This is a genomic window from Leifsonia sp. ALI-44-B, assembly GCF_001984125.1.
GTDB lineage: Bacteria > Actinomycetota > Actinomycetes > Actinomycetales > Microbacteriaceae > Okibacterium.
Window position 1 is genome coordinate 955,750 of record NZ_MTQL01000007.1, and the last position, 111,173, is coordinate 1,066,922.

Below are 111,173 nucleotides of genomic sequence, written 5' to 3' on the forward strand. Positions count from 1 at the left end.
TGCTCATCGCCCCAGCCCCAGGCCTCGCGGTCGATCAGCTCGGGCGTGAGCTTGCCGTCGGGGGAAGGCACGCCCAAGATCTTGATGCCGCCGACGCGCTCGGGCGCGCCACCCTCGTCGACGTTGATGTGAGCCGTGGTGGCGGCGATGACGGCACCCCAGCGCGGCAACATCGACTGGATGCCGACCACGTTGGCGCCCGTGCCGTTGAAGACCGGGAACACCTCGGCCTGCTCGCCGAAGTGGCCGCGGAAGATCTCGGTGAGACGCTCGCTGTACTGGTCGCCGCCGTAGGCCACCTGGTGCCCGCCGTTGGCCCGGGCGATGGCCTCGATCACCTCGGGGTGCACCCCCGCGTAGTTGTCGCTGGCGAAGTTGCGGACGTCGGAATCATGCAGTGGAAGGCTCACACCCCTAATCTCGCACAGAGCGGCCGCCCCGCGCATCCTGGCCGAAAACTGTGGATGAACGGGGCGGCCGCTGCCTGGGGAGAACGAACGCGTCAGCCGCGCAGCGCCTCACCGAGCTTCACGCGCGCCCCCGTGCGCAGAAGCGAGTTGCTGTACATCTTCGAGCCGAGCAGCAGCACGACGACCGTGGTCACGGCGAGGATCGCGAGCGAGAGCAGCGGCTCCCACCACTCGGCCGTTCCGAGGAACAGGCGCACCGGCATACCGACGGGCGCCGAGAAGGGGATGTAGGACATGATCGCCAGCACGGTCGGGTTGTCGTTGAAGAAGATGACCGCGAAGTAGGGCAGCATGACGAGCATCGTGACGGGCATGGTCGTCGATCCGACATCCTCTTGGCGCGAGACCAGGGCGGCCGTCGCGGCGAAGAGCGCGGCCAGCAGCACGAAGCCGATGACGAAGAAGATGACGAACCACACGATGGGTGCGCCGAGGCCGGTCAGCAGATCGCTCTGCCCCGTCACCGTCAGGCCCACGATGGCGATCACCGCTATGAGCGCGATCTGGGCGAAGGCGAGGATGCTGTTGCCGAGCACCTTTCCGGCCAGCAACGCGCGCACCGGGATGGCCGACATGAGGATCTCGACCACGCGGGTCTGCTTCTCTTCCACCACGCTCTGGGCGATGGTCGAACCGAACGTCATGGCCGACGAGAAGAAGACGAGGCCAAACGCGATGGCGACGAGATAGCCGAGGAATCCGGCATCCGCACCCTGGTCGAGCAGCACGACCTTGGGTGCCGTGCTGAGCGCCTGCACGACCGACGTCGGTGCCGAATCGGTGGCCACGACCTCGAACAGCAGCGGCGAGTCGCCGGAACGATCGGGCAGGATGGCGGCCTCGACGTCGCCGTCGCGCACCAGTTTCTCGGCGGCCTGCTCGTCGTCGACCACGGTCACGTCGAACGATTTCGCGGCGGCGGCCGGGATGACCTCGCTCGTGGCATCGACGACCGCCACCTTCGTGGTCTCGCTGCCGGCCGAGTTGGCCGAGAAACCCGCGAACAGGATGGAACCCAGGATGATCACGAGCAGCAGGGCCGACGAGATCAGGAACGCCTTGCTGCGCAGGCGGGCGCGGATCTCGCGCTCGGAGACGAGCCACACGCTCGACGCGAAACCGGGGGCCTGCGGGGCGGCGGGCCGAGCCGATGCGGGGGCCGACGCGGACGATGTGCCGCGCGAGGACGGCGACGACGGGGAGGGCGAGGTGCGGGTGCTCATCGGATGACCTCTCGGAAGATGTGGGCGAGCGACGGGCGCTGCGGGTGGAAGGTGGTGACGGCGCCGGCCTCGACCGCGCGTCGCAGCACGAGCTGCGCGGTTTCGTCGGTGTCGGCGTCGAAGAGCGCGTAGCCGCCGTCGAACTCGACGACGTCGACGCCGGGCAAGCCGCGGATCCAGCCGATGTCGGTGCCGGCCTGCAGTTCGAAGCGGCGCGTGGCGTGCTTCTCGCGCAGCGCCTCGCGCGAACCCGAGGCGCGGATCTCTCCGTTGGCGATGATGACGAGGTCGTCACAGAGGCGTTCGACGATATCGAGTTGGTGCGAGGAGAAGAGCACGGGCACGCCGGCATCCGCTCGCTCTTTCAGCACTCCGACGACGACGTCGACGGCCAGGGGGTCGAGGCCCGAGAACGGCTCGTCGAGCACGAGCAGATCGGGTTGGTGCACGAGGGCCGCCGCGATCTGCGCGCGCTGCTGGTTGCCGAGCGACAGCGATTCGAGCGTGTCGTTGGCGCGCTCCTCGAGGCCGAGCGATTCGAGCAGTTCTCGCGTGTTCTGCGTGGCGCGCGACGACGAGAAGCCGTGCAGGCGGGCCAGGTAAACGAGCTGCTCCTCGACCTTCATCTTGGGGTAGAGGCCGCGTTCTTCGGGCATGTAGCCGAAGCGGTGGCGGTCACCGGCCGTGAGCGGTTTGCCGTCTTTCGTGACGGTGCCGCCGTCGGCCGACAGGACGCCGAGGATGATGCGCATGGTCGTGGTCTTGCCGGCACCGTTGCCGCCGACGAAACCGGTCATGCGGCCGGGCTGCACCGTGAACGACACGTCGTGCAACACCTGCCGGTCGCCGTATGAGCGGGTGATGTTCTCTAGCTGAAGCACGCTGGCTCCTCCGATTCTCTGCGTGATTACACGCTAGAGCGGGGGAGAGGTCGCGGGCATCAGCCGTGGGGCGGGTTCTCGCGCCTCCGCCTGGCGGGGGAGGGCGTCGAATCCACGCCTCAGGCGTCGGAGACGGCGTAGCCGCTGCGGAACGCCCACACGATGGCCTGGATGCGGTCGCGCACGCCCAGCTTGGCGAAAATGCTCGACACGTGCGTTTTGACCGTCGCCTCGCCGACATAGAGCTTCGAGGCGATCTCCTGGTTCGAGAGCCCGTCGGCGAGCAGGGCGAAGACGTCGCGCTCGCGCTCGGTGAGCAGGGCGTAGGCCGCGCGCTCGGCGTCGTTCGGGCCGCCGTGCGTCGCGGTGGCGGGGCCACCGGTGCCGACAGAGCCGTGACCGCCGGCAGTGACGTCTTGGTGGCGAGCCGAGCGGTCGCCCTGAGCCGCACGGCCGTCACGAGAGTGATCAGGCAGCGCACCCAACGCGGCGCTGAGGCCCGACGTTCCGGGCGACGACGGCTGAGACATCCGCCCGGCCGTCGCACCGAAGCGCGCGATGACGCGTTTGGTCACGGTAGGCGACAGCAGCGCCTCGCCGCTCGCGACGACCCGCACGGCCTCGATGAGCTGCTCGGGCGAGGAATTCTTCAGCAGGAACCCGCTCGCGCCGGCCGCCAGGGCCTCGAACAGGTAGTCGTCGCGGTCGAAGGTCGTCAGAATCAGGACGGCCGCGCCGATCGACGGGTCGCCCGTGATGGCGCGCGTGGCGTCGAGCCCGTTCATGCCGGGCATCTGCACGTCCATGCAGATCACGTCGGGTGCGAGGGATGCCGCGGCCGCGATTGCCTCGGCCCCCGAACCCGCCTCGCCGACGACCTCGATACCGGGCTGGGCGCCCAGGATGATGCGGAAACCCGCGCGCAGCAACTCCTGGTCGTCGACCAGCAACACGCGGATCGCCCCGGACGTGTCAGCGCCACCCGTGCCACCCGTGCCGCTCGTGCCACCCGCGCCTCCCGCGCCGGCCCCTGCGTTCGTGCTGGCATGCGTCGAATCGGTCATGTCGAAACCATCCGTTCGTGAGAGTCGTTCGGGCCCGGGAGCCGGTCGTCGAGAGAAACGGGGATGCGCGCCCGCACGAGGTAGCCGCCGCGGGGCCGAGGCCCCAGTTCGAGCGTTCCTCCGGTTGCACGCACGCGTTCCTGCATGCCGACGTGCCCCAGCCCCGTGCCCGTGCGCGCCCCCCGCCGCCGGGTCGGCGAAGCCACGGCGAGCGAGCCACTGTTGGTGATCTCGATCTCCACGGCGTCGTCGAGGTAGCGCAGCCGCACGTCCGCCCGGGTATCTGGCCCGCCGTACTTGCGGGCGTTCGTCAGGCCCTCCTGCACGACCCGGTACACGGTCAGCGACACCAACTTCGGCAGCGGCCGCGGTTCGCCGATCGTCTCGAAGCGCGTCGGCACACCGGACTGGCTCGACGCCTCACACAACTCGGGCAACCGGTCGACGCTCACGGTCGAGGCGGCCTCGGACTCGGTTTCGGCCGCGCTCTCGGCCTCGGCGTCGGGCTCCCGCAGGGTGCCGAGGATGCCGCGCAACTCGTCGATCGCCGACCGGGCGTTGTCCTCCACGACGCCCAGAGCAGCCCGAGCGGCCGCCGGATCGAGGTCCAACACGGTGCGAGCCGCCCCCGCCTGCACTCCCATCACCGACACGTGGTGCGCCACCACATCGTGCAATTCGCGCGCGATGCGCAAACGTTCGAGCGATACGGCCTGGCGAGCCGAGCGGATGCGTTCACGATCGAGGAGCGCCGTGCGCTGTTCGAGCACGGCACGTTCTTTCGCGCCATCCCACGCCCGATTGCCGAAGAACCAGGCCGCGCCGAAGTACAGGATGTTCGTGAGGATCTGGATGAGCAGGTAGGCCACGAGCGGCGAAAAGAGCCCGGCGCGCGAGAAGCCCGGCATGGCGTCGGGATCGGTGGTGGCGAGGAACATCGAGATCAGCAACCACACGAGCATGGCGAACACGATGACGATGCGCACGATGAAGGCGCGGCGGCGGTCCGACATCCAGGCGCCGACCGAATAGAGCGCCAGGAAGAGGGCGATGTTGCAGAAGAGCAGCTCGCTGACGTGCAGCTGTCCGATCACGATGAACGCGGCCGAGAGCACGAGCGCCACGGTGGCCGGCCGCACCCGCCGCCACGCGAGGGGGAGCGTGATGAAGGCCAGCGCCAGGATGCTGACACCGAGGTCGGCGGGATCGTCGTAGAACCCGGCCACCGTGTAGAGCATGAGGCTCAAGATGGAGCCGACGAAGAGTGCGGCCGCGAGGATCAGATCGGCACGGCGCTCGCCGGGCGTGGGGGCCGGGCGCGTCCATCCCGGCTCGTCGGGGTCGAGAAAGGCGGCACCGGTCATGCGTTAAACGTAGCCGCCGACGGGCCGCGGGGCCTCCGTCGTCCGAGGGAGGCCGCACCGAATAGGAAGGGCTCGCCCGCCGGCGCACCCGCCCGCTCGAGACTCAGCGGTTTGGCCCGAACTTCCGCTTCTTCTTGGCGTCGCGGTTCGCCTTGGCGAGCGCGAGCGTCGCCATGGTGCCGACCTTGGTCGCGGCCGCGTCGTCCCGATCCTTCTTCGCGCTCTTCGGGGTGTCGTGCTTCTTCAGCGTGCCCAGCGACTTCGACGACTTCTTGGCCGCCTTCTTCGTCGACGTGGCGGATGCGTTCGACCACTCGACCACGCGCGAGCCCACGGCATAGACGACGCCGGCAATCACGGCGAGGGTCAGAAATTTCTTGAACGTCATGGTTCCTCCTGGCAGATAGGAAAACTGAGTGGAGGGCGAAAAGACCGTGTCCCTTCGCCCTCCGAGGTCGTGTCGCGCGTCGACTAGCGCAGGCTCTTGACCTTCTTGTTCGCGGCTTTCTCGGCCTTGGCGAGCTCCTTCTTGGCGCGGGCGCGGGCCTTCTTCACCTGCGGGTCGTTCCAGAACTTCTTCACCGATTTGGAGATCTGCTTGTAACGGGCGCGGCCCGCCTTGGCTCCCAGAACGTAGGCGAAGAAAGCGATGATGAGGATGAAAATGAACTTGGGGCGCATTGGTCCGGTCTCCTTGAGGTCGTCTCGGCGAGTGTGCTCGGCGAATGTGCTGGGCGCGTCGTTCCTCCGACGGTATCGAATCGGGCTCGGGAACGGCAGAGGGTGGCGCGGCCTTGCGGCCCGGGTGTACGAGGCGTAACGTACCCGGCCGGCACGACCGTGCCACCCTGCGTCGATGAGAGTCAGCTCAGGCCGACACTGCTCGGTCCGCCACAACGCTGGCCGACACCGATCAGTGCAGCCCCTTCGTCGACGCGATCACGGGCGCCATCTTCTTGCCCAGCGCCTCATAGAACATCGACAGCGGGAATTCGTCGTCGAGCACGGCATCCGTGTAACCCTTCGGCGGCCCCTGCAGCACCTCGTCGGGCAGCCCGCGCGCCCATGCTGATGCCGGATGCGGGGCCAGCGTCGCCGAGATCAGCGCGTGCGCGGCCAGCCAGTGTGCGACCTTCGGCCGGTCGATCGAACGCCAATACAACTCGTTGATGGCGTCGCTGAGTGCCACGACGACGGCGGGCACAGCATCCCAGTCGAAGGCCAGGCGTGTGTCGGTCCAGTGCAGCACGCCGTGCTGGTGCAGCCAGGCGAAGAGCAGCTGCCCGCCGAGCCCGTCGTAGTTGCGCACGCGGTCGCCCGTCAGCGGGAAACGGAACAACCGGTCGAACAGGATGGCGTATTGCACGAGCCCGGCCATGCGCAGCGTCGTGCGCTCGATGTCGTTGAGCGACGCCTCGTCACGGGCGCCGAGTGCCGCCTGAACGGCCACCGATTCGCGGAATGCCGTGAGGTCGCAGCGCAACTCCTCGAGCGAGTAGAGGAAGTAGGGCATGCGCTGTTTGATCATGAACGGGTCGAACGGCAGGTCCCCGCGCATATGCGTGCGGTCGTGGATGAGGTCCCACATCACGAACGTGTGCTCGGCCAGCTGCTGATCGGCCAGGAGTGCCGCGGCCTCGTCGGGCAGGTCGAGGCGCGTGATGCTCGCGGCCTCGGTGACCACGCGGCGGAATCGAGCGGCCTCGCGGTCGGCGAAGATGGCGCCCCACGTGAACGTCGGCACCTCGCGCATGGCCACGGTCTCGGGAAAGAGCACGGCCGAGTTGGTGTCGTAGCCCGGCGTGAAGTCGAGGAAGCGGATCGGAACGAACAGCTTGTTCTCGTAGTCGCCGGCCTCGAGGTCGTGCACGAATTCGGGCCAGATGGTCTCGACGAGCACGGCCTCGACGAACCGGTTGGTGCTGCCGTTCTGCGTGTACATGGGGAACACGACGAGGTGGGCGAGCCCGTCGACGCGGTTCTGCTGCGGCTGGAACGCGCGCAGCGAGTCGAGGAAGTCGGGCACCCCGAAGCCGCCGTCGGCCCACCGCGCGAAGTCGAGGTCGACGAGTCGCAGGTAGTCGGCGTCGTGCTCGAACGACGGCGCCAGCTCGCGGATGCTGTCGCGCACCGTCTGCACGAGTCGGGCGGCTTCATCGTGGTGGCTCGTGTCGCCCGCCTCGCCGACCGAGCCGTCGCGCAGCTGCAACTCCTGCAACCGCGTGGCCGCGCGCTTCAGGTTCTGCCACGCGGGCGTCTCGACGAGGGCGCGGTTCGCGCGCGTCACGGGGGAGGCTTCCGACAGGAGCTCGTCTTCGACGACCTCCGGTTCGCCGACGACGGCTGCGGTGTGCGCAGGTGTGCTGTTTTCGGACATGGTGAACCTCCTTCGCGAGATCGAGCGTGTGGCTCAACGCTAACGAAGAAGACGCGCTTTTCGGTTGCGTCTTTCAGCGAAAAGGTGTGCGCGGGCGGCGACTGGCGCGCGAAATCACCCGCGAAACCGGTCTTTCACGCAAGCGGCCCCGAACGGGTCACGCCCAGCGCTTGTTGACCCAGCGCTCGAGCAGGCCGACCAGGGCATCCGTGAGCTTGCCGATGACGGCGAGCAGGATGATGGCGAGGAAGATGCGGTCGATGCGCCCGTTGTTCTGCGAATCGATCAGCAGGAATCCGAGGCCCATCGACGAGGCGATCAACTCGGCGGCCACGAGGAACAGCCAGGACTGCGCGAGCGCCAGGCGCAGACCCGAGATGACGGAGGGCAGCACGGCCGGCAGCTGGATGGTGGTGAAGAGCTTCACGCCACGTAGCCCGAACGCGCGCCCGGCCTCGACGAGGTTGCGGTCGACGTGGCGCAGGGCCGCCGAGATGGTCGTGTAGACGGGGAAGAACGCGCCGATGACGATCAGGGTGATCTTCGACTCCTCGCCGATCTTCAGCCACAGGATGAGCAGCGGGATCCACGCGAGCGAGGGCACCGCGCGGATGGCGCCGAGGGTGGGCGCCACGAGGATGTCGGCGAGGCGCGAGAGCCCCACGACGGCGCCCAGGATGATTCCGAGCACGGCTCCGATCGCGAAACCGATGAGCACGCGCTGCAACGAGATGGCCATGTACTGGCCGAGCAGGCCGCGCTGGATGAGGTCGATGCCCGCGTTCCAGACCATGGCGGGCGAGGGCAGCTGCGACACGGGCACGAGGCCGAGCGATGTCGACAGCTCCCATCCCACCAGGATCAGAATGGGCAGGATGCTGCCGCCCACGATGACGAACCACGTGCGGCGTGTGAGCGGCCGACGCCCGCGGGCGCTGTCGGACCGGCGGTCGCTGGCCTCGCTGCGGGCCGCCACCTCGGGGCGCACACGTGTGGCGGCCGGCGTCGCGTATTCGGCGGCGGGCGGCATCACGCCGACCGCCCCGCGGCGCACCTGTTCGCTGTTCGTCAGCTGGTCGTTGTCAGACATCGAGTCCTCTGCGTTCGAAGGGCGGGGCGGGGCGTGTGCGGGGCGGACGGGTGTGCGCGGGGCGCGCGGCGGCGGGGTCGCGGGTCGTTACTTCGAGCCGACGGCGTCCGGGTCGGCCTTCTCGGCGAACTCGGGGTCGAGCAGCGACGACAGGGCGTCGTCGATCTGCTTCTGGTCGGGCACGTCGCCGGATTCGACGAAGATCGGTCCGATGATCTTGAGCACCTTCTCCTGCGCGCTGCCGGGAACGTTGTCGACGTCGAGGTTCGAGCGTTCGGTGATGACCTTGGTGGCCACGGCCGAGTCGAGGCCCGCGACATCCGCGAGGATCTGGGCGGTCTCATCGGGGTTCTCGGCGGCCCAGGCTCGGGCGTGCTCGTACGTGTCGACCACCGTCTGCGCCACATCGGGCTTGGCGTCGAGGAACGTCTCGGTCGCGTTGAGGAAGCCGTAGCTGTTGAAGTCGACGTTGCGGTAGATGAGCTTCGCTCCCGCTTCTTCGGCGCCGGCCATGATCGGGTCGAGGCCGGCCCAGGCGTCGACCGAGCCGTTCTGCAGGGCGGCCCAGCCGTCGGCGTGCTGCAGGTTCTCGATGGTGACGTCGCTGGCCGAGAGGCCGTTCTCCTCGAGCGCCTGCAGGAGGAAGAAGTAGGGGTCGGTGCCCTTGGTGGCGGCGATCTTCTTGCCCTTGAGCTGCTCGACCGACGTGATGTCGGAGTTCGGGCCGACCGCGAGGGCCGACCATTCGGGCTGCGAGAAGATGTCGATGGTCTTGATGGGCGAGCCGTTCGAGCGGGCCAGCAGCGCGGCCGAACCGGCGGTCGATCCCACGTCGATGGCGTTGGCACGCAGGGCCTCGTTGGCCTTGTTCGAACCCGCCGACTGCACCCAGTTGACCGTGATGTCCTGGTCCTCGAGGGCGTCTTCCAGCCATCCCTGGTCCTTGATCACGAGCGACAGCGGGTTGTAGGTGGCGAAGTCGATGTTGAGCGTGCCGCCCTCGGTCTTCGTGTCGGAGGAGGCCTGGTCGTTGTCGGAGCCAGCGCTCGGGTTCTGGGTTTCGCCGGCGACGCAGCCGGAGAGCAGCAGGGCGGCGGTGGCAGCGCCCGCGACGACGGCGGCGATGCTGAGACGTTTCTTGCGCATGGGGGTCCTTCTGGGCTGATGGTGCAGGAGGGCGGTGGGGGAGGTGAGGGGTGGAACGGGAGAGCGGGTCGGGCCGGATGCGTCAGCGGCGGGTGTGCCGGTCGATGCCGAGTCCGTCGAGCAGGCGTCCGCGCAGCTCGGCCAGGTCGGCCGATCCGCGGTCGCGGGGGCGTTCGCCCGGCACGGTGAGGGTTTCGACGATGGTCGAACCGTCGCGTCCGTCTTCGCGGCCGAGCAGGATGACGCGGTCGGCCAGTTGCAATGCTTCGTCGACGTCGTGGGTGACGAGCAGCACGGTGGTGGGGGCGGCGCGGTGGATGTCGAGCAGCAGGTCCTGCATCTTCAACCGGGTCAGCGCGTCGAGAGCCCCGAAGGGTTCGTCGAGCAGCAGCACGCCGGGATTGCGGGCGAGCGCGCGGGCCAGAGACGTGCGCTGCGCCATGCCGCCGGAGATCTCGCGGGGGCGGTGTCCAGCGAACTCGCCGAGGCCCACCAGGTCGATGAGGGTGGCGACGCGCTCGGCGCCGGCCTTCTTGTCGGTGCCGGGCGGCAGGCCGATGGCCACGTTGTCGGTCACGCTGCGCCAGGGGAGCAGGCGGGGCTCCTGGAAGCCGATGGCCGTGCGCCCGTCGGTGCCCGCGACGGGCTGGTCGTCGATCAGTGCGCCCCCGGTCGACGCGGTGTCGAGGCCGCCCGCGATGCGCAGGAGCGTGGACTTGCCGCATCCGCTCGTGCCCAGGATGGCGACCACTTCGCCGGGCGCGATCGTGAGGTCGATGTCGCGCAACACGGTGCGCTCGCCCGAGGCGGGGGTAGCGGCATCCGCCGACGAGGCCGCGCGGCCACGCTTCTTCTCGACCGGAAAGCTGCGGCTGAGCCCGTCGAAACGCACCGAGAACGCCGTATTGGCAGCGGTGGTGGGTGTGGGGGTGGCCATGTTTCAACGCTACCCAGGGCCTCGCGCGGATGTTTCGCCGCCTGTCACACGGCGTAACAGACCCCGGCCGACCAATATGATTTGCCCTCCCGTGCGACACGCCGGGCGGAGGGCGTCGAAATCTCAGTTTTTGCGGAGCCGTGGCATGCTGGCCGTCTGCGAAAGGACGACACCCATGACGCATTCCCCCGACGCCGACCGTTCTCCGACGGCAAAGACCGACACCGCGGCCGATCTTCCGGATTACCAGCCGAACTCGAGCTTCGATGCCGAGCAGGCGGGCTATCAGAAGAACCTGAAGTCGCGTCAACTGCAGATGATCGCCATCGGTGGCGCCATCGGCACGGGTCTGTTCATGGGCGCGGGCGGCCGGCTCGCCATCGCCGGCCCATCGCTCGTCATCGTCTACGCCGTGTGTGGCGTGTTCGCGTTCTTCATCTTGCGCGCCCTCGGCGAGCTGGTCCTTCACCGCCCGTCGTCCGGCTCGTTCGTGTCCTACGCGCGCGAATTCTTCGGCGAGAAGGCCGCCTTCGTGGCCGGATGGATGTACTTCCTCAACTGGGCCATGACGGCCATCGTCGATGTCACGGCCGTGGCTCTCTATGCCCAGTTCTGGTCGATGTTCACGGTCGTGCCGCAGTGGCTGCTCGCCCTCATCGCGCTCGTCGTGGTGCTCGGCGTGAACCTCGTGTCGGTCAAGGTCTTCGGCGAGCTGGAGTTCTGGTTCGCGCTCATCAAGGTCGTCGCGCTCGTGGCGTTCCTCGGCATCGGAACCGTGTTCCTCGCGGCCGGCTGGCCCACCGAGGAGGGTGTCACGGGCGTCGCGATGCTGGCCGACAACGGCGGCTTCTTCCCCACGGGGCTGTTGCCCGGGGTGATCACTGTGACGGGTGTGCTCTTCGCCTACGCCTCGATCGAGCTCGTGGGAACGGCGGCGGGCGAGACCGCCAACCCCGAGAAGGTCATGCCGCGCGCCATCAACTCGGTCGTGTTCCGCATCGCCGTGTTCTACGTCGGGTCGATCCTGCTGCTCTCGCTGCTGCTGCCCTACGACACCTACAAGGCGGGTCAAAGCCCGTTCGTCACGTTCTTCTCGCACCTCGGCAACCCCGAGACGGGCGAGATCGCCGGGTCGATCATGAACTTCGTGGTGCTCACGGCGGCGCTCTCGAGCCTCAACGCCGGCCTCTACTCGACGGGCCGCATCCTGCACTCGATGGGCATGTCGGGCGCGGCGCCCAAGTTCACCACGCGCATGAACAAGGCGGGTGTGCCCTACGGCGGCATCATGCTCACGGTCGTCATCGCGCTCTTCGGCATCGCCCTCAACGCCTTCGTCCCCGAGGAAGCCTTCGAAATCGTGCTCAACGTGGCCGCGCTCGGCATCATCAGCACGTGGGCCATGATCGTCATCTGCCAGATGCAATTGCAGCGCTGGGCCGCCCAGGGTCGCCTGAAGCGACCGTCATTCCGGATGCCGGGGGCGCCCGTCACGTCGTGGATCACGCTCGTCTTCCTCGCCGTCGTGCTCGTGCTCATGGCCTTCGACTGGCCGACGGGAACCCTCACGGTCTCGTCGCTCGTGCTCATCATCCCGGCCCTCATCGTCGGCTGGCATTTCGCCAAACCGCGCGTGCTCGAGATCGCCAAGGCCCGCGACGGCCACACGGGCGCGTTCCCGGCCGTGGCCAACCGCTCGCCCATCGGCGGCGGCCCCGCGGCCGTCGACGGCGACGGCGACACGTCGGACCGCCGCTCGGGCCGCTGATCAGCGCAGCTGCGCGGCCCACGAGCTGACGAGGGTGGCGAAGGCGCCGCGGTGTTCGAGGATCTGGTCGGATGAGCCGAAGGTGACGACGGCTCGGTTGCGGTCGGCCCAGCGCAACAGGCCAGCCGGGGCATCCACGGTGATCTCGGGATGCTCGGGCTTCGGTTTCGCGCCCGTGTGCAGAATCACCTGAACTGCCGTTGGCCGCCGAAAGTTGAATGTCGCAAAATCGTCGACGGTCGCGAAGTTCGGGGCCTTCCACTTCAGCGTCTCGACGACGCCGGGCGCGGCATCGAGGAGCGCCTCGCGCAAGCCTCGGGCCGACTCGGCCATCGGATGCTCGAGCCCTGCCCAATACTCGTCCGCCGCAGCGTCGCTTCTACCCATGCCTCAGTATGGCGCTGCCATGCCGTCGCTGCCCGAAGAATTTCTGCGTCAGGCAGGGAGCTCCGGCGCGTCGATGGGCGTCGCCGTGCCCGTCACGGTGATGCCACCCGCCGCCGGGATGTCGACCGTCAGCAGGCTGGGCAACCCCACGTGCCGTCCCTGACGAACCAGCACGCGCGTGAGAGTCGCCATGGCTCCGAGCGACCGCAGGTAGCCGCCGAGGGACGCCGCGGCCGAACCGGTCGCCGGGTCTTCGGTGATGGCCCCGACGGGGAACAGGTTGCGCGCCTCGATCTCGAGGTGGGCGGGCGGTGTATCGCCTCTAGCATCCGAGTCGGGCACGTGGATGACCGTGACGGTGCCCGCCCAGCCCCGCGCGTCCATGAGTGCCCGCATGGCAGCCGGGTCGAACGTGAACGCGTCGAAGCGCTCGAGCTTACGGATGGCGACGACCGGATGCCAGTTGCCCGCGAACGATTCGCGCACGGGAAAGCGGGCGTCGAGGTCATCCGGCCCGACGTCGATCAGTGCGAGCAGCTCATCGGTGGTGGGGCCGTCGAGCTCGCGCACCTCGGGTTCGACGCTCGTGAACGAGGCCGTGACCGAGCCGTCGGCGCCCGTCGAGGTCTCGATGCGCACATCGCCCGCGGCCGTGCCGAACACGTAGGTGCCCACACCATCCCGCTCGGCGAGGGCGACGGCCGTGGCGATGGTGGCGTGGCCGCAGAAGGGGACCTCGGCTCCGGGCGAGAAATAGCGGACGCGCACGTGCCGCTGGTCGCCGCCCACCGCGTGCTCCACGACGAAGGCCGTTTCGGCGTATCCCACGCGGCGCGCGATGGCCTGCATGGTCTCGCCGTCGAGGGGGCGCGCGTCGAGCACGACGCCGGCGGGGTTGCCCCCGGGGTTTCCATCGGCGAAGGCGCTCAGGCGCAGCACATCAGCGGTCACCATCCCAGTCTGGCGAGCGCTGGGCGGCCGGGGCAAGAGGCCAATTCGCCACTGCCGGTCCGGGCGATCCTGCCCTATGCTCACCGCATGGCCGAATCGATTCAGGATGCTCAGAACCGGGTTCTCGCGCTCAACAGCGACGACCGCCCCTTCCTCTACGAACCCACCGCCGTCGGCATCCACGCCACGTGGAAGTACGCCGACCAGAAGTGGCTCGGTTTCTTCGGCGCAGGTGTGCGCCAGGGGTCGTACGACCTCTACGTGACGCTCGACCCCGACGACGGCACGTGGGAATTCGACGAAACGTCGGCGGATGCTGAGGCCACCGTCAATTCCGACGGGCTGCACGGCGAGAAGAAGTGGCAGAGCGGCTCGCAGAAGTCGTTCACGCTCAACAAGAGCTTCGCGCCCCTCGCCGAGTCGAAGGACCGCCAGGGCACGCACACGGGCCAGTTCTTCGGCTATCGCTTCGACACCGACGAGATCAAGCAGCCCCTCATCGACGCCCTGACGGCGGCGGGCTACTCCCGCAAGAAGGGCTTCTTCGGCAAGCTCTTCGGCGGCTGAGGCGGCCGGTCTCCTGGCCGCCCGCGGTGGCCCCGAAATGGTCACAATCCGTTTGCACGCGCGGCTGCGAACTCGGGATGAAGAAAAAGTCGCAGGAGTTTCGTGACGAAACCCGGCGGCCACCCGTCTTATCCGTGTACGTAACCCGAATCGTGAAAGGGGCTCATCATGAGCGCAGCAGACAAGATCAAGAACGCCGCTGAAGAACTCGCCGGCAAGGCCAAAGAGGCCGTTGGCAACGCGACCAACAACGACAAGCTCGTCGCCGAGGGCAAGGCCGACCAGACCAAGGCCAACGTCAAGCAGACCGGCGAAGACGTGAAAGACGTCTTCAAGAACTAGTCGCCTCGACGTGGCGGCTCTCGCCGAGAACGAGGCGCCCTTGGGCCGTCCTCGCCATCGCGCGCGAGCCGCTGGCGTGGGCGCCGATGCCCGCAGAGCGCAGCGATAACGCGAAGCGGCCCACCCTCGGGTGAGCCGCTTCGTGGCTTGCGATCCCAAGACCGCCGCGCCGGTCGGGCGCGTGCCGGGCTACTTCTTGATGAACTCGAGAATGTCCTGGTCCAGCTCGGTCTGGTAGGCGCCGTAGATGCCGTGCGGGGCACCCGCGTAGACCTTCAGGGTGCCGTCTTTGACGAGCTTGATCGTCTTCTCGGCCGCCGCGGCGATGGGCACGATCTGGTCGTCGTCACCGTGCGCGATGAAGATCGGCACATCGAGGGCCTTGAGGTCCTCGGTGAAGTCGGTCTCGGAGAAAGCCTTCACGCAGTCGTAGGCCGCGGCGAGGTTCACGAGCATGCCCTGGCGCCAGAAATCATCCTTGGCCCCCTGCGAAACGGAGCTGCCGTCGCGGTTGGCGCCGAAGAAGGCTTCGGACAGGTCCTGGTAGAACTGCGACGCATCTTCGAGCACGCCGGCGCGGATGCCGTCGAACACCTCGATGGGCGTGCCCTCGGGGTTGTCGTCGGTCTTCACCATGAGGGGCGGAACGGCACCGGCCGTGATGACCTTCACCACGCGACCCTCGCCGTGCTGGGCCGCGTAACGCACGACCTCTCCACCGCCGGTCGAGTGGCCGATGACGACGAGATCGTGCAGGTCCAGGGCCTCCACCAGCTCGGCGAGATCCTGAGCGTAGGTGTCCATGTCGTTGCCCGTGTACGTCTTCGACGAGCGTCCGTGGCCGCGGCGGTCGTGCGCGATCGCGCGGTAGCCGGCATCGGCCAGGACTTTCAGCTCCTTCTGCCAGGCGTCCGACGACAGCGGCCAGCCGTGGCTGAGCAGCACGGGCTGACCCGAGCCCTGTTCGGTGTAATAGATCTCGGTTCCATCGGTGGTGGTGATGTAAGGCATGCGTGTTGTCCCTCTCGCGAGCCGGAAAGTTTCGGTCATGCCGAACCTACGGCGAAGGGGGTCCCGAGCGATACAGCGCGCAGTCGATACCTGTTCCGTCACCTGTCCAATGGCGTCAGCGCGCCGCAGCGACCTGCTCGAGGCGTGCGCGCTCGGCGCCCAGGCGGCTGAGCTGGATGATGCCCTGCGCCAGCGCGATGGCATGGCCCGACAGTGCCGTGATGCCCTCAGAACCGAGGGCTCGTCGCGTCTCGGGATCGCGCAGAAAGCGCTCCGCCACGGCACGCTCCATGCCGGCGGTGGTGCGGCGGGCGATGTCGAGAACGTCGGGGCGCGAACCGCCGAGCTCGCCGATGCTGTTGAGCATCAGACATCCGCGTCGATCGGGATGACTGGCGCAATCATCGATGATGGCCGCATAAAGCGCCTCGAGCACACGCTCGGAGGCGCCCGGGGTGGCGTCTACGGTGTCGCGCACGAGCGCCACGCGGCCCGCGCAGTATCGCTCGAAAACGCGCTGGAAGAGGCCCCACTTATTGCCGAAGGCCGCGTAGATGCTGCCGTTGCCGACCCCGCTGAGCTCCGAGATCTCGACCACGGAGGCGCCAGCATAACCGCGTCGCCAGAAGACCTCGGTCGCCGCGTCGAGCAGCGCCGACTCGTCGAACTCCCGACTTCTGGCCATGTGAGCACCGTAGCAACCGGTGCCGCATGTCGCCAGAAAGGAGGACACGATCTCGACACCGGTCGAACCCGTTCGCCCACTGTTTACATCCGGAACTTGATTCTGGAGTCCCTATTCCACAATGATGCAGAGAGAGCATCGCCCGACCAGAGAGGGAGTCGATGAATCTGCAGGAGCTTGTCGACGAGCTGTCCCTCGCGCTCGGGCGCTCCGTCGTGATCGGCGACCGCGAATTCCGGCCCCTCGCGGCCAGCCCACAGGGCGACGACATCGACGACATCCGCACCAACAGCCTGCTGCGGCGAGCCCTCGCGCCCGAGCCGCGCAAATACCTCGAAAGCGAGGGCGTGCTGCAGGCCACGAAGCCCGTCATCGTCTCGTTCGCGCCATTCGGAACCCACGCGCGGCTCGTCGTGCCGATCCGCGATGACGACACCCTGCTAGCCATGATGTCGATCATCGTCGGCGGGCTGCCCGCGCTCACCGAGGCCCAGCACGCCGCCATCGACGCCTCGGTGATGCTCGCCCAGCACCTGCTCGCCGAGAACCCCCGCGCCGCCACCTCGCTGCGCGCCGCCGTCATGGGCCGCCTGATCTCAGCCGATGCCGTCGAGCGCCGCGCCGCGTTCACCGAGGCTCTGCGCAAGAACTGGCTCGAACGCGGCCGCAACACCGTCGTGCGAGCCGTCGCCGTCGATCCGGGCGTCGGCCCCATCCAGCGCGTGGCGTTCGGCCGGCATGTCGGAGCCCTCAGTGGTCCGAACATCGGCTTTCTCGGCGACCGCGACGGCAAACTGCTCTTCGTCGGGCGGGCCACCGACAACGACGTGGCCGACCGCGTCATCCCGGCCGAAGCATCCAAGCTGGCGATCGCTATCCACTCGATCGGCTCGGCACACCACTCGCGCGACCACGACGACCTGGGTGCCGCCGCCGATCAGGCGGCGCTCGCGGCCGACCTCGCGGGCGCCATCAAACCGGGCGTCACCCGGGCCGACATCAGCGAGCTCGGCGCCTGGACGATGCTGGCCGCCATCCAGGCCGATCGGTCGCAACTCGAAACGTTCTCGCCCGCTGCCCACGCACTCACGGTCGGTGGCGGCGACCCACTGCAACGCGAAACCGTCGAGACCTATCTGGATGTCGGGGGTCGCGCGCGCGACGCCTGCGAACGCCTGCACATCCACCGCACCACGCTCTACTACCGCCTCGACAACATGCCCGCGCCCGTCAAGGCCGCGCTCGACGACGGCATCAGCCGCAGCTCGCTGCACCTCGCGCTCAAACTGGTGCGCTACTGGGAGGCGACGGGGCGCTTCTAGCGTTGGCCCGACGCGCGCAGGCTCTTCAGCTCGTCGAGCGTGCCGCGGAACACGTTGAGGTCGATGTAGTCCTCGTCGCCGTCGTAGCCGGGCAGTTTCTCGCGGTTCGAGTACTGCCACAGGTCCCAGGCGCGCCCGTCGGGCAGCGTCGGTGGCGTCACGACCGAGCGGATCCAGATCGGGTTCTCGGCGTAACCGTCGCGCAGATACGAGTCGTAGTAATCAGCCGTGGCATAGAGGATGGGCGGCGCGCCGTAATGCGCCTCGAGGTCGGCCAGCAGAGGGTCGATGATGTCTCGAACCTGTTGTTTCGTCGGCATCGTCGCGCAGTAGTCGGCGTAACACTCGACATCCACCACCACGGGCAGCGCACCGGTCTCGTTGGGCACCGTTGCGATGATGTTGTCGGCCTGCGTCGTGCCCGAGCTGTCGAAACTGAGGAAATGGTAGGCGCCGACGAGCAGATCGGTCTGGCGCGCCTCCTGCCAGTTCTCGGCGAATTGCGAGTCCTGGCTGCCCGAGCCCTCTGTCGCCTTGATGAACGCGAAGTCGATGTCCTGGTCGGCCAGCGTGTCCCAGTCGATGTCGCCCTGATAGACGCTCACGTCAACGCCCCGCACGGCATACCCGGCGGCGAAGAAACGGTTGGGCCACAGCACGCCCGTGGCCACGAGCAGGGCACACAGGCTGGCGGCGACCACGACGGATGCCGCGGCGATCGCCCAGCGCATCCATCCCCGTCGTCGCGTCGTCACCCCACCAACCTAGCCGGACAGGCCGCGCCGCTGGACGCACGGGCCCGCCGTACCCCTGAGTCGCCGTACCGGTGAGCCCACGGCTGCACGAGGCCGCCGGATGCCGAGCCGCGCTCGTGTCAGCCGAAGATCATCGGGCGGTCTTCGTCCTCGCCGTCGAGAGCGAGGTCCACGAGCACGGGCACGTGGTCGCTGGGAGAGTCACCCTTGCGCTCGTTGCGGTGGATCGAGGCATCCGTCACGAGTTCGGCGAACGCGGGCGAACCCATGATGAAGTCGATGCGCATGCCCTCGTTGCGGGGAAAGCGCAGCTGCTTGTAGTCCCAGAACGTGAAGCCCTCTGGCACGAGCGGGCGCACGACATCGACCATGCCGATGGCCTCGAAGGCGTGGAATGCGTCGCGCTCGGGGCCCGAGATGTGCGTGCTGCCCGGGCCGAACGACGGATCGCCCATATCGCTGTCGTAGGGGGCAACGTTCCAGTCGCCCATGAGCGCGAGCGGCAGCGACTCGTCGGCCAGCCAGGCCTGCGTGTCCTCGCGCAGCGCGTTCAGCCAGCGCAGCTTGTACTCGTAGTGCGGGTCGTCGACGCCGCGGCCATTCGGAACGTACAGGCTCCACACGCGCACGCCGTCGACCGTCGCGCCGATCGCGCGGGCCTCGAGCGGGTTGCCGTCGGGGTCGAACACGGGCGTGGTTTTCGTGGCGTTGGCCTTGCCGAAACCGGGCATGCCCGCGAACGAGGTGGCGATGTCATCCATGGGCAGGCGGCTGGCGATGGCCACGCCGTTCCACTGATTGAGGCCGTGCGTGACGACCTCGTAACCGGCCTCGGTGAAGGGGTCGTGCGGGAACTGGTCGTCGCGGCACTTGATCTCCTGCATGGCCAACACATCGACGTCTTCGCGGACCATCCAGTCGACGACGCGGCCCACTCGGGTGCGAATGGAGTTGACGTTCCAGGTGGCGATGCGCATGCCGACAATGCTATCCGGGCCCGTCGTGTGGACGTTCCGGGCCCGTTCACCCGTAAACTGTCGTCTTGTGACGGATGCGCGCCAACAACTCATCGAATTCATCTCGGCCGAGGCAGTCTTCCACGGAGACTTCACCCTGACGAGCGGCAAGAAGGCCACGTACTACGTCGACCTTCGCAAGGTGAGCCTCGACCACCGGGTCGCCCCGCTGATCGGCCAGGTCATGATCGACCTGATCGCCCAGGTTCCGGATGTCTTCGCCGTCGGTGGTCTGACCATGGGCGCCGACCCCGTCGCCGCTGCGATTCTGCACCAGGGTGCCGCCCGTGGCCTCACCTACGACGCGTTCGTCGTGCGCAAAGAACCCAAGGACCACGGCCGCGGCAAGCAGGTCGAAGGCCCCGACCTCGCCGGCAAGCGCGTCATCGTTCTCGAGGACACCTCAACAACGGGCGGTTCGCCGCTGAAGGCCGCCGAGGCGCTCGAGAAGGTCGGTGCCATCGTCGTCGGCGTCGCCGTCGTCGTCGACCGCAACACGGGTGCCCGCGAGATCATCGAAGAAGCCGGCTACCCCTACTTCGCCGCCATCGGGCTGGCAGATCTGGGCCTGGAGTAACCCGTGGCCGACGAGCGACGGCGGGGCGACGAGCCCGAACGGAACGACGGCGACGAGGCCCGTGACCGCGACGCCGTCGAGGGCGCGCCCGACACGCACCCCGACGAGCCGCCCGTCGAGACGGCGGGACTGCCGCTCGGAACCGAATGGTTGCTCGGGCAGCTCGACGATGACGATGACGACGAAGATGCTGACGACGCGGATGAGGTGAGCGACGGTTCGTCCGGCGCACCGCGCTCGGCGGGGTCTGGGTCTGGGTCTGACGTCGATGCCGATGCTCCCGCCCCGTCCGGCGTGCGTGGTTCCGTGCGCAAGGCCGAGGAACAGCTCATGTCGTGGCTGGGCGCGAGCCCCGACCGCGAGGGTGAGAAAACCCCTGAAGCTCCGGATGCCTCGGGCACCGAGGATGTCGACACGGGCCCCATGCCCGTCATGCCCGCTTTCGGCACGCCCGCCGGCGGAATCCCCGCCTCGCCCTCGACCGAGCACCTGTTCCGGGCGCCCGCGAACCCGGCCGATCGTAACGAGACCCCCGAACTGTCGCCGTGGTGGCGTGCCCGACCGGGTGCGCAGCCCGACGCCGACGCGTCGGAGCAGGGTTCGAGCGACGGCGCCACGGATGCCTATCCCAGCGAGGAAGGATCGTCCCGGTCGAGCACCGCGACGTATGCCGGAGCGCTCGGGCTCGACGGGCTGCGCGGATCGCGCGGGGCGGCGGACGACGCGACCGCTGGTGACGAGAGCGCTGGCGACGCCCCGACCACTCGGCGCGAGTTGCGCACGGAACGGATGCCCGTTGTCGCCGATGAGTCGAGCGCCGACGACGAATTGCCGGCCGACGAACTGGATGACACCGATCTGATCGACGTGCCGGCCGCCGACGACGAGTATCACGCGCCGCGGCGTGCGACATTCACGCCGCCGCCCAGTGAAGCGGCAGTGCCCGAATGGGCTCGCGCCGATGGTGACGACAACTCCAACGCTGACGACTCCGCTACCGACGGCTCCGCCGCCGACGACTCCGCCGCCGTCGACACCGACACTGACACCGGCATCGAGGTTGGGGTCGACGACGACGATGAGAATGCCGACGCCGAGGGTGAAGACGCGCCGGTGGTTGCACCGCGATCCTCGCTGCGGCATCCGCAGGCCCTCAGTTTTACGCCCGAGGAGTTGGCCGCTGTGCGCGGTGAACGCCCCTACGAGGCTGCTTCCGCCGATGCCTCGTCCGCTGCGGACGAGCGGGCGGACGTCGACGAAAAGTCGTCGAACGAGAACTCCGCTCCGGAAAGCGACGATGCGGGCGAGCCCGACGCGGACGGTCGCGTCGGCGGTCACGCGCAAGATTTCTTGACCGAAGACCTCGGCGAGGTCCCCTTCTCGTGGGAGCTCAGCCGCAACGACGAGCTCGATCCGCGGGTGCATGCGCGCCGCGAGGCCGCTCGCGTGGCCGAAGAAGAGCGCGTCGCCGAGGCCGAGCGGGTCGACGCGGAAGCCGAACGCGCCGCAGAAGCTGAACGAGCGGCAGAAGCCGAGCGCGCCGCAGAAGCCGAACGCGTCGCAGAGGTCGAACGAGCGGCAGAAGCCGAGCGCGCAGCCGAAGCCGAGCGCACAGCCGAAGCCGAGCGCACAGCCGAAGCCGACCGGGCCGCCGAGGCTGCCCGCGTCGCCGAGGAGAAGCGTGCCGCCGAGGTCGAGCGGCAGGCCGAACTGCGGCGCGCTGCCGACGCCGAGACGGCTCGAGCGGCCGCCGCCGAACACGAGGCAGCCCTGGAGCGACAGCTTGCCGCCATGCGGGAGCGCGAAGCTGCGAGTGGTGCTGCGTCGGCAGCCGGTGCGGCCGGAGTTGCCGCCGCCGCAGCTGCAGCGGCGGCCCGATCGAGCGACGAGTCGCGCTCGGCATCCGTCGACGCCCCCACGGAAGCGATGGACTTCTCGGAGCTGCAATTCGCGTCGCGCAACGACGACCGCGAACCGGCCTCCAACTCGAATGACACTCAGGTTCCGAGCGACGGCGACGCGAACACGGGCACCGACACCGACTCGTGGTCGCTCTTCGGCGATGACGAGTCGGATGCCCGAGAGGGCGACGAGACGGATGCGGACGGGCGCACTCGCGCCGAGGCATCCGACCGACGCGCCGACGGCGACGATGCGACTGTGGTCCTGCCCGTGGCCGACTCGGAAGCCCCCTTCGGCGGCGACGTCAATCAGCCCGGTCAACCGGACAACGCGCCGACTCAGCTTCTCGGCACTGCCGGAGCGGCCACCGCGGCGGACCGTGCCCGTGAATCGACGGGCCCCGCGCGGGACGCTTCGGCCAGTGCCGGCGGCGTGTCCGCTAGTCGCGCCGCATCCCGTGCTGCGGACGATGGCACAGCAGCGGCAAGCTTGACCGGCCCGAAGGCCGCGACGGATGGTGCAAGCGGTTCAGGCGCTGGTGTCGGCGGCCCGCGCCCGCCCGCAGCTGGCGCAGCCGCAACGAAACTTCCGCGCCCCCTGATTTTGGTCGCTGGGGCTCTCGTCCTCGTGCTGATCCTCGTCGGATTATTCTTCCTGGGCACGCGCATCCCCGGGCTGGTGGCCGGGCCCGCCACCGTGCCGACCGCGACGCCGACCGCGAGCCCCGCGGCATCCGAGACGCCGACGGCCACGGCCGAACCCGCGCCCGAGCCGACGCCCGAGACGCCCGCGGCCCCCGCCGCCGGACCGCTCGCGCCGGGCACCTACGACTGGAAGCTGCTGGCCGGCGGCGAATGCCTCGAGCCCTACACGAACCCGTGGGCCGAAGAATTCACCGTGGTCGACTGCGCCACCCCGCACGCCGCCCAAATGGTGAAGAAAGCTGCCGTGTCGGAAGACCCGGCGGCAGCCTTCCCCGGCGAAGCGGCCATCGCGGGCCAGATCTCGTTGCTGTGCAGCGCGCCCGGCGTGCTCAATTTGGCCGCGGCAGGCGCCCTGAATGACGTGCAGGTGCAGGGCAGCTACCCGGTCACGGCCGAGCAGTGGGCCGCGGGCGAGCGCAGCTACTACTGCTTCGTCAGTCGGTCGAGCGCTCAGCCGATCACGGGCTCGCTCGCCGGAAGCTGATCACCACAGGGTCAGTGGCCGAGCGCCATCCGGATGCCGAGCGCGAGCATGACGACCGCGATGAGTGCGTCGAGGACGCGCCAGGACGACGGCTTGGCGAAGAACGGCCGCAACAGTCGCGCGCCGAAACCGAGCAGAGTGAACCACGTGAAGCTCGCGAGCACGGCGCCCGCCGCCCACCACCAGCGCTCGGCCTCGCCCTGCTGATTCGCCACCGATCCGAGCAGCAGCACGGTGTCGAGGTAGACGTGCGGGTTGAGCCACGTGAGCGCGAGCGCCGTGAATACCGCGGCGCGCAACGAGATGCGCGGTGACGCCGCGCCGGGCTCGAGGGCCTTGGGCTTGAACGCACGCCAGGCGGCGAAGAGTCCGTAGGTGATGAGGAACACCGATCCCAGCACCCGGATGATGACGAGGGCCACGGGGGCCGCTTCGATGACCGCGCCGATGCCGAGCACACCCACGACGATGAGCACGGCATCCGAGATCGCGCAGATGGCGACGACCGCGGCGACGAGACCGTTTCGACCCGTGAGGCCGAGCTTCAGGAGGAAGGCGTTCTGCGCGCCGATCGCGACGATGAGCGCGAGGCCCGTGCCGAAGCCGAGCAGCGCGGGCAGGAGAGTGGTGGAAAGGGTCACATCGCTACGGTACGGTCGACGGGCGGTGCAGTACAGCTAAAGATTCTTGATCGCCGTAAGCTGCGCTTATGATCGCATTCACGCCGGAACAGCTCAGCACGCTGAGCACGATCCTCGACGAGGGCACATTCGAGGGAGCCGCGCGGCGCCTGCACGTGACGGCGTCGGCGGTCTCGCAGCGCATCAAGGCCATGGAGCTCGTGGCGGGCCAGATCCTGGTCGAGCGGTCGAACCCCGTTCGGCTGACGGCCGCGGGCGACGTCGTGCTGCGCTACGCCCGGCAGGTCGAGCTCCTGCAGCAGGACACGGCGCGCGAACTCGGGCGGGCGGCATCCGATGGCGGCGCCGTCACCCTGCCCGTCGCGGTCAACGCCGACAGCCTGGCCACGTGGTTTCTCGAGGCGGCGGCCCGATTGCACGACGAGACCGGGGTCGCGGCCGTGTTCGACATCCATCGTGACGATCAAGACCACACGGCCGAGCTGCTGCGCTCGGGGGCCGTCATGGCGGCGGTGACCTCGGCCTCGCAGGCGGTGCAGGGATGCTCGGTCACATCGCTCGGCCGCATGCGATATCGCGCGGTTTGCAGCCCGTCGTTCGCGCGGCGGTATCTCGACGAACACGCCTCGGTCGAATCGCTCGGGTCGGCGCCCGTCGTCAACTTCGACCGCAAAGACCAGATCCAGCGCCAGTTCTACCGCGAGTACACGGGCCGGTCGCTGCGTTCGCCGCGACACTATGTGCCCACGTCGGCCGACTATGCGCGTGCGGTCGTCTTCGGGATGGGCTGGGGGATGCTGCCCGAACAGCAGTCCGCCGCCGAGATCGACCAGGGGGTGCTGCTCGACCTGGCGCCCGAGCATCCGATCGACATCGCCTTGTATTGGCAGCGGTGGAACCTGGCCTCCCCGACGCTCGACGCCGTCTCGAGCGTCGTCGAGAGAGTGGCGCGCGAGCAATTGCGCTGACCCCCGCCGGGTGTTCGCTGACCCCGGCCGGGTGTTCTAGGTGAGAGCCTGGCCCTGGGTGCGAGCGCGAACCTGAGCTAGGACGCCGGAACCGTCGAGCTGCCCTCGAAGTCGTCGGACTCGACCGGATCTTTATCGAGCAGGTCGATGACGCCGCCCAGGATCTCGTCGGGCCGGAACGGGTAGCGGTCGATCTCGGCCTGGTCGCTGATGCCCGTGAGCACGAGGATGGTGTGCAGCCCGGCCTCGATGCCCGCCACCACATCGGTGTCCATGCGGTCGCCGATCATGCCCGTGTTCTCGGAGTGCGCGCCGATGCGGTTGAGCGCCGAGCGGAACATCATGGGGTTGGGCTTGCCGACCACGTAGGGCTCTTTGCCCGTGGCCTTCGTGATGAGGGCCGCGATGGCCCCCGTCGCGGGCAGCACGCCGTCGGCGCTCGGCCCCGTGGCGTCGGGGTTGGTGACGATGAAGCGCGCGCCCTTGATGATGAGGCGGATGGCCTTCGTGATGGCCTCGAACGAGTAGTTGCGGGTCTCGCCGACGACCACGTAGTCGGGGTCGGTCTCGGTCATGATGAACCCGGCCTCGTGCAGCGCGGTCGTGATGCCGGCCTCGCCGATGACGAATGCCGAACCGCCCGGCACCTGGTTCTTGAGGAAGTCGGCGGTGGCGAGAGCGGAGGTCCAAATGAACTCTTCGGGCACCTCGAGGCCCGACTGGCGCAGGCGCGCGCTCAGGTCGCGCGGGGTGAAGATGGAGTTGTTGGTCAGCACGAGGTAGGGCTTGCCCTGGTCGCGCCACTGCTGCAACAGCTCGGCGGCGCCGGGCAGCGCACGGTTTTCATGGACGAGAACGCCGTCCATGTCGGTCAACCAGCATTCGACGTCTTCGCGACGAGTGTTCATTGCGACCTCTTTCTGTCCGTGGCCAGTTTAGAGGTTCGGGGTGACAAGGCGAGGGGATGTCTGTGCTCCCACAATCCTCGCCGCAAACGTTCATGCCACTCCGAGGCGGCTCGTCGGGGGCGGTGATTGAATGAGGGGGATGTCTGACCACAACGAGCCGTCCGCCGCGTCCGCCGCCCCCGCATCCTCCGCCCTGCCGAACTCCTCTGGGCGACGCTTCGAGCCTGGTTCGGAACCCCGTTTCGAGTCGCCGTGCGGACCGGTCGAGGGCTGGAACGACGGCGCCGTCGTGCGGGCAACGGGCATCCCCTATGCCGAAGCCGAGCGCTTCGAGCGGCCGCGGCCCGTGCCCGATCGCGGTGCCGCCGACGTGCTGCGCGCCACCGAGTGGTCGCACGCCTCGCCGCAGCCCTATAACGCGTTCCTCGAGCAGGTGCTCGGGGCGACGCCCGACCGGCATCCGAGTGAGCACTGCCAGCAACTGTCGGTCACGATGCCGGCCGATCTCGCGGCCGGCGAGACCGTGCCCGTCATGGTCTGGATCCACGGCGGCTCCTACGCCAACGGCGCGGGCGACCTGCCCGTGATGGATCCGGCGGCGCTCGTGGCCGAGCAGCGCGTCGTCGTGGTGACCGTGACGTATCGCCTCGGCATCCTGGGCTTTCTCGGCGACGGCACCGACGAGCGGCCCGCCAACCTCGGCCTGCTCGACATGCTCGAGGCGTTCCGCTGGGTGCGGCGCAACATCCAGGCGTTCGGCGGCGACCCCGCTCGCGTCACGGCGTTCGGGCAATCGGCGGGCGCGGATGCCGTGGCTCACCTGCTCGCGGTACCCGAGGCATCCTCCCTCTTCTCGCGGGCGATCATCCAGAGTGCACCCCTCGGACTCGCGCGGGGTCGGGCCCGCATGACCTCCCTCATGGCCGAGGCTGCCGCAGAGGTCACGCCCGAGACGCCCGTCGACAAGGTCGTCGCCCTGTCGGCCAAGCTGCAACGCATCGCGGCACCGTTCGGCCTCAAGGGTGGCATGCCGTTCAGCACGCAATACGGATTCGAACCGCTGCCCGCCGAGCGCACCATCGAGCGGGCCTGGAACGAAGCGGCACCGCGCGTCGACGTTCTCATCGGGCATACGTCAGAGGAGGGGCGGCTGTTCGTGCCCAACCTGCCGAAGCTGAAGCCGTGGGTGGCGCTGCCGGTCCTAGGCCCCGTCATCCAAAAGGCCATCGTCGGTCTCGCCACGTGGCTGGTCTACGGGCGCACCGATGCGCGTTTCGCCCGCCGTCATGCGCGGGCGGGCGGCCGCGTGCACAGCTACGTCGTGTCGTGGAAGGCACCCGGCAACCCCTTCGGTTCGGCGCACATGATCGACCTGCCACTCCTCTTCGGTAACGAGTCTGCCTGGCGCGACGCGGCCCTCGTCGCGGGCGCGACCCGTCAAGAAATCGAGGCCAACGGCAGCATCCTGCGTCAACTGTGGGGCGACTTCGCGCGCGGCGACGCTCTCGCCGAGCGAGGCCGTGTCCCCGGCCTGATCACCTACCGCCGCGTCGGCTGATCGAAGCTCTTGCTCTTCACCTGACCGGGCTCGTGAGTACCTTCGCATGTCTTACGGCCGTGTCAGCTGATGAACCCGCTGCGTCGAAACACCCAAGAGCGTTCCGGCGTCGGTGAGGGTGATGCCGGCTTCGCGCAGTTGGGCCACCGCCTGTCGTCGCAACGCTGCCGCCTCGGATGCCTGCCGCCGGGCTGCTGCCTCAGCCTCCTCGGCTGCGCGCCAGGCATCGTGCGCGGATGCAGGGACGACGACGTCGATGCTCACGTGAACGTCGTCAATGCGGCGATCAAGCCAGCCCGCGACAACCTCGCGCGCCGCTTCGTCGATTTCGCGCAGTGTGCGGGCCTGACCGCCCGTGCCGAGCTCGGGGATGTCGATGAACCACCACTTGCCCTGGCGAGTAGCCGTTCCGCGGTAAACGTGTTCTGTGTCGGCGCTGCTCATCGTTTTCTCCTTCATCGCCACCTCTCCGGCGCGTTCGGTACGACGTTCATGATCTGCCGCACGATGCCCGGTGCCACGGTCTTGTGATGCGGCACGGTCACCCGCAGGGTCTCGTCGGCAGACACCCACGTCTCGTGGCTGCCCGTCGTCCGTTTCTTATGCCACTGACTCCGCCGAAGAAACTTCTCGACCTCGCGATACTTGACTGCCCTGACCATTCGGCAAATCTAGGGCCTCTTGAGGGCGCATCTAGAGCCTATAGAAATCTGTGGAGAGAAAGCAAGAATCGATCCTGGGGAGAGCGGTCCGCGCGGCCTGCAGACTCCCGGTCGAACGGTCGAACGAGCCAGCGGGCAGACCCGCTGAGTCGGCGCCTATCGCGCCGCGAGGCGGGGGATGAGCGCGTCGAGGTGCGCGGCCGTGTCTTCCCAGCCCTCGACGGCGATGCACTCGACGCCGAGCGCCTTCACGGGGTAGTCGTTGCCGCCCTCGTCGAGGCGGTCGCCGACGAAGAGCATGTCGTCGAGCGGCGTGTGCGCCAGTTCGACCAGTTTGTTCATGCCGTAGGCCTTGTCGATGCCGCGGCGCGTGATGTCGACCGACGTCGAACCGCCCGAACGCACCTCGAGGTCGGGCAGCTCGGCCTGCACGGCTTCGCGCAGCGACTCCTTCTTCGAACCCGTCGGGTCCCACGCCTGCTTAGCGGCTACGGGCGCCTGCTGTCCGAGCGCCGAGAACGTGATCTGCGACCCGCGGTCCTCGAGAATCGGGCCCCAGACCTCGGTCTCCCACAGGCCCAAACGGCGGGCGGATGCTTCGACGGCGGCCAGCGCGCGCGCCTTCTCGTCATCGCTCAGGTTGTGGGCATAGATCTGCGCCCAGGTGCCGTCGACGTAACGGTAGTACTGCGTGCCGCACGTGGGCATCAGGTGCAGCTTCGCGAGCCGCTCCGGGTTGGCGCCCTCGAGACGGTCGACGACCTGGTTCTGGAATTGCGTGAAGTTGCCGCCCGAGATGATGCACACCTCGACCTGGTCGAGCAGGCTCAGGAGCAGCTCAGACATCCGCGGGTCGATGGCTGTTTTCGACGGCGCGAGGGTGTCGTCGAGGTCGAAGGCCACGAGGCGGGGGAGAGAGGTCACGAGGCCGCTTTCTGTCGGGAGGGGCGGTAGCTCACCGCCAGCCGATGCTACCAAAACGGCGTGTGCATCCCCGGGAGGTAGATTTGGCGGATGCCTGACGAAACGCCGAATCCGACGAACGAGCTGTCGACCAACGGCGTCGGCCCGTGGGTGGGCGAGTGGCCCGTCGAGGAGTGGTACGACCCCGAGCTGCTCGAGCGCGGCGACACCCGCAACGTGATCGACCGCTACCGCTACTGGACCATGGACGCGATCGTGGCCGACCTCGACCGGCACCGGCATCCGTTTCACGTTGCTATCGAGAATTGGCAGCACGACATGAACATCGGCTCGATCGTGCGCAGCGCCAACGCGTTCGCGGCCGACACCGTGCATATCGTTGGCCGTCGCCGCTGGAACAAGCGTGGCGCCATGGTCACCGACCGTTATCAGCACGTCGAATACCACGCGGATGTCGCGGGCCTCGTCGCCTGGGCCCGCGAGCAGTCGATGCCCATCATCGCCATCGACAACGTCCCCGGCTCGGTCATCATCGAAACGTTCGCCTTTCCCGCGCGTTGCCTCCTCTTGTTCGGACAGGAGGGCCCGGGCCTCTCGGACGAGGCCGTCGCGGCCGCCGACGCCGTCGTAGAGATCAGCCAATTCGGCTCGACCCGCTCGATCAACGCCTCGGCCGCCGCCGCCGTCACGATGCACGCTTGGGTCCTGCAACACGTCACCTTCGGCTCCGCTGAGTAGTCTCGCCCGCCACTGAGTAGTCATCCCGTCAACAAATGAGTACTCAAAGTACGGCAAGTACTTGAAGTACTGGTTTGGATGGGGGAGGCTGATGTCATGTCTCCTGAAACTTCCCGCCACTACGCGTCGTTCACCGACGCCCGCACGCATCTGCGGGACGTGCTCGACGCCGCCGAAAGCGGGCACACCGTCACGCTGACGCGAGAAGGAGCCCGATCGGCGGTCGTCTCCGCCGATCGCCTCCGGTCCTTCCTCGCCGAGAGTCTTCCTTCGCAGGCCCAGGTCGCTCACGAAGACGGCGCCTTCGTCGTGTTCCTCGCCAATCGCCCGTTCGTCTCCGAGGGAGCCACGCTCGACGAGGCGCTCGACGACCTCGTCGTATCCCTCCGTGAGTACGCGCTCGACTGGGAGGACCACCTCGGCAAGGCTCCCAACCACTCCGGCGAATGGGGCCTCGTCCAACTCATCAACCTGTCTACCGATGAGCAGCTCGCCGACTGGGTGAGGGCCGCGCAATGAGCAAACATCCACCCGCATCGCGCACCCACCACAATGCGTTCTGCGAGACCGAGAAGTGGACGCTGGTGCGCGGTGCCACGGGCAAGACCGTTTCCCACCACCGCACCTACGAATTGCCGCTCCGCAGCGGCCGCATTCTGCGCACGCGCATTTCGCGGCCGATCGACAAGAGCGAATATCGCCCGTCGATGTGGTCACACATCTTGCGCTACCAGCTCGAGGTCGACACGGACACGTTTTGGCGATGCGTCTCCGGCGGCGAGCTGCCCGAACGCGAGCCGACTCGGCCGCGCCCAGACAGCGGTCTCTCCTTCTACTTGCTCGACCAGATCACGCGCATGCTGGGCGTCGATCCCCGTGAAGCAGCCTCGATGAGCGACGAGGACGCTCAAGCCATCCTGAATCAGTATTGGACGACGCGCGCCGAAGAGGCTGGCGCGTTCCAGCGCTGACCACCGGCGCGGGCTTCGGCGCCGCTCCGTGCCGCGCTAGCCGATGAGGCTCGGCTGCAGGTCGCGCAGTGTGCGGAAGTGGGTCATGCGCGTGACCCCGATGGCGGCCACGACGAGCGCGCCGACCAGCACGAGAGCGAGCAAGATGGCGTCGTGCCCGGCCGCCGCCGCGTCACCGCCATACATGAGCTGGCGGATGCCGTCGACCGCGAAGCCCATGGGCAGGAAGTGGTGCAGCCACGCGAGGGGCTCCGGCAGCGTCTGCCACGGGAACGTTCCGCCCGCGGTCACCAGCTGCAGCACCATGAGCACGAGCCCGAGGAACTGCCCCACGCTGCCCAACCAGATGTTCAAAGCCAGAATGATGGCCGTAAAGGTCAGCGAGGCGAGCACCATCATGCCGTAGGTGCCGATCGGGTTCTGAATCTCGAAGTGCAGCGCCCCGGCCAGCACGCCGAACAGCGCGACCATCTGGATGGCCCCGAGCGCGCCGGGCGTGATCCATCCGGCCAGCGTGACCTTGATGGGCGAGTGCAGTGCCGTGATGGCGCGCCGTGACACGGGTTTCACGATGAGGAACAGCGCATAGATGCCGATCCACGCGGCGAGCGACACGAAGAAGGGCGCGAGACCGGCGCCGTACGTGCCCGCCGACGTGACGGCCGTGTTCTTGAGCGTCACCGGGTCGGCGATGTTCTTCGCCTGGGCGTCGCGCTGCGCATCCGTGTTGTCGGGGATCTGCGAGACACCGCTCGACAGCCCGTCCTCGAGCATCTGCAAACCGTCGCGCAGGGTCACGAGGCCGCTGGCGAGCGATTGGGCGCCGTCGTTGGCCTGGCTCGCGCCTTCGGCAAGTTGGCTCGAGCCGGATGCGGCCTGCCCGATGCCCTGCACGAGCGCGGGCGAGGCATCCGCCAACGTCTGCGCACCCGTGGCCACCTGCTGTGCGCCCGACGCGAGCGTGTTGAGCTGCCCGGCCGCTGCCTTCACCTGTTGGTTGCCCGACGTGATGCGCTGCCCGAGGGGGTCGAGGCCCGCCAGCACGCGGTCGATCTGCGCCTGGTCGAGGCCGAGGTCGACGAGGTCCTGTTGGATGCGGGCGCGCGCGGCCGGCACCTCGTCGGCGATCTGCTGCGTGACCCCGGCGACCTGCGTGCCGTAGCCCGCGATCTTCTGGTTTCCGGCGGCCACCTGGGCCGCGCCGGCGGCGAGTTGCGCGCTCTGGGCGGGCAGCGACGCGGTCTTCGACTGCAACTCGGCCAGGCCGTCGCGCAGCGTGGCGCTTCCCGTGGCGAGTTGCGCGGTGCCGTCGGCCAGCTGCGCCGACCCGTCGACCGCCGTGTTGGCGCCGTCGAGCAGTTTCTGCGTGCCGTCGACGGCATCGACGAGGTTCACGCGCACCTCGGCCAAACCATCCAGGAACGTGTTGGCGGCCTTCTCGTTGACGGTCTTCACGATGGATGTCTGGATCGTCTTGACGGCCTGCTCGCCGATGGTCGACGCGAGATAGCTATTGGCGTCGTTCGTGGTGAGCAGCACCTCGGCCTGGCGCGGGTTATCGCTGTCGGAGGACGTGAGCGATTGCGAGAAGTTGCTCGGCAGCGTGACCGAGAAGTCGTACGCGCCGTTCTTCACGCCCACGGCCGCGTTCTTGGCGCTCACGCGGTGCCACTGGAAGCTGCCGTCTTCGATCAGCTGATCGGCCACGTCGTCGCCGAAGTTGGTGGTGGTGCCGTTGTCGTCGGCGCCGGTGTCGCTCACGACGAGCGCCACGGGAACCTGGTCGAGCTTGGAGTAGGGGTCTTGGTTGGCCCACAGGTAGAGGCCGCCATAGATGATGGGCACGCACATGAGCGCCACGAGGGCGAGGCGGGCCATCTTGGTGGACCAGAGGCGGGCGAGCTCGGCTCGCACCATGGCAAAGATTTTCACGCCGGGTTCTCCGAAGTTTCGTCGGTGGTGCCGAAGAGGGGCACGGTGTCGGCGGGCACGGTGCTCGACACTTTCTGGGTGGTGTTGGCGTCGATGGCGGTGGCCGCGGCGTCGCCCGCGATGACGAGCACGGCGTAGCCGCGCGCTGCCAGCTGGCGGGCTACGCGCCACCACTCGAGGGGGTTGCCGCCGTGGCGGTCGGGCGAGACGATGACGAGCGCGCCCACGCCCTGGCGCAGAATGGCCAGCTCGGTGAGCAGGCGCACGCGGGTGGTGGGTTCGAGGGTGGCCATCGTGGTGCGCGACAGCTCCTGCCAGCCGTGTTCGGCAAGCCAGCGGCTGACGGCTATGGGGTGGTCGGGGCGGCCGGCGAACATGAGCTCTTCGGCCGTGACACCCGCGACGGTGGCGTTGCTGTTGGGCTCGCAGACATCCGGTGCATCGATGAGCGCGATCTCGGCCCGCATGCGCTTGGTGTCGGGCGTGCCGTCGATCGTCACGCTGCCGGTTTCGGGCTTCATGCGACCGGATGCGATGAGCCCCAACACCGTGGGACGCTGCGCCGTCTCGGCGCGCGAGAACGTGGCGCTGCCCGTCTGGAACGACAGCGAGGTCGCAGGAAGCGAAGATGCATCCCGACCTTTTGTCACGTCTACGAGTTCGACTCTCATGCGTTCACCAATCCGTTGCGCAGGGTTTCTTCGACCACGAGCCCGGCTTCCTGCCATCCGAGTCCGGCACCGCTCAGGCCTGCGAGCATGACCAGTCGGGCGGCTTCGTCGTCGTCGATGCCCGAGTGCGTCGCCTCGCCCAGGACGGTGAGTGCGGCGTCTTCGACGAGCCTCGCGACGACGGCGGGCGGGATGTCGCGCCGCAACTGCCCCCGCGACACGCCGTCTTCGATCACATCGCGCAACGTGCGCCGAATCGGGGCGAGCGCGCTCGCCACGGTGGACCGGTAGGGCCCGCGCACGGCCAGGTCGGCCATCACGCGCACGTGCGACACGGAGGCCCAGAGGCGCGCGCCGATCGTGGCTATTGCAACCCGGCTGTCGTCGGTGTCGACCGTGCCGATGCCCTGGGCGATGCGCGCCGCGCCGGCCTCGACCACCGTGAGCACGAGGTCTTCGCGCGTGGCGAAGTGGCCGTAGACAGAGCGGCGGGACAGGCCGGCGCGTGCGGCGATGGCGTCGAGGCTCGCGTCGGGGTCGTGCCGCAGCTCGGCCATGGCGGCGTCGATGAGGGCCGCGCGGTTGCGGGTGGCGTCGCGCCGCACGGGTCGTTCGGGGGTCGATGTGGTCACGACATCCATCTTACGATCTTGCACAGCAGTGTGCAAGATACGCGCGTCGTGAGATTCGGCATAAAACAGTCAGCCAGCTGCCTACATCATGACGACTTGTTTCGCCAGGGGATTGTCGGCGGTGGATATTGAACGGACTTGTGCCTACGCTAAACATCTACCGGCTAGGTGGAGCGAGAGATTCTCTGATCGCTCACTCTGCACGCCCCGGATTGTGTCGCCCCTTCTGGCCGGTGTCGTACGTATCAAGTAGACACGGAACACGCACCGCTTTCGCACCGCGTGTTCACGGCGCATGAATGCCCTCGCGTTCAGCCAGAAAGGCACGGCAGTCATGATCCGCTTCGATGGCGTCACCAAACGTTTTCCCGATGGCACGCTCGCGGTCGACGACTTCTCGCTCGACATCCCCTCGCGCAAGACCACGGTCTTCGTCGGCTCGTCCGGCTGCGGCAAGACCACCATCTTGCGCATGATCAACCGCATGGTCGACCCGTCGGGTGGCCGCATCGTCATCGACGACGAGGACATCTCAACGCTCAACCCGGTGAAGCTGCGCCGCCGCATCGGCTACGTCATGCAGAACTCGGGACTGCTGCCGCACCGCACGGTCATCGACAACGTGGCCACCGTGCCGTTGCTCGAGGGCGTGAAGAAGAAGCAGGCTCATGACGCGGCGCTCGCCCTCATGGACACGGTCGGCCTCGACCGCTCGCTCGCCACGCGCTACCCCAGCCAGCTTTCGGGCGGCCAGCAGCAGCGCGTCGGAGTGGCCCGAGGCCTCGCCATCGACCCCAACATCATGCTCATGGACGAGCCCTTCGGCGCCGTCGACCCGCTCGTGCGCGCCGAGCTGCAGCAAGAACTGCTGCGCATCCAGCGCGATCTGGCCAAGACCATCGTCTTCGTCACGCACGACATCGACGAGGCCCTGCTGCTCGGCGACCAGATCGTCATCCTCGAAAAGGGCGCGCACATCGCGCAAGCGGGAACGGCCGAGCAGATCCTGGCAAACCCCGCGAGCGAGTTCGTGGCCAGCTTCGTGGGCTCCGACCGCGGGTCGCGCGCACTGCACATCAAGAACGTGGACGGCAAGCAGGTCGTCGTCGACGGCACGGGCCGGCTCACCGGAATCCTCAGCGACGGCGGTGGCCCCTCATGACCTGGATCTTCGCCAATTTCGAGCAGATCGTCATGCTCACGCGGGACCATATCCTGCTGAGCATCCCGCCGATCCTGCTCGGCTTCATACTGGCCGTTCCGATCGGCTACATCGCGCACCGTTACCGTGTCTCGCGCGGCGTGCTGCTCACGGTCTCGGGTCTGCTCTACACGATCCCGTCGCTCGCGCTCGTCGTGGCCATGCCGGCCATCCTGGGCACCAAGATCCTCGATCCGCTCAACCTCGTCGCCACGCTCACGATCTATGCGATCGCGCTCATGGTGCGCACGGCGGCGGATGCCTTCGACTCCATCTCGCCCGATGTGCGCCAATCCGCCACGGCCATGGGTTATGGCCCCTGGAGCCGCTTCTGGAAGGTCGAGCTGCCGCTCGCCGGTCCGGTGCTCCTCGCCGGCCTGCGCGTGGTCTCGGCCAGCACCGTCAGCCTCGTCACGCTCGGAGCCCTCGTCGGCCTGTCGGGCCTCGGCTACCTCTTCACCGACGGTTACCAGCGCAGCTTCGCCACCGAGATCCTCACGGGTGTGGTGCTGACGGTCGTCATCGCCGTCGTGTTCGACCTGCTCCTCATCCTGCTCGGCCGCGTCGTGCTGCCGTGGGCCAAGATCGAGGCCGTGGCCCGCACGGGTGACCGTGCGCCCCGCCGACGCAAGGCGGTGACCGCATGAACGCCATCAGCGACGCCATCGCCTGGATCCTCGACCCCGCGCACTGGACGGGCCCGAGCGGCATCCCCATCCGCCTCGCCGAGCACCTCGCTTACACGGGTCTCACCATTCTCATCGCGGGCGTCATCGCCATCGGGCTCGGCCTCTACATCGGCCACACGGGTCGTTTCCGCGGCACGTCCGTCATCGTCACGGGTGCCCTGCGCGCGCTGCCCACGCTCGGTCTGCTCGTCTACCTCGCGGTCGCCTTCGGGTTCGGCATCGCGCAGGCCATCATCCCGTCGATCATCGTGCTCGTCGTGCTGGCCATCCCGCCGATCCTCGCGGGCACCTACTCGGGCATCGAGGCCGTCGATCCCAAGACCGTGGATGCCGCGCGCGCCATGGGCATGACCGAATGGCAGATCCTGGCCAAGGTCGAGATCCCGCTGGCCCTGCCGCTCATCGTGGGAGGCCTGCGATCGGGTGTGCTGCAGGTCGTCTCGACGGCCACGGTCGCGGCCTACCTCTCGCTGGGCGGTCTCGGCCGCTTCATCTTCGACGGCCTGCCCGTCCGGGACTACACGCAGGTGCTCGTCGGCGCGCTCCTCGTCACCCTTCTCGCTCTCGTCCTCGACGGCCTGCTCGTGCTCGTGCAGCGACTCGTCGTCCCGGCAGGGGTCCGGGCAATCCGGTCCCGTGTTCCGCAACGAACCGCCAAGGGCGCCAGCGCCCAGGCGGCGTTGACGCCCTCCAGCTAGCCCCACTCCACAGCGTTCTATTGCACTCCGATTGCACCACCCTTGTCATCCGACAGTAAGGAAAGCAGCATGTTCTCATCACGACGTGGCCGCCTGGCCGTCGCGGCTCTCGCCGCCGGCGCGGTCCTCTCCCTCGCGGCCTGCTCGAGCGGCGACCCGCTCGACAACTCCACCTCGGGTTCCGGTTCGTCCGGCTCGGCCGACTCGATCACCATCGGTGCCGGGTCCTTCGCCGAGTCCGAAATCATCGCCCAGATCTACACGCAGGCCCTCGAGGCCGAAGGCGTGACGGTCACGTTCGCCGGCCAGATCGGCCAGCGCGACGTCTACCTCAAGGCCCTCGAAGACGGCTCGATCGACCTCATCCCCGACTACAGCGGAAACCTGCTGCAGTTCTACGACGCCGAGACCACCGCCAAGACGTCCGAAGAGGTCTACGCCGCCATCGGTGACGCCCTGCCCGAGGGCATCGAGGTGCTCGACCAGGCCGAGGCCCAGGATGCCGACAGCTACAACGTGACCAAGGACTTCAGCGAGAAGAACGGCATCACGAGCCTCGCCGACCTCAAGGACTACGACGGCACGCTCGCCATCGGAGCCAACCCCGAGTTCGCCGACCGCCCGTACGGCCCCAAGGGTCTGACCGAGGTCTACGGCGTTCCGGCCGACAAGCTCACCTTCACGCCCGTCTCGGACGGCGGCGGACCGCTGACGGCCAAGGCCCTCATCGACGGCACCGTGCAGCTCGCCGACATCTACAGCACCACGCCCTCCATCAAGGAGAACGGCTTCGTCACGCTCGAAGACCCCGAGAACCTGATCCTGCCGCAGAACATCCTGCCGCTGATCAAGTCCGACAAGGCCAGCGACAAGGTGAAGGATGTGCTGAACAAGGTCTCGGCCGAGCTCACCACCGACGACCTGATCGACCTCAACACCCTCAACCAGGGTGACCAGAAGCTGTCGCCCGAGAAGGTGGCCAAGGACTGGCTGACCGAAAAGGGTCTGATCTAGCCCTCGCCGCTCCGCTCTACAACTGAGCGGATGTCTCGACCGGGAACCCGGCGCCGTCACGGCGCCGGGTTCTTCGCGTTCCGGGGCTGAGGGCGGCCGGCGACAGGCTCCGAGAGCGCCCAGATTCCCGGCCGCCGATGCACCCCCGTTGGTAGGATCGAGTGTGACCGGAAACAACTTGATGCCCCAGCCCGAGGTTCTCCTTCCCGCCGAGCCCGAGGTCGTCGGTGCACTCGCCGCGGCCGCTGAGTCCGAGAACCCGATCGTCGCCCTCACGAACGTCGTGGCGCAGCATCCGTCGTCGTCGCTTGCCTGGGCTGTTTTGGCGGTCGAGAAGTTCGATCCGATGAACCCGCTCGAAAGCTACGCCTATGCGCGCGTCGGCTACCACCGCGGGCTCGACTCGCTGCGCAAGGCCGGTTGGCGCGGCCAAGGTCCCATCCCGTGGTCGCACGAGCCCAACCGCGGCGTGCTGCGCTCGCTGTACGCCCTGCGTGCCGCCGCCGAGGCCATCGGCGAGACCGAAGAGGTCGAGCGACTGACCGAGTTCCTGCGTGGGGCCGACGAGACCGCCGCCGCCCAGATCGAGACCGAGGGCGAGCCGCGCACGCCGCCGCCCGCCACCGAGGCCTTCTTCATCCGCGGCCTAGACTGATCAGAGCACCACGCGGTTCCCGGCCCTGCCGGGAATCCGAGCTCGGCTGCATCAGCCGGCTCATATTCGAAGCATCCCGACCGGAAGGGCATCATTCGTTATGCCAGCAATCGTTCTCATCGGCGCCCAGTGGGGCGACGAAGGAAAAGGTAAGGCCACCGATCTTCTGGGGTCGCGCGTCGACTACGTGGTCAAGTTCAACGGCGGCAACAACGCCGGCCACACGGTCGTCGTCGGCAACGAGAAGTACGCCCTGCACCTGCTGCCCTCCGGCATCCTGACCGAGGGTGTCACGCCCGTCATCGCCAACGGTGTCGTCGTCGACCTCGAGGTGCTGTTCCACGAGCTCGAGGCTTTGAGTGCCCGCGGGGTGGATGTCTCGAAGCTGCAGGTCTCGGCCAACGCCCACGTCATCACGCAGTACCACCGCACGCTCGACAAGGTCACCGAGCGCTTCCTCGGCAAGCGCCAGATCGGCACGACGGGCCGCGGCATCGGGCCCGCCTACGCCGACAAGATCAACCGCGTGGGCATCCGCATCCAGGACCTGTTCGACGAGAACATCCTGCGGCAAAAGGTCGAGGGCGCCCTCGACATGAAGAACCACATGCTGGTCAAGATCTACAACCGCCGCGCCATCCACGTCGACGAGATCGTCGACGACCTGCTTTCCTACGCCGAGCGCCTGCGCCCCATGGTGAAAGACACGGTCCTCGAGCTCAACCGCGCGCTCGACGACGACAAGACCGTGCTGTTCGAGGGCGGCCAGGCCACCATGCTCGACATCGACCACGGCACCTACCCGTTCGTCACGTCGTCCAACGCCACGTCGGGCGGCGCCGTGACCGGTTCGGGTGTCGCGCCCAACCGCATCGATCGCGTCATCGCCGTCGTCAAGGCCTACACGACGCGCGTCGGCGCCGGTCCGTTCCCCACCGAGCTCTTCGACGAGTCGGGCGAGTTCCTGCGCTCGGCCGGGTTCGAGTTCGGCACCACGACCGGTCGCCCGCGCCGCACCGGGTGGTACGACGCGCCCATCGCCCGCTACACGGCCCGCATCAACGGCGTCACCGACTTCGTGCTCACCAAGCTCGACGTGCTCACGGGCCTCGACGAGATCCCCGTGTGCGTGGCCTACGAGGTCGACGGCGTGCGCCACGACGAGGTCCCCGTCTCGCAGTCCGACTTCCACCACGCCAAGCCCATCTACGAGATCTTCCCCGGCTGGAAGGAAGACATCACGGGCGCCCGCACGTTCGACGACCTGCCGAAGAACGCTCAGGACTACGTCCTGGCTGTCGAGGGCATGTCGGGTTCGCGCATCTCGGCGATCGGCGTCGGCCCTGGCCGCGACGCGATCGTCGTGCGCCACGACCTCATCGACTAGAACGCGGGCCGCGCGGGCTGCGCGCAACTCCACAACGAGCTCGAAGGACTCGGCCACCCGGCCGAGTCCTTCGGCCGTTAAGAGCGGTGCGAACCGTCCTCACCGGCTGGCAGACTGGGGCCATGAGTGATGTGAACGGCGAAGACGCGAGTGTTCCTTCCTATTGGTTGGGTGCCTATACGCCCGATTCGCAGGGCAATGCGCGGGGCGTGAGCGTTCTGCGGCAGCAGCCCGACGGCACGCTGCGTCACGCGCCGACGGTGTCCCTCGACTCCCCGTCGTTCCTGGCCCGGCATCCCTCGGCCGACGTCGTCTATGCCGCGCTCGAAGGAATCGGCGCCGTCCAGGTGCTCGAACGCCGCGGCGTCGACGGCCTGGCGCCGGTCGGCGACCCCATCGAGGTGGGCGAGGCGGTGTGCCACCTGCACGTCACCCCCGACGGCGGGATGCTGGTGGCCAGCTGTTACGGCGACGGCCGCCTCGTCACCATCCCCCTCGCGCCGACCGGCCGTCCGTCTGGCCGTCCCGTCGAGGCCGCGGCATCCATCGACCCCTACGCCGACCCGTTCGCGGGTTCGGCACTCGAGGCCAGCGGTTTCGGCGAGAGCGCCCTCACCGACTTCTCGCTCGCGCAGCAGGTGCTCGAAGCCATGCCCGTGCGCCAGTCGCGCGCCCACGCGTCCCTGACCCTGCCCGACGGCCGCATCGTGTCAACCGACCTCGGTCACGACGCCGTGCGCGTCTGGCGGCGCACGGCCAACGGCACGGGCCTCACGCTCGACGACACCATCATGCTGCCCTTCGGTGTGGGCCCCCGCCACCTCGCCTGGCACGTCAGCGGCCACCTCTTCGTCGTCACCGAGTACTCGAACGAGATCTTCGTGCTCGCGCCGCGCGACCGCGGACACCTACGCGTCGTGCGTTCGAAGCTCGCCACGGCCGACTCGCTCGAGGACGGCGACAACGCCTCGGAGCTGCAGATCGCCGGGCCCGACGCCGATCGCCTCTACGTCGCGATCCGCGGCACCAATCGGCTGAGCACCCTGCGCATCGGCGGCGACGGCGCCGATCTCTCATCCCTCGCCGACGTCGAGACGCGCGGCAAGCACCCCCGCCACTTCCGCGTCGCCGGCGACCTCGTGCACATCGCCAACCAGCTGTCCGACGAGGTCACGTCGTTCCGCCTCGACGCGCGCGGCATCCCCTCCCAGTTCCTCGGCGCCACCGAGGCCCCCTCGCCCACCTACCTCCTCCCGGTCCCCGCTGCCAGCCGCCCTCGGCCGATGCCGATGCCGATGCCTCTGCGGGTCGCCGGTTAACGTTCGTCGGCCGGACTAGCCGCATCGGCGCGACCAGCCGCCTCGGTCGAGCCGGCGTGTTGTCCCGCAGCAGTGTGGTCGATTTTGACCATGACGGCCGCAGCCCCGATCAATGCAACACCGAGCGGCAGCGCGACGGTCGCCAGGATCTGCGCGATGAGCTGTAGCGCGGCTATCCCGACGCCTGACCCGCCCGTATCGGCAGGAAAGGTGTTCACCGTGAGCACTGCGTCGAGCGCCCACATCCTGACAACGAGGCCGACGGCCGTGAGGCTCACGCCGGCGATCAGGGTCGAGCGGGTATATCTGTCTGCCATGCGAATTCTCCCCCGTGATGTGATGCACCTTTCTTACCGCGTTTTATGCCTCGGCGTGAGCGGCGTGTCCGCCGGTTAGGGTGGATGCATGACCGCGAGAGTGCCCGAGCCGGCCGTGCATGTCGGCCGTTTCGTTCGGATCGAACCGCTGACCGAGGCGGATTTCGGCGAGTTGTATGAGGCGATCGGGCATCCCGAGGTGTTCGCCGGAGGGTATGGCGGCGGGCCCGAAGGTCTGCCCGACGACATCGACGGGTTCCGGCGTTTCGCGGCCAGCTATTTCAGCACGGCGGGCGGCAACCAGCCCTACGTGGTGCGGCTGCACGGTGGGGTGGACGACGGGCGTGTGGTGGGGACATCCACGCTGGGGGATTTCGACCTGCCGAGCGAACACGCGCACCTGGGCTGGACGGCCTACGACCCGCGCGTGTGGGGAACGGCCGTCAACGTCGACACGAAGCTGCTCATGCTGGGGCTCGCGTTCGACAACGGTTTCGGCCGCGTGAAGATTCAGGCGGATGAACGCAACGCCCGTTCGCGCGCTGCCATCGCCAAACTGGGCGCCACGTTCGAGGGCCTCGTGCGCCGGGACAAACGCCGCGCCGACGGCACCTGGCGGACCACGGCGCTGTTCTCGATCATCGTCGAGGAGTGGCCAGAGGTGCGCGCGGCGTTGCAGGCCCGGCTCGACACCTACCCGGCGCCCGTCGTCACAGCGGGGGAGACCGTCGACCGCGCCTGACCCCGTAGTGCCGCCGGGCAGCCAGCTGCGTGGTCCGAACGGATGACCCCGTTTCGCCCCCGTGCCCGATGTGTCGAAACCTCGCCGCCGCGAGGCTGGATACATGACACAACCACTGCTCAGCGCACACAACCTCGTGAAGTCCTATGGCACCACGCAGGCCCTCGACGGGGTGAGCCTGGCCATCGGCGCCGGCGAATCCGTCGCCATCATGGGGGCATCCGGTTCGGGTAAGACGACCCTGCTGCACACCCTCGCCGGCATCATCACGCCGGATGGTGGGCAGGTCGTCTTCCAGGGCCCGGCCTCGCCCGTCGAGGTGTCGGCCCTCTCCGAAACCGAGCGGTCGCGCCTGCGCCGCGAATCCTTCGGCTTCGTGTTCCAGCAGGGACTCCTCATCCCCGAACTCACGGCCGTCGAGAACGTCGCCGTTCCGCTCATGCTGTCGGGATACCCGCGGCGCGAGGCCGAGGCGCGTGCCCAGCACTGGTTGCAGGCGCTCGGCCTGGCCGGCATGGAAACGCGTCGTCCCGGCGAGTTGTCGGGTGGTCAGGCCCAGCGTGTGGCCATCGCCCGCGCCCAGGTCACCGGCGCAACCGTCGTGTTCGCCGATGAGCCGACCGGCGCACTCGACTCCAACACCTCGGTGGATGTCTTGAACGCGCTCCTCGGATCGACCGTCAGCCAGGGCCACACGCTCGTGATGGTGACGCACGACGAGGGTGTTGCCGCGCGGTGTTCGCGCGTCATCCGTGTGCGCGACGGACGCATCGTGAGCGACAGCGCCTCGGCCCCGGCTCACGCAGCCAGTCAGCCCGGCCACCCCGGCGCCCCGCAGAGCCAGCAGTACACGCAGCAGACCTACCAGACCCAGCAGTACACCCAGACCCCCTACAACCCGCAGGGGCAGCAGGCGCCGTCGGGCGCACAGAAAGAGGTTCGACCCATGTTCTATGGAGACGGCTGGGGCGTGGCCTCGGCGGCAACACTTCCGGCGGACGAGATGCCCGCCTCGCAGATCCAGGTTCCGGCGAACGTTCCGCGCGGCTACCCCCTGCAGCCGGGTTCCTCCGGATACCCGCAGCAGACCGCCCCCTACGGTTACCCGCAGCAGCCCCAGGGCCGCCCGCACCACAACGGTGGGCAGCACCGATGAGTGTCGCCGCGCCGTTCACGCCGCCGCGCGCCGCCGCAACGTCGTCGCGCGCACCGGGCCGCCCCTCGATCGTGAAACTGACCTGGCTGCTCGGCCGCCCCAGCGCCCAGAGCGCCGCGACCCTCATCTTGCCGGGCGTCGCCTTCGCCGTGACGACCGCCCTCATCCTCATCGTCTTGGGCGGCGTGCTCATGTTCTGGCGATGGACGATCGCCGACGCGATCACCTACCAGGCGCTCAGCATGCTCGCCCTGGCGCTGCTGATCGTGCCGCTGCTGTCGCTCGGCGGTTCGGCGGCACGCCTGTCGGCCCGTCGGCGCGACGATCGGCTCGCGACACTGCGACTGCTCGGGGCCACGCCCGGTGTGGTCGTGCGCATGACCGTGCTCGAATCATCCCTCGTGGCCGTCGCGGGCGCGCTCGTCGGCGTCGTGCTGTATGTCGCGCTCATGCCCCTCGTGGGCCTCGTGCACTTCGCCGGCCGAGCGATCGGCGCGGGCGAACTGTGGGTGGGCTTCGGCCCACTCGCCCTGGTCGTCGTCGCCATCGCCGCCCTCGCGGCCATCAGCGCCGCGGTGGGCCTGCGCGCCGTCGCCATCTCGCCGCTCGGGGTGCGCACGCGCCAGAACGCGCCGAAGATGGGATGGATCGCCCCCGTCGCCGGTGTCGTCATCGTCGTCGCGGCCTTCGCCGGTCTCAACCTGCTCGGCGCCATCACCGAGGAGGCCGGCGGCATCATCACGATGATCTTCGTGCTCGCCGGCTGCTTCGGCGTGGCCGTCGCGGCACTCAACCTGATCGGCCCGTTCGCCATCCGGGTGATGGCCCGCATTCAGCTGCGCACGGCGCGCACGGCCGAGAAGCTCATCGCGGCGCGAGGCATCCTCGAATCGCCGAAGGCCGCCTGGCGGCTGTGTTCGGGACTGGCGATGACGAGCTTCGTCGCCGTCGTGGCGGGCACGGGCGTGTCCTTCGCGGGGGACGCCGGCGGCGACCCGATCCTCACCGATATGCGCACGGGCATCGTCATGACCCTCGTGATCTCGTTCGTGATGGTCGCGTGTTCGATCGGCGTCAGCCAGGCCGCGGCCGTGCTCGACCGCCGCGACCTCTACGTGAGCCTCGATCGGCTCGGCATGCCGCGGCCCACGGTCGAGACGGCCCGTCGCCGCCAGGTGATGCTGCCCGTGCTGCTCGTCTCGCTCGGCTCGGCGATCCTCGGAGGCATCCTCGTCTTCCCGCTCGTCGGCCTGGCGCTCATTATCGCGCCCGCCTCGCTCGCCCTCATCGCGGCGTCGTTCGTGCTCGGCATCTCGCTCGTGTGGTTGGCGTTGCGGTCGACCCGGCCCGTGCTCACGCGCGTGCTGCGCGAACCCGAGCGGGTCTAGCGCGGATAAGCCCGGCCGGGTGGTGAGCGGATGTCGCGTCAGGGGTGTCGGCGCATGCGCCCGCCCGGCCGAAGAACAGGTGTCGCGGGTGAACGGTCTCTGGGGAGGGGCCGACACCCGCGACATCCTGTGTGCGGGCGCCCGGTGTCGAGGGTAGATTTGGGCAATGGTCGACACCGAGGCGCGCGCGCAACTGAACAGCCTGAGGCAGAGCATCGACAACATCGATGCGGCCCTGATCCACCTGCTTGCCGAGCGGTTCAAGTGCACGCAGACCGTCGGCCGGTTGAAGGCTGAGCACGGCTTGCCGGCCGCCGACCCCGACCGCGAGAGCCGCCAGATCGGCCGCTTGAAGGCGCTCGCCGAAGACGCACAGCTCGACCCCGCCTTTGCCGAGAAGTGGTTCAACTTCGTCGTCGCCGAGGTCATCCACCACCACGAGCAGATCGCGTCGCAGGTCGAGGATTCCTCAGGGTCTGAGCCGCGCGCATGAGCTGGGACCCGCGGCGCATCCCGTCGCAGACCGGCAAGGTCTTCGCCATCACGGGCGGCAACGGCGGGCTCGGGTTCTTCACGGCGTTCCAGCTGGCTGAGGCCGGAGCATCCGTCATCCTGTGCTGCCGCAATCGCGAGCGAGCGGATGCCGCGGCCACAGCCATCCGCCGCCGCCTGCCCTCGGCCGACGTCAGCATCGTCATCCTCGACGTCTCCTCGCTCGAATCCGTGCGCGCGGCGGGAGCCGAACTGGGCGCGCTGCCCCGGCTCGACGGACTCATCGAGAACGCGGGTCTCGTCCACTTTCCGCGCGAACGCAGCGAAACCGAGGACGGTTTTGAACTGGTTCTCGCGACCAATTTCCTGGGCCACTTCGCGCTCGTCGAGCACGTCCTACCGGCCCTCGAACGCACACCCGGTTCGCGCATCGTTACGCTCGGCAGCCTGGCGACCGAGATCACGGGCCTGCACCTCGACGACCTGCAGCTCACGAAGAAGTACTCGGGTTGGCAGGCCTACGGGCAGTCCAAGATCCTGATGAGCATCTTTGGTTACGAGCTCGACCGCCGGCTGGGGATCGCGGGCAGCGGCGTGCGGGCGCTCGTCGCCCACCCGGGCTACGCGATCACGGGACGCAGCCCCATCGTGCCGGGCGTCTCCGAACCGTCGTTCGGCCAGCGCTTCGCCGACAACCTGCAGGGTCTCTGGGCTCAGGGCAAAGACCGCGGCGCCTGGCCCATCGTGCGCGCAGCGGCCGATCCCGAAGCGTTCGACTATTCGAGCCGAGACACGGATGTCGCCCCCGCCCCGGTCTTCTACGGCCCGCGCTTCCGCGTGAAAGGCGCCCCGATCCACGCGAAACCCGCCGACTCGACGACGGGTCCCTACGTGGGTCGCGCCGTCTGGACCGAGGCCCGAGCCCTCACGGGCGCCGACTACCTCGACGTCTAGCCGTCTGAGGCTCCCTCGACGTCTATCGGGCTGAGTCGACGTCGGCGTCTAGCGGGCACTGGCGTCGTCGACGTCTGACGCACGTCCACTCTGTCGAGCGACGTCTAGCGGGCATGGCGATGCCGGGTGCCGTCGGCGGACCGACGACACCCGGGCGATCGCTGCGGGTGTATTGCTCTAGCGGCGTGCGCCCATCCGGCGACGGCTGATCGCGCCGAGGGCGAGGCCCAGCAGCATGAGCAGGGCCGTCAGGCCGAGGATGGGAGCCGTGGTGTCGACGCCCGTGTCGGCCAGGGCCGAGGCGTCGGTGCCGGTGGTGCCGGCCTTCGAGGTTCCGAGAGCCTGCGCCTGACCGGTCACGGCCACCGAGCCGGTGACGACGGTGGCGTCATCGGTGCCGTCGACCGGGGTCGTCGGCGTGGTGGGGGTGGTCGGCGTGGTGGGGTCCGTCGGGTCCGTGGGGTCGACCGGGGTGGTCGGGTCCGTGGGGTCCGTCGGGGTGGTGGGGTCGGTCGGGTCCGTCGGGTCGGTGGGGTCCGTCGGGGTGGTCGGCGTCGTGGGGGTGGTGGGCGTCGTCACCGTGGTGTCGCCGCCTTCCGTCTCGCTGTCGCCGATCACCGAGATGGCGTTGCCGCCGATCGTCACCGGGATGTCGATTCCGGGGATGATCTGGTTGCCGCCGAGGATGCCGTCGTTGCCGCCGGTCGTGCTGCCCGTGCCGTTACCCGTTCCGCCGGTCACCGTGGTGCCCGAGTCGGTCGAGGTGGTGTCTCCGACGACGGAGACGGCGTTGCCGCCGACCGTGACGGGGAGGGTGACGCCGGGGATGACCTGGTTGCCGCCGGCGACGCTGTCGTCGCCGTTCGTGGTCGAACCGGTGCCGGTGCCGGTGCCGGTGCCGGTGGTGCCGGTGCCGGTGGTGACATCGGTGCCCGAGTCGGTGGACTCGGAGTCGCCGACAACGCTGACGGCGTTGCCGCCGACGGTCACGGGGAGGGAGACACCCGGGATGATCTGGTTGCCGCCGGCGATGCCGTCGTTACCGTTGGTCGTGCTGCCGGTGCCGGTCGAGCCGGTGCCGGTTCCCGTGGCTACATCCGTGCTGGTGCCGGAGGTTTCCGAGTCGCCGAGGCCCGAGATGGCGTTGCCGCCGACCGTGACGGGGAGGGTGACGCCGGGGATGATCTGGTTGCCGCCGGCGATGCCGTCGTTACCGTTGGTCGTCGAGCCGGTTCCGGTGCCGGTGGTTCCGGTGCCGGAGGTGACGTCGGTGCCCGAGTCGGTGGACTCGGAATCGCCGAGGCCGGAGATGGCGTTGCCGCCGACCGTGATGGGGAGGGTGACGCCCGGGATGACCTGGTTGCCGCCCGCGATGCCATCCTCACCGGTGGTGCTGCTGCCGGTGCCCGAAACGGTGCCGGTAGTGCCGGTGCCGGAGGTGCTGCCCGTGGTGGTGTCGCTCGAGGCGCTGTCGCCGACGACCGAGATGGCGTTGCCGCCGACGGTCACCGGGACGGAGACGCCCGGAACGATCTGGTTGCCGCCGAGGATGCCGTCGTCACCGGTCGTGGTCGAGCCGGAACCGTTCGGCGTGCCGGCCGAGTCACCCGAGGTAACGTCGGTGCCCGAGTCGGTGGACTCGGAGTCGCCGACCACGGAGATGGCGTTGCCGCCGACCGTGACGGGGAGGTTCAGGTCGATGAGACCCTGGTTGCCGCCGAGCAGCGAGTCGCTGCCATCCGTCGTCGGAGCTGGAGCCGGAGCGGGCGCCGGAGCCGGAGCGGGCGCCGGAGCAGGTGCCGGAGCGGGTGCCGGTGCCGGAGCAGGTGCGGGAGCGGGAGCCGGCGCCGGGGCGACCGCGGTGCCCGAATCGCTCGAGGACGAGTCGCCCACGACCGAGATCGAGTTGCCGCCGACCGTCACGGGCACGTTGACCGAGACGAGGGCCTGGTTGCCGCCCACCGCGCTGTCGGTGCCGGACGTGGTGCCGCTGGGTGCCGCGGGGGCCGGCGACGTGTTGGTCGAGGCATCCGAGGATGAGCTGTCGCCCAGCACCGAGATGCCGTTGCCGCCCAGCGAGATGGGCAGGTTGACCGAGATGCCGGCCTGGTTGCCCGAGATGAGACCGTCCTCGCCGGACGTGCCGTCTGCGGCGTGGGCCGCGGTGGTGCCGAGGAGGGACAGGCCCCCGATGGCGAGGGCGCAGTAGAGCCCTCTCTTGACGTTGATGTTCATGATCCTTGCACTCCAAATGATTGAGAAATGGTGCCCCGGGTGGGGCGGATGGTCGCGTGCCACGCGCTCAGAGGCGTGGCCCGACCGGCTCAATCAGGGGTGACGTCGGATTCGAAAACCGGCGACGACGGCAGGTCGTCGGAGACCGTGGTGTGGGAGACCTGGCCGAGGAGGTGGGCCTGGAAGAAGTAGTCGGCGCTGTCGACCGCGTTGCCCGCGCCGGGGCCGCCGGATGAACCGCTCGAACCCGAACCGGAGCCGTTGCCGTTGGCCGGCGCGGCGGGGCCGAACGGGGAGTCGGGGCCGCCGAAGGGCGAGCCGCCGAGCGGGGATTCGGCCGGGGCGGAGTCGGTGGCGACAGCGCCCGCGGCGGAAGAAGCGGAGGAGCCGAAGCCCGTGCCGGCACCCGCGAACGGGATGGCCGGGAGGGACGAGCCCGCCGGGCCGAATGCCGGGGAGAGAGCGAGGGCCGCGTCGACGTTGGTGGCGCGCAGCTCGGCGAGGGCGACTGCGGCGGGGGAGGCATCCTGCCCACTGAGGCCGGGGAGAACACCGTCGACGATGCCGCCGGGAAGACCGGGAAGACCGGGAACGACGCCGCCAGAACCGGGCGTGGTGCCGGGGATGCTGCCGTCGACGATGGTGTCGGTGCCGCCGACGACGGTGCCGAGCGAGCCGTCGACGGTGCCCGTGATCGGGTCGGTGATGCCCTGCACGGGGTTGCTGCCGACGATGTCGCTGACGACGGGAGAGGTGACGATGTCGCCCACGACGGGAAGCTCGGTGACGACCGTGTCGACGGTTTGCGCGACGGGCGTCACGATCTGGGTCACGGGCTTCTGCGCCACGACATCCGAAACCGTGTCGGTCACGGCGGGAACGACGGCGACGACCTCGCGAACGGGGGCCGGAGCGTGCTGGACGACCGGGGCTACGACCTTCTCGGTGACCTGCGAAACCGTGTTGGTCGCGCCCGAGACGACCTGGTTGACGGGCTGTTCGACGGCTCCGACGACGCCTGAGACGAGGTTGCCGACGAGGCCGGGCTTCGAGTCGGGCGGCGTGGCCGAGTCGGCGGCGTGGGCCGATGAGGTGCCGAAGAAGAAGAGTGCGAGCATCCACCCGAAGGTGACGGCCGAACTCAGGAGGAGGATTCGAGCCAGGCGGGATGCGTGGGCGGGGCGCTCGATGACGCGCGCAACCTGAGGGCCGTTCGGAGTGTTTCCCTCCCGAACGGGTACCTGATCTGCAGTTAGCGTCATCGCATTCACCCCCCAAAGGTGTGAGCAGGACATTACGCCGAAGTTTTGTTCACGTCTAGCCCCCGAGGCCCCCTCGAATCTGGGTATTCGCCGAGAGTAGTGTGTCTGTCGGCCACCCGGGCCAGGAAGTGAAGGCGACGATGACTGAGACGAAACTGGGCACGATCACGACGAGCATCCCGTTCCGGATGGACCGATTGCCGTGGGCCAGGTGGCATTGGATGATCGTGATCGGGCTCGGCACCGTCTGGATTCTCGACGGCCTCGAGGTGACCATCATCGGTGCCATTGGAAGCCGACTGACCGACCCTGAAGCGGGCCTCGGTTTGAGTGCATCCGATATCGGTTTGGCGGCCGCTATCTATGTCGCGGGGGCCTGCATCGGCTCCCTCTTCTTCGGCTATCTGACCGACCGGTATGGGCGCAAGAAATTGTTCCTCATCACGCTCGGTGTCTACCTCCTGGCGACCGTCGCGACGGCGTTCTCGTTCAACCCGATCTTCTTCTTCATCTGCCGTTTCTTCACCGGCGCCGGCATCGGCGGCGAGTACGCGGCGATCAACTCGGCCATCGACGAACTCATCCCGGCCCGCCGCCGCGGACTCGTCGATCTGGCCATCAACGGCTCGTACTGGCTGGGTGCCGCGTTCGGTGCCGTGGTGTCGGTGCTGCTGCTCAACGAGAACTTCTTCGCGGCCGACATCGGATGGCGGCTGGCGTTCGGTTTGGGCGCCGTGCTGGGTGTCGTCATCCTGCTGGTCCGTCGCAACGTGCCCGAGTCGCCGCGCTGGATGTTCATCCACGGTCACGACAAGGATGCCGAGAAACTGGTCGGCGAGATCGAAGCCGAGATCGAAAAAGAGACCGGAGAGAAGCTCGAATCCGTCGACAAGACGCTCGAGATCCGCCAGCGCAAATCCACCGGATTCGGAGAAATCGCCAAGGTTGCGATCACCAAATACCCGAAACGGTTCGTGCTCGGCCTCTCGTTGTTCACCGGTCAGGCGTTCCTCTACAACGCGGTGTTCTTCACCTACTCGCTCGTGCTCACACAGCTGCTCGACGTGCCCGACGACGTGGCTCCGTGGTCGCTCGTGCCCATCGCGCTCGGCAACTTCGCGGGTCCGCTCATCCTGGGCCGGTTCTTCGACAGCATCGGGCGCAAGGTGATGATCTCGGTGTCCTACATCGGCTCGGGTGTGCTGCTCGTCGTCACGGCCATGCTCTTCAGCAATGAGATTCTGGATGCAACCACGCTCACCATTGCGTGGGTCATCGTGTTCTTCTTCGCCTCGTCCGGTGCCAGTGCCGCCTACCTGACCGTGTCCGAGATCTTCCCCATGGAGACGCGGGCGATGGCCATCGCCTTCTTCTACGCGCTCGGCACGGGCCTCGGCGGCATCGTCGGACCGATCCTGTTCGGTCGCCTCGTGGAGGACTCGATCCAGGCCGTGGCGGTGGGCTACTACATCGGAGCCGGCCTCATGATCGCGGCGGGTCTCGTCGAGGTGTTCATCGGGGTGGAGGCCGCGGGCAAATCGCTCGAGGACATCGCCGAGCCGCTGAGCGCGAGCGAGGGTTCTTCGGAGAACGCGAAGAGTTAGGCCCAAAACGGCTCGTTGACGAAACAACGGATGCCCCGAGCTCATGTGGCTCGGGGCATCCGTGTGTCACGCCGTGGGGCGCGCGGTGATCAGCTGTGGAACGGCGCCGCTGATCAGACGGTCGCCGGGGTTCGAGCGCCGGCACGGGCCGACGACGGTTCGGGGGCCGATGCTTCGCCGAGGGCCCGCAGCTGCGCCGCCGACACGCTGCGGCGTCGGGCGATCGCGAGCGTGGTCACGACGAGCGAGAGCAGCAGCCAGAGCACGATGCCCGTGACGCCCGCAACCACGCCGCCGGTCTCGAGGGCCATGGCGCGCAGGGCGTTGAGCGCCGGGTGCACGGGCGTGTACTCGAACACGGTGTCGAGCAGATCGGGCACCGTCGCAATGATGCCCGTCGCCAGGGTGACGAGCGTGACGATCATCGAGATGAAGCGGCCGAACCCGCCGAAGACGGCGATGAGCGCCTGGTTTGCGGCGGCGAAGGCGGCCCCCGCGACCATGGCGATGGCCGCGAAACCGATCCACTCGGGGGCGTCGAGCTTCAGCGCAGGCTGCATGACGGCCGAGACCAGCAGGCCCTGCAGAATGCCGACGAGTCCGGCGGGCAGCCACGTGCGCACGGCCAGGCTAAGCGACGAGCGCGTCGACGACAGCACGGCCGAGGGGATGGCGCGCAACACGATGAACGTGGCCAGCGCGCCCAGCCACAGGGCGAGCACGGCGTAGAACGGCATGCTCGTGGTGCCGAAGAGCGCGTTCGCCTCGGCGCCGTCGGTCGTGACGGGCTGGCTCACGACCTTGGCGAGGTTGTCACGGTCGGACTCGCTGTAGCTCGGGATGGACTGCACGGCCGTGTCGAGGCCGTCGGCCAGCGTGTGCGTGCTGTCGGCGAGGGTTTTCGACCCGTCGGCGAGGCCCGTGGCGCCCGTGCCCAGCTGGGTGACGCCGTCGGCGAGGGTCGTGAGACCCGTCGAGAGTCCGGAGGCACCCGTCGAGAGCTGGGCGGTGCCGTTGGCGAGCTGCGTCGAACCGGCGGCGAGCTGCTGGATGCCGGAGGCGAGCTGCGGTGCCGTGCCGGCGAAACCCTGGATCTGGGTGGCCGCGGTCTGGGCGCCGTCGGCGAGGGGCTGCACGCCGCCGACCAGCTGCTGGTACTGCGGCGAACCGTAGAGCGCGGTCACGCCCTGCGCCACACCCTGGCAGGCCTGCTCGGCCCCGGGTCCGCCTGCGGTGCAGAGGGCAGCAGCCTGCGACAGTTTGCCTAGCTGCTCGTTCAAGCCGCCGGTGCCGGCGATGCCGCTCGCGACGCCCTGCACACCGTCGGCGAGGGTCTGCGAGCCGGTGGCGATCGCCTGGATGCCCGCGGGCAACTGTCCGACCTGGGTCGCCGCGGCGTTCAAGCCGTTCGCCAATTGCTGCGCACCCGTATTGGTCTGGGCGGCGCCCGAGGCCAGCTGCGAGGCGCCGGACGTGAGCTGCGGCATCCCGGCCGCGAGCTGGTTCACGCCGTCGGCGAGCTGCACGGCGCCGTCGCGCAACGAGTCGGTTCCCGTCGCGAGCTGCTGCGCGCCATCCGCCGCCTGGCCGAGCTGCGTGCCGAGCGTGTTGAAGCCCACGTAGACGTTCTGCAGGTAGCTCGTGGTGAGGCCGTTGCCGACGAGGTTCGCGGCCGTCGACGAGATGGTCTGCGTGATCGCGTCGTCGACGAGGCGGCTCTGTTTCGAGGTCGCCACGTCGATGGTGGCCTGCTCGGCGTCGGCGGCGTCGCCACCGAACGAGGTCGCGGCCTTCGAGAAGTTCTTCGGGATGGTGACGACGGCCACGTATTTGCCCGACGTCAGACCCTCGCGCGCCTCGTCGGCGTCGGTGATCTTCCAGGCGTAGTTGGTGTCGCTCGTGTTGTCGTTGGCGGCGGCCTTCGAGGTGCCGTCTTCGCCCGCATCCGATGAAGCGCCACCGTCGACCAGGCCGGCCGAGAGCTGGCGGCCGAGCGGCACGGTCTGACCGTCGACCTGCACGGGTTCGTCTTCGTTCACGATTGCCGCGGTGACCTGATCGAGCCGGTCCTGCGGGTTGAAGAGGGCCCACACGAGGATGCCGGCCACGACGAGCGGCACCAGGACGATACCGATCAGCGACAGCACGGTGATGCGCTTCGAGGAGCGCGCGCGTTCGAGGCGGGTGAGGATGCTCATGCGGGGACCTCCGCGGTGTTCGTGGTGCGGGTGCGAGATGTTTCGAGGGAGACGTCGACGAAGCCGTCGCCGGCGGGGATCGCGTCGGACAGCGGCCATTCTTCGACGGTGCCGACGGCCAGGGTGAGGGTCTCGTCGCGACGGGCGGCGGATGCCTGAGCCTCACTCAGCTCGACGAACACCTGCTTGCGCGCGGCGTGGTCGGTGAGTCGGTCGATGCCGTCGATGACGAGGAGCGCGGGCTGCTCGTCGACGATGTCGCGGATGCGGCCGACCGCGTCGACCGAGTCGTCGACCGTGAGGAAGGCTACCCGCGAGCGGATCGTGGTGGCGCGGATGGGCGACACCAGACCCGCCACCTTGAGCGTGCCCTGGTCGGGTTTGGCGCGACCCGAGATGGTGAGCAGCAGCGCGCGCACCGCGGCGGGGTGCTCGCCGTGCACGACGAGCGTGTGGCCGGCGGGGAGCACGAAGCTGAGGTCGTGGAAGAGGGCGTGTTCGGCATTGGCGCTCGGTTTGAGGCCGATGCGGTCAGCGACCACGACATCCGTGCTGCCGGGGGCGGGCCAGTTGGCCAGGTCGAGCTCGCGCTGCAGACCCTCACCCTCCACGTCGAACGACGGCAGGGCGCGGTCGAGCCACTTGGGCAGCCACCAGGCGCGTTCGCCCAGCAGGGCGAGCACGGCGGGCACGAGCGTCATGCGCACGATGAACGCGTCGACGAACACGCCGACCGCGAGGCCCAGGGCGATGGGTTTGATCGATGTGTCGCCCTCGGGCACGAAGGCCGCGAACACCGCGAACATGATGACCGCGGCGGCCGTGACGACCTTGGCCGAACCCACGAAACCCGTCGTGACGGCCTTGCGCGCATCCTTGCCGTGCACGTAGTCCTCGCGCATGCGGGCCACGAGGAACACCTCGTAGTCCATCGCGAGACCGAAGAGCACGCCCATCAGGATGATCGGCATGAAGCTGATGACGGGGCCGGTCTGTTCGACATGCAACGCCTCGCCGAACCATCCCCATTCGAACACGGCGGCCACGGCGCCGAACGACGCGATGACGCTGAGCAGGTAGCCGAGCGTGGCCTTGATGGGCACCCAGATCGAGCGGAACACCATGGTGAGCAGGATGAGCGAGAGGCCGACGACCAGGATGCCGAAGGGCAGCAGAGCTGCGCCGAGGCGGTCGGAGACGTCGATGCCCGCGGCGGTCGTGCCCGTGACGGCCAGGTCGACGCCGTACTTGTCCTCGAAGTGGTCGTGCTGGGCGCGCAGATCGGCGACGAGGTCCTTGGTGGACTGCGAGTCGGGCCCGCCCGTCGGCACGACCTGGATGATGCCCGTGTCGGCGGTCTCGTTGGGGGTGGCGAGCGGCACCGAGTCGACGCCATCCATGTCGCGGATCTCGTCGGCAATGTCGTTCATGAGACCGACGGGGTCGTTGCTCGTGACGATCGAACCGGTCACGATGAGCGGGCCGTTCTTGCCCTCGCCGAAGTTCTCGCCGATGAGGTCGTAGGCCTGGCGCGCGCTCGACGAGGCGGGCAGCGAACCGGCGTCGGGCAGGCCCAAGCGCAGCTGCAGGGCGGGCACGGCCGCGAGGCCGAGGATGCCGACGACCAGCACGATCGTGAGCAGCGGGAAGCGCGTGACGGCGCGCACCCAGCCGTTGAAGAACTTGTTCTGGTGGTGCACGGCCTGGTCGCTGGGGCCCGGGGCGGGCGGCGGCGCGATGGCGGGGCGGCTCTGCGCGGCCTGCGTGAGCGGCGAGCCGGCCGGGCGAGCGGATGTCGCGGCGGGCGGCGTCGTGATCGCGGCGGCGTGTGCGCCCGAACGCCCGTGCGTGGTCTGCACGGTGTCACCGTCGACATCGGCGAAGAGATTTTCGAGCAGGACCGGTTCGGAGTCGGCGCGCGAGGCGGCGGCGGCCGAGACGGGGCCGGATGATGCGACGGGTGCGGTCGAGTCGGCACCGGCGTGTGCTGCGGGGTTGCCGACAGGAGCGCCGGCGCCGGTGTTGGTGCCGCCGGTCGTGTTGCTCGAGCCCGTGTGCGTCGAGGAAGCGTCGGCGACAACATCCGCTCGATCGGTGCCGCGTGAGCCTGCCCCCGCCTCAGCCTTGGCCTTGGCCTGCTTGCGCAGCGCGCGACGGTTGGGGTTGATGCGACCCTTGGCGAAACCGAGCAGGGCCGGGATGAGTGTGAGGGAGATGCACACGGCCAGGGCGACGGCCACGGCGGCCGCGGTGCCCATGGTGGTGAGGAACGGGATGCCCGCCACGCTGAGCCCCAGCAGGGCGATGACGACCGTGAGGCCGGCGAAGATGACGGCCGAACCGGCGGTGGCGACGGCGCGCGCCGCGGACTCTTCGGGCTGCATGCCCTGCCGCAACTGGTCTTGGTGCCTCGAGATGATGAAGAGCGCGTAGTCGATGCCGACGGCGAGCCCGAGCATGAGCGCGAGCAGCGGGGTGGTCGACGAGATCGGCCCGAAGATGGTGGCCACGAAGATGAGGGCGATCGAGATGCCGACGCCCAGGATGGCGCTGAGGAGCGGCATGCCCGCGGCGAGGAACGAGCCGAAGGTGAGCACGAGCACGACGAGCGCGACGACGAGGCCGACGGCCTCGGTGATGGTGACGGTCGGCAGCTCGGTGGCGAAGAGCGACCCGCCGAGCGTGGCCTTGGCGCCCTGGGGGAGAGCCTCGTTGAGCTCGTCGGTGATCTTCTCGAGATCGGACTTGGCGGTTGCCGTGACCTCGGACTGACCGACATCCATCTGCACCGAAATGAGCGCGGCTCGGTCGTTGTCGGCGATCGCGCCTGCCGCGTTCTCGCCGAAGGGGTCGGTGGCGGCGGCGACCTGCTCGCTGTCACCCAGGTCGTCGACGGCCGTCTTCACGGCGTCTTGCACGTCTTGGTCGCTGATGTCGTCGCCCTCGGGCACTGTGACGATGATCTGTGCCGACGCGCCGCTCACCTGCGGGAACGTGCTCGACAGCGTGTCGAGGGCCTCTTGCGATTCGGTGCCCGGAATGGAGAACGCGTTGTCGGTGCCCTGGTTGAACAGCGCAGCGCTGCCGCCCGCGAGGGCCAGCACGGCGATCCACAGCACGAGGACGAGCTTGCGGCTGCGGTACGACCAGCGGCCGAGGGCATAGAGCAGAGAGGACACGTGGTTCTCCTTTGGGGACGGAAAAGTTACGATACAACGACGTATCCAATACACGAATGTATTCGATACAATCGTGTATCGCAAACGTTCGTTCGCGGTGTCAGGAAGGATTCAGGATGACGACCCAGCCCGTAGACGTGGAACCCGCTGTCGAATCCGCTCGCCGCCAGAAGACGCGCGAACGCCTCATGGATGCCGCCTTCGACGTGTTCGCCGAGCAGGGTGTGCACGCCGCATCCATCGAGGCCGTCACCGAACGCGCCGGCTTCACGCGCGGTGCCTTCTACTCCAACTTCGCGAGCAAGGAGGAGCTCTTCTTCGCTCTGGCTGAGCGCGAGAACAGTGTGCGCCTCGACCGCCTGCAGGAGGGGATCGACATCATCTTCCCCACGCTCGGCACACCGGTCGAGTCCCTTGACATCGAGGCGGTCGCCGAGATCGTCGATCGTTTCATGCTGTTGCAGCCCAACGACCGGCACTGGTGCATCGTCGAGTCCGAGTTCCGCACGCTCGCGCTGCGCAGCCCCGAGGTCGCTGCGCGCTACATCGATTACGAAACCCGCATCGATACGCGTCTCGCCCGCCTGCTCGAAGACGCCGTCGGCACCGTCGGCCTGCGCTTCACGATCGACTCGCTGCAGGCCACGCGCATCATCACGACGCTCGCGCAACAGGCCACCTACGATGCCATCCTCGCCGGCCCGGATGTCGCCACCGACGACCTGGCCCGCGCCAACGCGCGCCGCGTCCTCCCCGCCGTCCTCCTCGGCCTCACCGAGCCCGTCGCCTGACCTCGTCGCCCGTCACGGAGCGCTAGTCGCGCAGGGACCCGAGGTGCCGCGCAGCAGGAACCTCAATGCAACCCGGCCTATTTCTCCTTTAGTGCGGCTAAACGAGAAATAGCCATGCGGTTGCAACGGCTATCGCGAGTTATAGCGCCTGCCTCACGGTCTCGACAGCGTCGGCGGTGAGGAGATAGAGCGCCCTGCTCGCGTCGGGAAAGGGCGTGAAGCCGAAGCGGCGGTAGAAGGACTTCGCGCCGTCATTGAGAGAGTGCACGACGATTGCGCGGAAGCCGATCGCATCGGCGGCTGAGATCGCCCGCACGACGGCGTCCTGCAAGAGGGATGCGCCGAGGCCTTGGCCACCGTATTGTTCGGCGACGGCGAGGCGCCCGATGAGAGCAACGGGAATGGAGTCGGGCATATTGCGCGCCAGGCGGCTGGGTGATTCCGTGCGCACGAGCGAACTCGCGGACAGGCAGTAATACCCGGCAACGATGGTGTTGCTGTCTTCGGATGCCGGCGTCGTGACGAAGGTGCGGGCCCCGCCCGATATTTCGCTGCGCAGGGAACGCCTGCTCAGCCAGTCGTCAAGCGTCGCTTCTCCGCACCGGAACTCGCTCACGTCGTCGTTCTCGCGAATGGCGCGAGGACGGAGGAATTCAGTCAACGAAAACGGACGGGCGTTTGAGGAGCGAAGCCAGCCCGTCGATGCTCTCTGCCGGACGGTCGAGCTCGGCGGCGAACGCATCGAACGCTTCCGCATCCACACGCAACATGCGTTCGCGGCGGATGACCTCGTGCGCTTCGCGCGTCAAGGCGTCGGTGGAGAAATCGGTGACGGTTCGGCCTGTCAGCGCGGCCGCTTCTTCGATGAGCTCTTTCTGCGGCTCGGTGAGGCGCAGATCGATGCGGCGGTTCTTCGTGCTGGTCATCCTTCGAGTGTACGGCATTTCTCCGTACGCTGCCGGGAGGGGTCCCGCCGATCTGTCTCGGGGACTCAGCCGCGCCAGAACACAGAGAAGGCCCCAACCGTCCGGTCGGGGCCTTCTCTGAATCAGCGAGTGGAGCTAGCCGACGGTCGGGCCGAAGAGCGCGGGCAGCGTGGCGCGGTGCGTGCTGCGCAGCTCGTCGACGGTGAGCGTGAACTGGTCCTGGATCTCGAGGGACGCGGGCGTGCCGGCATCCGCCTTGACCGTGACGCCGATGCGCAGCACGGGGTAGCCGCGCCCCTCGCACAGGCCGCGGAACTTGACGTCGTCTTCGCGGGGAACCGACACGATGACGCGACCGGTGGACTCGGAGAAGAGGGCCGTCGAGGCGTCAACGCCGTCGCGGTCCATGATCTCGCCCAGCCAGACGCGCGCGCCCACCCCGAAACGCATGACGCTCTCGGCGAGGGCCTGCGCGAGGCCGCCGTCGGCGAGGTCGTGGGCCGAACCAATGAGGGCCGACTGCGCGCCGGCGTGCAGCAGACCGGCGAGGTCCTTCTCGGCCTGCAGGTCGACGCGCGGAGGCAGGCCGCCGAGGTGGCCGTGGATGGTGCCGGCCCAGGCCGAACCGCTCAGCTCGTTGGCCGTGACACCCAGCAGGTAGATGTTGTCGCCCTCGTCTTGCCAACCGCTCGGAACGCGGCGCGCGACGTCGTCGATCACGCCGAGCACGCCGACGACGGGCGTCGGGAAGATGGGCACGTCGCCCGTCTGGTTGTAGAACGACACGTTGCCGCCCGTGACGGGGATGCCGAGCTCGAGGCAGCCGTCGCTCAAGCCCTCGACGGCCTCGGAGAACTGCCACATGACCTCGGGGTTCTCGGGGCTGCCGAAGTTGAGGCAGTCGGTGACGGCCGCGGGAACGGCGCCCGTGACGGCCACGTTGCGGTATGCCTCGGCCAGGGCCAGGCGCGCACCCTGTCGGGGGTCGAGCTGGCAGTAGCGGCCGTTGGCGTCGGTAGCGATCGAGAAGCCGAGTCCCGATTCTTCGTCGACACGGATCATGCCGGCGTCGTCGGGGAAGGCCAGGGCCGTGTTGCCGAGCACGTAGTAGTCGTACTGGTTGGTGATCCAGCTCTTGTCGGCGAGGTTGGCCGAGCCGAGCAGCTTGAGGAACTGTTCGCGCAGCGTGGCCGGGTCGGTGGGGCGGGGGAGCGCCTCGGCCGTGTCGGCCTGCAGCGCGTCGATCCACGTGGGATAGGCGACGGGGCGGTCGTAGACGGGGCCGTCGACCGCGACCGTGCGGGGGTCGACGTTGACGATCTCTTCGCCGTGCCAGTCGATGACGAGGCGGCCGGTGTCGGTGACCTCGCCGAGGACGCTGGTCTCGACATCCCACTTCTTGACGACCTCGAGGAACGCGTCGAGCTTCGACGGCTCGACGACGGCCATCATGCGCTCCTGCGACTCGGACATGAGGATCTCTTCGGCGGTGAGCGTGGGGTCGCGCAGCAGCACCTTCTCGAGCTGGATGTACATTCCGCCGTCGCCGTTCGAGGCGAGCTCGCTCGTGGCGCAGCTGATGCCGGCCGCGCCGAGGTCTTGGATGCCCTCGACGAGCTTCTCGCGGTAGAGCTCGAGGCAGCACTCGATGAGCACCTTCTCGGCGAACGGGTCGCCCACCTGCACCGCGGGGCGCTTGGTGGGGCCGCCGTCGGCGAACGTGTCGGAGGCCAGGATGGACGCGCCGCCGATGCCGTCGCCACCCGTGCGGGCACCGAACAGCACGACCTTGTTGCCCACGCCGGTCGCATTGGCGAGGTGCAGGTCTTCGTGCCGCAAGACGCCCACCGAAAGCGCGTTGACGAGCGGGTTGCCCTGATATACCGGGTCGAAGTAGGTCTCGCCGCCGATATTGGGCAGGCCGAGGCAGTTGCCGTAGAACGAGATGCCGGATGTCACACCGTGCACGACGCGCGCCGTGTCGGGGTGCTCGGGCGAACCGAAGCGCAGCTGATCCATGACGGCGACCGGGCGTGCACCCATCGAGATGATGTCGCGCACGATGCCGCCGACGCCCGTTGCCGCACCCTGGAAGGGCTCGATGTAGGAGGGGTGGTTGTGGCTCTCGACCTTGAAGGTGACGGCCCAGCCCTCGCCGACGTCGACGACGCCCGCGTTCTCGCCCATGCCGACCATGAGGTTCTTGGTCATCTCGGGCGTGACCTTCTGGCCGAACTGGCGCAGGTACTTCTTCGAGGACTTGTAGGAGCAGTGCTCGCTCCACATGACCGAGTACATGGCGAGTTCGCCCGAGGTGGGGCGGCGGCCGAGGATCTCTTTGATCGAGGCGTATTCGTCGGGCTTCAAGCCGAGGGCAGCGTAAGGCTGTTCCTTCTCGGGCGTCGACGCAGCGTTCTGCACGGTGTCGGCAACGTGCATGCGGGCTGGTGTGGTGGTGTCGGTCACGGGGAAGGGACTCCTAGGCAAGAGAGTGGATGCCGGACGCCTCCCATTCTAGGTGAGCGGCACGCGCCTCCCAGACGCCGTACACGTGCTTGTCATCTTGGTTTGGAAGAATGCGCGGATGGCTTCGAGCAGAGCGGTTTCCTCCCCGCGCGCGCGTGCCGGGCGATCCGGTGCTGCCGCTTCGTCCACTATTCCCCGGGTCAAGACGCCCCCCGGTCAGAAGGCCGGTCAGAAGAAGCGAGCGTCGGATGGCGTGGGCCGTCGGCGTGCGCCCGCGAAACCTGTTCGCCCCGCCGCTTCGGCCCGAGGAACCGGTCGCGGTGCGGCTGGCGCACGTGGGGCAGCGGGTGGCCGCGGTGCATCGGGCGGCGCAGGAGGTGCGCGCCCCGGCTCGAACGGGCGACGCCCACCCCGTCCTCGCGGCGGCAGCCGTCGCCTGTCGCGCACGACGATAGCCGTCCTCGTCGTGGTCGGGCTCATGGTCACAGGCATCGGCGGGCTGACGGCCGCGTACTTCTGGGCGGCATCCGGAATCACGTCGTCGATGCTGGCGCAGCCTCCGGCGCCGCTGTCGACACTCGACCTGTACACGCCCGAACAGCGGGCCAACGCCGAGACGATCATCGACGTGGCATCCGCCCAGGGTTTGGGCGATGACGCCGCGACCATCGGGGTCATGACCGCCATGGGCGAGTCGGGGCTGCGCACGATCGACTATGGCGACCTGGCCGGGCCCGATTCGCGCGGGCTTTTTCAGCAGCGTGACAACGGGCACTGGGGCACGCTCGAGCAGCGCATGGACCCCGTGCACTCCTCGGGCATGTTCTTCCGCGACCTGCAGAAGGTGCCCGGATGGCAGGCGCTGCGCCCCACCGAGGCCGCGCATGCCGTTCAGCTCAACGCCGATAGCGAGCATTACACCAAGTTCTATGGGCCGGCCCGGGCCCTCGTGGTGGCGATCCTGGATGAGCGGGCGGGACGTTCCACGCCGACGCCCACGATCCTGCCGACCGAGGCGCCCGTCTCGTAGCCGAAGCGCGCGGGCCGTCCCAGCCGGGAAAACGCCGACAGCCCCTCGCCAGGAGCGGCCGGCCGGGCCACGATGGGACGATGATCTCACGCGATTTGGCGCTCGAACTCCGGCAGGCGGGCCTGGTGTGGCACCCCGCATCCGGCGACCGCTTTCAGATCGACCTGCCCGATTCGGCCGAGTTCCAGAGCGAGGCCGACGTTTTCACGGTCAGCGATATGACCATCGAGGCGCATCACTATCCGGGCGGAACCGTGCTGGGCTTCAACGGCACGACCGAGTGGGCGCTCGACTCGGTGGCGATCGCCGACGCGCTGTGGCTGCCCCGCGAGGACCAGCTGCGCGAACTGTTGCGGGCCACGTTCCGGGCGCTGCGCCGCACGGTTGACGCGTTCGAGGTGGAAATCGAGTTCCGCGGCGAACGCTCGGTGTTCGAGCATCCCGAACCGGCCGAAGCCTACGGCCGCGCCCTGCTCGCCTTCATCGGCGCCTCGGTCTGACGCCCCCGCGGACACGCTCAGAGAGCGCTCATTCGCCCGACGGCGGGTCGCGGCGGCGGGTGTGGTTCGCGTTCACGCTCTGGCCGGGTGAGGCCCGCGAGCGAGTTTGAGAGAGGAGTTCACGAACACGGCGGCAGCGACAAACAAGATGCCGCAACACAACCAGGCGATGGCCGGCGCTACGGGCTCAGGGCGCTGGGTAATCAACCCGACTCCGACAAATACGAGATATGCCGCGGCCACGTAACCCGCGAGGGGTTTCTCGGTCATGCGCCAAGCGGGCCGACGGCTCCGGACATCCTCGCTGGGCCCGCGGAAGGTTCGTGAGCAGAAGCTGACGAGCAGCACGACCAAGGCGGTCATCACGAGCGAACCCTCGTTGTAGCCGCTGACTGATACTGCGAGAAACCCGATCGCTGGGAAGAGGACTCCGCATGCGACGACGAGTCCGATTTTCGCGGACGGCGATGAAATCCTGATTGACATGGGTTGTTCCTCCTACTGCCTGGGGATCAGTGAACTAGAGGGCGGTGGGCCCACACAATGGCTCGGCGACAGGTTGAGTAGCGCGATCGAAAAGTTGAGTAGATGGGCGCGGATGTGAGTGTCGGATTGCCCTTTCCGGAGTAGCGGAAGCGCCTACACGGGCAAGAAAGAAGCACGGATGAGTACCGCCTCCTGAGTAGCCGAAAAGGGGAGGGAGCGGTCAGCTGCCGCTCGATGATTCGCGGCGGCGGGTGCGGAGTTTGAGGAGGAGGTCGACGGCGAGGCCGAGGGCGATCGCGACGACGATGGAAACGAGGACGGCGACGACGGGGCCGCCCGGCACGAGGAGCCCGACGACGGCGCCCACGACGCTCTGGTAGGCGGCCCAGGCGCTCGCCGCGATGGCCGCGACGCCGAGGTAGCGGGCGGGGGAGAGGCCAGAGGCTCCGGCGGTGAGGTTGACCGCCAGGCGGGCGAAGGGGATGAAGCGGGCTGTGAAGACCACGACGGCCGTGTTGCCGTGCAGGCGGCCCCGGGCCCAGGTGAACGCGGATTGAACGCGGCGCCCGCGCATCCAGGCCCAGCGGTCGAGGCCGACGTGGCGCCCGATGAGGAAACAGGCGGCATCGCCCAGGAAGGCGGCGAGGGCGGCGACCAGGATGACGGCGAGAACGGGTGGTGTGCCCGTCGACGCGCCGAGGGCGGCGGCCGCCGTGACGACGGTTTCGCCCGGCAGGATGACGAGGAACGCGTCGCCCAGCACGAGGACGAACAGCGCGGCGAGAAGCCAGGGGCTGCCGGCGAGTGCGTTGATCACGTCGTCCACGCCCGCCAGGCTGCCACGTCGCGGTGAACGTGGATAGAACGGCGGACGACGGGGAGAACCGCGGGTGACCCGTCGTCGTGCATTCGGTGAACAGCCGACGAAGAATGGCGTGATCCGGCCCCAAAACGGGTGGGGGAGAGCATCCTGAAGACATGAAGGTCGCGCTGATCGCCGAGTCTTTCCTCCCCCACATGAACGGGGTCACCAACTCCGTTCTGCAAGTTCTCGCCCACCTCGCCGCCGACGGACACGAAACCCTGGTGATCGCGCCCGAGACCCCCGCGCGGCTGACGCCCGGAGCGTCTGAGCAGTCGAAACGGTCTGCAACCGGGCGAGCGGCTCGTGGCGTGCTCGAGCCGACCGACCTGAGCGCACTGCAAGACCCAATGCCTCTGCCGCGCCCGGCATCCGGCATGGCCGAGTCGCTCGCCGCGCACACGCGCCTGTTGCGCTCGCTGCCGCTGCCCTCCTATCCGCAGGTGCGCGTGGTGTTCGCCACGACGGCGCGCCTCACGGGCATCCTGCGCGAGTTCGCGCCCGACGTGGTGCACCTGGCGTCGCCATTCGTCCTCGGCTGGCAGGGCGTGTGTGCGGCCGACGCGCTGCGCATCCCGACCGTCGCCATCTATCAGACCGATGTCGTGGCCTACACAGCCAAATACGGGATGCCGCAGGCCACCACGTTCGCGGCCGGCCACGTCACGCGCCTCCACCGACGAGCAACCCTCACATTGGCCCCGTCCTCCTCGTCGATCGCGCAACTCGAGTCGCTGGGCGTCGACCGCCTGCGCCGCTGGGGCCGCGGGGTCGACGCCGAACGGTTCCGGCCCGAGCGCCGCAGCGACGCCTGGCGCGAGCGCGTCGCCCCCGGCGAACTCATTGTCGGCTACGTGGGCCGGCTCGCCCCTGAGAAACAGGTCGAGGATCTGCGCGCGCTCGCCGACCTGCCGGGAGCCCGCCTCGTCGTCGTGGGCGATGGCCCCGCGCGAGCGGCCCTGCAGCGCCTCATGCCGAACGCCGTCTTCCTCGGGCACCTGTCGGGCGACGCGCTCGGCGAGGCCGTGGCCAGTTTCGACGTGTTCGTGCACCCGGGCGAGAGCGAGACGTTCGGGCAGACCATCCAGGAGGCGCTTTCGAGCGGGGTTCCCGTCGTGGCGACGGGTCGCGGCGGTCCCATCGACCTCGTGCGATCGAGCGTGGACGGTTGGCTCTACCGCCCCGGAGATCTCACCGATCTGTGCGCCCGCGTGGCCGACCTGCTGGGCGATGCGGCCAAGCGTCGGGCCTTCGCTGCGGCCGCTCGCGAGAGCGTGCGCGAACGCACGTGGCAGGCCCTGACCCGTCAATTGGTGGCGCACTACGAGGAGGCGCGCCTGCTGCGGCCCATCGACGACGCGTTGCTCGCCCGCGCATCCACCCGCCCCTCGGCGCCCGCCACCCGATCGGATGCCGCAGCCCCACCCCGCTGGTCGCGCTTCGTGGCTCTCGGCGACTCGTTGACCGAGGGCCTGTGCGACACCTCGCGCATGCCGGCCGGAACCTATCGCGGCTGGGCCGACCGGCTCGCGCAACTGCTCGCGAACACCGCCGCGGGTCCCTTCCGTTACGCCAACCTGGCGGTGCGCAGTCGGGGCATCCGCGACCTGCTCGAGGAGCAGCTGCCCGCGGCGCTGACGCTCAAACCCGACCTCGTCTCGGTGTTTATGGGGTCGAACGACCTCGTGTCACCCGCCGCCGACCCGGTGCGGCTCGCGGCCGATATCGCTGCGGCCGTCACGCGCCTGCGCGAGGCGGGCTGCGACGTCTTGCTCGTGACACCCTTCTTGCCGCGCCGCCGTGCCGCGCGCCTGCTCGCCCCGCGGTTCGCGGCCTTTAACTCCGAGCTGCGGCGCATCGCGGCCGAGACAGGCGCCATCCTGCTCGACGTCGAATCGCATCCGGCCATCGGCGCCATCGATCTGTGGGCGGATGATCGCGTGCACCTGCGCTCGAGCGGGCACCGTTTCTTGGCCTACCGCGCCGCCGAGATGTTGGGCGTGCCCGACGCCGAGGCGCTCGGCGGCCTAGATGCGGCCCTGCACGCCGACGACGAGGAGCCGCCGGTCGGCACGTGGTTCTCGCGCGATGTCGCGCCCTGGGCCCTGCGGCGCCTGCGCGGCCGCACGGCGGGCGACGGGTTGTCGGCCAAACACACCGACTACGTCATCCTGCCGACGAAGGATGGCCGGTCGCGCATCGCCTCTGAGCGCAGCGACGTTTAGGCCGCCAGACCCGAAGCCCTCAGCCGCCGACCGACGACCCTCCGCCGACGGCCGAGCCGAAGCCCGACTTGCCCGACGACCCGAAGCCGCCCTTGAGCGGCGCGCGCTGGCCGGTGGTCGCACCGGCGGGCGCGGGGGTGACGACATCCGATTGCAGTTTCGAACCCGGCGCCGCGAAACCACCCGACGGCACGTTGGCCCACCCGGCGACGGCGGGTGAGTTCCACCGCGAACCCGCGAACAGGATGGGGCCGAGCCACAGGTGGCTGTAGTGGCCTTGCGGGTAGGCATCCGAGGATTCGCACAGGTCTTCGGGGCTGTCGGCGATGGTCTCGCCCTGGCTCTCGAGCTGCTGGATCTGCGCCGTCACATCGGCGATGCACGCCTCCTTCGAGTCGTACATGGGCCGCTCGGCGTTCTCGGGCATGACGTACTTCTCGCCGTCGGCGCCCTCCAGCACGATGCCCTCTTCGGTGGGCGCGCAGCCCGACAGCGCGAGCACGGCGCCCGCGATCGACACGACGGCGACCCCGCGTTGGGCCCGCTCGGTGCGCGCGATTCCCGACAACGACGGCCCGGATGACGGAACCGATCTCATGAGGTCTCCTCGATGTAGTGCGGCACGAACTCGGCCAGGTCGCCCGTGATGGGCCCGCTCGTCTCGCGCATGTCGATGCCGGCGGGGGTCTCGCCGACGATCCAGCTGCCAATGACGGCGGTCTTGCCGGGTAGGTCCGCGAAGGCGGCGCGCTCCTGAAAAACGAACCCCTCGTCACCGTACGCGCCCGTCGCGGATGCTTCCACCCCGCCATCCGCATCGAACACCGTCACATTCGCGCCCTCGCGCCCGAGCCGTGGTTTCGAGACGTAGGAACGCCCGGCCAGGGCATCCGGCGTGGTGAAGGCGGGCAACAGGTTGGGATGGTCGGGGAACAGCTCCCACAGCACCACGAGCAGCTGCTTGTTGCTGAGCAAGAGTTTCCAGGCGGGCTCGACCCATTGCGTCGTGCCGCGGCTGACGGTGAGGAATCCTCCGAATTGCTCGGTGATCATCCACTCCCACGGGTAGAGCTTGAAGATCTGCTTGACGGGAACGTCGTCGCCGTCGAGGAAGCGTTGGCTGTCGACATCCCAGCGCAGATCCTCCATGAAGACGAGCTTGGGTTCGAAACCGGCGGCCTTCACGGTCTCGGCCATATAGGCGACCGTGTCGAAGTCTTCGACGATGAGCGCGCCGTCGCCCGAGTCGTGCAGCGAGGCCAGGTGCAGGAGCGCGCCCGGCGCCAGGCCCCAGCGCGCCTGCCGCACGTGCTCCCACTGTTCGATGAGCAGCTCGTGCAGACCGTTGAACTGGTCGGTGCCAGCCGGAAGCTGCCCCGCGGCCTTCAGGTCGTCGAGCCACTGCCATTGCGCAGCGGCGCTCTCGACGAGGGATGTCGGGGTGTCGGCGTTGAATTCGAGCAGCTTCACTCCGCTCGCGCCGTCATAGGCCAGGTCGAAGCGCCCGTAGACGGTGGGGTCGTCATCGTCCCACGAGGCGCGCACGAGCTCGTGATAGCGGCCCGGGATGCCGAACTCGTCGAAGCGGCCCTGCCGGACGATGTGCTCGACGGCATCCATGCAGCGGTCGAAGAGCTCCTTCGTGGCGCTCTCGAGCAGCTCGATCTCGGGCATGGTGAAGGCGTAGGCCGCCGTCTCGTTCCAATACGGCCGGCCGCCCTCCGATTCGAGGTCGTAGAAACTGAAGCCCACCTCGTCGCAGCGTTCACGCCACGCGGGTCGGGGCGTCTGAGGAATTCGCCGCATAGCCGCCGATTCTACGTCGCGCGGGTGACCGGCGGCTGCGTCCTCCGCGGGAACGCACGGCTGCCGTCCGTCAGCGCGGCCCCGCGTCGGCCGAGCCGAGCCCCGACGTCTCGCCGTCGGCCGCCGACGAGGGCTTCCTCGGCGCCGGCGCCTTGCGCTTCTTCAACTTCAACGCCTGCGCCTCGACGAAGTAGTACGTGAGCGCCGACAACCCGATCGTCACGACGAACACGATTGCCAGGTTGCCGAAGAACCCGGGCAACGTGTCGGGCAGTGCCAGTTCGTGCACCTGCATGAACCGGATGACGGGCAGATGCCACAGGTAGATGCTGAACGACACGAGGCCGAACCATCCGAGCCCGCGCGAACTGAACAGACGCCCCGCCCACCCCGGATGCCCCGCCGACCGCGGTGTCGCCGCCAACAGCAGCACCGCGCCCGACGCGATCGCCACGAGGCTCGAGGAGAACGGCCCCGTCATATCGGTCGTCGCGAGCACGAGTGCGCCGACACCCACGAGTGCCGCGGCCCAGCGCCAGCGGTTGAGGCGCTTGAGCGAGATGCGCCCCGATTCGGCATAGATGAAGATGATGGCGGCGATCATGCCGTAGGCGAAGAGATCGCCGTGCACGAGGATGCTGCGGGCCACGACGGTCGTCCGATTGGCACCCCACTCGAAGCTGAGCTTCTCGGAGCCATCCATGCCGACCTCGCTCGATAGCATCCACACTTTGCCGGCGATGCCCAGCACGGCGAAGAATGCGGCCGGCAGGATGCTGCCCACCAACGGGTGCACGAAGCGCCGCGCCAACCAGGCGGCGCCGAACGCGAGCAGCGGCATGAGCACGTAGAAGGCGACCTCGACGCCGAGGGTCCAGGCGACCTCGAGCCCCGAGCGCACCGTGCGGGGGAAGTAGCCCTGAAGCAACACGGCGTTCAGCAGGGTGTCGCCCGCGTCGAGCCGCCCGAACTCGGCGCTCTGGCCGTCGACCGGGCGGGGCAGATAGGCCACCTGCAGCACGATGCTCGAGAACAGCAGCACCACGATGTAGGCCGGGAAGATGCGGATGACGCGGTTGAGCAGGTAGCGGGCGGTGCCGAAGTGTTCGCGCCCGTCGAGCAGCGCCGCCACGAACGGGCGGAACAGGAGGAAGCCCGACAGGGTGAAGAAGAGCGTGAGGCCGTGGCTGAGGAACGACACCTCGCCGAGCGGCCACACGTCGGCGCTCGACCGGTTGAGGTTGCGCTGCACGTGGTAGACGAGCACGGCCAGGGCGGCCAGACCGCGCAGGCCCTCGATGCCGGTCAGCCGGCGCGCCCACTCGGGGCGGCCGCCGGCTGGCCTCGGCACCTGCGTGTCGGTCGTCACGCGGTTGATCCGGTGAGGGCTAAACCGTCTGCAGCGCGCGAATGGCGCTCATGAAGAAGCGCAGGCCGTCGATGCCGGAACGCATGGCCAGCGTGGTGTCGGGCCCGAAACCGGCCTCGATGGCGTGCTCGGGGTGCGGCATGAGGCCCACCACGTTGCCGCGCTCGTTGGTGATGCCCGCGATATCGCGCAGCGAACCGTTGGGGTTGATGCCGCTGTAGCGGAACACGACGCGCCCTTCGCCCTCGAGGCGGTCGAGCTCGGTCTGCGAAGCGATGAAGCCGCCCTCGGCGTTCTTCAGTGGGATGACGATCTCTTCGCCCTGCTCGAAGTCCGTCGTCCAGGCGGTGTCGGCGTTCTCCACGACGATGGTCTGGTCGCGGCGGATGAACGAGCCGTGGTCGTTGCGGATGAGGCCGCCGGGCAACAGGTGCGCCTCGGTGAGCATCTGGAAGCCGTTGCAGATGCCGAGCACGGGCACGCCACGCTCGGCGGCGTCGATGACCTCGGACATGATGGGCGCGTGCGAGGCGATGGCGCCGGCGCGCAAGTAATCGCCGTAGCTGAAACCGCCGGGCAGCACGATGGCGTCGACGTTTTGCAGGTCGTGGTCGCCGTGCCAGAGCGCGACGGGTTCGGCGCCGGCCATGCGCACCGCGCGCTGGGCGTCGCGGTCGTCGAGCGAGCCGGGGAAGGTGATGACACCGATACGCATGGGGTCAGGCTCCCGCGGGTGCTACGACGGCATCTTCGGCCACGTAGATCTTCACCACGTCTTCGATCACCTGGTTGCTGAACATGTCGTCGGCCAGGGCGCGCACCTCGGCGAGCGTGGCCTCGGTCACCTCGCCCTCGACGGTGAGTTCGAAACGCTTGCCGATGCGCACACCGGTGAACTCGTTCTTGCCGAGCCGGTGCAGTGCGCCGGCGACGGCTTTTCCTTGCGGGTCGAGCAGTTCGGCCTTGGGCATGACCTCGACGACGATTGTGGGCACCTGTGACTCCCGGGTGTCAGGGGGATGGATGCGCCCAGTCTACCCGCTGCGCCCGCGCGCGTCCGTCCCCCGTTTCGGCAGCGCGCCTCAGCGTCCGGTGCCGGCCCGCAGGTCCTTGCGCAGGATCTTGCCCGAGGAGGATTTCGGGATGACGTCGATGAATTCGACGCGGCGCACCTTCTCGTGCGGTGCCACGTTGGCGGCCACGAAGTCCATGACCTCGGCGTCGGTGAGCGCCGCATCCGGCTGTCGCACCACAAAGGCCTTCGGAATCTCCTGCCCGTCGTCATCGGGCACGCCGATCACGGCCGCGTCGGCGATCTTCGGATGGCTGAGCAGCACGGCCTCGAGCACGGCCGGCGCCACCTGATACCCCTTGTACTTGATGAGCTCCTTCAGGCGGTCGACGATCGTATAGACACCCTGCTCGTCCACCGACGCGATGTCGCCCGTGTGCAACCAGCCGTCCGCGTCGAGGGCTTCGCTCGTCGCCTCGGGGTTGTTCAGGTAGCCCTTCATCACCTGGGGCCCGCGGACGAGGAGTTCGCCGGGCGTCGACGGGCCGGAGTCGGTGGCCGCGACATCCGCGCCGGTTTCGGGGTCGACGAGGCGCGCCTCGGTGGCGGTCAGGGGGAGCCCGATGGCGCTGCGGTCGATGTCGGTGCGGTCGGTGGGCACGGCGTGGGTCACGGGGCTGGTCTCGGTCATGCCGTAGCCCTGGCAGACGATGCAGTCGAGGCGGTCCTGCACGCTGCGGGCCAGGGCGCCGTCGAGCGGGGCCGCACCCGAGAAGATGACCTGCACGCTCGACAGGTCGAACTGATCGACGAGCGGATGCTTCGCCAACGCCACGGCGATGGGTGGCGCCACGAACACCCACGTGCATTTCGTGTCTTGCACGATGCGCAGGAACTCGGGCAGGTCGAACTTGGGCACGGTCACGAGCGACGCGCGCTGCAGCAGCGCGTAGTTGAGCAGCACCGTCATGCCGTAGATGTGGAAGAACGGCAGCACGGCGAGCACGCGATCGTCGCGGCCCAGGCTGATGTGCGTCTGCGATTGCAGGATGTTCGCGACCAGGTTGCGGTGGGTCAGCATGACGCCCTTGGGCTTGCCGGTCGTGCCCGACGAGTAGGGCAGCACGGCCAGATGTTCGGCCGGGTCGAACTGGACGTCGGGCGCCTCGCGTCCCTCTGCGAGCAGGTCGGCGAGCGAGAGGTGCCCGTCGGCCCCGTCGATGACGATGACTTGCGCCTTGGGGATGCCCACCTCCACGGCTGCCTCGGCGGCGTGCGGCAAGAGCGCCGAGACGGTGAAGAGCCAGTGGGCGTCGGCATCCCGCAGCTGGTTGGCCACCTCGCGCGCGGTGTAGAGCGAGTTGATGGTGGTGGCGGTCGCACCCGCGCGCAGGATGCCGTGGAACACCGTGGCGAAGACGGGCACGTTGGGGCACAGCACGCCCACGACGCTGCCGACCCGGATGCCGCGGGCCGCGAGTGCGCCGGCGGTCAGATCGATCTGCGTGACCAGCTGCCCGTAGCTCGTCTCGGCGCCCGAGGGTCCGTTGATGATGGCGGTGGCCGCGAGCTCGTCGTCGGTGAGGTCGCCGAACAAGACGTCGTAGATGGAGGCGTCGGGAATGACGAAATCGTCGGCGGGGGTGGGGGCGGCGTGGCGGCCACGCGGCCGCTCGGTCGGGATCGGTGCGCTCATGTCGATCTCCTGTGATCGATGAGGTCGACTCGTGTTCGGGTGGGTCGACGGGCTGCCGCGAAGGGATGCGGGAACCGACGTCGTCGTCGGTCTGTGGCTATTTCACCCGGGAGAAGCGAGAACGACAACCCCTTGTGCGAGATTCGCAGCCAGGAAGGGGTGACGGAGGGCAGAGACTAGCGGCCGGCCCCGACGATGAAGCGCACGCCATCGGCGAAGGACTGCGACTCGAACGGCGTGGGAATGCGCACCGAGTGGGCCTCCCAGCTGACGGCGTCGGCATCCCAGGAGCGTTTGATCCAGCCGGCGAGCGAGGAGCCGGGCTCTTCGATGACGGTCCAGCGGCTAGCTGAGACGCGGCTGATGTGGGTCTCGACACCGTCCACGTCGATCGTGCGCGTGTCGCCTACTTCGAGCTGCTCATCGTCAAAATTACTCATCACTTCGAGGTTACTGCTGTCAGAGTCAGCCGGCTGATCATTCGGCCTTTTTGCTCGTTAACCGAGCAAAGCCGAGCCGGGGCTCGACCTGTCGGTTGTGTGGATGAAATGGCCGTCAGGCGGTGTTACGCCGTGACGGTTTCGCGGGCGGCGCGGGTGCGGCGGGCGGCGGGCGCGGTGGTGGGTGCGGCGACGGGAGTCGAGGCTGAGCGCGTCAGGCGCGCGGCCGGAATCGTTGCCTGCGTCGCGTTCGGGCTCTGCTCCGAGCCTTCGACCGCGTTGGTCGGGCGGGGCTCGGGGATGACCTGCAGGCCGCCCGTGCTGTTGGCGCTGTGCAGCAGCTGCTCGACCCAGATGCGGTTGATGACGGGCTTCTTGCTGCCCGAGAACTTGAACTGGATGGGCACGGCGGGGTGCAGCCAGACGGTGGAACGGCCGCTGCCCTCGTAGGACGGGGTCTCCCACGACAGCGTGTGAGGCTCGTTGCGACGCAGCTTCGTGATGATGGCGATCTGCAGGTGGGCGAGCAGGCGGTCTTCGAAGGTGATGTTGGAGCCATCCGCGCCGTAAATGAGTGTTCCCATGGTCGTTCTCCTTCAGAATGTGAGACGCCGAGTTCTCCGTGCGTCTAGTAGCTAGTCTAACTAGCTAAATAGTTGGGAAAGCAACAGGGAGACGAAAATTCATCTGCCGGATACCTCGGTTTCCGCGGGGCGGGCGGATGAAAAACCCGGCGGGACGGCTATTCGACGGAGTCGATCGCCTCGCGCATATCTTCCAGAAAGCGCATAACGGTGACGGCGTCCTCAGGAGGAAGCGAGTCGGCCACCTCGATGAGGCGCGTGTGCATGGTGCCGAGCGTTGCTCGGACCTCGCTGTCGGACTCGACCGTGGGGACGATGATGAGCGCGCGGCGGTCGGTGGGGTGCGGAACCCGCTCGACGTGCCCCGACTTGGCGAGCCGGTCGATCAGGATCGTGGTGCTCGCCGACGAGATGTTCAGATGAGCGGCGAGTTCTTTCGGGCTGACCGTCTTGCCGGCGCGCTGCTGCTGCAGCAGGTATTGCACGGCGACGAGGTCGGTCTCGCCCATGCCCATGGCCGAACGCGTGCGGCGACGCAGAGCGCTCTCGGAGGCGCGGTAGAGACGGAGCGCGTTGAGCACGTCGACCCCGCGAGGGCTCGCGTCATCGCCGGAGTACCAATACCCCGTCGACTCGCGTGTCTGTTCTCCCCGCATACCCCAACCCTAGACGATCTAGTTACCAGACGCCCTATGCAAATGAGGGCTACCTAACTTTTCTGTGCATCTGTGCTCTGCCCAGTGGCGTTCGCCCCTGAGGTTCGCCTGCGGCGTCGGCGTCGTGCAGGGTGCGCAGAACCGCGACGGCGTCGTGGTGCCAACGGCGCGCGAGCGGGACGACGGCGGTGAACATGGCGGCCTCGTGATTGGCGCCCTGATACTGCACGGCGTGAGCCTCCACCCCGGCGCGTCTCAGAGCGGCGGCATAGGCCTGGCCGTCGGCGCGCAGGGCGTCGTACTCCGACGTGAAGACGTAGGCGGGCGGCAGGCCGCTCAGGTCGTCGGCCAAGAGAGGGGACGCGTAGCGTTCGCGGTCGCGCGAGCGGTCGCCCAGATAGGTCTGGGGAACCGAGGTCAGCTCGCGCCGGGCGAGGAACGTGGGGATGCCCATGGCGCGGATGGGGGCCAGGTCGATGTGGCTGCCCGTGAGATCGGTGACGGGCACCTCGAGCAGCTGCAGGGCGAGCGGATGATTCATCCGGTCGCGGTTCATGAGGGCCGTCGCCGCGGCGATGTTGCCCCCGGCGGAGGTGCCGTTGATGGCGATGCGCGCGGCGTCGATGCCCAATTCGTCGGCGTGCTCGACCAGCCAGGCGAGCGTTGCGTACCCCTGCTCGACGGGCGTGGGGTAGCGCCACTCGGGCGCGCGGGAGTAGTCGACGGCCACGTGGGCGACACCGGAATCGCGCGTGCGCAGGCGGTAGGAGGCGTCGACGCTCGTCCAGTCGATGCCGCCCAGCTGGAATGAGCCGCCGAAGAAGGTGATGACGGCGGGGATGCGGGCGGCGGCGGCATCCGGTCGGTAGATGCGCACGCGCACATCGGGGTAGCCCGGCACGACGACGGTGTGGTCGTCCGAGGCGAGCTCGGGGGCCGGCCAGCCGACCTTGTTATAGAGCTTGGTGTCCCACTTCTGCGCGTTGCGGTATTTCCATGCGGCGGTCTTGCGCAGGGCCTTCTTCTCGCGCTCGCGGGCGCGCTGGGCGTCGCGATCGATGGGCGCGTCAGTCGGAGCGCCGGTGGGCGTGGAGGGTGCTGCGGCGCGGGCGGTTTTCGGTGCGGCGCTCGGGTTGCCCACGCTGTCGGCACCGAACAGGAAGGTCGCGGACGCCGACGGTGGAGTGGGCCCCGACGGCGCCGGGAGGACGGCGAAGGGCAGGATGTCGCGCACCACGTCGACGATCTGCGCGCGCACCCCGGCGAACGTGTCGACCCGTTTTGCCCGCAGCATCTCGTCGAAATAGGGATCGAGTGGCATGGTCGTCCTTCCCGTTCGGTGCACCGGTCTGGCGTCTGGACAGCCTAGCGACGGCCGCGCACGGGAGGAACGTCCTTGCGTGGCGGCGCCGACGGTGCTGTGCATGACCTAATGTTCGACGTACCCCCGAATACCTCTTTACCCGCCTGCCTTTCGGAGCATCATGCCCCTTCTCGAACCGCAACCGTCGCTGCGCGGACGCTTCCGCGTGTTCTACCGCACGCAACTCCCCTTCGCTCTGGGCGTCTTCGGCCTCTTCATCGCCGTCGTCGTCATCTTGCCTTACACGCTCAACGTGCCCATTCTGTTGACCGGTTTCGGCATCGCGGGCCTCGCGACGCTCGCTGCGCTCGTGGTGCCGTGGGAGAAGTTCAACGCGCACTGGATGCTCGTCGTGCCGGCCCTCGATTTGGTCGCCGTGGCCTTCATGCGCGACATCCTGCTGCCGTTCGTGCCGTCGACCGGTCTGCTGTGCGTCTTCCCCCTGCTCTGGATCGCCTACGGGTTCCGCAGCTGGGCCGCCGTCGTGGCCGTGGCGGGCACCCTCTTCATCGTCGTTTTCCCGTTCTTCGCCACGGGCGGATTGCCGCGTACGCCCCTCGAGTGGCTCAACATCGTGATGCTTCCCGCTATCGCCATGGGGATCACCGCCACCGTGAACGTCGCAGCCGCGCAGTTGCGGCGGGCTCAGGCGGCCGTCGCGGCCCGGGGTCGCGAGGTCAACCGCACGCTGCGCCGGTCGCAGGATGCCGAGGCGCTGTCGACTGCGATCCTCGAAACCGTGAACGCGGGGGTCGCCTTCTACGACGCCGAGGGCAAGCTCTCCCGGTCGAACCCGCGCGCGGCCGAGATGACCGAGCGGTCGGGTTTCCGGGCGGACGTTCCGCCCTATGCCGGGCCAGAGGCGCGCGAGGCCGACCGGGTCACGCTCATCCCGCTCGACCAGCAGGTCATTCCCCGGGCGTTGCGGGGCGACCTGATCAAGAACCACCTGGAATGGCTGGGGCCCGAGGGCGACCAGATCGCGATCCTCGTGACATCCGATCAGGTGCGCCGGCCCAACGGTGAACTGCTCGGAACGGTCGTGGTCGGGCACGATGTGACGGCGCTCGCCGAGGCCGTGAATCTGCGCGAAGAGTTCTTGGCCACGGTGTCGCACGAACTGCGCACGCCGCTGGCATCGATTCTGGGGTTCCTCGAATTGGTCGAGGAGGAGATCGATACCGAGGCGCTGGGGGTCGACGAATACACGGCCGTGATCCGCCGCAACGCGGAAGAGCTGCTGAGGCGCGTGACCGAGCTTCTCTCGGTGTCGGATGGCCGGATGACGACGTTCCTCACCGATATCTCGCCCGCCGAGGTGGTGCGGCAGTCGGTGCACAAGCTGGGGCCCATGGCGCGGTCGAAGGATATCCGTTTAACGCAGACGGTTGCCGGCGACATCCGTTTGCAGGGCGACGCCCATCGGTTGGAGCAGGCCATCGACAACCTCATTTCGAATGCCGTGAAGTACTCGCCCGCGGGTTCGATCGTGCGCGTGGGCTTCGCCTTTGACGACGCCGAGGCGCGCATCACGGTGTCGGATGACGGGCGCGGCATGAACCGCGAAGAGGTGCGGCAGTCGACCGAGAAGTTCTACCGCGCCCAGGGTGTGCGGGACGACGCGGTGCAGGGCGTGGGCATCGGCCTGTCCATCGTCAAAGCGATCGTGGAGAGCCACGGCGGTCGCATCGACATCGAGAGCACCCCGGGCCGGGGCACAACGGTCGCGCTGGTGTTACCGCGCTGAACGGCTCGTCAGCTGGCGCGGCGACTCTCGAGAACCGCGTTGACCCGCTGCAGCAATTCGGCGGTTGAACAGGGCTTTGAGAGGAAAGCGTCGACGCCGGCGCCGTAAGCGACCTCGGCATCGGCCGGCGAGGTCTTGGCCGTGAGCATGAGCACGGGAGTGCGCTCGAGGGCCGGATCGTTGCGGATGGCCGTGCACACGTCGATGCCCGACAGGCCCGGCATCATCCAGTCGACGATGACGACATCGGGGTGGATGGCGGTGACGGCCGCAAGCCCGGAGGCGCCGTCGGCTTCGCGCGACACGTCGTGGCCGGCCTTCTTCAGGCGGATGCTGAGAAGCGTGGCCAGGTCGCGATCGTCTTCGACGATCAGCACGTTTGCCATCAGAGTTCCCCCGGGAGATTAGTTAGGACTTCTCAGGATACCGGGCCGCCTCAGTAATATGTGACTCCAGAGTTGGAGGAAGGCTACGCCCGTACCCCCAGCCCGGGTGAGGTGCGGCGGCGTGCGCGCAGGATTGCGGCATCCAGCACGCCGACGATGAGGGCGGCGACGGCGTAGAACACGAGGTCGAGTGGCGCGAAGGTGGTGCCGAGGATGAGTCGCGAGAACGGCACGGTTTCGGCGAGAGCGGCCGGGAGTGCCGTCAGTTGCAGCAGTTCGACGGCGGCCGAGAGGGCGAATGCGGCGCTTGCGGCGACCCAGGGGCGCAGGCGCGGGCCGATCAGCAGGATGACGACCGCGATGAGGGCCGTGTAGAGCCCGTCGGCGAGGGCATCCGCGAAGACGCCCGACAGGAGATAGTGCGTCGCGAGGCCGGCCGTGAGGATGGCGGCCGCTGCGAGGGCGAGCGGTGTTCGTCGACGCCGGTGGGCCCGCGGCAGGAGCGTGGCGGAAGCGCGGCGCGGCTCGGTCGAGGGGGTGCTCGGATGCGGGGCGCGGTCGTGGCTCGTCATGCGATCACGGTACGGCGGATGGTGCGGCGGGACATCCGTCTGCGGTGCCATGCGTGTGCGGTGCGAGATGCGAGATGCGAGATGCGTTGTGGGAGGTGGGTGGCGGGAGGTGGGAGGTGGGTGGTGCGTGGCGCGCGTTGACGGTGACCGACTAAGCCGGGGGAAGGGCGTCCGCGGGTTGCTGCGCGTCGACGAAGACGGCCGCGGTCCAGAGGTGCAGCGTGGCGTAGCCGCGCCACGGGCGCCAAGGCTCGGCCAGGCGGATGGCTTCGGCCGGCGTTTTCGCGCCGAGCGCGCGCCTCAGGATCAGGTCGCCCGACGGGAACGCGTCGTCGTCACGCAGGCAGCGGAGGGCCACGTAGTCGGCGGTCCACGGACCGATGCCCTTCACGGCGAGGAGGCGGCGGCGGGCGTCGGCGTGATCGACATGCGGCGCGAGTTCGAGGCCGTCGGCGAGCACACGCGCGAGGGCTTGCAGGGCGGCGACGCGGCTGCGCGTGATGCCGAGGGCCGCGCGCAGGTCTTCGGTGTGGGCGTCGGCGACGGCGGCCGGGTCGGGGGATGACCGGAATCCCAGCGCGTTCACCGGTGAGAGTGTGGCGACGAGTCGTCCCTGAAAAGTGCGGGCGGCAGCGAGCGAGACCTGCTGCCCGAGCACCGTGAAGAGCGCGGTCTCGGCGCCGTTGACCGATCCCGGGATGCGGAGTCCGGGGCGGGCGGCCACGAGCGGTCCGAGTCGCTCGTCGCGACCGAGGTCGGCGGCGATGCGCTCCCAGTCGGCATCGAGGTCGAGCCAGCGGCGCAGCAGCGCGACGACGGCATCGCGGTCGTCCTTCCGCGACAGCCGCAGGTGAACCTTTAGAGAAGCAGAGTCCTCGAAATCGCGCACCTCGTCGGGCCAGAAGATCGTGGCAACGGCCGGGCCGTGCGGGGCGTCGAGCGAGCGGGTCGTCGTGCCCGCCGCGTGATCGACAACATCCAGGCCGGCGACGACGTGCGCGTCGAGGAAGCGTCGCAGCGAGCTCACATCCAGCGGCCCCTCGACGGGAAGGAGGGTGTCGATCTCGACGGGTGGGGTCATGTCTCGATTCTGGCGCAGCAAACGAGGCAGCCTTCGCCAGAAATCCCTCGTCCGATACCCTGGAGCCGCCGGGGGGCAGACGAGTCCTCGGCTGCGAGCGACGAGGGGACGGATGACGAACGCAGGCGCACCCCTTTACGATCCCGGTTCCGTCGCCGCGGGTGTTTCCCTGGCGAAACCGACCGATCCCGCCGCGCGGGTTGCGGCGGCGAAGTCCGACTCCGCCATCAGCGCCCAGCCCGCGGCCCCGTTCACAACGCCCGTGGCCCCGTTCGCAACGCCCGTGGACTCGTTCGATCCGGCTGGCGCGCGCTCCCTCTCGACCGCGCGCTGGACCCTCGCGCTCGCCCTGTTCCTCGTCCTCGCCTTCGGGCTCGCGTGGCTCGTCGCTGCTCCGCTCTGGATCGACGGCGGCCTCGCCAATCCCCTCGCGCCGCAACTGGCCATCGCCATGATGCTCACCCCGACCATCGCCGTCGCGGTCGTCATCGCAACGGTCGACCGGGGCCGCTGGCCGCTGCGCCGCCTGGGCCTCTGGCCGCTCACGCCCGCACCCCGCTTCCTGGGCTACTGCGCCATCGCGCTGTTCGGCACCATCGCCCTCGTCTTCGCGTCACTGCCCGTCGGCGCCCTCTTCGGCGTCTACCCGGCCGACTTCGTCACCTTCTCGGGCTTCCGCGAGCTCATCGAGCAATCCATCGCCCGGGCCGGCCTCACGGGAGACGCCGCAGCCCTTCCCGCCCCGATCGCCCTGCTCGTCGCCGCCCAATTCCTCAACGTGCTGATCGGCGCGCTGCTCAACGTCCTCCCCGCCCTCGGCGAAGAGCTCGGCTGGCGCGGATGGTTGCTTCCCCACCTCCTGCGCCTCGGCCTCGTGCCCGCACTGCTGCTCTCGGGCCTCATCTGGGGCCTCTGGCACGCGCCGCTCATCCTCCTCGGCTACAACTATCCCGGCGCGCCCGGCTGGCTCGCGCTCCTCCTCATGGTCGGCGTCTGCACGGTGACGGGTGCCGTCTTCGGCTGGCTGCGGTTGCGCTCCGAGTCGGTGTGGCCGGCCGCCATCGCCCACGGCGCCTTCAACGCGGCCGCGGGGTTCTCCATCGTGTTCGTCGCGAGCGGCCACGAGGTCGACACCGTGCACGCGGGCATCCTCGGGTGGTCCGGATGGCTTGTGCCGCTCGTGCTCGTCATCGTGCTCGCCGCGACCGGGCAGTTCCGACCGTCGCCCGCCTGGGCCGAACGAGCCGGGCGCTCACGCATGTTCGTGAGCTGAGATCATCCGCCCTCTGTCGCGCGAAAGCTGAACCTTCGCGGCCCGTTCACCTGCCGGTTACCGAGCGGCCAGGGCGCCGACCCCGCCGCTGCCTACTGTCGAAGATCTGGGGGCGCCGCCGTCGCAGTTGGCACCGGCATCCGACACAACCGAGGGAGGGCGAACGGATGTCTCACACCATCGTCGCCGCGAACAGCACCGACGTCTTGATCAAGCCGGCGCCCGTGGCCATGGTGTGGACGGGCGCCGGTTCGTCCCTCGCCGAGATCGCCGTTCCGGGGGTGGCGCTGGCAGAAGGGGATCTGCTGGTCGCCGTGGAACTCGCGACCGTGTCGGGTGCCGATGTGCGAGCTGTCGCCGAGGCGACGGGTGCACCGCTCGTCTTGGGCCACGAACAGGTCGGCCGCATCGTGGCGATGGGGGGCGCCCCCGGCTCAGACGGTGTGTCGATCTCGGGCGGGCGGGCCATCGCGGCCGATGGCCGGGAACTCGTCGTGGGCATGCGGGTGGTGTGGGCCGAGACCGTTGCCTGCCGCACGTGCAGCCGCTGCCTGGCCGACGCGCCGCGGGACTGCACCCGGCCCTCACGCTACGGGCACGATCGCGTGCACCGCGGGTGGGAGCTCTCGGGCGGATTCGCGAGCCACGTTCAGGTCTTGGCGGGCACGGCCGTCGCCATCGTCGACGAGACGACGCCCGCGACCGTTTTGGCGCCGACGCCCGGGGCCGTCGCCCGCGCGGCCGCTGCCCTGCGCACCGCCGCCACCCTCCGTTTACTCTCCGTCGGCCGATCGGGCCCCAGCTGCGGGCTCGACGGCCGAACCGTGCTCGTCGCGGGCGCCGGGATGATGGGCCTCGCGGCCGCCGCGCTCGCCGCCGAGGCCGGGGCCATCGTCATCGTGTCTGAACCGGACGAGACGCGCCGCCAGTTGGCGCTCGACTTCGGGGCGACCGCCGTCGCCGATCCATCGCTCGGTCGCCGGGCCCCCGGCGGCCTCGGCTGGGCTCTCAACGAGCTGGCTATCGCGGGTCGCGAACCCGTCAGCGTGGCCATCGAGACCTCCGGTGCGCTAGCCGCCGTGGACGGGGCCCGCGCGGTGCTCGTCGACGGTGGCGTGCTCGTTCTTGCGGGGGCCGCCGACGCAGTGGGCACCCCACCTTCGACAGAGAGCCTGGCCGCGGGCGGCGACATCGCGCCGGCCGCGCTCGTGCGACACCGCCACACGGTCGCGGGTCTGCACGACTACCTTCCCGAAGATCTGCTGCGGGCCGTCGAATTCGCCCGGATGGCATGGCACCGGCATCCCTTCGCCGCCCTGGTCGGCGACACCCTCCCCCTCGCGCGAGCCAACGACGCTCTCGACCTCGCCGCGGCGGGCACCCACGTCCGCGTGGGCCTCGTCCCGTAACAGCACCGCAACGTTCAGCGCTCAACGTTCGGCCTTTGGCGCTCAGCGCTCAGCGCTCAGCGCTAGCGTGCGGCGCGCGGCGGCGGCACCCCGATCGGGCACACGACAGGGCGGGAGCTCGAAAGCGTCCCGCCCTGTTGTGGTGTGGCCCGGCCGCCACCTGTATCACCGAGCGTGGCCGGGCCCGTAGTGCGACCTACTGGAGGGCGTCCTTGACGGCCGTCTTGGCCTTCGAGAGGAGTCCGCCCGGGTCGGGCATGGTGCCGTAGAGCGTCGGGTCCGGCGTGGTGGGCGGCGGCATAGGAACGCTCGACGTGGGGCCGTCGTGGTAGGTGAACTCGCCGTGGCCGTCGGGCGTGGGGCCCGAAGCCCAGGAGCCTTCCTTGGCGGCCTGGCCGTCCGAGAAGTTGAGGTACTGGTAGGACACGTCGCGCTCCTCCTTGTCGATGGGGAACTTGTTCGGCACGGGCAGCATTTCGAGGCCGTCGGTCTCGAGCTCCTTCGCGGCCGTGATCCACTGGTTCTGGTGCATCGTGTCGCGGGCCAGCAGGAACGACAGCAGGCTCTTCACACCCGAGTCGTCGGTCATGTTGTAGAGGCGGGCGACCTGCAGGCGGCCCTGCATCTCGGCGTTGGCGTTGGCCGTGAAGTCGGCGAGCATATTGCCGGATGCCGTGATGTAGCTGCCCTGCCACGGGTTGCCGTTGCTGTCCACCGGGCGTGCACCCGCGCCGGCGACGATGGCGTGCTGCACGTCTGTTCCGCCGATGACGGCCGCGAGCGTCGGGTCGTTCTTGACGGCACGCTCGGTTTCTTCGGCGGGGGCCTTCTCGAGCAGCTGGGCGATCATGATGGCGAGCATCTCGACGTGGCCCATTTCCTCGGCGCCGATGCCGTAGAGCAGGTCGCGGTACTTGCCGGGGATGTGCGAGTTCCACGCCTGGAAGCCGTACTGCATCGCGACGGTGATCTCACCGTACTGACCTCCCAGCACCTCCTGGAGTTTGCGGGCGAAAAGCGCGTCTGGCTTATCGGGTGTGGCGCTGTGTTGCAGTTCTTGACGGTGAAAAAACATCTACATTCACTCCTTCAATGATCCGTCGCGCGGCCCGAGGGGGACGGGCAGGATGCCCGGTGGCTGCGCGTTGGACCCCACGTTAGGGGGGTGCCTGAATCGTCAAAAGAGGGGAGACAAATCGGGGTGACGTGTCCTAAAATCGCGGGTTGCGGTGCGGGGGAGAGGCGTTGAAACGGCGCAGGATGCGGCGCCACGGCAGCTCGTCGGGCCAGTGCGAGCGCAGAGTGTGCATGCCCCGGTCGAAGCGGGTGGCGAGCGACGACATGCTCCGGAACGGGCGCGCCGAGATGCGCATGTCGACGGTGGGAACGAAGCGCACGGGCCAGAGCGGGTCGAGGTGGAGTGAGACATCCATATCGTCGTGCAGGTGGGAGTCGTGGCGGTGAACGTCGCCGCTGATGCTGGCCCAGGCATCCGCTCGGATGGCGCAGTTCGAGCCGAACAAGGGCGGGCGGCCGAGCGCCAGGCCGACGAGCGCGAAGTAGGCGCCGAGATAGACGAACGCGCCGACGTAGCGCAGGGGTGCCGGCCCGTCGTGGAAGGCTGCGGGACCCGTCACGGCGGCCGGTTGTGGTTCGCGCAGCATGGCCTCTTCGACGCGTTCGAGCCAGCGCTCGCCGGGCACGCAATCGGCGTCGAGGCGCGCGAGGATGCTGCCCGTCGCGGCGTCGAAACCGGCCGAGGATGCCGCGGGGATTCCACGGCGGGACTCCCGCACGACGCGCGCACCGAACTGCCGGGCCACGTCGGCGCTGTCGTCGGTCGACCCGTTATCGACGACCACGATCTCGTCGGGCGGCCGCGTCTGGGCCAGGAGGGCGGTCAGGCACGTGCGCAGGTGTTCGGCGTCATCGAGCACCGGGATGACGACGGACACGGTGGATGGCGGGAGGGGATCTGTCATCGTCCTCGAACTGTAGATGACGCACCCTGCCGTGTCCTCCCCCTGGACAGGTCGCCGCCGGGGCCGTATGGAGGGTGTGGTTCGGTGCCGACGGACCACGTCGCGCAACCGTCGCCGCCGACATCCGGGGCGTCTGTCGGCGGCGGCCGTTAAGCTTCACAGATGAGTCGCACACCCGCACGCCGTCAAGAACCCGCCCCGATCAGCCGCGACGCCCTCCTCGCCCTCGAGCCGGATGACCTCGACGAGGCGTTGTACAAACGCTCGGGTCTGCCCGGTCGCGCCAACGTGGCGTTGCTCGACATGGCCTCGGAGGCGCTCCCGCTCGACGAGCTGCGACGCCTGTCGGGTTCGCGCGAGGAATACCTCGCCATGGTCGGTGCCGCGGGTGTCGCCCGAGCTTTCGGTGGCCCGCACGACCTCGCCGAAGAACTGGCGAAAAATCTCGATGCGCTCGCCGCCGACCCCCGTTGGCGCGTGCGCGACGCCGTGGCCCGAGGTTTGCAGAAGGGTGCCGACGAGCACGCCGAACCCGTTCTCGGCCTGGTCGAGGGGTGGGCCGATTCGGGCGATATCGTGCTCGTGCGCACGGCCGTGGAAACGGTGTGCGAGCCTCGGGTGCTCGAGAACGCCGCCGCCCGCCAGGTGGCCGTGCAAGCGTGTGAGCGCGCCATGGCCCTGCTCGCGCAGGTCGACGGGCCGCTCGGCGCCGAGGAGCGTTCGCTCGCGGCCACCATGTCCTACGCGTGGAGCATCATCGTGCTCGCCGACCCCGACGAGGTGCTGCCGCTCTGGCACGCGCTCGAGCAGGACCCGTCGCCCGTGGTGCAGCGCATCGTCAGCGACAACGTGACGAAGACTCCGCTCGGGCGCCTGCTCGACGAGCGCGGTTAGACTTTTCGCATGGCGGTCACCCAGGCGCACGAAGGTGTCTTCAAGCATCCGACCTACCCCGGTTTGTATGTCGTCGATCCGGCCCAGGCCCACACCCCAGCCCGTGCCGAGCTGTCGCTCGAGGCGCTGAGGGAGGCCGCCGCCGCGCGCAAGAGCAGCCGGCGCGTGCGAACCATCGTCATCTTCGTGATCACGCTCGTGGTCGTTTTCGCGATCTTGAGCGCCATCGGCTACAACACGTTCTCGAGCATCTTCATCGCGATCGGCGCGGGCATCGTGGTCGACTCCATCCTGTTGCCGCTGCTCTACCGCCCCGGCCAGACCGTGCCGGCCGACGACGTCATCGAGTCGGGCGCCGCGCTCAGCCTGCAGAGCCTCGACGGCTACGGTGTGCCCGTCGGCGACTCGACACCGTGGTCGACGCTCTGGCAGCTGGCTTCGGCCTACGCCATCGTCGACGACGAGGAAGCCGCGCTCGACGACCTCGAATACTGGAAGTGGCAGGCCGAAGCGGCTTCGGGCGGCCACGACGCAGCCGCGCCGCGTGGCGCGGCCCGTCGCTCCGAGGATGACGACGAACCCGGAGCGGAAGCCGTCACCGAAGCAGATGTCGACCGCCAACGTCTGCGCCGCGACCTCGCGCTCGCCGAAGCCGACTCTCTCGCGACCCGCCTCGGCTACCCGCCCGCGCCGCGCACGCCGGGCCACCCGCATCCGCTCACCGAAACGCGCCCGGGCGACGACCTCGTCTGATTCGTCGGCGCTAGCATCGGCGCCGTGGCCTGAACCGGCCTAGCGGGCCTGGGCGACGAGTTCGGCGCGCGAGCGGGCGCCGGCCTTGCGGAGCAGGTTCGAGACGTGGAACTTGACCGTGTTGTCGCTGATGCCGAGCGTGCGGGCGATGTCTTTGTTGCGTGAGCCCGAGGCGAGAAGGCGCAGGACCTCGCGTTCGCGCGGGCTTAGGGTGACGGCATCCGTCAGATGATCGGGCTCAGCCGGGGGATCGAGGGGGAGGGCGATCGAGAGCTCGGAACCCCAGCCGGGCGTCGACGCCACGTTGAGCTTGCCGTCGAGGGCCGTGACCCGCTCGGCGATGGGCCTCAGCGAATCGTCGTGCGCCGTGAGCTCGCCGCGGCCGTCGTCGCGGATGCCGATGAGGAGGTTGAGGCCGTCGCAGTCCCACTGGATGCGCACGCGGCGCGTCACCCCGGTGTCGACGAATGCCAGCACGGCGCTGCGCACGATCGCGCGCGCGGCGTGAGCGACCTCGCCCGGCAGGGCCCGGCCCGTGACGGGTGGCTCGACGAATTGTACGTCGAGGTCGCCGAATCGAGCGAGCGGGCGGAGATCGGCCTGCAGGCGCGCAAACGCACCGACGACGGGTTCGAGCATGGCCTCGCGCTGCTCGTCGGTCGCGACGCGGATCTGCACGAGCGCGGCGGCCGCGACATCGATGGCCATGGTGCGCGCGGCCGTGTCGGAGAGGCGGCCCGAGCGCAGGATCGCCAGGATCGACTCGAGCGCGAGGGCCTGCCGGTCGGCCTGCTCGGCGGCCGTGTGCGCGTGCTCGAGGAGCAGCTCGCGCGTGGCGAGTTCGGCGGGGGCGGGCTCGGTCTGCATGCCACCCACCCTACTCTCGCGATCCACCCTGTCCGAATGGGTAGGGTGAACGCTTCCAACGGGTGGCCGCACGCGCGAGCTAGCCCTCGCAGACTAGAGAAATGCCCGCTGACACCGACATCGAATCGACCGCTCTGGCCGCCATCATGGCCGAACTCGACGCCCTCGCCGAGAACATCGACGATCGTCAGCTCGAGGCCGTCGCGAGCTTGCTCTCCGACGCAGACCGCGTATTCGTCCAGGGCGCCGGCCGCTCGGGCTTCGCGCTGCAGATGACGGCCATGCGCCTCATGCACCTCGGCCTGACGGTCTTCGTCGTCGGCGAGACCACGACGCCCGCCATCCGCGAGGGTGACGTGTTGCTCGCCGCCAGCGGGTCGGGCACCACCGGCAGCGTCGTGAACGCGGCCGAGACGGCGCGTTCGGTTTCGGCGCGCATCGCGGCCATCACGACCGCGGCCGATTCGCCGCTCGCCGATCTCGCCGACGTCACGGTCGTCGTCCCGGCCGCCACCAAGCTCGACCGCTCCGGCACCGCCTCGGCGCAATACGCCGGCAGCCTGTTCGAGCAGGCGGTGGTGCTGATCGGTGACGCCGTGTTCCACCAGCTGTGGAAGGCGTCCGGGCTCACGGCCGACGATATCTGGCCGCGCCACGCAAACCTCGAGTAGGGCTCACGCTTCTCGCTCCTCCATCCATCGACACCCGTCAAGGAAGAACACAATGAAACTGCAATTCGCCATGGACACCCTCACGACCGACGCCGCCCTCGAACTGGCCGCCGCCGCCGCACCCCACGTCGACATCATCGAGCTCGGCACCCCGCTCATCAAGAGCGCCGGCCTCAGCGCCATCACGGCCATCAAGGACGCCCACCCCGACAAGATCGTCTTCGCCGACCTCAAGACGATGGATGCCGGTGAGCTCGAAGCCGATATCGCCTTCCAGGCCGGAGCTGACCTCGTGACCGTTCTCGGTGTCGCGGGCGACAGCACCATCGTCGGAGCCGTCAAGGCCGCCACGAAGCACGGCAAGGGCATCGTCGTCGACCTCATCGGCGTCCCCGACAAGTCCGCCCGCGCGAAGGAGGTCGTGGCCCTCGGCGCCCAGTTCGTCGAGATGCACGCGGGCCTCGACGAGCAGGCCGAGGATGGCTTCACGTTCGGCACGCTGCTGACCGATGGCACATCCTCGGGCGTGCCGTTCTCGGTGGCCGGCGGAATCACCGTCGACACCATCGAATCGGTGCAGGAGTCCGGCGCCGACGTTGCCGTTGCCGGCAGCGCCATCTACAGCGCCCCCGACGTCGGAGCGGCCGCCGCGGCACTGCGCGCCAAGATCAAGTAAGTCGTCAGTCGGCGAGACAGATCGTCGTCAAGATCACATCGGGGCCCGGGCGGGCGTAGGAGTAGGTATCCAGCCAGTCCGCCTGGGCAACGAATTGGTTGCTCACCTCCGACGCCGAGTCAGCTTCGGATGCGATGCCTTTCGATTCCCAATAAGCGCGTACGCCGTCGAGATCGTCGGTCGCGGTCGGAAGCCGATCCTCGCCCTCGGCCAGGAGAGGCGTGCCGTTACCGTCGACCAAGAGACTGGCCGAGAACGAGTAGCTCCAGCTGGTTCCGGGTTGCGAATTCTCGAGCGTGCACTCCTCGGCCAGAGCCCGCACCGGTAAGCCATTCGGGGAGAACGAATTGTCGGGATCGCCGCCGAGGATCTCGACCGTGCGATCGCCCAGCTCGGTGAGTTCCGTGCGGGCGCTCCCGTTTGAGAAGTGCGTCTCGGCGGCAGTGGGCGGCTGGGCCTTCGACACCAGCTCTTCGATCGCCTGAGGGATCTGGAAACCGAGCAGGATCAGGTTCGAGGGCACCGCGAAGACGAGCACGATTATCGATGCGACGAGCGCGATGCGCGAGAACCGCGGGTCGCGTCGCAGGCCCCGCACGGTCACGATGAGCACGACGATCGGGATGCCGACACCGATCGCAGCCCCGACTAGAAACCAGATGAGCAGCACGACGTCGTCGGAGTCGCCGCCCGCCCCGCTGAAATCGCGAGCCAGCAACGCCGAGAACTGGATGATCCAGCCGACGAGCAGCCCCACCGGCATGAAGATCGCCGCGATGACGCCGCCGGCCCGACCCGGCGTGAACGCTGGCTCCGTCTCGGAACGCGAATCTGCGTGCTGTCGTACGTCGCTCACGGTGCGCCCCTCGCTGTTGACCTGCTCACATCATTCCCGTGCCGATGCCGCCGCGCGAATCGGCCCCGAGCACGGGGCGCTCGAGCGGCCGCGGCACACGTGCGCGCCGATGCATTCAGATCGGTATGCCCAAAAGCAAGAGGGTTGTCAGGACCCAGACCTCGACGTCTACTAGCTGCATGGAAATGATCTACTACGCGAACGACGTCCTGCGCACCGGCACGGACATCTCGCGGGCGGTCCTCGCCTACGCGGGGGCGCTGGCGCGCCGAAAGTCATCGGCCACGGTCGATATCCCCGTGCGACGCGATGACGGCACGGTGGGTCGGGCCAACCTGCTACTCGGGCCCGCGAGCCAGCTTGTCGCCGAGGCATACACCGGCGCGGAGGACGAAATCGAGGATGACGAGCTCGTCGACACGCTGAATGCGCGGATCAAGAATCTCGACGGCGGGAGCGGGCGCCCCTTCGACGAGGACGAGCTCCAGAGCGTCGACGACTACTCCTGATAAAGGCCCGCCTCGTCAATCCCTGCGCGAACGCATTGCGTTTATAGGACGACGCGAGGATTGTTGAACCCACAACTAACGGAAAGACGCCATGGGAAAACTCACTTATGACGCTTCGCTCGTGATCGATTTCGATGATCGGACTCTGGCTCACCTGCAGATCGTCATCACCGCAAAGCTCCGCCGCCGCGAATCATTCATCTTCAGCTGGCGCGACGACGCCGACGTCGGAGATGGTCGCACCACCGTCTGGCTCGACCCGACGATCTCTCTGGTCTACAAGTTCCTCGGCGGGCGTCCGCCGCAAATCAACAAGGCCTGGATCGAAGCACTGACCGCCACAGCGAACTCTCCCGGCGGCCTCCACCTTGTCAAAGAACCCCTGGTCTAAGGAACTCATTACATGCGACGTGTCGACATCACCTATGGCGGGACCATGTACTCGCTGCCGCGCACCACGGTGGACGAGGTGAAACGCACGATCGAGGAAGCGATCTCCGCCCCCGGTCCTCAGTGGATGACCGTGAACTTCGGTGAAGGCAAACCGCAGCCCGTCGAGATCCTCATCAGCTCAGACGTGCCGATTGCGCTCGCGCAGATCTCGACCGAGGACGACGAGCGTCCGGATGTCAACAGCGACGAGTTCGGATCGCTCGCGCACACGCGGGCGAGCGCAACAGACCCCGACACCGGTCACGGCGACTTCGAGCACGAGCACTAGCCGTCTGACTTCTGGGCGAAACCGCGCTGTTCCCTCTGCGCGGCGCCTGATTCGGCGACGTGCCGGGTGAGGACCTTCTCGCCCGCGGTGCCCTCGTAGTCGAGGATCGTGTAGGTGCCGCACGAGATGTTGGCGCGCGGCGCACCCAGCGTGTCGACGAGTTCTTCGCCCCACGCCGAACGGTCGTCGAGGACGAGATAGGACACTCGGCCGCCGTCGTAGTCGGCCAGGTTCACCATCCAGGGCCGGGCGTTCAGGTATTCGTCGATCTGCAGCAGATGCACGTTCGGTGCGCCATACGTTTTCAACCCGCGGATGGCCCAGAACTGGCCGGCCCCTGTGAGCGTGCGCCCGGCCAGCCATCCCTCGAGGCAGGCCGCGCCGGGCAGGTGCGCGCGCGACACCGACGCGGCGACCGCGGACCCGGTGCCGACGATACCGCCGAGCAGGAGGACCACGAGCAGCAGGCCGAGGGCGGCGGGGCGCTGCTTCGTCGTCGTCGCGACATGGTCGTGTGCCGAGACGGTCTCCGCGGCGCGGGCGCGTCGTGCGGTGGTGTTGGCGGGTCGCGCGAACAGGCCCGGGCGGCGTCGAGCGGTCTGCCGCCGGTGGCGCAGCGAGTCGAGGCCCAGCCCGGTAAGCGCGGGCACGACGAGCAGCGGCGCGAAAGCCAGCGGTTGCAGGTAGCGCGTGGCATTCGTGCCGACGAGAACGGAGCCGATGGCGACCGCCAGGACCGTGACGGCGGCGAGCAGAAAGAGGAGTTGGCGGCGCAACGGGAGCTGCGGCATCCGGAGCGCTGCCATGCCGGCCACGAGCGTCACGCTGCCGAGGGCGGACAGGAGAACGAGCTCGATGACGCCCGTCGGTCGCGAGAACATGTCGGCGATCGCCGCGCCGTAGAACCGCAGGGGCGTGAGGATGTCTCCGATGTGCAGATAGTTGGCCGGGTCCATCGAGAGGTAGGGAGCGAGCGGTTTGCGCAGGAGCACGCCGCCGAAGCATCCGGCGATGAGGATGATCGCGGGCACGAGCGCCGTGCGCCAGGGGATGCGGCCGAGACCCGCCAGGCCGAGCAGCGTGACCACGGCGGGCGCGGCCGTCCAGACGCCGTAGAGCGGGTTCGACGTGACGCTCACGACAGTGAGGATGCCGAGCGCCACCAGCAGCGCCACCCGATGGCCCGACGCGGCCGAGGCCGAGGAGGCATTCGGCGGTGCGGGGCGCGCGGGTCCATCGGACGCATCCGGCGCTACGGACGGGGCGGTCTCGGTCGGCGCGTCACGGGCGACCAGCCGCGCGAGCAACCAGGCGGCCGCCAACAGGGCGAGCACGGTGGGGTAGTAGTACGTCGTCGTCGCGAGGAGCGAGAAGAGCTCGAAGGAGTCGGCGTTGGTGGTCGATTCGAGCAGGGTCGCGGCGAGCGGGACGGCGAACGTGACGAGACTCACCGCCACGACGAACCGCCGGCCGCGCCCGGGAAGGCTCAGCCCGGCGATCAGCCGGATCAACGCGTAGAGCGCGACGAAGTTGAGAATCGCGTTCACGGTGAGCGCGTCGAACGGGTTCGCGGTGAGGAATGCGAGCACCAGATAGACGGGGATCTCGATCAGGAAGACGGTCGTCGACATTGCCCATTCGAAGGGCTGCCCCGCCTGCAGCGAGCGTTCGAAGAGCGGCAGAATGACGGAGTCGCCGTCGAAGAAGAGCAGCCAGGAGCGCTGCGTCGACAGCAGATGCAACACCGCGAGCAGCGTGAGGAGCAGGGCTGCGAGGACGCCGAGCAGATCGATCGCCCACGGGGACCGCGCTGTGCGCTGCGCCCCCCGATCATCCCCGCCGTGTGTCACGGTCACACACTAGGGGGCCGGGGTCTCGCGAAGCTGCGAAGTTGCGGCGCGAACGCCTAGACGGCTGCGGCACCCGTCGTGACGAACAACCGGTTGTTCCACGGGTCGTCGAAGCTCACGGTGCGCCCGTCGTCCTGGCGTTCGACGCGGTAGTGCGCCAGGCGCTCGCCGAGGGCCCCGAGCGCGTCGCCGTCTGGCACGACGATGTCGACGCGACCGAGGCCGAGTGCAGGCATGCGCGGCCCGGCGCCGCGCGAATTCCACACGTTCATGGCCATGTGGTGGTGGTAGCCGCCCGCCGAGACGAAGACGGCCGTGTTGCCGACGGCGGCCGTCTGGTCGAAGCCGAGCGTGTCGACGTAGAAGCTGCGGGCGGTGGCGACATCCCCCACCGAGAGGTGGATGTGGCCGACGCGGGCGCCGCCGAAGATCGTCTCGTCGCCCGGCGCGTCGGCGGCCTCGTCGGTGAGGTGGTCGGCGAGGTACTGGTTGGGGTCGAGGAAGATCGTGTCCATTTCGACCTGGCCGTGCACCCAGCTCCAGTCGCTGCGGTCGCGGTCCCAATAGAGTTCGACGCCGTTGCCCTCGGGGTCGGTGAAGTAGAAGGCCTGGCTGACCAGGTGGTCGGCGCTGCCCGTGAAGGTTCCGGGCGCGTGGCGGGCCACCGAGTAGAGGGATGCCGCGAGGGCGGCCTGCGTGTCGAACAGGATGGCGGTGTGGAACAGTCCGGCCGAGCCGCTCGGCGCGTGCGCCAGGGCGGGGGAGTGCTCGAGGATCACGACGGGCGTGGTGCCGCGGCCGAGCGTGACGGTGTGCCGGTCGGCGCTCAGCACGCGCAACGTGACGGCATCTCGGTAGTAGGCGGTCATGCCATCCAGGTCGGCCACGAGCAGCGTCACGGGGCCCATCGCGGTATCGGCGGCGAGCTTGTCGCCGGGCACGGGCACGGTCGCCTCAAACGTATTCATATTCATGAAAACGGATGCTGCGCCCGCGGCATTCCCGATCAGGCCCGCGGCTCGGACGACCCGTCCCGCAACGCGCCCGACGCGGCCTTCTCGGCCAGGCCGACGCGCGAGTGACGGCGGCTGTAGGCGAAGTAGATGATGAGGCCGAGTGCCAGCCACGCCGCGAACCGCACCCACGTGAGCGTGGTGAGCCCCAGCATGAGCCACAGGCACAGCGCCGCCGACAGGATCGGCAGGTAGGGCGACAGGGGCACCTTGAAGGCGCGCGGCAGGTCGGGCTGTTTCTTGCGCAACACGACGACGCCGATGCTGACGAGCACGAACGCCGACAGGGTGCCGATGTTGATCATCTCTTCGAGCACGCCCACATCGGTGAACCCCGCGATGACGGCCACGAGGGCGCCGACGATGATCTGCGTGCGGATGGGCGTCTTGCTCTTCGACGACGTCTTGCTCAGCCATCCGGGCAGGAGGCCGTCGCGGCTCATGGCGAAGATCACGCGCGCGAGGCCGAGCAGCAGCACCATGATGACGGTCGTGAGGCCCACGAGGATGCCGACCGAGATGATGCCGGCGGCCCAGTCGGCGCCGACGGCCGTGAAAGCCGTGCTGAGCGAGGGATCGTCGGCTTCGGCGAGGGTCGTGTAGGGCACCATACCCGTGAGCACGAGCGTGACGCCGATGTAGAGCACGGTGACGATCGCGAGACCCGCGAAGATTCCGCGCGGCAGGTTCTTCTGCGGGTTGCGCACCTCTTCGGCGCTCGTGGCCACAACGTCGAAGCCGATGAAGGCGAAGAAGACGAGGGATGCTCCGGCGATGAGTCCGAAGAAACCGTATTGTGCGGGCTGCGCACCCGTCGCGAAGGCGAAGAGCGATTGCGTCCAGACATCCGCTGCGCCGCCCTCGGTGGGAACAGCCGGCGGGATGAACGGCGAGTAGTTCTCGGGCCGGATGAAGAACGCGCCCACGACGATGACGAACAGCACGATGGCGATCTTGATGATCGTGAACACCGAGCTGACGCGCGACGACAGCTGCGTGCCGATGGCCAGCAGGGTGGTGAAGATGGCGACGATGATGAAAGCGCCCCAGCTGATCTGCACGCCGAAGACGTCGAGCGTCTTGGGTACGTCCCAACCCAGGATCGCGAAGACGTCGGCCAGGTAGATGCCCCAGTACTTGGCGATCACGGCCGCCGCGGTGAGCATCTCGAGGATCAGGTCCCAGCCGATGATCCACGCGAGCAACTCGCCGAGTGTTGCGTAGGTGAAGGTGTAGGCCGAACCGGCGACGGGCACGGCCGAGGCGAACTCGGCGTAACACATGATCGCGAGCGCACACGTGATGGCCGCGAAGACGAACGCGATGGTGACCGACGGGCCCGCATAGTTGGCCGCGGCCTTGGCGCCGACCGAGAAGATTCCCGCACCCACGGCGACCGCGACGCCCATGAGCGCGAGGTCGACGGGTCCGAGCGAGCGCTTCAGGCTCTGGCCCTCGAGCTTGCTGTCGGCCAAGGATTCTTCGACACTCTTCGTGCGCCAGATGCTCATGGTGGATCTCCCGATGGTGCGTCCGCCCGTGCGGCGGGGACTATCGAGGATGGCAGATGCCTCAGGTTCCTGGCAATCCGGAGCCCTACTCCTCCCGCAGTTCGAGCAGGGGCGGTTCCGTGTCGACCGCCATCCGCTCGGCGAGCACGCGCGCGTTGCGGAAGGCGAACAGCGCGGCCTCGGTGCGATTGGACACGTCGAGCTTGCGGAAGATTCCGAGCACGTGCGTGCTCACGGTGGCCGACGACACGAAGAGCAGACGCGAGATGGCGGCGTTCGACAGGCCGCGAGCCACGAGCTGGAGCACCTCGATCTCGCGCCCCGTGAGCTCGTTGATGCGCGCCAGGTCGGGTTCTCTGACCAACTCGACGATGCCGGAGCGGTATCGCTCGAGCACGGCGGGTGACACGAAGAACTGTCGGCGATGGGCCGACTGCACGGCGGAGGCGAAGATCCACAACGATTCGCCGTCGAGGATGACCGCGTTGATCCCCTGTTCCAGAGCTTGCGCGGCCTCGTCGGTCGAGCCGCAGATGCCGATCACCGATCGTGCGGCCTGCGCATCGGACCGGAACTGGTCGAAGACCTCGGCCGCGAGCGGATAACGGCACACCCAGACATCCGGGTTCGCGCTCCGCTCGACGAAACGCACCTCGTCGATCGAATGCGCCTGCGCGACCACGTTGAAATGGAAGCGCAGCGGGTCGACGACGTCGAGCCATTCGTGTAAAACGTCGATCTCGTCAGCGACGACGCAGAGTCGTACCATTCACGTCCACCCCCAGAAAAAACTGTCCCTAGGACGAATGAAAGCGCAGGTCCGAGCATTATTCGGGGTTTCAGGCGGAATCCGGGGTGGATTCTGCGGGGACCCTAAGGCAACAGGTGTTGATTTAGAGCCCCGTGTGCCTTATATGGGGGGTGGGGCCGGCGACCCGACCCCACCCGGGCGACTCAGCCGCGCGTCAAGCGCTCGGCGCGCAGCGCGAGCAGTTCCGAGCCGCTCTTGCCCACCAACTCGTCGATGCCGCCCTCGGTCGGGGACTCGTCCCCCACGAAGTCGGTCACGACGTTGCCGGCCATGAAGGCCGCGAACGTGAGGGCGCCGTATCCCAGAGCGGGGGTGGCGAGCACGGGAGCGGCGTCGCTCGGCACCTCGAGGGGTCGGAGTGGATCGGACCCTGAGAAGGCTTCGTGAGCGTGTTTCTCGATCGGATTCATTTCTTCGTTGTCCTTTCAGTCGTGCGGGAAGATCATCCGGCCGGTTGACGGGATGACAGCGAGGGGCGTGCATCGCGGGGATGACACTCCGAGAGAAAGACCGTTTCGGGTGGCTCGTCGTCGTATCCGCCCGAGATGACGACCATGAACTGCACACCGGCCGACTCGTCGTCGAGCGGCGCCGACGAGGCCAGGGTGACGAGGGTGAGATAGGGGATCGACAGTTGCACGGCCCGCCGGATCTCGTCGGTGTCGACCCCGAGTCGGCGGCGGGTCTCGATGAATCGCAACAGCTCGGCGCACACATCGAACGTGGCCTTGTCGATGCGTTGCCGCGGGTGCCAGAACGCATGCCGCACGCGGCGCTCGCCCACGTCGGTGATCTCGTGCCACCCGGCGGACGACCCGTCCGCTCGCACCCCGCGCACGAGGACGTGGTGGTCGTAGACACCGGGGTCGGGGGCGAAGAAGCGCCAATCCGGAATGATCAGGTGCAGGCCATCCCACCATGTCTTGGCGCCCTCGCGGCGATACAGTTTCTGACCCGCGACGGTCAGCCCGAACCAGGCGACGAAGACGCCCGCGAGAATCGGATGCCGCGGGGCCGTCATCGTGCCACCCCCGTCGCGGACGCGGCTTCCACCGATTCTCCCGTGCTCGTGGCGGGACCTGTGCTGTCGGCAGTCGAGGCGACAGCCCGGATGACCTCGGCGATCGCGCGGCTCCCGGCATCGCCCGTGAGCACGGCCGTATCGGGCACGCGGTGCAGGCTCGCTCGGGTGGAGAGCCGCAGCAGATCGTTCTGCAGACGAGCGTGGGAGGGGTCGCCGACGAGCAGGTGCTCGGACGCGACGAGCGCGACGGGCACAGCGCCGCCCCTGCCGTCGGCCAACGGGTCGAGGCGTGTGGCGACCGGCGCTGCCCGTTTCCAGGCGCGCAGCTCTCGCAACGCCGTGCGGGTCGTACCGGGTGCGACCGTGGTGATCCCGTCGGGCATCACGCCGGAGCCACCGCGGGGGATGGCCTGGCGCAGAGCGGTCGAGAGCAGGGCCGTCTCGAGACGCGCCATGCCTTGCCGTTGCCGGGACGAGAGCGCGAGCGCGGCGGGATGGAGGCTGTCGATGAGCACGAGACCGGCCAGGCGATGCTCGCGGTGCCGCGCCCAGCGCTGAGCGATGAGGCCACCGAACCCTTCGGCAACGACGACGACGGGCCGCCGGCCGAGGTGATCGAGCACCATATCGTCGAATTCACCGGCGAGGGTGTCGAGGTCTCGTGGTCCGCGCCGGGGAGGTGTGCGGCCGACCCCGGGCCGCTCATACACGAGCGTGTCGAGCTGCCCGTCTATCTGCCCCAGCACCGTCGCCCAGATGTCGACGGGGGCCGCGAGCCCGCTCTCGAACACGACGGCGGGAGCGTCGGCACCTGCAGCGGAAACGGCAGCGGAAATGCCGGGGGACACAGCGGGGACGAGGCGGGCGAACGGCCGGCCGGGGCTGGCGGTCATCGCGAAGCCTGAATCGCGCGAGCCGGGGTGCTGGCGGCTATCGCGGGGTACGTGCTGAGGAATGCCCAGACGAATCGATTGAGCCCCATCGCGCCGGCGTTGGCGACGTGGAAGCCGCCCATGCCGGCCAGGGCCAGGACGCGCAGGCCGCCGGGAAGAAGGAAGACGAGCGGGAACAGCACTTCGGCGGCGGTCACGCCGCGCGAGAGGGCCAGAGTGACGAGCGGGCGGTGTCGCACCCGCTCGAAGAGCGTGCGATGGCCGAAGATGCGGGTGCGCAGGACATCCCGAACCGCCGTTCCGTCGAACCAGAGCGGCGACGCCACCTTGGCGGCACCGGCGACGAGATAGGAGAACGCGGACTGGGCGGCAATGAAGCGCAGGGCGTAACGGCGGGTGACATCGTCGTCACCCACGGCGCGTCCGAGTGCGGAGGCCGTCATGACGACGGACAGCATGGTCTCGGACCCGTCAGATCCGTAGGGGCTCCGCAAGGCGAGTGCATAGCCGGATGCCGAGAGGAAACCGGTGCAGACCAAGCGGACGGTCGACGAGCGCACCGGGCTCATGAGGATGCCGGACGCGACGAGTCGGGCGCTCAGGAGCACGTGAACACCTCGCTCATCGAAGAGGCGGTCGAGTGTGGGAGCGAGTCGCCCCGACATCCAGCGATGCCGGGTCTTGGCCGTCGGCCACGCGAGGACCTTACCGGGCGCGAAGACCCGGCGGCTGTGCAACAACTCGGCAGCGGAGAGGGCCGTGCCCACGGCGGCCAGGGCCTCTACCTGGCGCATCACGCGTGACAGAGGGGATTCGCTCACGGAGTCACACTGCTTCCTCGCCCACCGGGCGTGCTCGAGTCGGAATGTGGCCGCTCCCGGGGAGCGGGAGGGGTCGCGGCCCGAAGGCCGCGACCCGCCGGTGCTACTGCAGGCCGTCGATACGCGCGCGGATGAGCTGGTCGGCGGAGGCGCCCTCTGGGGTGTCTCCATCGAGCACGTCGTCGGCGTCGGTGTAGCCGACCGCGTCGGAGATGATGCCCAGCGTGAAGGTCACGGCGACGCCCGTGGCGTAGGCGGCGTAGGCCGGGGTGGCGAGCACCGGGCCGACGGCCGGCGAGAGCTCGAGCGGTCGCAGCGTCGAGTCCGCGAAGTCGTTGGCGAATGACTCGATGGAGTTGGTCATGGTCTGTCCAATCTGTGCAGTGGTGGTGCCGGATTCGGTAGCTCTGACGCTAGAGAGGGGGAACCGCGCCGCTCATCCATCGAATGGCGGGGTGCGCTGGGGCCGGCCTCGTGCGTCTGTTGCACCCCCTCGAACGGGGTACGCCAATCGACTGGGGTCGCCACGGAGCGTCTCAACCGATCGGTTGATCCAGCGTTCAGAGACCGCTCATAACGTGGAGGCATGAGCGAAAAAACGAAAGCAGATGCCCTTGCGGCCGTATGGCTTCCGCTCGGGCTTGTCCTCGGAGTCGGTTTCGGGCTCGCACTCGACAATCTGGTGGCGGGTATCGCTATCGGTCTGGCGTTCGGAGCCGCGTTGTCCATCGGGTTCTATGCCGATGGCCGCCGCAAGAGGTCCCGAAACCCGGGCCGGTGAGCACGCGCCACTTCTCACATCGGCGAGACGTCTGACGGCGGCGCGACCGACACGATGACGCGCGTTGTCTCGGCGAGATAGCGCGCGGTCACACGGCGGACGTCGTCGGCCGTGACTCGATCCAGCCGAAGCGCTGGACCACCCGCGAGCATGCTGTCGGCGAGACCGGCCGGTGTTGCCAGGCGGATGCGGCGGGCCCCCGCGAGCTGGGCGGCGCGGCTGCGCACCATCCCGTCGTCGATGGCTTGCGGCAGGGTGCGCACGCTGTGGAGGGTCTCGGAGATCACACGCTCGACGTGGGCTGGCGCGCACGAACTCGAGACGATCATGGCGCTGCCGGCCACGGCGTGCACGATGCGCGCCGACGAACCGTAGGTGAGCCCCGACCGCTCGCGCCGCTGGCGGAAGAGCAGCGACGACGACGAACCGCCGAGGAGCGCCGCACACACCTCCATCGCGGCCAGCTCGTGGGAGTCACCGCGGCCGTCCTGGCCGGGCGGGTCGAGCTGGTCGGCGGCCGCCGAGGCAAGCCCCACACGGTGTCGTAGGGCGGGAGCCGGAAAGATCACGCGCGTCTCGGCGGCCGGCGACGCGTGTTCGACATGGGTGCGCGCGGCGGGGAACGGTGGAGCGGGCGGCACCGCGGGTGACCGCTCGGCCGGAGGTACCTCGGCCCGGCCGTCCAAGACGGCGAAGAAGGTCTCGAGTCGCGCCGTGAGCATGGCGGGCTCGGCGTCGCCCACGGCGACACCCAGGCGGGACGACGAACTCACCGCCCGCCCGAGCGCCCCCGCGACCTCGGCGTGGCTCAAACCGGCGAGCAGTCCGGCGTCGGGTGCCCGGCCATACGGATGGGCGGGGCCGTAGATCAGCGCATTCGCCGTTTCGTCGGCGACCATGCCCGCGTCCGTTCGCGCCAGGTCGAGCAGCGCGGCCTGCCGGCCAGCCTCCGCCCGAACCGCCCGGCCGTCGGCGCGCAGGGAGTCGAGGGCATCCGCCACCGCCGACAGCGCGGCATCGAGCGCCTCGACCGGCGCCGTGATCGCCACCGTCAGATCGTCGAGGTCGACGCGGGCGTTCGCCTCCGCGCCCAGGGTGCGCAGGGCGAGGGGCACACCGGAGGACGAACCCAGCACGAGGGGTGCGAGAAGCAGATTCGCTTCGGGGGTGCGGGGGTCGACGCCGAAACGCAGTCGCACGCTCGCCATTCCGTTCGCGCCGACGCGGCATGTCGCGAACTCGGTCACCGAACCCCTCCCGGCCTCGGCGCATCGTGGCAGAGCAGGACGGCGCACCCCTCTGTCAAAGCGTCCGCGGCCTGACGCGCCGCCTCGGCGTCCACCCCCCGGAAGCGGGCGGCGATGGCCGGGAAATCGGTGGGCGCTCCGAGGGAGACGCGGGTCGCCAGTGCGACCGCGTGAGCGTTGACATCGTCGAGACCCGAGGCCAGACGGGAACCCAGGACGGCACCGGCAGCGCGCACCTCGTCATCGCCCAGCGGGTCGTCGCCGCCCGTGCGCGCGGCCGCGATCAACCGTTGCAGGTCCGCGAGCGCTTCGTCGGCGTCGGCTCCGTCGGCGACCAGACCGCGCGCGACGAAGCCCGTCGGGTCGCGCACGCCCAACGGGTCGCCCAGCAGGTCGACACCGATCGCGAGCGAGACGAGGCCGGTCGGCGGACGGGCGGCGGCCCGCTCCTGCAGCACCTCGGCGAGCACGAGCGTCGGCAGGTACGCCCTCAGGTCCGCCGGATCGGGCACGCGGACACCGAGGGCGACCGCCTCGGCCGGAAGACCAGCGCGCCGGTGCCGTACCGTCGTCGCCGGCCGGGCGGGTTCCTCGAGCGCACGGGGCGGCCGCGGTGCGCGAGCCACGAGGGGGGAGAACGCCTCGGCGATCACGGAACGGGTGCGCTCGACATCCACACCGCCGACCACCGCGACCGTGAGCCGGCCCGGCGAATATTCCCGCTCGAAGAAGCGCTCGATGTCGGTCAACGTCGCGGCAGGGAGATCGGCGACCGTAGCAGCACCATCGTGCCGATTCGCGAACCTCGCGAACAGCTGTCGGCGCAGGTCGTCCATCGGGAAACGCCCGAAGGGTCGGCGGGTGAAACGCTGCTCGATCTCATTGGCGACGACCGATACCTCGCGCGTCAGGGCCTCGGCCGTGAACACGGGACGGGAGAAGCGGTCAGCCTCCAGCCGGATGACGTTGTCGATCGCCTCGGCCGGTGCGGTCACGTGGAACACGGTGCAGTCGGCCCGGGTCGAAGCGTTGAAGCGGCCGCCGAGGGCATGGATGGTGGAGGCATACGTTCCCGCGGGGGCGCCGGCGCTGCCCGCGAACATCAGATGCTCGAAGAGGTGGGCGAAACCGGCGCGGTGCTGCGGCTCGTCGCGCGAACCGACCGCGACCGAGATGGCGACGGAAGCGACATCCACATCGCTTCTCGGCACGACGACCACGTGCACGCCGTTCGCCAGCCGGGTGATCATCGCCGCGGTTCCCACCGGAAGGTGCGGCGCACCACGAACGCCGAGATCGCGCACCAGGCGAGGAGCACCGCGAGACCGAGGAGGGCCGGGCCGGGCATCGCCGGCTGCGCGAGCTCGGACGACATCGCGCCGTCCATGACCGCGAGCAACGCCCCGCCCGGCAACAGAAGGTGGACGAAACCGTCGCCCGACGACTCGTAGGCGGCCCACACGGCACTCAGCACGAAGAAGGCGAAGAAGGGCATGGTCGCCGCGTCGGCCTGTTCCGTGCCCCGCACGAGGCCCGTCGTGGCGATGGCCGCCAGCAGCGCCAACGCGACCGTGACGAGGACGGCGGCACCGGCGAGGGGCAGAGCGGGGATGGTCGCGCCCCCGAAGACGACGACGGCCGCGACCGCGATGATGCTCTGCGCGACACCCGCCACGACCAGGGGCGCCAGCACCCCGCCGACGATGGCCGCATCGCCCGCCTCGCTCGTGCGCAGCCGCTTCAGATAGAGGTCCTCCCGGCGGGCCGTGATCGAGAGCGTCGCCGGCATGTAGACGCCCATGCCCAGCACGAGGGCGATCAGCAGGGTGAGGGGGACCGCCCATCCCGACGCGTCGACCGCATCGCGGGCCACCAGGACCGTGCCCACCGTCATCGCGATCGGCACGGCGATCGAGATGACGAGGATCGTCGCGTTGCGCCGGAGCAGGGTGAACTCGGCGCGTGCGATCGCCGCGGCGCTGCGCGCGAAAGAGGGGGCCGGGGATGGTGGCGAGACCGGGCCGCCGGCTGCCGAGCTCGGGCTCATGAGGCCTCTGCCTCTGCCTCTGCCTCGGCGCGCGACCGGGCACTGCTGACCACGGCCGCGAAGATGTCTTCCAGCGTGGCTGGCGTCGCTCGCAGATCGGCGAGGTCGATGCCGTGCTCCTCGGCCCACAGCAGCACCGAGAGCAGATCCTGCTGGGGTGCGTCGGTTCGGACGACGACGGTGTCTTCCCCGGCTGGGCTTTCTTCGACGACGCTCTGGTTCGGCGAGACGGCCGCGCGCCGGACCTCACCGCGCAACGGGGGCAAGATCGCGGATGTCGGGCACCTGAACCGGATCGACGCCCGTTCGCGCGCCACCACCTCGGCCACGGTTCCGGCCGCGGCGATCACGCCCTCGTGCAGGATGACGATGCGGTCGGCCAGCCGCTCCGCCTCCTCGAGATAGTGCGTCGTGAGGACGATCGTCGCGCCCGCCGCGCGCAGGCTCCCGATCACCGCCCAGGCGTCGGCCCGCGACTCGGGGTCGAGACCGGTCGTCGGCTCGTCGAGGAAGAGGATGCGGGGGCGCTTCAACGCGGCGAGCACGACATCCAATCGGCGCCTCTCGCCGCCCGAGAGCTGTTTCACGGGAACGGCGGCCCGATGATCGAGACCCATCTCTTCGAGTGCGGCGTCGACATCGCCGGCGCCGGTGTTCACGGCACGCCACAACTGCGCGGTCTCGCGCACGGTCAGATCGCCCGCGAAACCGCCCTCCTGCAGCATGATGCCCATGGCCGGTCGGGTTTCGGCGCGATGCACGAAGGGGTCGTGACCGAGCAGTCGGATGTCGCCGGATGTCGGAGCGCGCAACCCCTCGAGGCATTCGAGCAGAGTCGTCTTGCCGGCACCATTCGTGCCGAGTACCGCCACGATCTCGCCGTCGTACACGGTCAGGTCGATGCCGCGCACCGCCTCGTGCTGGCCGTAGGACACCCGAACGCCTGTGGCCTGGATGAGCGCTTCCACCATGACCCCGAGCATATGGGCGGGCGGCCGCGGATCGGCGGGGCGACGAGGAATTCCGCCATACGGCCGAGCGACCGCGGAAGACTCTCGGTGGAATGGCGGAAGCAGGAGGCCCGGGGCCGTCCGTAGGATTCCGAGACACGGACACGAACGAAGGGGCAACAATGGCGAATGGCCACAGGCTCGTGACACTTCCGAGCCACGTCGACGAGCGCGGCACGCTCGTGGTCATCGACGATACGGTCACCCCCGATTTCGAGGTGCGGCGGGCCTATGTCATCCGGGGCGTGCCCGGCGCCGAAGTCCGCGGGGCCCATGCCCACCGTGAGTTGCGCCAGATCGTCGTTCCCTTGGCGGGCAGTTTCACCGTGAGCGTCGACGACGGCGAACAGACGGCCGAGTACCTGCTGGCCGACTCGGGTGTCGGTCTGTTCCTCGGCCGCATGGTGTGGCGGGAGCTGCGCGCCTTCAGCGAGGATGCCGTGGCACTCGTGCTCGCGTCCGACCGCTACAACCCCGACGACTACATCAACGACCTCTCCCAATTCCACGACGAGTACGCGGCCCAGATCGTGACCATGGCCTTTCTGTGATCCCCTTCCTCGATCTCGGCGCCGCGACCGCGGAACTGCGGACCGAGATCGACGCGGCGATCAGCAGGGTCGTTGCGTCGGGTCGCTACCTCCTGGGTGAGGAGACCGAGGCATTCGAGTCCGAGTTCGCGGCCTTCGCGGGGCAGGCACACGGTGTGAGCGTCGGAAGCGGATACGACGCCATCGAATTCGCGTTGCGCGCGGCCGGCGTCGCGCCCGGAGACGAGGTCATCGTGCCCTCGCACACCTTCGTCGCGACCTGGTTGGCCGTGCGTGCGGTGGGTGCCGTGCCCGTGCCCGTCGAACCCGTTACGCCATGGTTGGGCATCGCGGCGGCCGAGGTGGCCTCCGCCGTGACCCCGCGCACCACAGCGGTGGTGCCGGTCCACATGCACGGGCACGTGGCCGATGTGCGCGGCATCCGCGAGGTCGCCGACCGTCACGGTCTCGTCGTGATCGAGGACGCGGCGCAGGCCCACGGCGCCACGGCCGACGGGCAGCCGATCGGGCGCTGGGCGCACGCCACGACCTACAGCTTTTATCCGGCGAAGAATCTCGGCGCCCTGGGGGACGGCGGCGCCGTGCTGACCGACGATGCGGCGCTCGCCCATCGCATCCGGTCGCTGCGCAATTACGGGTCGCCCGAGAAGTACCGCCACGATGTTTTCGGCCGCAACTCGCGGCTCGACGAGCTGCAGGCCGCCGTCCTGCGCGTCAAGCTCACGCGCCTCGCCGACTGGAACGGCCGGCGACAGGGGATCGCCGCCCTGTACGCGCGCCGCCTCGCGGAGCTGCAGGACCGCGGCTGGGCGCGGCTTCCCGCAGACAACGCGCGCACCGAATCGTCCTGGCACCTCTATTCGATCCTCGTCGACGGGCGCGATACCGTCGCCGCCGACCTGCGCCGCCGCGGCGTGCAGACCGGCATCCACTACCCCGTGCCCGTGCACCTCACGCCGGCGTTCGCCGACCTCGGGATGGCGCGGGGCTCACTGCCCGTGGCCGAACGCATCGCCGACACGACCCTCAGCCTGCCCATCGGCCCGCAGCTGTCGGTGGCGGACGCCGAGCGGGTCGCCCGGACGCTCGTCGAGGTCTCGGAGAGCTGACCCGTTCGCACGCTGCCCGTCCGCCCAGCATCCGTGCGCTCAGGACCGGACGCCCACGAAAACGCCGCGATCCGACGGGCCGTCGGCGAGGTAGTCGACCGACAGGCCGGCGCGCCGAAAACTCTCCTCATACGTGTCCCGGTCGAAGAGCGTGATCTCGTGGTGGTCGACGAAGTGGTCGATGCCCCGCGCGTCCGCGACCGTGTAGTGCACCTCGATGATGCTGGCCGTGCCGAGGCGCGAGGAATGGGATACCCGGGCCACCGTGCGGCCCTCGCGCGTCGAGACATCCGCGTTCACGTAGCCGGGCAGATACGTCTCGGGAAACCACCACGGCTCGATCACGAGCACCCCGCCCGGGTTCAGGTGACGCGCCATGGCGGCGATCGCGCGATCGAGTTCACCGGGATCGCGCATATGGCCGATGGAACTGAACATGCACGTGATGGCGTCGAAGCGGATGTCGAGAGCGAAGTCCCTCATATCCCCGAGGTGCAGGGGCACCCCGGGCAGGCGCGCGCGGGCGGCGGCGAGCATCTGCGGAGAGAGCTCGAGTCCGGCGGCCTCCAGTCGGCCCGCGAAGTATTCGAGGTGCAGACCCGTTCCGCACGCCACGTCGAGCAGGGTGCGCGCCCCGGGTGCGCGAGCCGCGATCAGCGCGAGGACGAGTTCGGCCTCGTCCCGGTAGTCCTTGCCGCGCTCCAGATAGACCTGGTCGTAGACGCTGGCCAGTTCTTCACCGTACATGCTCACCTCTCGCGGGGGTCGGGTAGGGGCGGACGCCCATGCGGCGTTCGATATCGCGCACGGCGCTCGCGGGCGTCGGCTGATCGCGGGATGCCGAGCGCAGCTCGAGTGCGCGCTCGCGGGCGGCGGGAGAATCGAGCAGCTGCGCCACGGCGGCGGATGTCTGAGCGGCGGGCCCGGTCGGAGGCAGATAGCGTCCGGCACCCTCCCGCTCGAGCATCTTGGCCTTCAGCACCGCATCCCAGGTATGTCCGAGGATCACCTGGGGCACGCCGTGGCGGAGCGCGGTCGACCAGGTGCCGGCGCCTCCGTGGTGCACGACGACATCGCACACGGGCAAGAGCACATCGAGCGCGACGAACTCCTCCAACCGCACGTTGCGGGGAACGGCACCGAGGGCGTCGCGCTGCGCGGCACTGACGGTCGCCACCACATCGACGTCGAGCGCGGCGACCGCCCGGAGCGTCTGCTCGATGTCGACCGCCGCCTGCTTCGGATCCTCGCGCGCCGAGACGCCGAGCGTGATGCACACGCGGGGGCGGTCGTGGCGCGACTCCGCGATCCAGGCCGGCACTGCGGCGGGACCGTTGTAGGGCACATACCCGACGGTCATGGTGTCGAGGCCGGTGTCGAGGCGGAACATCGGAGGCTCGACCTCCATGGTCCAGTGGCCGCAGCTCAGAGCCGCGTCGTAACTCACCCCGGCGCGCTCCGCCGTCCACCGCAGCCATTCCCGGAGCGGGTCGTCGCGATGTGCATCGGGGAGCGGGGCGAGACGCTCGTCGAGCGTGGCCAGTGCCCGGCCGAGCACATCCGGGCCCCACAGAAGTCGGGCGTGGCGGGCGCCACAGGCCTGGGCCGCGATGGCTCCCGCCCAGGTCATGGGCTCCCAGACCACCAGCTCCGGGCGCCAGGTTCGCGCGAAATCGACCAAGCCGTCGACCATCGGGTCGTTCGCGCTCGCGATGTAGGTGGGCACCAGCACCGTGAACATGCCTATGAGGTCGTCGGTGTCGACCGTCGGATCGTAGAACCGGTCGAAGTCGATGGTGCCGAACGGTTGGTGCTCGGCGCTCTCGACGGTCGGAAAACGCAGCTCGACGTCGCTGCCCACCGCGACGGCTGTCAACCCGGCGTTCGTGACGGCCGGGACGAGGGCGGGCTGCACGGCCACGCGGACGTCGTGGCCCGCCACGCGCAGCGCCCACGCCAGCGGCACCATGCTGAAGAAATGGGTCTTCACCCCGAATGTGGTCAGCAGCACCTTCATCGTCAGGTTCCCTTCGACACGGATGCCGCGACCACACGCCGCGCGACCGGGGAGCGTTGCGCGAGGACATCCACGTGTACGACCGGTCGCTCTGACCGATCACGGAACACGTCGACCAGTGCGGCGGGGATCGCCTCGAGCAGTCCGGCGGCGGCCGCCTCTGGCCCGCCGGCAGCTCGCAGGAGCGAGTGGTCCTCCTGGGCGGCGGAGCCCGTGTCGAGGACGACGACCTGATCGCCCGCCGATACCTCGAGGCCGCCGAGAATCGTATCCGTCGACGCGACGCGAGGGTGGAGGCGGATGGCGGGGACAAAGCCGGCCGTACCGGCCGCGCCCGACGCGCCCGCCGCGCCGAGGGCGCCGAGCAGGGAGCGTTCCAGGGTGCTCGCCCACACGAGGAGCGTTCCGATGCGGAGGGGCGCGGCATCCGGATCGGTGCCGGCCTCGCGCAGGATCAGTCGCAGATGCGAGGTCGCCCGCAAGACATCCCACGCGTCGTCGAGGCGTTGCGGCGAGAGGCGGGCGTCGAGAGCCGGAGTCAGGCGCGGCCATACCGATGCGAGGACACCCGCGTCGACGCCGGTGATGTGCGACACGACGTCGACGGCCAGGGTGCGCACGAGCGCGACCGCGTCGCGGGAGGCGACGGGCGGCGACGCGCGCCAGGCCGTGACGACGCGCCCGGCCAGGCGAGCGAGGGTGTCACGATCCGGGGTCGGCCACGGATCACCCGCCGGATCGTCGGCGTCGAGCCCCGAACCGGGGAGCTCGAGAACCTGCAGCGGCGAGGGCGCGCCGTCCGGGCCCCGCCGTCCGAACCGCGCGTCGCCCAGGACGTCGAACGAGAGGGAACGGTCGCACACGACGAGCGTTCCGGCGACCGAGCGAGAGATCGCTCCGCGCCGCCCGATGGCCTCGACGATGGCCGCCTCGGTTTCGTCGTCGCCGGGGCCGAGCAGCAAACGGGTGTAGTCGTCGCCCGTCGCGGAGGCCTCCCAGATCGCGGCGCGGACGAGCTGCATGCGCCACCCCAGGGCGGCCCGGCGCTCGGCGCGGGAGCGACCGTGTCCGGCCGCGGCACCGGCCGCGGCGGGCTCACCAGCGTTCCGGGCGCCGGGACGGGCGCGGTTGCCGGCGTCGGCGATCGGTCGCCCGGTCGAGGTCGTCATGGCGAACCCTCCTCCGCCGGGCGTGTGCCGACGGTCGTCGCCGGCCACCAGGCCTCGAGCGCGTCGACGGCCGCCTCGACGCCGCCGTCCGAGCGCACCCGGGTGGCGAGGCGACGCGCGCGCTCGCGCATCCCCTCGTCGACGCGGTCGATCGCCCGGGTTACCCGGGTGGCGAAGCGCCGGGCCGCGTGTTCCGCACGGGGCCCGCTCGTGTGCGCGGCGCCCAGAGGGATGGCGGCGGGTGCGACGCCGAGCGTGCGCATCCGGTGAGCCCACCAGGGGTGGTCGATGAACAGGGGAACGATGACCTGCGGCACGCCGGCACGCAGTGCGCTCGAACCCGTGCCGAACCCGCCGTGGTGCACGAGCACCGAGGCGCGCGGCAGGGCCGCACCGAAATCGAGCGAGGCACACCACCGGGCTCCCGAGGTCTGGATGTCGGAGGGGCCGCCGACCACGAGTACCCGGTGGCCGGCCGCGACGAGCGCGCGCGCCACCGTCGACGCCCACCCCGCGGGGATGACGGGCCACAGGCTGCCGAAGGAAATCACGACCGGCGCGCCGCCCTCTGACCACCACTGCTCGCCGGGGTCGTCGCTCGGCGGACCCGTGCGGCGGTGCCACGCTCCCGTGAGCCGCACGTGCTCCGGCCAATCCGGGGGAGGAGGAACCACGGCGGGGCTCTGCAGGTAGAGGGTCGGCAGGTCCGAGTCCGCGGTGAGCGGCCCGGGTTCGAGCCCCGCGAGGCGCCGCGCGGCGTCGACCGACGGTGTCAGGCGCCAGTCCTCGGTGCGGGCGGCGAGCCGATGGGTGAGCAGGTTGTAGGTGCCGCCGAGGGGGAGCCGCGGCATCCCCATGGCCGGAAAGGCCGTCGTGGGCGTGGCCGGGTACCACGACGCCAGGGCGTACGGAACGGCCAGGGGCGCGGTTGCGAGGCTCTCACGCATGCCGGTGCCGCACACCGCGACATCCGCGTCGGCCACGGCGTCGTCCACATAGCGCCGGACGACGAGCATGGCGCGGGCCGCGACCTCTGCGGGGTCGTCCTCGCCGCCCGCAGCCGGTGTCGGCCTGTCGGCCCGGGATGCGGCGCGGCGCACACCGCGGGCCAGGCGGGCGATGGTGGGGCGGGCCCGCATGGCGTCGACGATCTCGGGCTGGGCGAAGAACGCCGCGGCGCTGCCGGGCAGGGGCCGGTACTCGAGACCCGCTGCCCGCACGAGTGCTGCGGAATCGCCATGGGTCGCGACGCTCACGGCGTGGCCGCGGTGGCGCAGCGCCTCCCCGAGTGCGAGAAACGGCTCGAGGTCGCCCCGGGAACCGATGGCCACGAGCGCGAACCTCATGGCGCCCCCGGCGCGGGTTCCTCGGCAGCTCGGTAGATCGAGACGTGACGGGGTGAACCCTGCACGAACGGCTCGCCCTGCCATCCGCCCTCTCGTGTGACGAGACGGAGGCCCGCCAGACGCGCGAGGGCATCGAGTTCGCGCGGCCACCGGTAATTACTGACCTCCACGAAGGTGTCGACCGTGCCGGGGCGGATCAGGGTGTGGATCTCGACGACGGACTGCTCTACCGGGTCACACGAAACGGTGTCGATCATGAGCGTGTCGGCGGCCAGATGCCTGGCCTGAACGATCGGCCGTTCCAGGGTGTGGAACGGGCTCGGGTCGTAGGCTTCGACGACGAGGATGCCGCCGGGCGCGAGTTGTCGGCGACCCACCGTGAGCGCGGCGATCTGCGCGTCGGCGCTCGTGAGCATGAAGAGCGTGTTGCAGACGACGTAGACCAGATCGAAGGCCGCCGGCTCGACCACGGTGTCGGTGAAATCGCCGTGCGTCGTCGTGATCACGCCCTCGCGGTCGTGGCGGGCCAGGATGTCGAGCATCTTCGCCGATCCCTCGACGCCGTGGACGCGCAGACCGGCCCGGGCGGCCGGGATGGCCACCCGCCCGGTTCCGATCCCGAGTTCGAGGGCACGCGACCCCGGGGGAACGAGACCGGCCAGTCGTTGGGCGATCACGGGCCCCTCTGCCCACGGATACATCAGGTCGTAGACATCGGCCAGGGCATCGCCGTACTTCTCGGCCGGGCCGGTGCCGGGGCCGGCACCCGACCGTGACCGATCGGCTCCGCCCGCGGTGGTGTCGTCGATGGTCTGGCTCATAGCAGTGCCTCCGTGTTCTCGGTTCCCGCGTCGGACCCCCGCGTTCCCGGCGCCGGTTCGGCCGCCGCCACGTCGACGGTTCCGGCGCGCAAGGCGTGCCATTCCGAGAGGAACAGCAATTGCGGCTCGACCCGCTCCTCGTGGGCCGCCGAATGGGCCACGAGAAACTGGATCGATTCGGTTTCGTCGGCGTGGGGCACCCGATTGGTGATGTGGTTCAGCAGAGAGAGGTACGACACGGTCAGCTGGATGCGCCGCGGGTCGTCGATCTCCTTGCTCACCTGGAACAGTTCGGAGGCGACGTCGAACAGCGTCTTCTCGACGCGGCGCCGGGGGTGCCACAGCACCTGGCTGATCGACCGCGGCGTTGCGAGCGATTCCTCGCGCCACTCGGTCACGGTGCCGTCGCGCAGGCGGTCGCGGTGCAGGACGTTGTAATCGTGCCGAGCCGGCAGCGGAGCGAAGAAGCGCCAATTGGGAATCGCCATCGAGGTCGGATCGACCTTGCGCGCCAGCTTGGTCTTCTCCATCTGTTGCAAGACCGACAGGCCGTACCACCCCGCGAAGAAGGTGTACGCCGCCCACCGGGCGACCGTGCCGATCGCGCTCATGCCGGTTCCTCCTCGCCAGCAGCCCGGGCGAGCACCCACTCGACCGCGCCGGCCACGATGGTCGCTCCGTCGGGGGTCATGACCACTCCGTCGTGGGTCAGGCCGACGGCCGTGTCGTGGCGAGCCCGTGTGCTCAGCGTGGCGAGCTCTTCTTGCAGCACGCCGTGCACCCGGTCCCGGCGCACCTGTTCGCCGGCGGTGACCACGGCGATGGGCAGATCGCTCGGCAGGTGGGCGTCGCGTGCGGCCGTGGCCCAGCCCGGGTGCCACGCGCGCACCTCGGCGAGCGCTCCGGTCCAGGGCTCGGGGCGGCGCATCAGTCGGGCGGTGATATCCGCCGTCTGCGGCGGCAGCTGGTCGACGGCGCCGAAATCGGTCTCGGGCGTCACCTGACCGAGCCGGGCCCGCCGGCGCATGGCGGCGAGGCTGTGGGCCTGCAAGGGGGCGGAATCGCGCTGGGCCGACGAGCGCGCCAGCTGGTCGGGGTGACTCGCATCGACGAGCACCACACCGCTCACGCGGGCGGGGTACCGGGCCGCGAAGGAGCGTGCGAGCAGGCCGCCGACCGAGTGTCCGACCACGACGACGGGGCCGTCGACGCGGAGCTCCGTCAACACGGCGGCCAGGCGTTTGACGGTCGTCTCGGCATCCGGCGCTCGGCCGATGGGGTCGCTCCATCCGGTACCGGCCCGGTCGTAGGCGATGCTGCGCACATCGTCGCCGAGGTACTCCGTCACCCACGCCCATTCGGTGCAGGGTGACGCGAGGGCGCTCTCGAAGACGACCGTGCCGCGGGCCCCCGAACCGCGATCGATGACATGGATGCCGCAGCCCGCGACATCCACTCGACGCCCGGGCCGCGGCGGCCAGGGTGGGGCCTTGTCGCCGCGTCGGGCCGAGAGGGCGACGGCGCCTGTCACGGCCAGTGCTGCGCCCGCGGCCGCGAGCACCCGTCCGCTAACCACGGGGGCTCACCGCCGTCAGGGCCCGCGTCACGCTCTGCACGAGCACGGGCGTCGGTGCTCCGTCTCGCCTGAGGCCGCGCGCGAAATAGGCCACAGCCGGATATGAGCCCGTGAACGACCAGAGGAATCGATTGAGGCCCATGAAGCGGGCGTTGACGACGTGGAAGAGCACGGCCCCGCCGAGGATGGCGGTCGCTACAGGGCGGGGCGCGATGAGGACGAGCGGGAACGTCACCTCGAAGAGCATGACGGCCCAGCAGGCAGCGCGGGCGAGGCGCGGGCGGTCGCGGAAGACGCGGTAGAGCGCGGCATCCCCGTAGGTCTTGGTGCGGAGGATGCCCGTCAGCGCCTCGCCGCTGCGCCAGACCGGCGAGCGGAGCTTCACGGCGCCCGACACGAAATACGAGAGGCAGCTCTGGGCGGCGATGAAGGCGAGAGCGGCCTCACGGGCGCGCGGGTCGTGGGGGAACGCCTTCTCGATCAGGGCCGACCCGAAGTTGATGACGGCGAAATGGTCCGATCCGTCGTTGCCGAAGTTCGAGCGCAGGTGCAACATCGCCCCGCTGCCGACGAGCCCGCCGAGCGCGGCCGCGCGGGCTGCACGGCCCTGGCGGGGGAGCAGGAGAGCCGCCCCGCTGAGGGCACGGACCGCGGCGACACCGAGCACGCGCGGATAGCGCACGGCCCGGTCGACGATTCGCCCGCGGCTGCCCGTCAGGCCCCGCAAGCGCGTCCTCGTGATGGGCCACGCGTTCAGCCCGTCGTCGCGATAGCTCGAGGCGATGCGCAGCATCTCGAGGCCGCCGATCGTGGCGCCGATCGCCGTGACCCGTTCGACGAGACGAAACG

Annotated in this window: 112 protein-coding genes and 1 pseudogene (2 of these 113 only partly in view); 41 read left to right on the top strand and 72 right to left on the bottom strand. The window is 69.0% G+C overall.

Annotated elements, in window-relative coordinates; translation table 11 throughout:
• The 11 genes from ALI44B_RS11505 to ALI44B_RS11555 form a co-directional block, all read right to left on the bottom strand.
• Positions 1-410: the beginning of a threonine aldolase family protein gene (locus tag ALI44B_RS11505; RefSeq protein WP_238592189.1), read on the bottom strand. The gene continues 727 nt to the left of window position 1, outside the view; the window shows 410 of its 1,137 coding nt (coding positions 1-410); the start codon lies at positions 408-410; the stop codon falls past the left edge of the window.
• Between the two features lie 92 nt (positions 411-502).
• The gene (locus ALI44B_RS11510; RefSeq protein ID WP_083709921.1) at positions 503-1,693 is read right to left on the bottom strand and encodes an ABC transporter permease; all 1,191 of its coding nucleotides are present in this window, start codon (positions 1,691-1,693) and stop codon (positions 503-505) included.
• On the bottom strand, positions 1,690-2,574 hold the full coding sequence (locus ALI44B_RS11515; protein WP_077054788.1) for an ABC transporter ATP-binding protein: 885 nt from the start codon (positions 2,572-2,574) through the stop codon (positions 1,690-1,692). The genes ALI44B_RS11510 and ALI44B_RS11515 overlap by 4 nt, the downstream gene beginning before the upstream one ends.
• A 119-nt stretch (positions 2,575-2,693) precedes the next feature.
• The gene (locus ALI44B_RS11520) at positions 2,694-3,638 is read right to left on the bottom strand and encodes a response regulator (RefSeq protein ID WP_083709922.1); all 945 of its coding nucleotides are present in this window, start codon (positions 3,636-3,638) and stop codon (positions 2,694-2,696) included.
• Positions 3,635-5,002, bottom strand: coding sequence for a sensor histidine kinase (locus tag ALI44B_RS11525; protein ID WP_077054789.1), 1,368 nt, complete (start codon positions 5,000-5,002; stop codon positions 3,635-3,637). Before ALI44B_RS11525 ends, ALI44B_RS11520 begins: the two co-directional genes overlap by 4 nt.
• Positions 5,003-5,105: 103 nt before the next feature.
• The gene (locus ALI44B_RS11530) at positions 5,106-5,390 is read right to left on the bottom strand and encodes a hypothetical protein (protein ID WP_077054790.1); all 285 of its coding nucleotides are present in this window, start codon (positions 5,388-5,390) and stop codon (positions 5,106-5,108) included.
• 83 nt (positions 5,391-5,473) lie between these two features.
• Positions 5,474-5,683: a hypothetical protein gene (locus tag ALI44B_RS11535; RefSeq protein WP_077054791.1), complete on the bottom strand. Its 210-nt coding sequence runs from the start codon at positions 5,681-5,683 to the stop codon at positions 5,474-5,476.
• A 232-nt stretch (positions 5,684-5,915) separates the two neighbouring features.
• Positions 5,916-7,379: a DUF6421 family protein gene (locus tag ALI44B_RS11540; RefSeq protein WP_077054792.1), complete on the bottom strand. Its 1,464-nt coding sequence runs from the start codon at positions 7,377-7,379 to the stop codon at positions 5,916-5,918.
• Positions 7,380-7,536: 157 nt separating this feature from the next.
• Positions 7,537-8,409, bottom strand: coding sequence for an ABC transporter permease (locus tag ALI44B_RS11545; RefSeq protein ID WP_077055561.1), 873 nt, complete (start codon positions 8,407-8,409; stop codon positions 7,537-7,539).
• 147 nt (positions 8,410-8,556) lie between these two features.
• Complete coding sequence (locus tag ALI44B_RS11550; protein WP_077054793.1) at positions 8,557-9,615, bottom strand: aliphatic sulfonate ABC transporter substrate-binding protein; 1,059 nt, start codon at positions 9,613-9,615, stop codon at positions 8,557-8,559.
• Between the two features lie 82 nt (positions 9,616-9,697).
• On the bottom strand, positions 9,698-10,552 hold the full coding sequence (locus ALI44B_RS11555) for an ABC transporter ATP-binding protein (protein ID WP_077054794.1): 855 nt from the start codon (positions 10,550-10,552) through the stop codon (positions 9,698-9,700).
• Between the two features lie 175 nt (positions 10,553-10,727).
• On the opposite strand from ALI44B_RS11555, the gene ALI44B_RS11560 reads away from it, so the two are divergent.
• Positions 10,728-12,320, top strand: coding sequence for an amino acid permease (locus ALI44B_RS11560; protein ID WP_077054795.1), 1,593 nt, complete (start codon positions 10,728-10,730; stop codon positions 12,318-12,320).
• On the opposite strand, the gene ALI44B_RS11565 is transcribed toward ALI44B_RS11560, so the two are convergent.
• Together ALI44B_RS11565 and ALI44B_RS11570 are read right to left on the bottom strand one after the other, a co-directional pair.
• The gene (locus tag ALI44B_RS11565) at positions 12,321-12,707 is read right to left on the bottom strand and encodes a DUF1801 domain-containing protein (protein ID WP_077054796.1); all 387 of its coding nucleotides are present in this window, start codon (positions 12,705-12,707) and stop codon (positions 12,321-12,323) included. It lies immediately after the preceding gene.
• 48 nt (positions 12,708-12,755) lie between these two features.
• Positions 12,756-13,661, bottom strand: a complete 906-nt coding sequence (locus ALI44B_RS11570) for a PhzF family phenazine biosynthesis protein (protein ID WP_077054797.1) — start codon at positions 13,659-13,661, stop codon at positions 12,756-12,758.
• Positions 13,662-13,745: 84 nt separating this feature from the next.
• Here ALI44B_RS11570 and ALI44B_RS11575 point away from each other — a divergent pair, with 84 nt between their 5' ends.
• Together ALI44B_RS11575 and ALI44B_RS11580 are read left to right on the top strand one after the other, a co-directional pair.
• Positions 13,746-14,225 (top strand): hypothetical protein, encoded by a 480-nt coding sequence (locus tag ALI44B_RS11575; protein ID WP_077054798.1) that lies wholly within the window; start codon positions 13,746-13,748, stop codon positions 14,223-14,225.
• A 168-nt stretch (positions 14,226-14,393) separates the two neighbouring features.
• Positions 14,394-14,567, top strand: a complete 174-nt coding sequence (locus tag ALI44B_RS11580) for a CsbD family protein (protein ID WP_077054799.1) — start codon at positions 14,394-14,396, stop codon at positions 14,565-14,567.
• 189 nt (positions 14,568-14,756) lie between these two features.
• Here ALI44B_RS11580 and ALI44B_RS11585 read toward each other — a convergent pair whose 3' ends face one another.
• Both ALI44B_RS11585 and ALI44B_RS11590 read right to left on the bottom strand, forming a co-directional pair.
• Entirely contained in the window at positions 14,757-15,578 is an 822-nt protein-coding gene (locus tag ALI44B_RS11585) for an alpha/beta fold hydrolase (protein WP_077054800.1), read from the bottom strand.
• Between the two features lie 115 nt (positions 15,579-15,693).
• Positions 15,694-16,263 (bottom strand): TetR/AcrR family transcriptional regulator, encoded by a 570-nt coding sequence (locus ALI44B_RS11590; protein ID WP_077054801.1) that lies wholly within the window; start codon positions 16,261-16,263, stop codon positions 15,694-15,696.
• A 161-nt stretch (positions 16,264-16,424) separates the two neighbouring features.
• On the opposite strand from ALI44B_RS11590, the gene ALI44B_RS11595 reads away from it, so the two are divergent.
• Positions 16,425-17,585: a helix-turn-helix domain-containing protein gene (locus ALI44B_RS11595; RefSeq protein WP_077054802.1), complete on the top strand. Its 1,161-nt coding sequence runs from the start codon at positions 16,425-16,427 to the stop codon at positions 17,583-17,585.
• Here the strand turns inward: ALI44B_RS11595 and ALI44B_RS11600 are convergent.
• Positions 17,582-18,340 carry a GH25 family lysozyme gene (locus ALI44B_RS11600; RefSeq protein ID WP_238592190.1) on the bottom strand — a complete coding sequence of 253 codons (759 nt, stop codon included), beginning with the start codon at positions 18,338-18,340 and terminating at the stop codon, positions 17,582-17,584. The genes ALI44B_RS11595 and ALI44B_RS11600 overlap by 4 nt on opposite strands.
• Before the next feature lie 119 nt (positions 18,341-18,459).
• Positions 18,460-19,317, bottom strand: a complete 858-nt coding sequence (locus tag ALI44B_RS11605; protein WP_077054804.1) for an exodeoxyribonuclease III — start codon at positions 19,315-19,317, stop codon at positions 18,460-18,462.
• A gap of 67 nt (positions 19,318-19,384) precedes the next feature.
• On the opposite strand from ALI44B_RS11605, the gene pyrE reads away from it, so the two are divergent.
• Complete coding sequence (gene pyrE, locus ALI44B_RS11610; RefSeq protein WP_077054805.1) at positions 19,385-19,933, top strand: orotate phosphoribosyltransferase; 549 nt, start codon at positions 19,385-19,387, stop codon at positions 19,931-19,933.
• A gap of 3 nt (positions 19,934-19,936) precedes the next feature.
• Positions 19,937-23,023, top strand: a complete 3,087-nt coding sequence (locus ALI44B_RS11615; RefSeq protein WP_077054806.1) for a hypothetical protein — start codon at positions 19,937-19,939, stop codon at positions 23,021-23,023.
• An 11-nt stretch (positions 23,024-23,034) separates the two neighbouring features.
• Here ALI44B_RS11615 and ALI44B_RS11620 read toward each other — a convergent pair whose 3' ends face one another.
• Positions 23,035-23,664, bottom strand: a complete 630-nt coding sequence (locus tag ALI44B_RS11620) for a LysE/ArgO family amino acid transporter (RefSeq protein WP_202969382.1) — start codon at positions 23,662-23,664, stop codon at positions 23,035-23,037.
• Between the two features lie 68 nt (positions 23,665-23,732).
• On the opposite strand from ALI44B_RS11620, the gene ALI44B_RS11625 reads away from it, so the two are divergent.
• Positions 23,733-24,632, top strand: a complete 900-nt coding sequence (locus tag ALI44B_RS11625) for a LysR family transcriptional regulator ArgP (RefSeq protein ID WP_143459208.1) — start codon at positions 23,733-23,735, stop codon at positions 24,630-24,632.
• Positions 24,633-24,709: 77 nt separating this feature from the next.
• Here ALI44B_RS11625 and ALI44B_RS11630 read toward each other — a convergent pair whose 3' ends face one another.
• Complete coding sequence (locus ALI44B_RS11630; RefSeq protein WP_077054807.1) at positions 24,710-25,540, bottom strand: HAD-IIA family hydrolase; 831 nt, start codon at positions 25,538-25,540, stop codon at positions 24,710-24,712.
• A 139-nt stretch (positions 25,541-25,679) separates the two neighbouring features.
• On the opposite strand from ALI44B_RS11630, the gene ALI44B_RS11635 reads away from it, so the two are divergent.
• Entirely contained in the window at positions 25,680-27,098 is a 1,419-nt protein-coding gene (locus tag ALI44B_RS11635) for a carboxylesterase family protein (protein WP_083709925.1), read from the top strand.
• A gap of 51 nt (positions 27,099-27,149) precedes the next feature.
• On the opposite strand, the gene ALI44B_RS11640 is transcribed toward ALI44B_RS11635, so the two are convergent.
• The 3 genes from ALI44B_RS11640 to ALI44B_RS11650 all read right to left on the bottom strand — a co-directional run bounded on the left by ALI44B_RS11640 (position 27,150) and on the right by ALI44B_RS11650 (position 28,684).
• A complete protein-coding gene (locus ALI44B_RS11640) occupies positions 27,150-27,542 on the bottom strand; it encodes a hypothetical protein (RefSeq protein ID WP_077055565.1) in 393 nt (130 codons plus the stop codon).
• Positions 27,543-27,553: 11 nt separating this feature from the next.
• Complete coding sequence (locus ALI44B_RS11645) at positions 27,554-27,760, bottom strand: type II toxin-antitoxin system HicA family toxin (RefSeq protein WP_077054808.1); 207 nt, start codon at positions 27,758-27,760, stop codon at positions 27,554-27,556.
• Positions 27,761-27,916: 156 nt separating this feature from the next.
• The gene (locus ALI44B_RS11650) at positions 27,917-28,684 is read right to left on the bottom strand and encodes an HAD-IIB family hydrolase (protein WP_077054809.1); all 768 of its coding nucleotides are present in this window, start codon (positions 28,682-28,684) and stop codon (positions 27,917-27,919) included.
• 90 nt (positions 28,685-28,774) lie between these two features.
• Here ALI44B_RS11650 and ALI44B_RS11655 point away from each other — a divergent pair, with 90 nt between their 5' ends.
• From ALI44B_RS11655 to ALI44B_RS11665, 3 genes are all read left to right on the top strand, one after another.
• Positions 28,775-29,422, top strand: coding sequence for a TrmH family RNA methyltransferase (locus ALI44B_RS11655; protein ID WP_077054810.1), 648 nt, complete (start codon positions 28,775-28,777; stop codon positions 29,420-29,422).
• 96 nt (positions 29,423-29,518) lie between these two features.
• Positions 29,519-29,941 (top strand): type II toxin-antitoxin system prevent-host-death family antitoxin, encoded by a 423-nt coding sequence (locus tag ALI44B_RS11660; protein WP_077054811.1) that lies wholly within the window; start codon positions 29,519-29,521, stop codon positions 29,939-29,941.
• Positions 29,938-30,393, top strand: coding sequence for a hypothetical protein (locus tag ALI44B_RS11665; protein WP_077054812.1), 456 nt, complete (start codon positions 29,938-29,940; stop codon positions 30,391-30,393). Before ALI44B_RS11660 ends, ALI44B_RS11665 begins: the two co-directional genes overlap by 4 nt.
• 36 nt (positions 30,394-30,429) lie before the next feature.
• Here ALI44B_RS11665 and ALI44B_RS11670 read toward each other — a convergent pair whose 3' ends face one another.
• From ALI44B_RS11670 to ALI44B_RS11680, 3 genes are read right to left on the bottom strand one after another with little or no spacing between them, the layout of a single operon-like run.
• A complete protein-coding gene (locus ALI44B_RS11670) occupies positions 30,430-32,310 on the bottom strand; it encodes a YhgE/Pip family protein (protein WP_496507430.1) in 1,881 nt (626 codons plus the stop codon).
• 11 nt (positions 32,311-32,321) lie between these two features.
• Positions 32,322-32,996 carry a hypothetical protein gene (locus ALI44B_RS11675; protein ID WP_077054814.1) on the bottom strand — a complete coding sequence of 225 codons (675 nt, stop codon included), beginning with the start codon at positions 32,994-32,996 and terminating at the stop codon, positions 32,322-32,324.
• Positions 32,993-33,628 carry a TetR/AcrR family transcriptional regulator gene (locus tag ALI44B_RS11680; protein ID WP_238592191.1) on the bottom strand — a complete coding sequence of 212 codons (636 nt, stop codon included), beginning with the start codon at positions 33,626-33,628 and terminating at the stop codon, positions 32,993-32,995. The genes ALI44B_RS11675 and ALI44B_RS11680 overlap by 4 nt, the downstream gene beginning before the upstream one ends.
• A gap of 334 nt (positions 33,629-33,962) precedes the next feature.
• On the opposite strand from ALI44B_RS11680, the gene ALI44B_RS11685 reads away from it, so the two are divergent.
• From ALI44B_RS11685 to ALI44B_RS11715, 7 genes are all read left to right on the top strand, one after another.
• Positions 33,963-34,790: an ABC transporter ATP-binding protein gene (locus ALI44B_RS11685; protein WP_077054816.1), complete on the top strand. Its 828-nt coding sequence runs from the start codon at positions 33,963-33,965 to the stop codon at positions 34,788-34,790.
• Positions 34,787-35,476: an ABC transporter permease gene (locus ALI44B_RS11690; protein WP_077054817.1), complete on the top strand. Its 690-nt coding sequence runs from the start codon at positions 34,787-34,789 to the stop codon at positions 35,474-35,476. Before ALI44B_RS11685 ends, ALI44B_RS11690 begins: the two co-directional genes overlap by 4 nt.
• On the top strand, positions 35,473-36,216 hold the full coding sequence (locus ALI44B_RS11695) for an ABC transporter permease (RefSeq protein ID WP_077054818.1): 744 nt from the start codon (positions 35,473-35,475) through the stop codon (positions 36,214-36,216). Before ALI44B_RS11690 ends, ALI44B_RS11695 begins: the two co-directional genes overlap by 4 nt.
• Before the next feature lie 69 nt (positions 36,217-36,285).
• Positions 36,286-37,230 (top strand): ABC transporter substrate-binding protein, encoded by a 945-nt coding sequence (locus ALI44B_RS11700; RefSeq protein WP_077054819.1) that lies wholly within the window; start codon positions 36,286-36,288, stop codon positions 37,228-37,230.
• Between the two features lie 163 nt (positions 37,231-37,393).
• Positions 37,394-37,885 carry a DUF3151 domain-containing protein gene (locus ALI44B_RS11705; RefSeq protein WP_077054820.1) on the top strand — a complete coding sequence of 164 codons (492 nt, stop codon included), beginning with the start codon at positions 37,394-37,396 and terminating at the stop codon, positions 37,883-37,885.
• Positions 37,886-37,985: 100 nt separating this feature from the next.
• Complete coding sequence (locus ALI44B_RS11710; protein ID WP_077054821.1) at positions 37,986-39,272, top strand: adenylosuccinate synthase; 1,287 nt, start codon at positions 37,986-37,988, stop codon at positions 39,270-39,272.
• Positions 39,273-39,394: 122 nt separating this feature from the next.
• Positions 39,395-40,591, top strand: coding sequence for a lactonase family protein (locus tag ALI44B_RS11715; RefSeq protein ID WP_077054822.1), 1,197 nt, complete (start codon positions 39,395-39,397; stop codon positions 40,589-40,591).
• Here ALI44B_RS11715 and ALI44B_RS11720 read toward each other — a convergent pair.
• Positions 40,588-40,908, bottom strand: coding sequence for a hypothetical protein (locus ALI44B_RS11720; RefSeq protein ID WP_077054823.1), 321 nt, complete (start codon positions 40,906-40,908; stop codon positions 40,588-40,590). The two genes, ALI44B_RS11715 and ALI44B_RS11720, sit on opposite strands and share 4 nt — an antisense overlap.
• An 88-nt stretch (positions 40,909-40,996) precedes the next feature.
• Here ALI44B_RS11720 and ALI44B_RS11725 point away from each other — a divergent pair, with 88 nt between their 5' ends.
• The 5 genes and pseudogenes from ALI44B_RS11725 to ALI44B_RS11745 all read left to right on the top strand — a co-directional run bounded on the left by ALI44B_RS11725 (position 40,997) and on the right by ALI44B_RS11745 (position 45,640).
• Positions 40,997-41,650, top strand: a complete 654-nt coding sequence (locus ALI44B_RS11725) for a GNAT family N-acetyltransferase (RefSeq protein WP_077054824.1) — start codon at positions 40,997-40,999, stop codon at positions 41,648-41,650.
• A 103-nt stretch (positions 41,651-41,753) separates the two neighbouring features.
• Positions 41,754-42,443: pseudogene (locus ALI44B_RS15580) on the top strand (ABC transporter ATP-binding protein); the annotation flags it as partial.
• Between the two features lie 359 nt (positions 42,444-42,802).
• Positions 42,803-44,194 carry an FtsX-like permease family protein gene (locus ALI44B_RS11735; protein WP_143459211.1) on the top strand — a complete coding sequence of 464 codons (1,392 nt, stop codon included), beginning with the start codon at positions 42,803-42,805 and terminating at the stop codon, positions 44,192-44,194.
• A gap of 166 nt (positions 44,195-44,360) precedes the next feature.
• On the top strand, positions 44,361-44,687 hold the full coding sequence (locus ALI44B_RS11740; protein WP_077054825.1) for a chorismate mutase: 327 nt from the start codon (positions 44,361-44,363) through the stop codon (positions 44,685-44,687).
• Positions 44,684-45,640: an SDR family NAD(P)-dependent oxidoreductase gene (locus ALI44B_RS11745; protein ID WP_077054826.1), complete on the top strand. Its 957-nt coding sequence runs from the start codon at positions 44,684-44,686 to the stop codon at positions 45,638-45,640. The genes ALI44B_RS11740 and ALI44B_RS11745 overlap by 4 nt, the downstream gene beginning before the upstream one ends.
• Positions 45,641-45,817: 177 nt before the next feature.
• Here the strand turns inward: ALI44B_RS11745 and ALI44B_RS11750 are convergent, their stop codons facing one another.
• A complete protein-coding gene (locus tag ALI44B_RS11750; RefSeq protein WP_077054827.1) occupies positions 45,818-47,875 on the bottom strand; it encodes a beta strand repeat-containing protein in 2,058 nt (685 codons plus the stop codon).
• Between the two features lie 89 nt (positions 47,876-47,964).
• The gene (locus ALI44B_RS11755; protein ID WP_143459213.1) at positions 47,965-49,137 is read right to left on the bottom strand and encodes a hypothetical protein; all 1,173 of its coding nucleotides are present in this window, start codon (positions 49,135-49,137) and stop codon (positions 47,965-47,967) included.
• 140 nt (positions 49,138-49,277) lie between these two features.
• Here ALI44B_RS11755 and ALI44B_RS11760 point away from each other — a divergent pair, with 140 nt between their 5' ends.
• Positions 49,278-50,741 (top strand): MFS transporter, encoded by a 1,464-nt coding sequence (locus ALI44B_RS11760; protein WP_238592192.1) that lies wholly within the window; start codon positions 49,278-49,280, stop codon positions 50,739-50,741.
• 113 nt (positions 50,742-50,854) lie between these two features.
• Here ALI44B_RS11760 and ALI44B_RS11765 read toward each other — a convergent pair whose 3' ends face one another.
• A complete protein-coding gene (locus tag ALI44B_RS11765) occupies positions 50,855-52,939 on the bottom strand; it encodes a YhgE/Pip domain-containing protein (RefSeq protein ID WP_077054829.1) in 2,085 nt (694 codons plus the stop codon).
• A complete protein-coding gene (locus ALI44B_RS11770; RefSeq protein ID WP_077054830.1) occupies positions 52,936-56,118 on the bottom strand; it encodes an MMPL family transporter in 3,183 nt (1,060 codons plus the stop codon). Before ALI44B_RS11770 ends, ALI44B_RS11765 begins: the two co-directional genes overlap by 4 nt.
• A gap of 116 nt (positions 56,119-56,234) precedes the next feature.
• On the opposite strand from ALI44B_RS11770, the gene ALI44B_RS11775 reads away from it, so the two are divergent.
• Positions 56,235-56,909, top strand: coding sequence for a TetR/AcrR family transcriptional regulator (locus ALI44B_RS11775; RefSeq protein WP_077054831.1), 675 nt, complete (start codon positions 56,235-56,237; stop codon positions 56,907-56,909).
• Positions 56,910-57,048: 139 nt separating this feature from the next.
• Here ALI44B_RS11775 and ALI44B_RS11780 read toward each other — a convergent pair whose 3' ends face one another.
• The 3 genes from ALI44B_RS11780 to purL form a co-directional block, all read right to left on the bottom strand.
• Positions 57,049-57,525, bottom strand: a complete 477-nt coding sequence (locus ALI44B_RS11780) for a GNAT family N-acetyltransferase (RefSeq protein ID WP_238592193.1) — start codon at positions 57,523-57,525, stop codon at positions 57,049-57,051.
• Between the two features lie 37 nt (positions 57,526-57,562).
• Positions 57,563-57,835, bottom strand: a complete 273-nt coding sequence (locus ALI44B_RS11785) for a type II toxin-antitoxin system TacA family antitoxin (RefSeq protein WP_083709935.1) — start codon at positions 57,833-57,835, stop codon at positions 57,563-57,565.
• Between the two features lie 135 nt (positions 57,836-57,970).
• Positions 57,971-60,274: a phosphoribosylformylglycinamidine synthase subunit PurL gene (gene purL, locus ALI44B_RS11790; protein ID WP_083710160.1), complete on the bottom strand. Its 2,304-nt coding sequence runs from the start codon at positions 60,272-60,274 to the stop codon at positions 57,971-57,973.
• Between the two features lie 145 nt (positions 60,275-60,419).
• Here purL and ALI44B_RS15945 point away from each other — a divergent pair, with 145 nt between their 5' ends.
• Together ALI44B_RS15945 and ALI44B_RS11805 are read left to right on the top strand one after the other, a co-directional pair.
• A complete protein-coding gene (locus ALI44B_RS15945) occupies positions 60,420-61,331 on the top strand; it encodes a transglycosylase SLT domain-containing protein (protein WP_143459215.1) in 912 nt (303 codons plus the stop codon).
• A gap of 80 nt (positions 61,332-61,411) precedes the next feature.
• Positions 61,412-61,831, top strand: a complete 420-nt coding sequence (locus tag ALI44B_RS11805; RefSeq protein ID WP_077054837.1) for a pilus assembly protein CpaE — start codon at positions 61,412-61,414, stop codon at positions 61,829-61,831.
• A 706-nt stretch (positions 61,832-62,537) separates the two neighbouring features.
• Here ALI44B_RS11805 and ALI44B_RS11815 read toward each other — a convergent pair.
• Positions 62,538-63,143: a DedA family protein gene (locus tag ALI44B_RS11815; RefSeq protein ID WP_077054839.1), complete on the bottom strand. Its 606-nt coding sequence runs from the start codon at positions 63,141-63,143 to the stop codon at positions 62,538-62,540.
• A 152-nt stretch (positions 63,144-63,295) separates the two neighbouring features.
• On the opposite strand from ALI44B_RS11815, the gene ALI44B_RS16610 reads away from it, so the two are divergent.
• Positions 63,296-65,404 (top strand): GDSL-type esterase/lipase family protein, encoded by a 2,109-nt coding sequence (locus ALI44B_RS16610; protein WP_083709939.1) that lies wholly within the window; start codon positions 63,296-63,298, stop codon positions 65,402-65,404.
• 19 nt (positions 65,405-65,423) lie between these two features.
• Here the strand turns inward: ALI44B_RS16610 and ALI44B_RS11825 are convergent, their stop codons facing one another.
• From ALI44B_RS11825 to ALI44B_RS11870, 10 genes are all read right to left on the bottom strand, one after another.
• The gene (locus ALI44B_RS11825) at positions 65,424-66,002 is read right to left on the bottom strand and encodes a hypothetical protein (RefSeq protein WP_077054840.1); all 579 of its coding nucleotides are present in this window, start codon (positions 66,000-66,002) and stop codon (positions 65,424-65,426) included.
• A complete protein-coding gene (locus ALI44B_RS11830) occupies positions 65,999-67,210 on the bottom strand; it encodes a glutathionylspermidine synthase family protein (RefSeq protein WP_077054841.1) in 1,212 nt (403 codons plus the stop codon). The genes ALI44B_RS11825 and ALI44B_RS11830 overlap by 4 nt, the downstream gene beginning before the upstream one ends.
• Before the next feature lie 70 nt (positions 67,211-67,280).
• Positions 67,281-68,579 (bottom strand): acyltransferase family protein, encoded by a 1,299-nt coding sequence (locus ALI44B_RS11835; RefSeq protein WP_238592194.1) that lies wholly within the window; start codon positions 68,577-68,579, stop codon positions 67,281-67,283.
• Positions 68,580-68,598: 19 nt separating this feature from the next.
• Positions 68,599-69,294, bottom strand: coding sequence for a phosphoribosylformylglycinamidine synthase subunit PurQ (gene purQ, locus ALI44B_RS11840; protein ID WP_077054842.1), 696 nt, complete (start codon positions 69,292-69,294; stop codon positions 68,599-68,601).
• Positions 69,295-69,298: 4 nt separating this feature from the next.
• Positions 69,299-69,574, bottom strand: coding sequence for a phosphoribosylformylglycinamidine synthase subunit PurS (purS, locus tag ALI44B_RS11845; RefSeq protein ID WP_077054843.1), 276 nt, complete (start codon positions 69,572-69,574; stop codon positions 69,299-69,301).
• An 87-nt stretch (positions 69,575-69,661) separates the two neighbouring features.
• Positions 69,662-71,287 (bottom strand): AMP-binding protein, encoded by a 1,626-nt coding sequence (locus tag ALI44B_RS11850; protein ID WP_077054844.1) that lies wholly within the window; start codon positions 71,285-71,287, stop codon positions 69,662-69,664.
• Between the two features lie 176 nt (positions 71,288-71,463).
• Complete coding sequence (locus ALI44B_RS11855; RefSeq protein WP_077054845.1) at positions 71,464-71,727, bottom strand: hypothetical protein; 264 nt, start codon at positions 71,725-71,727, stop codon at positions 71,464-71,466.
• A 125-nt stretch (positions 71,728-71,852) separates the two neighbouring features.
• Entirely contained in the window at positions 71,853-72,311 is a 459-nt protein-coding gene (locus tag ALI44B_RS16190) for a DUF7882 family protein (protein WP_077054846.1), read from the bottom strand.
• 158 nt (positions 72,312-72,469) lie between these two features.
• On the bottom strand, positions 72,470-72,967 hold the full coding sequence (locus ALI44B_RS11865; RefSeq protein ID WP_077054847.1) for a MarR family winged helix-turn-helix transcriptional regulator: 498 nt from the start codon (positions 72,965-72,967) through the stop codon (positions 72,470-72,472).
• 49 nt (positions 72,968-73,016) lie between these two features.
• Positions 73,017-74,288: an alpha/beta hydrolase gene (locus ALI44B_RS11870; RefSeq protein ID WP_083709940.1), complete on the bottom strand. Its 1,272-nt coding sequence runs from the start codon at positions 74,286-74,288 to the stop codon at positions 73,017-73,019.
• Positions 74,289-74,451: 163 nt separating this feature from the next.
• On the opposite strand from ALI44B_RS11870, the gene ALI44B_RS11875 reads away from it, so the two are divergent.
• Positions 74,452-76,077 (top strand): sensor histidine kinase, encoded by a 1,626-nt coding sequence (locus tag ALI44B_RS11875; protein WP_077054848.1) that lies wholly within the window; start codon positions 74,452-74,454, stop codon positions 76,075-76,077.
• 8 nt (positions 76,078-76,085) lie between these two features.
• Here the strand turns inward: ALI44B_RS11875 and ALI44B_RS11880 are convergent, their stop codons facing one another.
• The 3 genes from ALI44B_RS11880 to ALI44B_RS11890 form a co-directional block, all read right to left on the bottom strand.
• Entirely contained in the window at positions 76,086-76,463 is a 378-nt protein-coding gene (locus tag ALI44B_RS11880) for a response regulator transcription factor (RefSeq protein WP_077054849.1), read from the bottom strand.
• 83 nt (positions 76,464-76,546) lie between these two features.
• Positions 76,547-77,035 carry a ribosomal maturation YjgA family protein gene (locus ALI44B_RS11885; RefSeq protein WP_179100258.1) on the bottom strand — a complete coding sequence of 163 codons (489 nt, stop codon included), beginning with the start codon at positions 77,033-77,035 and terminating at the stop codon, positions 76,547-76,549.
• A 151-nt stretch (positions 77,036-77,186) separates the two neighbouring features.
• Positions 77,187-78,116 carry an AlkA N-terminal domain-containing protein gene (locus ALI44B_RS11890; RefSeq protein ID WP_077054850.1) on the bottom strand — a complete coding sequence of 310 codons (930 nt, stop codon included), beginning with the start codon at positions 78,114-78,116 and terminating at the stop codon, positions 77,187-77,189.
• 112 nt (positions 78,117-78,228) lie between these two features.
• On the opposite strand from ALI44B_RS11890, the gene ALI44B_RS11895 reads away from it, so the two are divergent.
• Together ALI44B_RS11895 and ALI44B_RS11900 are read left to right on the top strand one after the other, a co-directional pair.
• Complete coding sequence (locus ALI44B_RS11895) at positions 78,229-79,389, top strand: CPBP family intramembrane glutamic endopeptidase (RefSeq protein WP_083709944.1); 1,161 nt, start codon at positions 78,229-78,231, stop codon at positions 79,387-79,389.
• A gap of 167 nt (positions 79,390-79,556) precedes the next feature.
• The gene (locus tag ALI44B_RS11900; RefSeq protein WP_077054851.1) at positions 79,557-80,798 is read left to right on the top strand and encodes a zinc-binding dehydrogenase; all 1,242 of its coding nucleotides are present in this window, start codon (positions 79,557-79,559) and stop codon (positions 80,796-80,798) included.
• Between the two features lie 196 nt (positions 80,799-80,994).
• Here ALI44B_RS11900 and ALI44B_RS11905 read toward each other — a convergent pair whose 3' ends face one another.
• Positions 80,995-81,873 carry a manganese catalase gene (locus ALI44B_RS11905; RefSeq protein ID WP_077054852.1) on the bottom strand — a complete coding sequence of 293 codons (879 nt, stop codon included), beginning with the start codon at positions 81,871-81,873 and terminating at the stop codon, positions 80,995-80,997.
• Positions 81,874-82,009: 136 nt separating this feature from the next.
• Entirely contained in the window at positions 82,010-82,780 is a 771-nt protein-coding gene (locus ALI44B_RS11910; protein ID WP_077054853.1) for a glycosyltransferase family 2 protein, read from the bottom strand.
• A gap of 162 nt (positions 82,781-82,942) precedes the next feature.
• Here ALI44B_RS11910 and ALI44B_RS11915 point away from each other — a divergent pair, with 162 nt between their 5' ends.
• Positions 82,943-83,674, top strand: a complete 732-nt coding sequence (locus tag ALI44B_RS11915) for a hypothetical protein (RefSeq protein WP_077054854.1) — start codon at positions 82,943-82,945, stop codon at positions 83,672-83,674.
• A gap of 9 nt (positions 83,675-83,683) precedes the next feature.
• Complete coding sequence (locus tag ALI44B_RS11920; protein WP_077054855.1) at positions 83,684-84,427, top strand: hypothetical protein; 744 nt, start codon at positions 83,684-83,686, stop codon at positions 84,425-84,427.
• 39 nt (positions 84,428-84,466) lie between these two features.
• On the opposite strand, the gene ALI44B_RS11925 is transcribed toward ALI44B_RS11920, so the two are convergent.
• Positions 84,467-85,294: a LuxR C-terminal-related transcriptional regulator gene (locus ALI44B_RS11925; RefSeq protein ID WP_077054856.1), complete on the bottom strand. Its 828-nt coding sequence runs from the start codon at positions 85,292-85,294 to the stop codon at positions 84,467-84,469.
• Positions 85,295-85,395: 101 nt separating this feature from the next.
• Here ALI44B_RS11925 and hxlB point away from each other — a divergent pair, with 101 nt between their 5' ends.
• Positions 85,396-85,965 carry a 6-phospho-3-hexuloisomerase gene (hxlB, locus tag ALI44B_RS11930; RefSeq protein WP_077054857.1) on the top strand — a complete coding sequence of 190 codons (570 nt, stop codon included), beginning with the start codon at positions 85,396-85,398 and terminating at the stop codon, positions 85,963-85,965.
• 52 nt (positions 85,966-86,017) lie between these two features.
• On the top strand, positions 86,018-86,641 hold the full coding sequence (gene hxlA / locus ALI44B_RS11935) for a 3-hexulose-6-phosphate synthase (protein WP_077054858.1): 624 nt from the start codon (positions 86,018-86,020) through the stop codon (positions 86,639-86,641).
• 4 nt (positions 86,642-86,645) lie between these two features.
• On the opposite strand, the gene ALI44B_RS11940 is transcribed toward hxlA, so the two are convergent.
• Positions 86,646-87,497, bottom strand: a complete 852-nt coding sequence (locus ALI44B_RS11940) for a hypothetical protein (RefSeq protein WP_077054859.1) — start codon at positions 87,495-87,497, stop codon at positions 86,646-86,648.
• A 179-nt stretch (positions 87,498-87,676) separates the two neighbouring features.
• Between ALI44B_RS11940 and ALI44B_RS11945 the strand changes: the two genes are divergently transcribed.
• The 3 genes from ALI44B_RS11945 to ALI44B_RS11955 all read left to right on the top strand — a co-directional run bounded on the left by ALI44B_RS11945 (position 87,677) and on the right by ALI44B_RS11955 (position 88,727).
• Positions 87,677-88,006 (top strand): hypothetical protein, encoded by a 330-nt coding sequence (locus ALI44B_RS11945; RefSeq protein WP_143459217.1) that lies wholly within the window; start codon positions 87,677-87,679, stop codon positions 88,004-88,006.
• A gap of 91 nt (positions 88,007-88,097) precedes the next feature.
• The gene (locus ALI44B_RS11950; RefSeq protein ID WP_077054861.1) at positions 88,098-88,397 is read left to right on the top strand and encodes a DUF7882 family protein; all 300 of its coding nucleotides are present in this window, start codon (positions 88,098-88,100) and stop codon (positions 88,395-88,397) included.
• Positions 88,398-88,409: 12 nt separating this feature from the next.
• Entirely contained in the window at positions 88,410-88,727 is a 318-nt protein-coding gene (locus tag ALI44B_RS11955) for a hypothetical protein (protein ID WP_077054862.1), read from the top strand.
• Here ALI44B_RS11955 and ALI44B_RS11960 read toward each other — a convergent pair.
• The 9 genes from ALI44B_RS11960 to ALI44B_RS12000 all read right to left on the bottom strand — a co-directional run bounded on the left by ALI44B_RS11960 (position 88,724) and on the right by ALI44B_RS12000 (position 97,014).
• On the bottom strand, positions 88,724-90,577 hold the full coding sequence (locus tag ALI44B_RS11960; protein WP_143459219.1) for a hypothetical protein: 1,854 nt from the start codon (positions 90,575-90,577) through the stop codon (positions 88,724-88,726). The two genes, ALI44B_RS11955 and ALI44B_RS11960, sit on opposite strands and share 4 nt — an antisense overlap.
• 56 nt (positions 90,578-90,633) lie before the next feature.
• Positions 90,634-91,545, bottom strand: a complete 912-nt coding sequence (locus ALI44B_RS11965) for a VOC family protein (RefSeq protein ID WP_077054864.1) — start codon at positions 91,543-91,545, stop codon at positions 90,634-90,636.
• Between the two features lie 38 nt (positions 91,546-91,583).
• Positions 91,584-93,101 carry an amino acid permease gene (locus ALI44B_RS11970; RefSeq protein ID WP_077054865.1) on the bottom strand — a complete coding sequence of 506 codons (1,518 nt, stop codon included), beginning with the start codon at positions 93,099-93,101 and terminating at the stop codon, positions 91,584-91,586.
• 85 nt (positions 93,102-93,186) lie between these two features.
• Positions 93,187-93,870 (bottom strand): helix-turn-helix transcriptional regulator, encoded by a 684-nt coding sequence (locus ALI44B_RS11975; RefSeq protein ID WP_077054866.1) that lies wholly within the window; start codon positions 93,868-93,870, stop codon positions 93,187-93,189.
• A 185-nt stretch (positions 93,871-94,055) separates the two neighbouring features.
• Positions 94,056-94,322, bottom strand: coding sequence for a hypothetical protein (locus tag ALI44B_RS11980; RefSeq protein ID WP_077054867.1), 267 nt, complete (start codon positions 94,320-94,322; stop codon positions 94,056-94,058).
• A gap of 32 nt (positions 94,323-94,354) precedes the next feature.
• Positions 94,355-94,933: a hypothetical protein gene (locus tag ALI44B_RS11985; protein ID WP_077054868.1), complete on the bottom strand. Its 579-nt coding sequence runs from the start codon at positions 94,931-94,933 to the stop codon at positions 94,355-94,357.
• Positions 94,930-95,829, bottom strand: coding sequence for an alpha/beta fold hydrolase (locus ALI44B_RS11990; protein ID WP_077054869.1), 900 nt, complete (start codon positions 95,827-95,829; stop codon positions 94,930-94,932). Before ALI44B_RS11990 ends, ALI44B_RS11985 begins: the two co-directional genes overlap by 4 nt.
• Positions 95,826-96,650 (bottom strand): HTTM domain-containing protein, encoded by an 825-nt coding sequence (locus tag ALI44B_RS11995; RefSeq protein ID WP_143459221.1) that lies wholly within the window; start codon positions 96,648-96,650, stop codon positions 95,826-95,828. Before ALI44B_RS11995 ends, ALI44B_RS11990 begins: the two co-directional genes overlap by 4 nt.
• A gap of 103 nt (positions 96,651-96,753) precedes the next feature.
• Complete coding sequence (locus ALI44B_RS12000; RefSeq protein ID WP_077054871.1) at positions 96,754-97,014, bottom strand: hypothetical protein; 261 nt, start codon at positions 97,012-97,014, stop codon at positions 96,754-96,756.
• Positions 97,015-97,236: 222 nt separating this feature from the next.
• Here ALI44B_RS12000 and ALI44B_RS12005 point away from each other — a divergent pair, with 222 nt between their 5' ends.
• Positions 97,237-97,431: a hypothetical protein gene (locus tag ALI44B_RS12005; RefSeq protein WP_077054872.1), complete on the top strand. Its 195-nt coding sequence runs from the start codon at positions 97,237-97,239 to the stop codon at positions 97,429-97,431.
• Positions 97,432-97,445: 14 nt separating this feature from the next.
• Here the strand turns inward: ALI44B_RS12005 and ALI44B_RS12010 are convergent, their stop codons facing one another.
• Genes ALI44B_RS12010 through ALI44B_RS12025 form a run of 4 tightly spaced genes read right to left on the bottom strand, consistent with a single transcriptional unit; the run spans position 97,446 to position 101,696 of the window.
• Complete coding sequence (locus tag ALI44B_RS12010) at positions 97,446-98,678, bottom strand: M16 family metallopeptidase (protein ID WP_077054873.1); 1,233 nt, start codon at positions 98,676-98,678, stop codon at positions 97,446-97,448.
• On the bottom strand, positions 98,675-99,928 hold the full coding sequence (locus ALI44B_RS12015; protein ID WP_077054874.1) for a M16 family metallopeptidase: 1,254 nt from the start codon (positions 99,926-99,928) through the stop codon (positions 98,675-98,677). The genes ALI44B_RS12010 and ALI44B_RS12015 overlap by 4 nt, the downstream gene beginning before the upstream one ends.
• Positions 99,925-100,725: a multidrug ABC transporter permease gene (locus tag ALI44B_RS16195; protein WP_179100259.1), complete on the bottom strand. Its 801-nt coding sequence runs from the start codon at positions 100,723-100,725 to the stop codon at positions 99,925-99,927. Before ALI44B_RS16195 ends, ALI44B_RS12015 begins: the two co-directional genes overlap by 4 nt.
• A complete protein-coding gene (locus ALI44B_RS12025) occupies positions 100,722-101,696 on the bottom strand; it encodes an ABC transporter ATP-binding protein (RefSeq protein ID WP_077055574.1) in 975 nt (324 codons plus the stop codon). The genes ALI44B_RS16195 and ALI44B_RS12025 overlap by 4 nt, the downstream gene beginning before the upstream one ends.
• A gap of 161 nt (positions 101,697-101,857) precedes the next feature.
• Here ALI44B_RS12025 and ALI44B_RS12030 point away from each other — a divergent pair, with 161 nt between their 5' ends.
• Together ALI44B_RS12030 and ALI44B_RS12035 are read left to right on the top strand one after the other, a co-directional pair.
• Positions 101,858-102,286, top strand: coding sequence for a sugar 3,4-ketoisomerase (locus ALI44B_RS12030; protein ID WP_077054875.1), 429 nt, complete (start codon positions 101,858-101,860; stop codon positions 102,284-102,286).
• A complete protein-coding gene (locus ALI44B_RS12035; protein WP_077054876.1) occupies positions 102,283-103,395 on the top strand; it encodes a DegT/DnrJ/EryC1/StrS family aminotransferase in 1,113 nt (370 codons plus the stop codon). The genes ALI44B_RS12030 and ALI44B_RS12035 overlap by 4 nt, the downstream gene beginning before the upstream one ends.
• A gap of 39 nt (positions 103,396-103,434) precedes the next feature.
• Here ALI44B_RS12035 and ALI44B_RS12040 read toward each other — a convergent pair whose 3' ends face one another.
• The 8 genes in view from ALI44B_RS12040 to ALI44B_RS15600 are tightly spaced (at most 11 nt apart) and all read right to left on the bottom strand, a layout consistent with a single transcriptional unit that may run on beyond the window.
• Positions 103,435-104,142, bottom strand: a complete 708-nt coding sequence (locus tag ALI44B_RS12040) for a class I SAM-dependent methyltransferase (protein WP_077054877.1) — start codon at positions 104,140-104,142, stop codon at positions 103,435-103,437.
• Positions 104,132-105,412, bottom strand: a complete 1,281-nt coding sequence (locus ALI44B_RS12045; RefSeq protein WP_077054878.1) for an activator-dependent family glycosyltransferase — start codon at positions 105,410-105,412, stop codon at positions 104,132-104,134. Before ALI44B_RS12045 ends, ALI44B_RS12040 begins: the two co-directional genes overlap by 11 nt.
• 2 nt (positions 105,413-105,414) lie before the next feature.
• A complete protein-coding gene (locus ALI44B_RS12050) occupies positions 105,415-106,581 on the bottom strand; it encodes a hypothetical protein (protein ID WP_077054879.1) in 1,167 nt (388 codons plus the stop codon).
• On the bottom strand, positions 106,578-107,912 hold the full coding sequence (locus ALI44B_RS12055; RefSeq protein ID WP_179100260.1) for a glycosyltransferase: 1,335 nt from the start codon (positions 107,910-107,912) through the stop codon (positions 106,578-106,580). The genes ALI44B_RS12050 and ALI44B_RS12055 overlap by 4 nt, the downstream gene beginning before the upstream one ends.
• A gap of 11 nt (positions 107,913-107,923) precedes the next feature.
• A complete protein-coding gene (locus ALI44B_RS12060; RefSeq protein ID WP_083709952.1) occupies positions 107,924-108,748 on the bottom strand; it encodes a class I SAM-dependent methyltransferase in 825 nt (274 codons plus the stop codon).
• Complete coding sequence (locus tag ALI44B_RS12065; protein WP_077054881.1) at positions 108,745-109,359, bottom strand: hypothetical protein; 615 nt, start codon at positions 109,357-109,359, stop codon at positions 108,745-108,747. The genes ALI44B_RS12060 and ALI44B_RS12065 overlap by 4 nt, the downstream gene beginning before the upstream one ends.
• Positions 109,356-110,324 carry an alpha/beta fold hydrolase gene (locus ALI44B_RS15595; RefSeq protein WP_083709954.1) on the bottom strand — a complete coding sequence of 323 codons (969 nt, stop codon included), beginning with the start codon at positions 110,322-110,324 and terminating at the stop codon, positions 109,356-109,358. Before ALI44B_RS15595 ends, ALI44B_RS12065 begins: the two co-directional genes overlap by 4 nt.
• Positions 110,317-111,173: the 3' portion of an HTTM domain-containing protein gene (locus ALI44B_RS15600; protein ID WP_179100261.1), read on the bottom strand. Its footprint extends 61 nt past the window's final position; 857 of the gene's 918 nt are visible here — the last part of the coding sequence; its start codon lies beyond the right edge, outside the window; it ends in the stop codon at positions 110,317-110,319. The genes ALI44B_RS15595 and ALI44B_RS15600 overlap by 8 nt, the downstream gene beginning before the upstream one ends.

Bases quoted from the DNA above. Each gene is read 5' to 3' on its own strand.
- ALI44B_RS11545 (WP_077055561.1), bottom strand. From the start codon at position 8,409: ATGCCGCCCGCCGCCGAATACGCGACGCCGGCCGCCACACGTGTGCGC.
- ALI44B_RS11950 (WP_077054861.1), top strand. From the start codon at position 88,098: ATGGGAAAACTCACTTATGACGCTTCGCTCGTGATCGATTTCGATGAT.
- ALI44B_RS15945 (WP_143459215.1), top strand. From the start codon at position 60,420: ATGGCTTCGAGCAGAGCGGTTTCCTCCCCGCGCGCGCGTGCCGGGCGA.
- ALI44B_RS11720 (WP_077054823.1), bottom strand. From the start codon at position 40,908: ATGGCAGACAGATATACCCGCTCGACCCTGATCGCCGGCGTGAGCCTC.
- ALI44B_RS11880 (WP_077054849.1), bottom strand. From the start codon at position 76,463: ATGGCAAACGTGCTGATCGTCGAAGACGATCGCGACCTGGCCACGCTT.
- ALI44B_RS11660 (WP_077054811.1), top strand. From the start codon at position 29,519: ATGTCTCCTGAAACTTCCCGCCACTACGCGTCGTTCACCGACGCCCGC.
- ALI44B_RS11565 (WP_077054796.1), bottom strand. From the start codon at position 12,707: ATGGGTAGAAGCGACGCTGCGGCGGACGAGTATTGGGCAGGGCTCGAG.
- ALI44B_RS11560 (WP_077054795.1), top strand. From the start codon at position 10,728: ATGACGCATTCCCCCGACGCCGACCGTTCTCCGACGGCAAAGACCGAC.
- ALI44B_RS11695 (WP_077054818.1), top strand. From the start codon at position 35,473: ATGAACGCCATCAGCGACGCCATCGCCTGGATCCTCGACCCCGCGCAC.
- ALI44B_RS12015 (WP_077054874.1), bottom strand. From the start codon at position 99,928: ATGATCACCCGGCTGGCGAACGGCGTGCACGTGGTCGTCGTGCCGAGA.
- ALI44B_RS11740 (WP_077054825.1), top strand. From the start codon at position 44,361: ATGGTCGACACCGAGGCGCGCGCGCAACTGAACAGCCTGAGGCAGAGC.
- ALI44B_RS11910 (WP_077054853.1), bottom strand. From the start codon at position 82,780: ATGACAGATCCCCTCCCGCCATCCACCGTGTCCGTCGTCATCCCGGTG.
- ALI44B_RS11925 (WP_077054856.1), bottom strand. From the start codon at position 85,294: ATGCAGACCGAGCCCGCCCCCGCCGAACTCGCCACGCGCGAGCTGCTC.
- ALI44B_RS11525 (WP_077054789.1), bottom strand. From the start codon at position 5,002: ATGACCGGTGCCGCCTTTCTCGACCCCGACGAGCCGGGATGGACGCGC.
- ALI44B_RS11585 (WP_077054800.1), bottom strand. From the start codon at position 15,578: ATGCCTTACATCACCACCACCGATGGAACCGAGATCTATTACACCGAA.
- ALI44B_RS11945 (WP_143459217.1), top strand. From the start codon at position 87,677: ATGGAAATGATCTACTACGCGAACGACGTCCTGCGCACCGGCACGGAC.
- ALI44B_RS11955 (WP_077054862.1), top strand. From the start codon at position 88,410: ATGCGACGTGTCGACATCACCTATGGCGGGACCATGTACTCGCTGCCG.
- ALI44B_RS11530 (WP_077054790.1), bottom strand. From the start codon at position 5,390: ATGACGTTCAAGAAATTTCTGACCCTCGCCGTGATTGCCGGCGTCGTC.
- ALI44B_RS11645 (WP_077054808.1), bottom strand. From the start codon at position 27,760: ATGGTCAGGGCAGTCAAGTATCGCGAGGTCGAGAAGTTTCTTCGGCGG.
- ALI44B_RS12005 (WP_077054872.1), top strand. From the start codon at position 97,237: ATGAGCGAAAAAACGAAAGCAGATGCCCTTGCGGCCGTATGGCTTCCG.
- ALI44B_RS16610 (WP_083709939.1), top strand. From the start codon at position 63,296: ATGAAGGTCGCGCTGATCGCCGAGTCTTTCCTCCCCCACATGAACGGG.
- ALI44B_RS11590 (WP_077054801.1), bottom strand. From the start codon at position 16,263: ATGGCCAGAAGTCGGGAGTTCGACGAGTCGGCGCTGCTCGACGCGGCG.
- ALI44B_RS11875 (WP_077054848.1), top strand. From the start codon at position 74,452: ATGCCCCTTCTCGAACCGCAACCGTCGCTGCGCGGACGCTTCCGCGTG.
- ALI44B_RS11630 (WP_077054807.1), bottom strand. From the start codon at position 25,540: ATGAACACTCGTCGCGAAGACGTCGAATGCTGGTTGACCGACATGGAC.
- hxlB (WP_077054857.1), top strand. From the start codon at position 85,396: ATGCCCGCTGACACCGACATCGAATCGACCGCTCTGGCCGCCATCATG.
- ALI44B_RS11830 (WP_077054841.1), bottom strand. From the start codon at position 67,210: ATGCGGCGAATTCCTCAGACGCCCCGACCCGCGTGGCGTGAACGCTGC.
- ALI44B_RS12000 (WP_077054871.1), bottom strand. From the start codon at position 97,014: ATGACCAACTCCATCGAGTCATTCGCCAACGACTTCGCGGACTCGACG.
- ALI44B_RS11965 (WP_077054864.1), bottom strand. From the start codon at position 91,545: ATGAATACGTTTGAGGCGACCGTGCCCGTGCCCGGCGACAAGCTCGCC.
- ALI44B_RS11745 (WP_077054826.1), top strand. From the start codon at position 44,684: ATGAGCTGGGACCCGCGGCGCATCCCGTCGCAGACCGGCAAGGTCTTC.
- ALI44B_RS11670 (WP_496507430.1), bottom strand. From the start codon at position 32,310: ATGGTGCGAGCCGAGCTCGCCCGCCTCTGGTCCACCAAGATGGCCCGC.
- ALI44B_RS11540 (WP_077054792.1), bottom strand. From the start codon at position 7,379: ATGTCCGAAAACAGCACACCTGCGCACACCGCAGCCGTCGTCGGCGAA.
- ALI44B_RS11825 (WP_077054840.1), bottom strand. From the start codon at position 66,002: ATGAGATCGGTTCCGTCATCCGGGCCGTCGTTGTCGGGAATCGCGCGC.
- purQ (WP_077054842.1), bottom strand. From the start codon at position 69,294: ATGCGTATCGGTGTCATCACCTTCCCCGGCTCGCTCGACGACCGCGAC.
- ALI44B_RS11735 (WP_143459211.1), top strand. From the start codon at position 42,803: ATGAGTGTCGCCGCGCCGTTCACGCCGCCGCGCGCCGCCGCAACGTCG.
- ALI44B_RS11785 (WP_083709935.1), bottom strand. From the start codon at position 57,835: ATGACCAGCACGAAGAACCGCCGCATCGATCTGCGCCTCACCGAGCCG.
- ALI44B_RS11675 (WP_077054814.1), bottom strand. From the start codon at position 32,996: ATGAGAGTCGAACTCGTAGACGTGACAAAAGGTCGGGATGCATCTTCG.
- ALI44B_RS11700 (WP_077054819.1), top strand. From the start codon at position 36,286: ATGTTCTCATCACGACGTGGCCGCCTGGCCGTCGCGGCTCTCGCCGCC.
- ALI44B_RS11655 (WP_077054810.1), top strand. From the start codon at position 28,775: ATGCCTGACGAAACGCCGAATCCGACGAACGAGCTGTCGACCAACGGC.
- ALI44B_RS11895 (WP_083709944.1), top strand. From the start codon at position 78,229: ATGACGAACGCAGGCGCACCCCTTTACGATCCCGGTTCCGTCGCCGCG.
- ALI44B_RS11975 (WP_077054866.1), bottom strand. From the start codon at position 93,870: ATGGTACGACTCTGCGTCGTCGCTGACGAGATCGACGTTTTACACGAA.
- ALI44B_RS11970 (WP_077054865.1), bottom strand. From the start codon at position 93,101: ATGAGCATCTGGCGCACGAAGAGTGTCGAAGAATCCTTGGCCGACAGC.
- ALI44B_RS11765 (WP_077054829.1), bottom strand. From the start codon at position 52,939: ATGAGCATCCTCACCCGCCTCGAACGCGCGCGCTCCTCGAAGCGCATC.
- ALI44B_RS11870 (WP_083709940.1), bottom strand. From the start codon at position 74,288: ATGCCACTCGATCCCTATTTCGACGAGATGCTGCGGGCAAAACGGGTC.
- ALI44B_RS12045 (WP_077054878.1), bottom strand. From the start codon at position 105,412: ATGAAGGTGCTGCTGACCACATTCGGGGTGAAGACCCATTTCTTCAGC.
- ALI44B_RS11775 (WP_077054831.1), top strand. From the start codon at position 56,235: ATGACGACCCAGCCCGTAGACGTGGAACCCGCTGTCGAATCCGCTCGC.
- ALI44B_RS11575 (WP_077054798.1), top strand. From the start codon at position 13,746: ATGGCCGAATCGATTCAGGATGCTCAGAACCGGGTTCTCGCGCTCAAC.
- ALI44B_RS11805 (WP_077054837.1), top strand. From the start codon at position 61,412: ATGATCTCACGCGATTTGGCGCTCGAACTCCGGCAGGCGGGCCTGGTG.
- ALI44B_RS11570 (WP_077054797.1), bottom strand. From the start codon at position 13,661: ATGGTGACCGCTGATGTGCTGCGCCTGAGCGCCTTCGCCGATGGAAAC.
- ALI44B_RS12065 (WP_077054881.1), bottom strand. From the start codon at position 109,359: ATGAGCGCGATCGGCACGGTCGCCCGGTGGGCGGCGTACACCTTCTTC.
- ALI44B_RS11915 (WP_077054854.1), top strand. From the start codon at position 82,943: ATGAGTCGCACACCCGCACGCCGTCAAGAACCCGCCCCGATCAGCCGC.
- ALI44B_RS11725 (WP_077054824.1), top strand. From the start codon at position 40,997: ATGACCGCGAGAGTGCCCGAGCCGGCCGTGCATGTCGGCCGTTTCGTT.
- ALI44B_RS11850 (WP_077054844.1), bottom strand. From the start codon at position 71,287: ATGAGCGCACCGATCCCGACCGAGCGGCCGCGTGGCCGCCACGCCGCC.
- ALI44B_RS12060 (WP_083709952.1), bottom strand. From the start codon at position 108,748: ATGAGCCAGACCATCGACGACACCACCGCGGGCGGAGCCGATCGGTCA.
- ALI44B_RS16195 (WP_179100259.1), bottom strand. From the start codon at position 100,725: ATGAGCCCGAGCTCGGCAGCCGGCGGCCCGGTCTCGCCACCATCCCCG.
- ALI44B_RS11550 (WP_077054793.1), bottom strand. From the start codon at position 9,615: ATGCGCAAGAAACGTCTCAGCATCGCCGCCGTCGTCGCGGGCGCTGCC.
- ALI44B_RS11535 (WP_077054791.1), bottom strand. From the start codon at position 5,683: ATGCGCCCCAAGTTCATTTTCATCCTCATCATCGCTTTCTTCGCCTAC.
- ALI44B_RS11760 (WP_238592192.1), top strand. From the start codon at position 49,278: ATGACTGAGACGAAACTGGGCACGATCACGACGAGCATCCCGTTCCGG.
- ALI44B_RS11690 (WP_077054817.1), top strand. From the start codon at position 34,787: ATGACCTGGATCTTCGCCAATTTCGAGCAGATCGTCATGCTCACGCGG.
- ALI44B_RS11865 (WP_077054847.1), bottom strand. From the start codon at position 72,967: ATGCGGGGAGAACAGACACGCGAGTCGACGGGGTATTGGTACTCCGGC.
- ALI44B_RS11635 (WP_083709925.1), top strand. From the start codon at position 25,680: ATGTCTGACCACAACGAGCCGTCCGCCGCGTCCGCCGCCCCCGCATCC.
- ALI44B_RS11985 (WP_077054868.1), bottom strand. From the start codon at position 94,933: ATGACGGCCCCGCGGCATCCGATTCTCGCGGGCGTCTTCGTCGCCTGG.
- ALI44B_RS11625 (WP_143459208.1), top strand. From the start codon at position 23,733: ATGATCGCATTCACGCCGGAACAGCTCAGCACGCTGAGCACGATCCTC.
- ALI44B_RS11755 (WP_143459213.1), bottom strand. From the start codon at position 49,137: ATGACGCTAACTGCAGATCAGGTACCCGTTCGGGAGGGAAACACTCCG.
- ALI44B_RS12040 (WP_077054877.1), bottom strand. From the start codon at position 104,142: ATGTACGGTGAAGAACTGGCCAGCGTCTACGACCAGGTCTATCTGGAG.
- ALI44B_RS11990 (WP_077054869.1), bottom strand. From the start codon at position 95,829: ATGACCGCCAGCCCCGGCCGGCCGTTCGCCCGCCTCGTCCCCGCTGTG.
- purL (WP_083710160.1), bottom strand. From the start codon at position 60,274: ATGCACGTTGCCGACACCGTGCAGAACGCTGCGTCGACGCCCGAGAAG.
- ALI44B_RS11710 (WP_077054821.1), top strand. From the start codon at position 37,986: ATGCCAGCAATCGTTCTCATCGGCGCCCAGTGGGGCGACGAAGGAAAA.
- ALI44B_RS11905 (WP_077054852.1), bottom strand. From the start codon at position 81,873: ATGTTTTTTCACCGTCAAGAACTGCAACACAGCGCCACACCCGATAAG.
- ALI44B_RS11855 (WP_077054845.1), bottom strand. From the start codon at position 71,727: ATGAGTAATTTTGACGATGAGCAGCTCGAAGTAGGCGACACGCGCACG.
- ALI44B_RS11885 (WP_179100258.1), bottom strand. From the start codon at position 77,035: ATGACGAGCCACGACCGCGCCCCGCATCCGAGCACCCCCTCGACCGAG.
- ALI44B_RS12025 (WP_077055574.1), bottom strand. From the start codon at position 101,696: ATGGTGGAAGCGCTCATCCAGGCCACAGGCGTTCGGGTGTCCTACGGC.
- ALI44B_RS11555 (WP_077054794.1), bottom strand. From the start codon at position 10,552: ATGGCCACCCCCACACCCACCACCGCTGCCAATACGGCGTTCTCGGTG.
- ALI44B_RS11520 (WP_083709922.1), bottom strand. From the start codon at position 3,638: ATGACCGATTCGACGCATGCCAGCACGAACGCAGGGGCCGGCGCGGGA.
- ALI44B_RS11685 (WP_077054816.1), top strand. From the start codon at position 33,963: ATGATCCGCTTCGATGGCGTCACCAAACGTTTTCCCGATGGCACGCTC.
- ALI44B_RS11920 (WP_077054855.1), top strand. From the start codon at position 83,684: ATGGCGGTCACCCAGGCGCACGAAGGTGTCTTCAAGCATCCGACCTAC.
- hxlA (WP_077054858.1), top strand. From the start codon at position 86,018: ATGAAACTGCAATTCGCCATGGACACCCTCACGACCGACGCCGCCCTC.
- ALI44B_RS11980 (WP_077054867.1), bottom strand. From the start codon at position 94,322: ATGAATCCGATCGAGAAACACGCTCACGAAGCCTTCTCAGGGTCCGAT.
- ALI44B_RS11580 (WP_077054799.1), top strand. From the start codon at position 14,394: ATGAGCGCAGCAGACAAGATCAAGAACGCCGCTGAAGAACTCGCCGGC.
- ALI44B_RS11900 (WP_077054851.1), top strand. From the start codon at position 79,557: ATGTCTCACACCATCGTCGCCGCGAACAGCACCGACGTCTTGATCAAG.
- ALI44B_RS11605 (WP_077054804.1), bottom strand. From the start codon at position 19,317: ATGCGCATCGCCACCTGGAACGTCAACTCCATTCGCACCCGAGTGGGC.
- ALI44B_RS12050 (WP_077054879.1), bottom strand. From the start codon at position 106,581: ATGACGACCTCGACCGGGCGACCGATCGCCGACGCCGGCAACCGCGCC.
- ALI44B_RS11890 (WP_077054850.1), bottom strand. From the start codon at position 78,116: ATGACCCCACCCGTCGAGATCGACACCCTCCTTCCCGTCGAGGGGCCG.
- ALI44B_RS11715 (WP_077054822.1), top strand. From the start codon at position 39,395: ATGAGTGATGTGAACGGCGAAGACGCGAGTGTTCCTTCCTATTGGTTG.
- ALI44B_RS16190 (WP_077054846.1), bottom strand. From the start codon at position 72,311: ATGGGAACACTCATTTACGGCGCGGATGGCTCCAACATCACCTTCGAA.
- ALI44B_RS11640 (WP_077055565.1), bottom strand. From the start codon at position 27,542: ATGAGCAGCGCCGACACAGAACACGTTTACCGCGGAACGGCTACTCGC.
- ALI44B_RS11750 (WP_077054827.1), bottom strand. From the start codon at position 47,875: ATGAACATCAACGTCAAGAGAGGGCTCTACTGCGCCCTCGCCATCGGG.
- ALI44B_RS11595 (WP_077054802.1), top strand. From the start codon at position 16,425: ATGAATCTGCAGGAGCTTGTCGACGAGCTGTCCCTCGCGCTCGGGCGC.
- ALI44B_RS12030 (WP_077054875.1), top strand. From the start codon at position 101,858: ATGGCGAATGGCCACAGGCTCGTGACACTTCCGAGCCACGTCGACGAG.
- ALI44B_RS11510 (WP_083709921.1), bottom strand. From the start codon at position 1,693: ATGAGCACCCGCACCTCGCCCTCCCCGTCGTCGCCGTCCTCGCGCGGC.
- ALI44B_RS11665 (WP_077054812.1), top strand. From the start codon at position 29,938: ATGAGCAAACATCCACCCGCATCGCGCACCCACCACAATGCGTTCTGC.